Below are 109,716 nucleotides of genomic sequence, written 5' to 3' on the forward strand. Positions count from 1 at the left end.
CTTGGTGACGGTGATGCGGCGTGCCGTGCCCAGCACCTCGAGGCCCACCTGGTCCAGCTTCAAACCGAGGTCCGCGGACACGACCTGGGCGCCGGTGAGCACCGCGATGTCCTGCAGCATGGCCTTGCGGCGGTCGCCAAAGCCCGGCGCCTTCACGGCGGCAACGTTGAGGGTGCCGCGGATCTTGTTGACCACCAGGGTGGACAGGGCCTCGCCGTCGATGTCTTCGGCAATGATGAACAGCGGCTTGTTGGCCTGCAGCACCTTCTCCAGCAGCGGCAGGAACTCCTGCACCGTGGAGATCTTGCCCTGGGAGATCAGGATCAGCGCGTCCTCGAGGACGGCCTCCTGGCGCTCCTGGTCGGTGACGAAGTACTGCGACAGCAGGCCCTTGTCGAACTGCATGCCTTCGGTGAGCACCAGCTCGGTCTCCATGCTGGAGCCCTCTTCGATGGTGATGACGCCGTCCTTGCCCACCTTGTCGAACGCTTCGGCCAGCAGTTTGCCGACCTCGGGGCTCTGGGCGGAGATGGTGGCGACCTCGGCGACCCTGCCTTCGACCTCGCGGGCGTTCTCCAGCAGGCGGGCGGCAACGGCCTCGACCGCTACCTCGATGCCGTGCTTGAGGGCGCCGGGGGCGGCACCGGCGGCCACGTTGCGGAGGCCTTCCTTCACCAAGGCCTGGGCCAGCACGGTAGCGGTGGTGGTGCCGTCACCGGCAACATCGTTGGTCTTGGTGGCGACTTCCTTGGCCAACTGCGCGCCGAGGTTCTCGTACGGATCGTCGAGTTCCACCTCGCGGGCGATGGTCACGCCGTCGTTGGTGATGGTGGGGGCGCCCCACTTCTTGTCCAGAACCACGTTGCGGCCACGCGGGCCGAGGGTGACCCGGACGGTATTCGCGAGCTTGTCGACGCCGGCTTCCAGCGCCTTGCGGGCGGCGTCGTTGAACTCCAACTGCTTTGCCATGAATTTGTTCCTTTCACGCAAAATGCCCCGGCTGCGCTGCTATAGGAGGCAGCCGGGGCATTTCGGTTGTCCGTGATTCCGGCTGCGGGCGTCGACTGCGCGCGCCCGAGCCGCCGGACTCAGCTGATGGGCCTTACTTGGTGACGATGGCCAGCACGTCGCGGGCGGAGAGCACCAGGTACTCTTCCCCGCCGACCTTGACCTCGGTTCCGCCGTACTTCGAGTAGATGACAACGTCACCCTCGGCTACGTCAACGGGAACCCGGTTGCCATTGTCATCGACGCGGCCGGGGCCGATCGCGACAACTTTGCCTTCCTGCGGCTTTTCCTTGGCGGTGTCCGGAATGACCAGGCCGGAGGCCGTGGTCTGCTCTGCTTCGAGCGGCTGGACAACAATACGATCCTCAAGAGGCTTAATGGAGACCGACACTCGGCTCTCTCCTTTTCATGCGCTACGAATAGGTTGGCCAAGGAGATGTCTGCCGTCGTCGCGGTGCCGGCAGGCGGTTCCTTGATTAGCACCCACACGGGGTGAGTGCTAACTGCGACTCTATGAGAAGGATTAGCACTCGGTCAAGGCGAGTGCCAGCGGCGGGCCCTCAGGTTTCCCCCAGCCGCCGCCTGTGTGACGAAAATCGGCTCCGCCGCCCGACGCCGAAGTTGCGTAAGGCTAACCTAACCCGGTAGCTTTCAAGCTGCGCGCAAATAGCAAACGTTTATGTTGCCTAATGCTGGTCCCCGCCCGGGCCGGCGTTGACGAACAATGGAGAGTCAGTGAAAAAGCCCCTGAAGTCCGGCCTGGTGGCCATGACCGCAGCCGTTTCCATGCTCGCCCTGAGCGCCTGCGGCCAGCAGACCGACGCCGCGGCAGGCACCGGCGCCGAGACGATCAGCGTAGAGCACGCCTCCGGCACCACCGACGTGCCGGTTAACCCGGAGACGGTCTACACCTTCGACCTCGGGGTGCTGGACAGCCTCACCGCCCTGGGCGTCGAGGTCGACGGCGTCCCGGAGGCGGCCGTGTTCCCCGAATCGCTGGCACAGTACGCCGGGGACGACTACACCAAGATCGGCTCCATGAAGGAGCCCGACTTCGAGGCGATCAGCGAAGGCGCACCCGACCTGATCATCATCTCGGGCCGTACCGCCGAGGCCTACGGGGAACTGAGCAAAATCGCCCCGACCATCGACCTGAGCGTGGACACCGCCGCTCCGATCGAGAGCTTCAAGGAAGTCTCCGCGACCCTCGGCGAGATCTTCGGCAAGGAAGCCGAAGTCGACGAAAAGCTGGCGGCCATCGACACCCGGATCGAGGACACCAAGGCCGCAGCTGCCGACGCCGGCACCGGCCTGGTGCTGATGACGAGCGGCGGCGAGATGACGGCCTACGGGGCAGGGTCCCGGTTCGGCATCGTGCACGATGTCCTGGGCGTGCAGACCGCCGCTGACGTGAAGTCCGAGGGCCCGCACGGCGAGGCCATCTCGCACGAATTCGTCGCCGAGGCCAACCCGGACCACCTGTTCGTGATCGACCGCGACTCCGCCGTCGGCGAATCCGGGGAGGCCGCCGCGGCCGTCCTGGACAACGACCTGGTCAACGGCACCCGCGCCGCCAAGAGCGACAGCATCACCTATTTGGATTCGGCTTCCTGGTACCTGGTGGGCTACGGCCTGAATAATACGGACGCCATGATCGCCGCCGTCCAGGCAGCCATCACGAAGTAGCACCCGTACGGCCGCCGGCGTCCGCCGGCGGCCTGCGCGGTGGCCCGATCCATGGCTTCCTCCACGATTTCCAGTCCGGCCCCAGCGGCAGCAGCCGCGGCGGGACGCTCCCGCGCCCGCGGATCCGGTTCCCAGCTCGCCTGGGCAGCCACCGCCGTCGTCGTCCTGGCCATTGCCAGCATGTTCGTGGGCGTCAGCGACGTGTCGCTGCCCGCCTTGCTGGCCGGTGACCAGAAGGCCTGGGACATCTTCTGGATCAGCCGGCTGCCGCGCACCCTGTCGGTCATCCTGGCCGGCGCGGCGCTGGGGATTGCCGGGCTGATCATGCAGCTGATGGCGCGGAACAAATTCGTGGAGCCGTCCACCGTGGGCACCGTGGAGTCCGCCTCGCTGGGCATCCTGGTGGTCACGGTGGCGATCCCCGGTGCCACCCTGTTGGCCAAGATGTCCGTGGCGACCGTGTTCGCGGCCGCCGGGACCGGCCTGTTCCTGCTGGTGCTGCGCCGGATCCCGCTGCGCAACACGCTCATTGTGCCGCTGGTGGGCATCATGCTGGGCGGCGTCATCGCCGCGGTGACCACGTTCTTCGCGTACCGCTTTGACCTGCTGCAGACGCTGAACAGCTGGATGATCGGCGACTTCTCCGGCGTGCTCCGCGGCCGCTACGAACTCCTCTGGATTGTCGCGCTGCTCGCGGTGATCGGCTACCTGTGCGCGGACCGGTTCACGATGGCCGGCATGGGGCAGGAATTCTCCACCAATCTGGGCCTGCACTACGGCCGGATCCTGACGCTCGGGCTGGTCATCGTCTCGCTGATCAGCGCCGTGGTGGTGGTCAACATCGGCGCCATTCCGTTCCTGGGGCTGGTGGTGCCCAACCTGGTGTCGCTGGCATTCGGTGACAGCGCCCGCCGCGCGGTTCCCTGGGTTGCAGTCTTCGGCGCGGGCTTTGTGCTGCTGTGCGACATCATCGGCCGCACCATCCGCTACCCCTACGAGATCCCGGTGGGCGTGATCGTCTCCGCCGTGGGCAGCGCCGTCTTCCTGTACCTGCTGCTGAGGACCCGCAAGAATGGCTGATTCGGTACTTCCGGCCGCGCTGACGCCGCACAAGCGCCGCACCCTCACCACGGTCCGGCCGCGGACCTGGATCATCCTGCTGGGCCTGCTGACGGCCGCCCTCGTGGCGGTGTTCATGACCATCGACCTACGCGGCAACCTCGGCTACATCCTGCCCCGGCGTGCCATCAAGATCGGTTCGATGCTGCTGGTGGCGTACGCCGTGGGCGTGTCCACGGTGTTGTTCCAGACGGTGACCGCCAACCGGATCCTGACCCCGTCGATCATGGGCTTCGATGCCCTCTACATGCTGATCCAGACCGGGCTGACCTTCGCGATCGGCGGGCAGGCGCTGCTGAGCCTGGGCGCGCCGGTGCGCTTCGTGATCGAAGTGATGCTGATGGTGGGCTTCTCCTTCCTGATCTACCGCTGGCTGTTCACCGGCGGCGGCAAGAGCCTGCACCTGATGCTGCTGGTGGGCATCGTGTTCGGGACCATGTTCCGCGGCATCTCCTCGCTGCTGCAGCGGCTGATCGATCCAAGCGAATTCATCATCCTGCAGGACCTGTTTTTCGCCAGCTTCAACAACGTGGACGGCGTGCTGCTGGCCGTGTCCGCGGTGGCCGTGGCCGCGGCCACCGTCCCGGTCTGGCGCATGCGCCGGCAGCTGGACGTGCTGGCGTTGGGCCGGGACACGGCGCTGAACCTGGGCGTGGACCACCGCCGGGCCGTCACCACCGTCCTGATGCTCTGCGCCATCCTGGTGGCCGTTTCCACCGCGCTGGTGGGCCCGATCACGTTCTTTGGCCTGCTGGTGGCCAGCCTTGCCTACCTGCTGTGCTCGCACTTCCGGCACGTGTACGTCCTGCCCATCGCCGTGCTGCTGGGCGCCATCGCCCTGGTCGGCGGCCAGCTGGTCCTCGAGCAGGTGTTCGGTTTCGATACCGCGCTGAGCATCGTCATTGAATTCGCCGGCGGCGTCCTGTTCATCGCCCTGCTGCTGAAAGGCTCCATCAAATGATCCACGTCTCCGGAGTCTCCAAGACCTACGGCACGCAGACCGTGGTCGACGACGTCAGCTGCTACATCAAGGATGGCGGCATCACGTCGATCATCGGGCCGAACGGCGCCGGCAAGTCCACGCTGCTGTCCATGGTCTCCCGGCTGCTGCCCATGGACGCCGGGGCGGTGACCATCGACGGGCTCGACGTCGGCAAGACCGCCGGCAAGGAACTGGCCCGCAAGATGGCCATCCTGCGCCAGGACAACCAGCTGACCGTCCGCCTGACCGTGCGGGACCTCGTGGGCTTCGGCCGTTTCCCGCACAACAACGGCCGGCCGGGCCCGGCCGACCTCGTGCAGATCGAGCAGGCGCTGGCGTACCTGGACCTGACGTCCATGGCGGACAAGTTCGTGGACGAGCTCTCCGGCGGCCAGCGACAGCGGGCGTTCATCGCCATGGTGCTGGCCCAGGACACCGACTACCTGCTGCTGGACGAACCGCTGAACAACCTGGACATGAAGCACTCGGTGGAGATGATGCGGCTGCTGCGCCGGCTGACCGACGAACTGGGCAAGACCGTGGTGCTGGTCATCCACGACATCAACTTCGCGTCCTGCTACTCGGACTCGATCATCGCCATGCGCTCCGGCCGCCTGGTGCACCAGGGCCCGCCGGCGCAGATCATGCAGCCGGACGTGCTGCGGGACGTGTACGACATCGACATCCGCATCGAGGAGATTGAGGGCAACCGGATCGGCGTCTACTTCGCCTGACGCCGGACGGCGGGGTAGTTGCCGGCCCGGGCCGGCGGGGTAGTTGCGGGCGCAGTCCCACCCGACGCCCGCACGGCGTCAGACCACGGAGAAATCGCCGGGCAGCATGGTCCGCCCGGTCAGGGCCAGCAGCACCTGGGCTCCGTCGCCGCGTTCGGCGGCAATCTCCATCGCCAGCCGCCCGGCTTCCAGCTCCACGTTGCGCGGCAGTTCCGCCACCAGGCCGCAGGCCCGGGACAGGTCGAGGGTGTGCACCGCAAGTTCGAAGATCCTGGTGGGCAGGTAGTCGCTGAAGCGCATCCCGCCGGCGGCCGTCTCGATGACCCGGTCCTCGGTCAGCGGCAGCGTGTTTTCCAGCTGGGCCAGCAGCCGGTCGACCATGTCCACCGGGTCCGGGCCCAACTCCTTGCCGGCTGCCATGGCCCGTTCGGTGACGCCGGGATCATTGGCCAGTCCGGTGGCCAGGTAATAGTCAGCGGCCGATTCCACCTGGACTGTCTTGGCGGGGCGCCCCAGGTAGGTCAGCACCGTGGACAGCGCCCGGCTGGTATGTCCGGCGAGCGTCCGGACGCTCCAATCGTCCAGCCCGGGTGCGTTCCATGCGGTCGGCGGCACGTTTGCCAGCACCTCGCGGAAGTACCGGCCCGCGGATAGGAACGTTGCCGCCGATTCGATCATGCGTTCATGCTACGGCCGGCAGGCGGCCCCGACCAGCGCCGCCCTTCGTCCTGACCGATCCGGCGGGAAACGGCCGTCGCGGGTCGTTCAGGCGAGGCGCCGCAGCTCCGGCTTCCAGCCCGCAGCAGGCGCAGCGACGCCTGCGGCGACGTCATCCCAGAGGGCCTGCCAGCCCCGGTGTGCCCTGTTGCCGGCTTCGATCAGCTCGCCAAGTTCCGCTTCAATCTCGGCTTGGCAAGCGTCAGTATCAATGTCGTACCCGTCGATGGATGTGGACATCATGCACGCCTCCTCACAGTAAGCTTCCTTACCGACCCTACGGAGTCCCAGCATATCCCGCTATGGGGAGAACTACCCATCGCCGCTTTGAAGGCACGAATCGGCCGGTCCGCCGGCCTGAATCCGCTGCACTAGGCTTGAAACCATGGCACCCGAGACCCACGCCGAGAGCATTGCACCGATTCTCACTCCGGAAGGCTGGGAACTGCTGAATTCGCTCGGCCCCTATTCCGAAGCGGAAAGCCTGCACACCGGCACCGAGTTGCGCAAGGCCGGCCACTCCCCCGAACTGGTCTCCGCCGCCATGACACAGTCCCGCCTCCGTGCGAAGGCCACGGCGAAGTTCGGTCCCTTCGCGGAAAAAATGCTGTTCACCCCGGCGGGGCTGGAACAGGCCACGCGGCTGAACATCGCGGCCCTGCACGCCCGGCGGTTCCAGACCGCCGGGGTGGAGCACGTCGCGGACCTGGGCTGTGGAATCGGCGCAGACGCCATGGCGCTGGCCAGCCTGGACCGCAGGGTCACCGCCGTGGAACGGGACGAGACGACCGCCGCGGTAGCCACCATTAACCTGATGCCGTGGCCGACCGCGACCGTGGTCAACGCCGATGCGGAGGGACTGGACCTCACCGGGATCGACGGCGTGTGGCTGGATCCGGCGCGGCGGACGACGACGGCCTCGGGCACCACCCGCATCTTCGACCCGGAGGCGTTTTCTCCGCCGCTGTCCTTCGTGGAGAGGCTGGCCGACCGGGGAATGCCGGTGGGGGTCAAGCTGGGCCCGGGGATTCCCCATGAGGCGCTGCCGGACAACTGCGAAGCCCAATGGGTATCCGTCGACGGCGACGTGGTCGAGGCGGCGCTGTGGTTCAACCGGCTGGCGCGGCCGGGCATCCGGCGGGCGGCCTTGGTCACCGGAGCCGGCGGCACCGCCGAACTGACCAGCGCCGTCAGCTACGACCCGGCCAACCAGGACGTGGCCATCGGACCGGCGGCGGGTTACCTGTACGAGCCCGACGGCGCGGTGATCCGCGCCGGGCTGGTGGCAGACCTCGCCCGCGGGCTGGGCGGGCACCTGCTGGATGAGCACATCGCGTATATCTGCGCCCCGCACCTGCAGCCAACGCCGTTCGCCCGGGCATACCGGGTGCTGGAGGTCAGGCCGTACAACGTCAAGAAGCTCAAGGCCTGGGTGAAGGCGAGCCGGATCGGCACGCTGGAGATCAAGAAGCGCGGCACGTCGGTTGCCCCGGACGAGCTGCGCAAGACCCTCTTGACCGGTTCCGGCAAGGGGCCGAACAAGGCGACCCTGGTGCTGACGAGGGTCGGCGAGGACCGGATCGCCATCGTCGTCGAGCCCGTCCCCGCCGCCGGCGCCCGCAGCCGCGAGCGCAGCGCCAGGCCCTGACGCACTAGAATCAAGCTGTGTCTTGGCCCCGCGGCCCCAGCAGACCCATACCTCCGGCGGCAGCCGGTCCAGCCAAAGACGGAGCAACGTTTGTACATCGATTTCGCACGGTCCGCCCAATCCTCCCTCGGGGTTGAGTGGGAGCTGGCGCTGGTGGATGCCCAGACCGGCGAACTGGTCTCGGTGGCCGAGCAGGTGCTGGACGCCGTCCGCGCCGGGCATCCGGAGCTGCGGGACGATGACGAGCACCCGCACGTGAAGCAGGAGCTGCTGCTGAACACCGTGGAGCTGGTCACCGGTGTCTGCAACACCGTCCGCGAGGCCAAAGCGGACCTGAGCAGCGCCCTGGCGGCCGTCCGCGACGTCACCGACCCGATGGGGGTGGAGCTCTTCTGCGCGGGCAGCCATCCGTTTGCCGCGCCGCGGTTGCAGCCGGTCACCGACAAGGAACGCTACGCCAAGCTGATCGACCGCACCCAGTGGTGGGGGCACCAGATGGTGATTTACGGCGTGCACGTGCACGTGGGCCTGGACCACCGGGACAAGGCCCTGCCGGTGTTGGACGGGCTGGTCAACTATTTCCCGCACTTCCAGGCAATTTCCGCCTCCTCCCCCTTCTGGGCGGGAGAGGACACCGGCTACGCCTCGCAGCGCGCGCTGATGTTCCAGCAGCTGCCCACCGCGGGGCTGCCGTTCCAGTTCCCCAGCTGGGCGGTGTACGAGGATTACGTCGAGGACATGTTCACCACCGGAGTGATCGACACGATCAGCGAGATCCGCTGGGACATCCGGCCGGTTCCCGCGCTGGGCACCATCGAGATGCGGGTGTGCGACGGGCTGTCCACGCTGCAGGATGTGGGGGCCGTGGCCGCGCTGACGCAGTGCCTGGTGGACGAGTTCTCCACCGCCCTGGACAACGGCTGGGCCATCCCCACCATGCCGCCGTGGCACGTGCAGGAGAACAAGTGGCGTGCCGCCCGCTACGGCATGGACGCCATCATCATCCTCAACGCCGCCGGCAAGGAAATGCCGGTCACGGAACACCTGCGCGAACACGTGCTGAACCGGCTGGAACCGGTCGCCCGGAAGCTTGGCTGCAGCGACGAGCTGGCAGACGTGGAGAAGATCCTCGAGGCCGGCGCCGGCTACCAGCGCCAGCGCAGGGTTGCCGCCGAACACGACGGCGACCTGCGCGCCGTCGTCCTCGACGTGGTCAGCCAGCTTCGCGGGAGCAACTGAGAGCCCGAAACCGGTCCCGTTTGGTTTCGAACAGGCGTAGGCTCTGCCCCAAGGAAACACCAGAGGAAACAGAGCCGGATGCGGGAAAGGGCTGGGCATGGCCGGGGAAAAGCATGCTGACGACGAGGCGCTGTACCAGGCGGACGCCCCGGTCCCGGAGCAGGACTCCGACGCGCCGCCGCACGCCGGCTCGGCCAGCCTGGATGCCGCCATCGAACCGGACGTCGAGCGCGGGCCCGAGGACCGGCCGGAAGACGGTGCCAAGGACCCGGCGTCCCCCCAGGAACCGGAAGGCGGCTAGGACCGGCCACCTCCGTCTCCGGCCGCACGGTCTCCCGGGCGCTGGCCTCCCCGACGCCTGAGGGCCTTGACCGTTGCTTACCGGGCGTGTGAAGCTTGCGGGCACTCGACTATCCGCTTCCTCAAGGAGGCACCGATGAGAGCCATGGTGTACCGCGGGCCCTATAAGACCCGGGTGGAAGAAAAAGACATTCCCGCCATTGAACACCCCAACGATGCCATTGTCCGGGTGACGCTGGCCGCGATTTGCGGCTCGGACCTGCACCTCTACCACGGCATGATGCCCGATACCCGGGTCGGGATGACGTTCGGCCACGAGTTCATCGGTGTGGTCCACGAGGTGGGGCCGTCGGTCCGGAACCTCGCGCCGGGCGACCGGGTCATGGTGCCGTTCAACGTGTACTGCGGCTCCTGTTACTTCTGCGCGCGGGGCCTGTACTCCAACTGCCACAACGTGAATCCGAATGCCACGGCGGTGGGCGCCATCTACGGCTACTCCCACACCTGCGGAGGCTACGACGGCGGCCAAGCCGAATACGTCCGGGTGCCCTTCGCCGACGTCGGACCCGCCCTGATCCCGGACTGGATGGACGACGAGGACGCCGTGATGCTCACCGACGCCCTGCCCACCGGCTACTTCGGGGCGCAGCTGGGCGACATCGTCGAAGGCGACACCGTGGTGGTGTTCGGGGCCGGACCGGTGGGGCTGTTTGCCGCGAAGTCCGCCTGGCTGATGGGAGCGGGGCGCGTGATCGTCATCGACCACCTGGAGTACCGGCTGGAGATGGCCCGTTCCTTCGCGCACGCGGAGACCTACAACTTCGTCGAGTACGACGACATCGTGGTGCACCTGAAGAAGGTGACGGATGATCTGGGCGCGGACGTGGCGATTGACGCCGTGGGCGCCGAGGCGGACGGCAACCTTGCCCAGCACCTCACCTCCGCAAAGTTCAAGCTGCAGGGCGGCTCGCCCGTCGCCCTGAACTGGGCCATCGATTCGGTCCGCAAGGGCGGGACCATTTCCGTGATGGGCGCCTACGGTCCGATGTTCAGCGCCGTGAAATTCGGGGACGCCCTGAACAAGGGGTTGACGCTGCGGATGAACCAGTGTCCGGTCAAGCGCCAGTGGCCGCGCCTGTTCGAGCACATCCGCAACGGTTACCTGAAACCGAACGACATCGTCACCCACCGCATACCGCTGGAGCATATCTCCGACGGCTATCACATTTTCTCGTCGAAACTCGATGGCTGCATCAAGCCGCTCATCGTGCCGAATGCCGGCTAGGAGACTCCGCGATGCCGTACCGAGCCGAAAAACCCGAGCGCAGGCACACCAGCGAAGAACTCCGCGCCCGGATCCCAGGCTGGGGTGCCGACCTGGATCCGAAGGACCGACCGGCCGTGCCGAAGGAACGCTTCGATCCCGGCGCCACCGGCGCCCACTGGGATTTCCCCGACCGCCAGGAGGAGAAGTGGCCGCGCGAGCGATCCCTTGAGCACCGCATGCTGACGCCCGTCTTCGGCACGTCGACGCCGCCCAAGGGCCTCTCGGGCGCGATGCGGCGCTACTCCTACCGGAAGTACAGCGAGGCGCGGGCGGCCCACTGGATAATCCTGCTTGCCGCCGACCGGGTCGATGCCTGGGAAAGCCACCTCCGCTCCTTCGCGACGCTGCGTCCGGACAATCCCGTCACCGAATCCGGCGTGCGCAGCGAGTTCAGCCATCACGGGCTGGCCTCCCGGACCGGGACGAAGCGTGCGGACCTGAGCCACCAATGGCTCGACCCGGTCATCGTGGCCGGTCCCTGGCTGGCGGCAGGCGGCCTGGCCGCACTGGCGGTCAGGGGCCTGGCCCGGCGCCTGCGCGCCTGAACGCCGACAATCCCCGGCGTCTACTCGACGAGCTGCAGCAGTTCCCGGTTGTCGGCGAAGACCTCCGCGGCGTTCTCCTTGGTGACGGCCTCGGCTTCGGTCAGGTAGGCGGCCACGCTGGTTTCCGCATTGCCGTAAGACTCTTCCTCGTCGGCCTCGGGGGCATCGTCCTGCGCGAACCCTTTGACGACGGTCAGGGCCTCGCCCACCATGGCCGCCGGATCGGCGTAGGTGGTGGCGTACTGCTTGCCGGCCATGATTGATTCCACGGCTTCCGGGGCGGATCCGCTGCCGACGACGACGGCGGAGTCCTGCCCGCCGTCTTCGGTGGCCTGGATGAGGGCCTGAGCGGTGGTGTCGTCGGCGGCCAGAATGCCGTGCACATCGTCGGAGGCATACGCCTCCTGCAACATGCCGGCCAGCCGCTCTGCCGCCGCATCGGGGTTTTCGCCGGCGGTTGCCTCGAAATCCGTCTGCCCGGACAGCACGGCCACGGTGCCGTCGTCGATCTTGGGTTGCAGCACGCTCATCGCTCCGTCGAACGCCAGGCGCGCCCCGCCGTCGTCCGGGTGGCCGCTGAACAGTTCGACGTTGTAGGGTCCTCCGCCCTGCCGTTCGGCCAGCCCATCGAGCAGTGCCTGGGCCTGGAGCTCACCGGTTTGGAAGGCATCCGCGCCCACCAGGTAGCCGGCCGCGCCGGTGCCCGTGACCATGGTGCCGAACGCGATGACCGGGATTTGCGCCTCCTGCGCCGCGGCCAACTGCTCCCCCAGACCTGCCGGGTCTGCCGGGTCCACGATCAGCACTTCCGGTTCACCCTCGAGCATGGTACTGATTTGTTGCTGCTGTTCCGCGGCGGTTTCGGCAACCTGGACGTTGGGTTCGAAGTTCGAGCCCTCGATCTGTTCGGTGAACAGCGCTTCGGCGTACGCGGTGTCGGCGGAGAGGGACACGCCGATCAAGGAGCCGCTCTCGAAGCCTCCGGCGCCTCCGGCTTCCGGCCCCTCCCCCGTCTCTTCACCCGTGCGGGTACAGGACGTCAGCAGGAGCGCGGCCGTGACGGCCACCGCCGCCGGCAGTTTCATTCGTCCGGCAAATGATCCCATGTCGTGTACCTCCGTCGTTCCGCCGTCCGACCGGATGGGAGATTTGTGAGGAAGGGCCGGCGTGCCCCGCCGTGGTTTCAGCCTAGAACCCCGCCGCGGATTGGGATAGACGGTGTGCGTCCTGCGCGGCGGGCCCGGGCCGGATCGCCCTAGAGGTGCACGCTGGTGACCGGCATCGACGAATCCGGAGCGAATTCGAGGCCGGAGGGCCTGCCGCCGGCCATGACCACCTGGGCGCCGAGCGCGGCGACCATCGCTCCGTTGTCCGTGCACAGGGACACCGGGGGCACGCGCAGGGAGATGCCGTGCTCCGCGCAGCGTTCCTCGGTCAGCGCCCGCAGCCGCGAGTTCGCCGCAACGCCGCCGCCGAGCAGCAGGTTGGTGACGCCGTTTTCGGTGCAGGCCAGCATCGCCTTCGCGGTGATGACGTCCGCCACGGCTTCCTGGAAGGACGCGGCGATGTCGGCCACCGGCAGCGGTTCCCCCGCGGCCTCGAACTGCTCCACGCAGCGGGCGACGGCCGTCTTCAGGCCGGAGAAGGACCAGTCATAGCGGTGCGGGCCGGGGGCCTCGGCCGAGCCCATGTATTTGGGCTGGCTCAGTCCGCGGGGGAACCGGATGCGCCTCGGGTCGCCCTCCCGCGCCAGTTTGTCGATCGCCGGGCCGCCGGGATAGCCCAGGCCCAGGATGCGGGCCACCTTGTCGTAGGCTTCACCCGCCGCGTCGTCGATGGTGGAGCCGAGCAGTTCCACGTCGTCGGTCAGGGAACGCACGCGCAGGATCTCCGTGTGCCCGCCGGAGACCAGCAGCGCGCCCAGGTTCTCCGGCAGCGCTCCCCCGTCCAGCACGCCGACGCCCACATGGGCGACCAGGTGATTGATGGCGTACAGCGGCTTGCCGGTGGCCAAGGCAAGGGCCTTGGCCGCACACACGCCGACCATCAGGGCGCCGGCCAGCCCGGGGCCGGAGGTCACCGCGAGCGCGTCCACCTCGCCGAGGGTGACGCCGGCCGTGTCCAGCGCCTGTTCCAGCGTCGGGATGAAGGCGTCGAGGTGGGCGCGCGAGGCGATCTCCGGGATCACCCCGCCGAAGCGCACGTGTTCCTCCATCGAGGAGGACACCGTGTTGGCCAGGAGCGTATCCCCGCGGACGATGCCCACGCCCGTTTCGTCGCAGGAGGACTCGATGCCTACCACCAGCGGTTCGGTGCGATTCATCGCGTGTCCTCCGTCGTCTCGGGTTCGTGGTTTGTCCGGCCGGTCCCGGTGCCGCCGTCGGAGCCGGTGTGGGCATCGGTGCCGGGAGCACCTGCCCAGTCCTTGAGGCGCAGCCGCATGATCAGGGCATCAACGCCGCCCCGGTAGTAACGCGGGCGCACGTGGATCTGCTCGAAGCCGAACCAGCGGTAGAGCCGCTGCGCCCGGGGGTTGTCCGCGCGCACTTCCAGCAAGACGTCGTCGGCCCGCTGGCTGCGTGCCAGGTCGATCAGCAGGGTCAGCAACGTGGTGCCGATGCCTTGCCCCTCGCGCTCGGGGACCACCGCAATGGTCTGCACATCGGCGATCGGCCGCACGCACATCAGCCCGGCGTAGCCGATCACCGTGCCGAGCGCGTCCTCGGCCACGTAGTAGCTGCGGGTGTCCTGTGCCAGTTCCTCGTAGAACATCTCCGTCGGCCACGCGTCGTCCGGGAACAGCTTCCGTTCCAGCGCGTCCACGGCCGGTACGTCGGCCTCGGTCATCGGCCGGATGCCGCCCGCCGGCCGCGGCGTGCGGGCGGTCACAGGGCGCGCTTCCGCGGTCCGGGAACCTTGGCATCGGACTCGCGCAGGTACAGCGGCGTGGTGTCCGGCAGGGCAAGCCCCTTATCCAGGCGGGCGACGGCGGTGCGGCCCAGCGCTTCGGCGGTCGGCTGGGTGCCGCTGTACTCGGTGACGGCCAGCAGTTGCTCCGGGTACAGCCCGGCGCCCATGCCGTAGGCCGGCAGGCGCGGAACATCCGAGGGCGCGCCGACATGCGGGCCGTCGAGCAGTTCGTGCGTGCCGCCGGTACTGCGGTAGCGCGCCCAGTACACTTCCTTGCGCCGGGCGTCGGTGGCCACCACGAACTCGTCCACGCCGGCGCGCCACGCGTCCGTTGCGGCGTCCACGGCGATGGCGTCCAGGCTCATCGCCCCGTGCAGCGGCTTGCCCCAGGCGAAGGCCAGCGCCCGCGCGGTGGCGATGCCGGAGCGCAGGCCGGTGAAGGGTCCCGGGCCCACCCCCACCACCAACGCGTCGATGTCGGTGCCGGTGACGTCCGCCGTCGTCATGATTTTGCTGATTCCGAGGGCCAGCACCTCGGCGTGGGTGCGCGTGTCCTCGGTGGCAAACGCGGCCAGGGTCTCTCCTTGTCCGGCCAGCAACGCGGCGCTGGCGATGGCGGAGGTATCAATGGAGAGAATGAGCACGCGTCAATTTTACTTGAGGGACGCGGGGTGACTTTCGGGCGCCGATCAGGAGGTGCCGGGCCGCGGCCTGGACAGGGTGCCGGGCCGCGGCCGGGACAGGGTGAGGGCCCGACCGGCGGCCGCGGAGGCGGGCCATGTTTTCGGGTCGGCTCTCACGCCTGCGGTGTGCCGGCTTCCTGCGGCGTGCCGGCGATGTTGACCAGCCATTGGATGCCGAACCTGTCCGTGCACATGCCGAAGGTGTCGCCCCAGGGCGCTTTTTGCAGCGGCTCCGTGACGTCGGCGCCGTCGATCAGCTTTTCCCAGTAGCCTCGCAGTTCGGCCTCGTTGTCGCCGCTGAGCGAGAGCGAATGGCTGGACCCGGGGGTGTATTCCATGCTGGCGGGGGTGTCCGCTGCCATGAGCACCAGCCCGCGCTCGGTGGACAGTTGCGAGTGCATGATCTTGTCGGTCTCCGCCGGGTCGTCGCTGGCTTGGAAGTCGCCGAAAGTGTTCAGCGTCAATTCGCCGCCGAACACCGACTGGTAGAACGTCATGGCTTCCCTGGCCTGGTCGCGGAATCCCAGGTACGGGTTCAGCTTGGTCTCCATGGCGGGCCTCCTCGTGGTCTGATGACGCCATCGATTATGGACCTGCGCCCGGGGGCCGTGAAGACCGCGGGCTCCCCCGGGGTCCCCGCCCGGCTAAAATCGCCCGCGCCGATGAAACGGCGGTGTCTGGCCGCCCGGCGGCGCCTCCGCAAGAGGCGCGCGGGGAAAATGTCCTGCGGGTCAGGCAAACATGTACGCGGCCCAGCGCGGCCCGTAGGCGGCCATGCGGATCAGCCGCGGCTCGCCGTCGTCGGGCTCGTCAAAGTCGAGCACGACGCCGGTGCTGCGCTCCGCTGCGGCGGCGCCACCCGGCACGGCGGCGCCCGGTGCCGCACCCTGCGGCCCGGCCGGCGCTCCCTCGGCGGGCCGGTTCGCCAGGTCTGCCCCGGTGGCCCGGACCAGCGAAATGTCCAGCCAGCTCTCGGAGAGGTGCTCCACCCGGCCGCGGCCCCACTCGACCACGGTCACGGCCTGGTCCATGGTGTTTTCCAGGTCGATGTCGTCGATCTCCCCGTCTGACTGCAGCCGGTAGGCATCCACGTGGACCAGGTCCGGCCCGCCGTTCATGCTGGGGTGGCTGCGGACCAGCACGAAGGTGGGGGAAATGATGCCGGGACGGACGCCGAGTCCTTCTCCCAGCCCCTGGGTGAAGGTGGTCTTGCCCGCCCCCAACCCGCCGCTGAGCACCACTAGGTCGCCCGCGCGCAGGATCCTGCCCAGCCGGGCGGCGAGCGCCTGGGTTTCCTCGGCCGAGCCCACGTGGAACTCGCGCTCCCACACCGGCGAGGCCGGTTGCTGCTGCGTCATGGCAGGTGCTCCCCCTGTCCGGTCGGCGTCATCGTTCATGTCAGCGGCGCCTTCATGCCAGCACGGCGCCGGGATCCCCGGCGCTGTCGGTGTTCCGGTCGTCGATCGCCGCCAGCGCCGCCCGGACTTGGGCCGCCGCCGCTGCCTGCTCGGCCGCGGATGCCGCGACTCCGGGTGCCGCGGCCGCCGGAGTGCCGACCTCGCCGCCCTCCCGTTGGTCGGCGGTTCCCGTGTAGTAGCGCGGGACCCGCTGGCTGACGCGGGTGACGATCTCGTAGTTGATGGTTCCGGCGCCCGCCGCCCAGTCCTGGGCGTCCGGGACGTCCCGGCCCGGCCCGAAAACGATCACTTCCTCGCCCACGAGGTCTTTGGCGTCGGTGGTCCTCAGGTCCACCACGAACTGGTCCATGGCCACCCGGCCCACCACGTCATAGCGGCGGCCGCGGATGGACACTTGGACGTTGGCGGCGCTGCGCGGAATGCCGTCCGCATAGCCCAGCGGTACCAGCACCAGCGTGGTCGGCCCGGAGGTGAGGTAGCTGAGCCCATAGGAGACGCCCTGGCCGCTGGGCACCTGTTTGCAGTTGGCCACCCGTGCGCGCAACGTCATGGCCGGAACCAGCCCGAGTTCCTCGGGGGTCTGCCCCTCGAAGGGCGAGAGCCCGTAAATGCCCAGCCCCACGCGGACCATGTCGAAGTGCGCGTCCGGGCGGCTGAGCGTACCGGGCGTGTTGGCCAGATGTCGGACCTCCAGATCCAGCCCCGCGTTCTCGGCCACCGCTACAGCCTCGCGGAAGCGGTCCACCTGCCCGTCCGTCTCAGGCCGGTGCGGTTCATCGGCGACCGCTAGGTGGGAGAAGACGCCGACCACCCGCAGCAGCCCCTGTTCCTGGTACTCCACGGCCCGGTTGATCAGGTCTTCCCAGAGGGCCGGCGGGCAGCCGTTGCGACCCAGCCCGGTATCGATCTTCAGGTGCACGCGTGCCGGCCGTTCGAGCCGCCGGGCCGCCTTGACCACCGGCTCGAGTTCCCAACCGGACACGCCGACGTCGATCCCCGCCTCGATGCCCGCGGCGAAGTCAGTGTCCGGGGTGTGCAGCCAGGCCAGGATGGGGGCATCGATGCCCGCCGCGCGCAGGGCCAGCCCCTCGGTGAAGTGCGCAGTGCCCAACCAGGACGCACCGGCTTCCAGTGCCGCCCGGGCCACCGGGACCGCGCCGTGGCCATAGGCGTCCGCCTTGACCACCGCCATCACCCGGGCGGGGGCCGCGACCTCGCGCAGGTGCCGCACGTTGGCGCGGATGGCGGCAAGGTTGATGACGGCTTGGCGGTCATAGGGCAACGGTGACGTTGTAGAGCTCACGGATCTATTCTCCCATCCGAAGCATGCTTCCGGCTGAAGGCCTGCGCCGCGGAGCGCAATGCACCGCGGCGAGCGCGGTCAACGATCTTCGGCCCGAGCGCAGGTTCAGCCGCCAGGGCTTGTGGTTAGCCCTTGCTGGCACAATACAAGCAAGGGCCGCGTCCCGGGCTGCGGGCGGCCGATCGTTATGCAATGTCAATCGTTCGGGGGAAGCAGTGGCAACACTTGCCATACTGGGCGGCGGCGGGTTTCGGGTGCCGCTGGTCTACCGCGCGCTGGCCAACGGATCCGCGGCCGGCCTGGTGGACCGGCTGGTGAGCCACGACGCCGACGCAAGCCGCCAGCAGGCGATCGTCCGGGTGCTGGAGGACGCGCCCTTGCCCGGGGGCGGCCGACCGCCGAAGATAGAGTCCGCCCGGGACCTGGATAGCGCCCTGGCCGGCGCCGACGTCGTTTTCTCGGCCATCCGTCCCGGCGGCACCCTGGGCAGGACGCTGGACGAACGCGTGGCAACCCGGCTGAACCTGCTGGGCCAGGAGACCACCGGCGCTGCCGGGATAGCCGCGGGCCTGCGCGCTGTCCCCGCCGCCCTGCACATCGCCCGGCGGATGCGCGAGCTTTGCCCCGGCGCGTGGCTGATCAACTTCACCAATCCCGCCGGGCTGGTCACCGAAGCCGTCCTGCCGCTGCTCGGCCATCGGGTGGTCGGAATCTGCGACACGCCCCTCGGGCTGGTGCGCCGCGCGGCGAGGGCCGCCGGGGTCACGCTGAACCGCGGTTCGCTGGCGGGCGTGGACTATGCGGGCCTCAACCACCTGGGCTGGCTGCGCGGGCTGGAGCACGAGGGCCGGGACCGGCTTCCCGGTCTGCTCGGCGACCCGGGGCGGGTCCAGTCGTTCGAGGAAGGCCGGATCTTCGGCACGCGCGAACTGCAGGTGCTCGGTGCCATTCCGAATGCCTACCTGTTCTATTACTAATTTCGCCGGGAGGCCACCCTGGCCCTGGCCGGCGCCGCCCAGACCCGCGGCGAGTCCATACACGAATTGCAGCAGGAGTTGTACGCCAGGCTGCAGGCTTCCGGAACCCCCTACGCGGACTGGGAGGACGCCCTGCGCCGCCGCGAGGAGGGCTACCTGTCCGAGGCCCGCGACATCGGCGTCGCGCGCGACGAACAGGACCTGGCCGCCGGCGGCTACGAGCAGGTGGCCCTGGACGTGATGCGCGCCCTGCTGTCCGGCGAGCGCACGGAACTGATCCTCAACGTCCGCAACGCCGGCACCATCCCGCAGCTGCCGGACGACGCCGTCGTCGAGGTGCCGTCGGTGGTCGATGCGGACGGCGCCCGTCCCCTGCCGGTGAAGCCTTTGACCCTTCACCAGGTTGGGCTGATGACGCAGATCAAGGCCGTGGAGCAGGAGGTCATCCGCGGCGGGCAGGGAGACCGCGCGGCGGCCCTCCGCGCCTTCATGATCCATCCGCTGATTACCTCCGGCCATGTGGCCCACCGCCTGCTCGCGGCCTACGAACAGGCCCACGGATACCGCTGGAGCTGACAAGAGATCGCCGCCTCCGGCCGGCCGGTCAGGCTGGCCCGTCGGGGAGGCTGGCCCGCCGGGGCCGCACGTGGCAGGGTGAGGGCATGCCCACCGAGGACGATGTGCGCCGCCTCTGCCTGGCCCTGCCCGGCGTCACCGAGCGGCCCAGCTGGGGCCAGCCAGCCTGGTTCGCCAAGTCGCTGATGGCGCGGATGTGGGAGCCGGGCGTGCTGACCGTCAAGTCCGACGAGCGCGACGCCCTGGCCGCGACGGCCCCGGACGTCTTTTTCTGGACCCCGCACCACGAGCGTTCGCCGCTGCTGGTGCTGATGCTCCTGGACAAAGTCGAACCCGGCCATCTCGAAGAATTGCTCGACGAATCGTTCCGGCTCGCCGGAGGCCGGCACAGCCGCTGACCTGCGCGGCCGCCCTGCGGCGGGACCGTGCCCGTCCGGGGCCTTAGCGCGCCCCGGCGGGCTGCGCCTCGACCCGCTCGGGCCGCCGGCCGTGCTGCACCAGCTGGGCGCCTTCCACATCCACGTCCGGGAGCACCCTGTCCAGCCAGGCCGGCATCCACCAGGCCGCCTTGCCGAACAGGTGCATCGCCGCCGGGATCAGCGTCATCCGCACCACGAACGCGTCCAGCAGCACGCCCAGGGCCAGCGCGAAGCCGATCGGCCGGACCATGGTCAGGTGGGAGAAGATGAACCCGGCGAACACGGAGACCATAATGATCGCCGCGGCCGTGACTACCTTGGCGCCGTGGTTGAAGCCGCTGACCACGGCGGCCCTGGCGTCCTCGCCGTGCGCATAGGATTCGCGCATGCCCGAGACCAGGAACATCTGGTAGTCCATCGCCAGGCCGAACAGCACGCCAATCATGATCATCGGCAGGAAGCTCAGGATCGGCCCGGGGTCGTGGACGTCGAAGACGCCGCCCAGCCAGCCCCACTGGTAGATCGCCACCACGGCGCCGAAGCTGGCACCGAGTGACAGCAGGAAGCCCGCGGTGGCCAGCAGCGGCACCAGGACGGAGCGGAAGACCAGCAGCAGCAGGATCAGGGAGAGCCCGATCACGATGGCCAGGTAGACCGGCATGGCGTCCGCCAGCTTGTCGGAGACGTCGATCTGCATCGCCGGCTGCCCGGTCACGGAGATCGCGACGCCGGTCTCCCGCTCGAGTGCGCCGGCCTGCGCCCGCAGGTCGTGGACCAGCTCCTCGGTGCTTTCGGCGGCCGGGCCTTCTGCGGGAATGACCTGGAGCACGGCGGTGCGCCCGTCCCCGCTGGTGCCGGTCGGAACGGCCGCGGCGACGTGGTCCATCGCCCGCAGCTCCTGCGAGAGCCGCAGCAGCGCCTCGTCGGTCGCGGTGCCTTCCAGTACCGCCGGGAGGCCGGCCACCACGATCAGCGGGCCGTTGATTCCCTCCCCGAAGCTCTCGCCCAGCTGGCGGTAGGACTGGTAGGCCGTCGAATCCGCCGGCTCGGAGCCGCCGTCCGGCAGGCCCAGCCGCAGCTCGGCGGCCGGCACCGCCATCGCGCCCAGCACCGCCACGCCCGCGACCAGCGCGAGCCACGGGTGCTTCGTGACCGTCTCGCCCCAGCTGCGCCTGGGATCGTTGTGGAAGTCCGCCTCCCGCGCCGTGGTCTCCGCGTCGGCGGCCACCGGGCCGGGCAGGCCGGCCCTGGCCCACGCGCGTCGGGAGAGGATGCGCCTGCCCATGATGGCCAGCATCGCCGGGGTCAGGGTCAGGGCGACGACGACGGCGACCGCCACCGTTGCGGCTCCGGCCAGTCCCAGCACCGTCAGGAACGGGATGCCCGGCACCGCCAGCGCGGCGAGGGCGATGATCACGGTGAGCCCGGCAAAGAGCACTGCGTTGCCGGAGGTCCCGGTGGCCCGGCCGATCGATTCGACCAGCGGCACGCCGGAGAGCAGCTGAGTGCGGTGGCGGTTGACGATGAACAGGGAGTAGTCGATGCCCACGGCCAGGCCCAGCATCAGCGCCAGCACCGGCGAGACCGAGCTCATCTCGATGACACCGCTGAGCGCCATGGTGCCGCCCACGCCGACCCCGACGCCGACGATCGCCATCAGCAGCGGCAGTCCGGCCGCGATGAGCGTGCCGAGCATGAGCACCAGCACGGCGGCGGCCACGGCAATGCCGATGATCTCGGCTGCTCCGAACAGGCTGGAGATGTCTTCGACGATGTCCTTGCTGTACTCCGCCCGCAGGCCCGGCACCAGGCCGGCCTCGGTGACCTGCTGGACCTGTTCGCGGTCCTCCTTGGAAACCTCCATCATGCCCTGCTCGAACTGGACCTGGACGAAGGCGGCCGAGCCGTCCCCGGATACGAACCGCAGCCCCTCGGAGGACTGCTGCCGCAGCTTCCCCGCCTCCAGATCGGCGACGCCTGACTCGTACTCCGCCCGGCCGTCTGCCAGCTGCCGCTCGGCTTCCGCCAACCGAGCCTGTGCCGTTTCCAGCTGCGCGCGCTGCGGCTCCAGCCGGGCACGCGCCTGCTCGGCCATCGCTGTCTGGCCGGCTGCTTCCAGCTGCCCGATCTGCGCCTCGGCCGCCTTCAGCTGCTGCAGGCCCGGCTCCAGCTGCGCCTTGCCCTCATCCAGCTCCGCCTGGGCGTCCTCAAGCCGTTGCGCGGCGGCTTCGAGCTTCTCTTCGCCGTCGGCGATCGTCCGTGGCGCATTGTCCAGGGCGGTCTGCAGTTCCACCGGGTTCGTGGCATTCTTGACCGCGTCCAGCTTCGTCAGGTCCGCGGCAATGGCCGCGATGGCGTCCTGGTGCCCGACGGTGAACGCGCGGCCGTCCGCCGTCGTGAACACGATCGTGCCGAGGCCGCCCGAGGCGGCCGGCATTTTCTCCCGCAGGTCGTCCGCCACTGCTTGGGCGGGAGTGCCGGGAATGGTGAAGCTGTTGGAGAGGGTGCCCATGAAGGCAGCGACGGATCCGCCGACGGCGACCATGACCACCAGCCACGCGGAGACGAACCACCAGCGTTTCCGCGCGGCGAGCTTACCGAGTCTGTAGAGCAGTGAGGCCATGGGGTCAGTCCTTGGGATGGGGGTTGAAGCCGCTGCGCAGCATGTCAAGGCTCTCGAGCAACTGCTGGCGGAAGGCCGACGGTTCGGGTGCCCCGCCGGCGGGGGTTTGGGTGGCGGCCATGCGCATGGCCGCCTGCGCGCAGGCGATCAGCGAACCGGCAAGCGCCGTGACCATGAGTTCGCCGGCGCTGTCCGGCAGGCGGGGGCGCAGCCCGTCTTCGAGTGACTGCCTGGCCTGGCTCCAGGCTTGCAGTTGCACGCGCTCCAACTGGGCGTCGTCGACACCCATCTGGTAGATCTCGCACAACAGCGCAAGCCGGCCCTGGCTGATCTCCCCGCCGAAGGTGGCGAGGACCGCGTCCATGATCGGTTCGTCGTTCGGCCGCTCGTCGAGCCGCCTGAAGGACTCTTCCAGGAATTCTTCCACCGGCCGCGTGACCGCCGCTTCGACGGAGGGGAAATAGTTGAAAAAGGTCCGGCGCGAAACTCCCGCCTCTGCTGCCACCTGGTCCACCGTGAAACCGCCCGGACCCTGCTCCCTGGTCAGCCGCAACGCGGCTGCGGTGATGGCGCCGCGCGTTGCCGCCTTGTTTCGTTCACGGAGCCCTTCCAGGGGCACCGAAGTTTCTGCGCTCATCCGGCCAGTGTAGAGCCCAAGTTGCACAGCATGCAAAATTGCCTTGGGTGCATGATATTTCAGGTGTGGCCGGGTCCTCGGCTAAATTTAGTGGGGATGCCCCTCCCCGTAGGACACCCCCTGGCACCTTGCCGACGCCGACTAATCTCCTAGGACGTTCATGTCTCCCCGCACCCTGTTCCGCACCGTCGCCTTCGCCGAGGCCGTGACGTGGACGCTGCTGTTGCTGGCCCTGCTGCTGCGGGCGCTGGTGCCGGAAGCACGCCTGGCGGTCAGTATCGCGGGCGGCCTGCACGGCTTTGTTTTCCTCTGCTATGTCGTCAGCACCTGCTTCACGTGGGTGAACCAAAGGTGGTCTGCGGGCCGCGGCATCCTGGCCGTGGTCTCCGCCGCCATCCCGTTTGCGACGATTCCCGTGGAGAAGTCGATGGACCGCAACGGCCTGCTCGGCGACGTGTGGCGGCTCGGCGCCGGCGGTGACGCGCCGCGCGGTTTCCTCGAGAAGCTGCAGGCGGCAGTGCTCGCCCGCCCGTTGGCGGCCATCGCCGCCGTCGTCGTCGCCGTCGCCGCCGTCTTCGGCTTCCTGCTCTACATGGGTCCGCCGGATACCTGGTTCGCCTAGAACCGGATCACAACCCGACCACAGCGGCGAGGAGCCGCCGGCGCCGTTTTCGGGCCGGCGGCTCCTCACTGCCGTTTTTATCTCCTAGTGGTGGCCGTTGTCGTCGTCGTCGCACCGGAACTTGACGCGGTCGCTCGATACCCATCCGTCGGCGCGGCTGTAGCTGACCGCCTTGTACGTCTTGCCGCACTTCAGGTCATCACCCCGGACGGTGAAGTCGCCGTCATCGGTCCGGACGCGGAAATGATCCACGACCTTATGCTTGGAGACGTTGATGATCCAGACGTGGACGCGGTTCGCCTCGTAGCCCTCGCCCCTTACCCGGTAATCGCCGTCATCATAAATGCGCAGCGACAGCTCGGCGTCGCCGTTGCCGTTGCCGTGGTCACCTTTGTCTTCGTGGGAATGCGAAGCAGGCACCGCCACGCTGCTGGCACCGGCCGGTGCCGCCAGGCCGATTGATGCGAGAAGTCCCAGGAGTACGCCGGTCACCATCAACCACACGCGCAGTCTTGCTGAAGTTTTCATTACTGAGAGTGCTTCCGTGCTTTTACGGGAGGCCAGGAACGCGGAAGGCGCGTCCGCCTGTCATCGATGAGCGGCCTGGCGGGGCCCCCCGGCTTCCTATCGCCGCTGCCGCTCACTGGTGCCGGAAAAAAGACGGGACTGCCCCCGGCCCAACAGAAGTTACTTGAGGTTGCCATCCCTCGGGAGGATCCTGCCTCCGGTGCCCCGCACCCTGCCCCAAGGTGCGGTTGGCACGTCTACAGCGTAGTGGAAACAGGTATCGCCGGGTACCCCGTCACGCGGTTTTTCCGCGCTGGATCCTCTCGGCGGGAGCATCCCCCCGTCAGCCCTTCGGCTTCCAGATGTTGATGTCGGAGTCCACCGCGAACCGGTTGATCGCGTCGGCTTCCTCGGTCGTGAAGTCCAGTTTGGCCACGGCGGCGAGGCTGTCCTCCAGTTGCTGCACGCTCGAGGCCCCGATCAAGGCCGAGGTGACCGGGGCGCCCTTGGGTTGCCGGCGAAGCACCCAGGCGATGGCCAGCTGCGCCAGTGACTGGCCGCGGTCCGCTGCCAGCTGGTTCAGTTCGCGGACGCGGTCCAGATTCTCGTCGGAGAGCATCTGCGGGAACAGCGACTTGTCCTGCGCGGCGCGGGAGTCTCCGGGGATGCCGTTCAGGTAGCGGTCCGTGAGCATGCCTTGGGCAAGCGGCGAGAACGCGATGCAACCCATGCCTTCGTCCGCCAGGACTTCCAGCAGGTTCGGGCTGCCGCCTTCCACCCAGCGGTTGAGCATCGAGTACGAGGGCTGGTGGATCAGCAGCGGGGTCCCCAGCGCGCGCATGATCCGTGCCGCCTCCCGGGTCTGCTCGGCGGTGTAGGAAGAGATGCCCGCGTACATGGCCTTGCCGGAGCGGACGGCTTGGTCCAGCGCGCCCATCGTCTCCTCCAGCGGCGTATTCGGGTCCGGCCGGTGGCTGTAGAAGATGTCCACGTAGTCCAGGCCCATCCGCTTCAGCGAGGCGTCCAGGCTGGAGAGCAGGTATTTGCGCGAACCCCACTCGCCGTACGGGCCGGGCCACATCAGGTAGCCGGCCTTGGTGGAGATCACCAGTTCGTCCCGGTAGGGCAGGAAATCCTGGCGCATGTGCCGGCCGAAATTGGTTTCGGCGCTGCCCTCCGGCGGGCCGTAGTTGTTGGCCACATCGAAGTGCGTCACCCCGAGGTCGAAGGCCCGGCGCAGGATGGCGCCCTGCACTTCGAACGGCTTGTCGTCGCCGAAGTTGTGCCAGAGGCCCAGCGAGACGGCGGGCAGCTTCAGCCCGCTGCGGCCCACCCGGCGGTAGGGAATGTTCTGGTACCGGTTCTCTGCAGCCTCATACGCCATCCCCTCATCATGCCATCGTGCGGCTACCGGTTCCGACCGGCGATGATCCTGCCCACAACCGCGGGGAGGACGGCGCTGATATCGGAGGCGGCCAGGGGTGCACCCGGTGACGACGACGGCGCTGCCCGCCTTCCGGCGCGTCCGCGGCGGTTCTCCGACTCCAAAGGCTGCGGCTGCGCCCCGCCGTCCCGCCCTACGCCGTCCCGCCCCGATGCCTCCGACGCGGCGAGCCCGTGCAGGCAGGCAGCCATGGCAGCGACCACCGCCCCGTGCTCGGCCGCGGCGAAACCGGCAGCGTCCAGGTCCTCGGTCCGGATGGTCGCCGCGAGCGCTCCGAGGATCCCGGCCAGCGTGTCGCCCGAACCGGCCGTGGCCAGCCATACGGGCCCGTCGTCCTGGCTGAACAGGGCGCCGTCCGGTGCGGCGATCACCGTCACGGAGCCCTTGAGCAGCACGGTGGCCCCGGTGAGCCCGGCGGCCAGCGCGGCAAACTCCGCCGGGGCCGCTTCGATGTGCTCCCGGTCGGTCTCCACCCCCTGGGCTGAGAGGATGCGCACCAGTTCGCCGGCATGCGGCGTCAGGACCACCCGGGGTCCGGGCTCTGCGGGCAGCACGTCAAAGGCACCGGCGTCGGCAATCACCGGCAGCCCGGATGCCAGGGCGTCCCTGGCGCGCTGGCGCTGCTCCGCGTCACCGTCGGTTCCCGGTCCCACCAGCCACGCCTGGACGCGCGAAGCGGCGACGGACTCCTGCGAGCAGACTGCTTCGGGGGTCAGCACGTTGATCTGGCGGCACACCTCGGCCGCGCCGAGATAGCGGATCATGCCCACACCGGTGGCGGCGGCGGCCTGGGTCGCGAGCAAGGCGGCCCCGGGATAGGACGCAGATCCGGCGGCGACGCCGAGCACTCCGCGGGTGTACTTGTGGTCGGTTCGGCGCGGCACGGGCCACAACCGGGCCAGATCCTGTACCTGGAGCCGCCGCAGCCGCGGCGGCGGAAGGAGGTCCCCGATGCCGATGTCCACCGTTTCCACCCGGCCCGCGAGCGCCGCCGCGGGATCCAGCAACAGGCCGGTCTTGGCTCCGCCGAAGGTGACCGTGAGGTCAGCCGGCAGCACGGGGTGGTTCACCTCGCCGGTCTCGGCGTCGACGCCGCTGGGCAGGTCGCACGCCACGACCCGGGGGCGGCGGCGGCCCGGACCGGGCTCCGGCTCCGGCCCCGGCTTCGGTTCGAGGACCGCCTGGACCAGCTCCAGGGCCGGTCCCCGCAGCGCCCCGGACGCGCCGGTGCCCAAGATCCCGTCGACCAGCACGTCGGCGGCACAACAGGTCGCGGCCGCCTCGCGGATGGCCCGCGCGGCCTCGCCTAGCTGCGGAGCCGTGGGTACCTCCGGGGCCCGGCGGGCCGGGTCCTCGCCGGCTCCCTCCGCCGCCAGCCGCAGCACGGATCCTCCTGCCCTCTCGAACGCGGCCAGCGCCGCCGCATGCACCCGCTCCGAGGTGAGCACCGCCGTCGCCGTGGCGCCGCGGCGGGCCACCGAAGCAGCGGCGAAGAGGGCGTCGCCGCCGTTGTTGCCGCTGCCGGCCAGCACCACCAGCCGGGCACCATAGACCCGGCCCCGGACGCGCTTCAGTTCCCGGACGACGGCGGCCGCCAGTCCGGCCGCGGCGCGGGCCATCAGCAGCGGCCCCTGCCCGGCGTCCAGCAGCGGCCGTTCGGCGGCGCGGATGTCCTCCGGAAACCAGGCGCGGATCATGCAACCCCCTCAGTTCAGCGGGCGGGCGCGCTGCGGACTATGGCGGCCGAGTGTGCGGGCAGCATCAGCCGGCCGGCTGCTGGGGCCTCCGCTGACCCGGTCCCGCCGGGAGCGGCCTCCTCGGACCCAATCCCGCCGGCGCCGTCCCCCGCGATCGTGGCGCCGTCTTCGGCTGCGATCGCGGCGCCGTCGTCGGCGGCCAGCGCAGCGCCGTCTTCGGCTGCGATCGCGGCGCCGTCGTCGGCGGCCAGCGCAGCGCCGTCGTCGGCGGCGAGCGCGGCGCCGTCGTCGGTGGCCAGGACCAGCGTGCCCGGCCGGGCGGGGAGCCGCCGCGGCTCGGCGGAGAAGTTGCAGCAGATCGCGAAGGAGCCGCGCTGCAGGATCAGCCAGCCCTCCTCCGCGTGGGACTCCACCGACAAGGACGCGAAGTTCGGTTCCGTCAGCTCCGGATGCTGCTTCCGGAGGGCGATCAGCCGGGTGTAGAGCTGGAGGAGTCGGGCATGGTCGCTCGTGCCGGGCTCGGCCCAGTCCAGTTTGGAGTTGTGGAACGTCGCCGGGTCCTGCGGATCGGGCACTACCGCAGGATCCCAGCCCATCCGCTCGAACTCCTTGAGCCTGCCGGCAGAGGTCGCCTCGCCGAGCTCCGGTTCGGGATGGGAGGTGAAGAATTGCCACGGCGTGGACGCCGCAAACTCCTCGCCCATGAACACCATCGGCGTAAACGGAGACATCAGGTTCAGCACGGCGGCCAGCGCCAACTGCCCGTAGCCGAGGGTGCCGGTGAGCCGGTCTCCGGCCGCACGGTTGCCGATCTGGTCGTGGTTTTGCGTGCAGACCACCAGTTGCCGGGCGGTCACCCGGTCCTTGTTGATCGGCCGGCCGTGGTGCCGTTCCCGGAACGAGGAGTAGCCGCCGTCGTGGAAGAAGCCGTCCCGCAGCACCTTTTCCAGCGCCCCCAGCCCGGCAAAGTCGGCGTAGTAGCCGCTGGTCTCGCCGGTGAGGTTCACGTGCACGGCGTGGTGGAAGTCGTCGCTCCACTGGCCGGCCAGGCCATAGCCGTTCACCTGCCGGGGCTCGATCAGCCGCGGATTGTTGAGGTCGGACTCAGCGACTAGGAACAACGGCTTATCCAGATCGGCGGCACACTCGTCCGTCGCGGCGGCGATCTCCTCGAGGATGTGCACGGCGCGCTCGTCCCGCAGCGCGTGCACCGCATCCAGGCGCAGGCCGTCCACGTGGTAGTCGCGGAACCACATCAGCACGTTGTCGAGGATGAAGCGGCGGACCTCGTCCGATCCGGGCCCGTCCAGGTTCACGGACTCGCCCCAGGTGTTGGCGCTGCTGCTGCTCAGGTACGGCCCGAACCGCGGCAGGTAGTTTCCGCTGGGACCCAGGTGGTTGTAGACCACGTCCTGGATGACGCCGATGCCCTTGGCGTGGGCGGCGTCCACGAACCGCTGGTAGGCGGCCGGGCCGCCGTAGCTCTCCTGCACCGCGTACCAGAGCACGCCGTCGTAGCCCCAGTTGTGCGTGCCGTTGAACGCGTTGACCGGCAGCAGTTCCACATAATCCACCCCGAGTCCGCCCAGGTAGTCGAGCTTGGCCGCGGCGGAATTTAGCGTGCCCTCGGAGGTGAACGTACCGATGTGCAGTTCGTAGATCACCCCGCCCAGCCCCGGCGAAACCCAGTCCCGGTCCTGCCAGCGGTGGGCCCCGGCGTCGAAGGTCCGGGACATCCCGTGCACCCCGTCCGGCTGGCGGCGCGAGCGCGGATCCGGCAGCACCGCGTCCCCGCCGTCCAGCAGATAGCCGTAGTCGCACTCCCCCTCGGGCGCGGCGGCGGGGTCCGCCAGACGCCACCAGCCGGCGTCGTCCGGGCCCTGCATTGGCAGCCGTGCGGCGCCGGCCTGCAGCTCCACCCTTCCGGCACGCGGGGCCCACACGGCGAAGTTCCGGCTCATGACTTCTCCTCCTGTTCGCGCACCAGCAGCGCCACCGGCAATTCCGTCAGCACGCCGGCCAACGGCAGGACGCCGTTGCTTGCATGGCTCCGCCCGCTCAGCACATCGCGGTATCGTCCGGCGGGCAGGACGACGGCGGTGTCCCGCCACCCGCCGTCGCGCTGCAGCCGCACCGGGAGCCTGGTGGCCAGCGTGATGGCGCCGCCGCGGTCGAAGCCGAACGCGTGGTCGGCCGCGGGGCCCCGAACCGGGACGACTTCGTAGCCGGTGAACAGTTCCGGCCGGTCGCGGCGCAGCCGAAGTGCCCGGGCGACCACCAGCAGCTTGGCTGCCGCGCCGTCGTCCACCGGCGGCGTCCCGTCCCGGTCCAGGTTGTCCAGCGCCTGGCGCCGGGCGGTGAAATCCACCGGCCGGCGGTTGTCCGGGTCCACCAGCGAATGGTCCCAGAACTCGGTGCCCTGGTAGACGTCGGGCACTCCGGGCATGGTCAGCTGGATGAGCTTGGCCGAGAGGGAGTTGCTCCAGCCGAAGGGCTTGATCTTCTCGGCCAGGCTGACCAGCAGCCGGTTAACCTCCGGGTTGTCGAAGGCCGCGTCCACGGCGGCGTGGAGTTGTTTTTCGAAGTCATGGTCCGGGTCGATCCACGAGGTGCTGTTGCCCGCTTCCCGGGCGGCCTTCTCCGCGTAGGCGTGGGCCCGGGCCCGGCTGAACGGCCACGCACCCAGCGCCGCCTGCCAGAGCAGGTCCGCGAACGGCAGATCCCCGAAGGGTGCCAGCCAGTCGAGCTCCGCCAACCAATCCGGCCACTGGTCCGCCAGTTCCGCGAGCACCGAGATGCGGGCCCGGGTGTCCTCGCTGCGCTTCGTGTCATGGGTGGACAGCGCGGTCATGGCGAGCGGCAGTTCCTGCTGCCGGCGGATCAACCGGGTGTGGAGCTCGAACGGCTCCACAGCGAAGATCGACGGGTCCGCCCCCACCTCGTTCAGGGAGGTCAGGCGCGTGTAGCGGTAGAACGCGGTGTCTTCCACACCCTTGGCCATCACCATGCCGGAGGTCTGCTGGAACCGCACCGCGAGCTCGGTGAGCACACCCTGCGGATTCAACAGCGGCAGCAGGGCGGTGACGGCTTCGGCCAGGTCGGGACGGCGCACCTGGGCGGCGATCCCGGCTTCCTCGAGGTAATGCGTGCCGACCGGGAGGTAGCTCCGGTACACCGGGAAGCAGCTGAGCAGCTCGGCGATCGCATCGGCCGCGGTCTCGAACTCCAGACCGGCGCCGGCCGGAACCAGCCGGGCCAGGCGCAGCACCTCGGAGCGCAGGATACCGTCGGCGATCCCCCGCTTGGTGCCGTGGATCATGTGCTGGTACGGCTCGACGGGGGCCGCGTCGGTGAGGCGTTCCCTCCCGTCGGGATCGACCAGCAGCCGGTCCACATCGGCCAGCGCGTCATACCCGGTGGTGCCCGCGCAGGCCCAGTCTGCCGGCAGCTCCTCCCCCGGCTCCAGAATCTTCTCGACCAGGACGTAGGCGCCGCCGGTCAGTTCGTGCAGCCGCTGCAGATAGCCCTTCGGGTCTGCCAGCCCGTCGGGATGGTCCACGCGCAGCCCGTCGACCAAGCCCTCGTCGAACCAGCGCTTGATCTCCGCATGGGATTCATCGAAGACCCAGGGCACCTCCACCCGGACCCCGGCCAGGGAGTTGACGCCGAAGAACCGGCGGTAATTGAGTTCGGCATCGGCCCGCCGCCAGTTCACTAGCTGGTAGTGCTGGCGCTCATGGACTTCGCGGGCGGTAGCGCCGTCGTCGCCGGTCCCCTCGGCCAGGGGGAAGCGGTGGTCGTAGTAACGCAGCTCGCCGTCGGCCAGCTCCAACGCCTCGAGTTCCTCGTCGCCGTCGCCCAGCACGGGCAGCCGGAGCTTGCCGCCGCCGGCGTCCCAATCGATGTCGAACGCCTCGGCGTAGCGGGAGCCGCGGCCCTCCGACAGCAGCGACCACCACCAGCGGTTGTTGGCCGGCGTGGCCACGCCCATGTGGTTCGGCACGATGTCCACCAGGACGCCCATCCCGTTCTTCCGGGCGGCCGCGGAGAGCGTCCGCAGCCCGTCGATCCCGCCCCGGGCCGGGTCCACCGTGCTGAAGTCGACCACGTCGTAGCCGTGATCGGACCCCGGCTCCGCGGTCAGCAGGGGCGACAGGTACACCCAGTCGACGCCGAGCCTGTGCAGGTAGGGCAGCAGTTCGGCGGCGTCATACAGCGTGAACGATTCCCTGATCTGCAGCCGGTAGGTCGACGCCGGGGCCCTCATCCCTTCGCCTGCCCCGTCTCGCTCCCGGCGCCCTGCTGCCCGGGGTCCCCGTCCGGCTCGGCCCCGTCCGGCTCGGCCCCGGCCGTCCGCTCCGCCTCGGCCATCGCCGCAACGGAGGCGGCGACCGAGTGGTCCGGCTCTTCTTCCGGCGCCGAGTGGGCCTTGAGGACCACCGTGGACTTGGCGTCGACCGGCACCTTCGTCCCCGCCTGCAGCGGGCCGGGCAGCTGGTCGCCGCCGGCCGTGTCGATGATGATGTCCCAGGCCGCCGAATACTCCCGCGGCGGCAGCACGAACGGCACCTCGTCGTCGGCGGCGTTGAAGTACACCAGGAAGTGCTCGTCGGTGATCCGCTGCCCGCGGTCGTCGCGCCCGCGGATGCCCTGGCCGTTGAGGAAGACGCCGATGCAGCGGCCGAGGGCCTCGTCCCAGTCCTCGGGCTCCATCGGTGTTCCCTCCGTGGTGAGCCAGACGACGTCGCTCAACGGCTCGCCCTGGCCCCGGCGGACCGGCTTTCCGTCAAAGAACAACCGCCGCCGGAAGGTCGGGTGTTCGGCCCTTAACCGGTTGACGGTGGCGACGAACTCGAGCAGCGGCTGGTCCACGTTGTTCCAGTCCACCCAGGACAGTTCCGAGTCATGGCAGTACACGTTGTTGTTGCCCTGCTGGGTGCGTCCCAGCTCATCCCCGTGCGCGATCATCGGCACGCCCTGGCTCAGCAGCAGGGTGGCCAGGAAGTTCCGCTGCTGGCGGGCGCGCAGGGTGAGGACCGCCGGGTCGTCGGAGGGACCCTCCACGCCGCAGTTCCACGAGCGGTTGTGCGATTCGCCGTCGTTATTGTCTTCGCCGTTGGCCTCATTGTGCTTCTCGTTGTAGGACACCAGGTCCCGCAGCGTGAAGCCGTCATGGGCGGTGACGAAGTTGATGGAGGCAACCGGGCGCCGCCCCGTGGCCTCGTACAGGTCCGAAGAGCCGGTGATGCGGGAGGCGAATTCGCCCAGCGTGGAGGGCTCGCCCCGCCAAAAGTCGCGGACCGTGTCCCGGTACAGGCCGTTCCACTCGGTCCACAGCGGCGGGAAGTTGCCCACCTGGTAGCCGCCCGGGCCGATGTCCCACGGTTCGGCAATGAGCTTGGTTTGGGACACGATCGGATCCTGCTGCACCATTTCGAAGAAAGTCGACAGCCGGTCCACGTCGTAGAACTCGCGGGCCAGGGTGGAGGCCAGGTCGAAGCGGAAACCGTCCACGTGCATTTCCGACGCCCAATAGCGCAGCGAATCCATCAGCAACTGCAGCGAATGGGGGTGGCGCACGTTCAGCGAATTTCCCGTGCCGGTGTAGTCCATGTAGTACTGCTGCTGGTCCTCGACCAGCCGATAGTAGGCGGCGTTGTCGAGTCCGCGGAAGGACAGCGTGGGGCCCAGGTGGTTGCCCTCGGCCGTGTGGTTGTACACGACGTCGAGGATCACCTCGATGCCGGCCAGATGCAGTTCCCGGACCATCGCCTTGAACTCCTGCACCTGCTGCCCGGTATCGCCGGAGGAACAATACGTGTTCTGCGGCGCGAAGAAGCCGATGGTGTTGTAGCCCCAGTAGTTGGACAGCCCCTTTTCCTGGAGCGTGCTGTCGTTCACGAACTGGTGGACCGGCATCAGCTCGATGGCGGTGACGCCCAGCTTCTGCAGGTGCCCGATGACTGCCGGATGCGCGATGCCGGCGTAGGTACCGCGCTGCTCTTCCGGGATCTCCGGGTGCAGCTGGGTCAGGCCCTTCACGTGCGCCTCGTAGATCACCGAGCGGTGATAGGGCGTGCGCGGCTTGCGATCGCCGTCCCAATCAAAGAACGGATTCACGACGACGCCGAGCATCATGTGCCCGGCCGAGTCCTCGTCGTTGCGGGAATCCTCGTCCCCGAAGTTGTAGCCGAACAGCGGCTGGGCCCAGTCGATCTGGCCGCTGACGGCCTTCGCGTAGGGGTCCAGCAGCAGCTTGTTCACATTGCAGCGCTGCCCCTGGCCCGGGTCGTACGCCCCGTCCACCCGGAAGCCGTACTTCTGTCCCGGCTGGACTTGCGGAAGGTAGCAGTGCCAGACGTAGCCGTCGACGTCCTTGAGCTCGATCCGCGTCTCGGCCCCGTCGTCGTCGAACAGGCACAGGAAAACGGCCTCCGCTGCCTCGCTGAACACGGCGAAATTGGTGCCGTTGCCGTCATACGTGGCCCCCAGCGGATAGGCGTCTCCCGGCCAAACTTCCATGTGCAAACTCCTGATGATCGGTTGTGGTCCCTGTTCCCTTCATACCCCATGGTCCTGACAATGGATATCCCCGGTTGTCCGCCCGGCGGGCAATCCGAGGCGGCGCGGCAGGCGTTTGCGGCCCTCGGCCCGGCGCTCGTTGCGTTGGACACACGGGCGGCGGCAGACCCGGGAGGGCCGGCCAGGGCCACGGGCACCCCATCGGCCCGCATCGCGGTCTCCGCCGCTGTCGGCGTCACGGTTTCCACTACTGTCGGCGGGATGGATGCGGGCGTATCGTTGAGCTACCATCAGGTTCTCGTGAGGCAGGGCTGGCCATGACTGGCAGCGGTTCCGGTTCCACAGGCGCTGTCTCCCGGCGCCAATTCACGACGGCGACCGCCCTCACCGTGCTCGGTGCGGCAGGCCTGTTGGGCGGCAGCCTCTCCCGCGCGGCAACCGCCCCTGGCGGTCCGCTGGAAGTCAGCCTCGCGGCGGCGGTCATCAACCGGGTCTACCGCATTACCGCCCGTGAAAGGGCGCGGGTCACGGACGCGCCCAAGCACGAGTTCCGGGGCTTCTGGCTCTCCACCGTGCTGAACATCGATTGGCCGTCGCGCCCCGGCCTGGCGGCGGCCGTTCAGCAGGCCGAACTGCGCAGCTGGCTGGACCTCGCCCGCAGTCGGAACCTGAACGCCGTGCTGCTGCAGGTCCGTCCCGCGGCAGACGTCTTTTGGCCGTCGACGGCGGGAGAGCCGTGGTCCCGCTATCTGACCGGCACCCAGGGACGGAATCCCGGTTACGATCCGCTCGCGTACGCGATCGGCCAGGCGCATGCCCGCAACCTGCACCTGCACCTGCACGCGTGGTTCAACCCGTTCCGCGTGTCCATGACAACGAGCCTTTCGGACCTGATCTCCTGGCATCCGGCGCGGAAAAACCCGAGCTGGAGCTTCGCCTACGGCGGCCGGCGCTATTACAACCCCGGCATCCCCGCCGTCCGCAGCTACATCATCAAGGTGATCACCGAGGTTGTGGCCAAGTACGACGTCGACGGCATCCACCTCGACGACTATTTCTACCCCTATCCGGTCGCGGGGCAAAGCATCCCGGACTCCGCTGCCTACAATGCCTACCGGCTGGCCGGCGAGAGCGTGGCGAACTTCCGGCGGCGCAGCGTCAATGCTTTCGTCCGCGACCTCAGCGCCGCGATCTTCGCGGCCAAGCCGCGGATGCTGTTCGGCATCAGCCCCTTCGGCATCTGGCGCAACCGATCGACCGACAGCCTGGGCTCCGCTACCTCTGGCCTGCAGAGCTACGACGCCACGTACGCCGACTCCCGGCTCTGGGTCAAGCAAGGCTGGCTGGACTACGTGGTCCCGCAGCTGTACTGGCACCAGGGGAACCCGGCGGCCGATTACAACACGCTGGTCAACTGGTGGGCGGCCCAGGTGGGCGGCACCGTCTGCAAGCTCTACATCGGCGAGGCGGCCTACAAGGTGGGCGACCCCGCCCAGGGGGCCGACTGGCAGGACCCCCGCGAGCTCTACAACCACACGGCGAAATGCCGGGCGACGCCGGCGGTGCGCGGCCAGGTGTACTTCTCCGCCAAGTCCGTCCGGGCCAATCGGCTGGGCAGCATCGGCCTTGTCCAGGACAAGTTTTACCGGCGCGTGGCGATGACCCCGGTGATGTCCCATCTGGGCGCCCAGCGGCCCTACGCGCCGCTGATCGCCAGCGCCCGGTGGAACGGATCCGGCGTCGAGCTCATCTGGCGGGGGGCGACGAGCGGGACGCTGCCGAGGCACTATGCCATCTACCGCTGGGAGTCCACCGGCGCCGCGGCCGCGTTCATTCCCTCGCAGGCGGGAGCCCTCCGGCGCGTGCACCGCCGCCGCGGCAATCCCGAAAGGTTCGTGGACACGGGCGCCGTCCGGGGACGCACGTACTGGTACGTGGTGGTCGGCATGAGCGACCTCATGGTCGAATCCGCGGCGGCATCCGCCATCTTCATACGAGCCTGATGCGGGACGAAACCATGACGCCTGCCTCCCCCTCCGACGACGACCAGGGCCTCGTCCTGCTGGAAACTCTCGCCGGCCGGTTTGCGGATGACCCGCTGGTCGAACGCGGCACCATGTTCCGCAGTCGCGGGCTGAGGGTGGCTGGAAAGGTCTTCGCGTTCCTCGGCCACGGCGACCGGCTGATCGTGAAGGTTCCGCGGCGGCGCGCGGAAGAGTATGTTGCTTCCGGAGCGGCGGAACCGGTCACCATGGGACAGCGGACGATGAGGGAATGGGTGGCTTTCCCGGCGGTGGCCGACGACGGGTCGGCGGCCGGGCAACAGTGGCTGAGCGTCGTCGACGAGGCGTACGCGTACGTCAAAGGCCTGGGCGGCAGCTGAAGACGGGCGCCGTTACCCTGCCGACTGCCGTGCGGGCTGGAACAGTTCCACCAGATTTCCTGCCGGGTCGGCGAGCAGTATCTGGCGTCCGCCGGGACCGGCAACCACGTCGCTGCGAAAGGACAGTCCCGCCCGGCGCAGCCGGTCGATCTCCGCGTCCAGGTCCCGGACGACCAGGTGGATGCGGTTCCGCCCGGCGGACGCATAATCCGCCGGGGTCGCGCGCGCCCCCGAGCTTGCCGGCCCGGAGAGCAACAGCCGCAGCGGTCCCCGCGTCACGTCGGCGAAGGCGGGCGAGCGCATGTTGACGGTGAAGCCGAAATGGCCCGTGTAGAAGTCCACGGCCGCCCCGACGTCGTCCACGAGGTAGCGGACGCTGGCGAACTGCTCCGATGCTGGCACGGCTCTTCCCCTCAATGTGCGGCTAGCGGCGGGCGCCGGCTGTCAGGATACATCGCACGCTTTGCCCAGGACAGGGCCCGGCACCGGTCCCCCAGCGACGACGAGCGCGACGGCGCAGCGATGCGGGACGGCGCAGCGACGCGGAACGACCGCCCGGCCTTCCGCCGATGCGCAAGGTCGGGAACAATGGGCGGACGCTCCCCCGCCCTGCCCAACAGCCCAGGAGTCATCGTGGCACAGCTGCTGTATTCCGCAATCATGTCGCTGGACGGCTACATTGCCGACCGGGACGGCAACTTCGATTGGAGCGTTCCCGACGAGGAGGTGCACTCCTTCGTCAACGACCTGGAAGGACGGGTGGGCACCTATCTCTTCGGCCGGCGCATGTATGAGGTGATGGCCGTCTGGGAAACCGTGCCCGCCGGCCCGGAGGTTCCCCCGGTTGAGCGGGACTTCGCCGAGTCGTGGCTGCGGAAGGACAAGGTGGTCTACTCCCGGACCCTGCAGACGGTTTCAAGCGCCCGCACCCGGATCGAGCGGGAATTCGAGCCGGAGGCCGTCCGGCGCATGAAGGCCTCGGCATCGGCGGACCTGAGCATCAGCGGGCCTGAGCTCGCCAGCCACGCCTTCGCGGCGGGACTGGTCGATGAATGCCTGTTCTTCGTCTCGCCGGTCGTGGTGGGCGGCGGGAAGCGCTTTCTGGCCGAGGACCTGAGGCTCGGGCTCGAACTGCTGGACGAGCGCCGCTTCGGCAACGGCGTCGTGTACCTGCGTTACCGCGTGGAACCTTAGCCCGGCCTCGACGCGCGCCCGGCTGCCGGCCGCTACTTCTCGGCGACCGCCATGGCCGTTGCCAGATCGCCGTCGTGGCTCATGGACAGGTGCCAGAACTTCACACCCCGGGCCGCCGATGCCGCGGCGACGGTGCCGGTGAATTCCGGGTAGGGGTCTCCCCCGGCGTCCACGCAGATGGTGCAGTCCTGCCAGTTCATGCCGGCCGGAGCCCCCAGTGCCTTGGCGATCGCTTCCTTGGCGGCGAAACGGGCGGCCAGGGACCGGGTGTTGAGCTCCCGTTCCGCCGGCGTGAACAGTCGCTCGAGCAGGGCCGGGGTGCGCTGCAACTGCCGGCGGAACCTGGAAACTTCCACCACGTCCACGCCGATGCCCACGATCATTCTTCGGCTCCCGCTCGAACCGACCACGGCGAGCGGGCACACCGCGGAGCCAGGACCGGCTCCCCGGTGGATATCAGGGTGCACCGCACGGGCGGCACGGACAGCAGCCGGACGCGCCGCCGGACCGCCGCGTGGCGGGCGCGGACGGGGCGCCTCGGGACGGAGCAGGCCCCGATCCTGTTGTACGGAGATCGGGGCGCCGCGAAGAGTAAGCGGGTGGACATGCCTGCCATCTGCCTGCTACTCGACGGTGACGCTCTTGGCCAGGTTGCGCGGCTGGTCCACGTCGTAGCCCTTGGCCGTCGCCAGTGCCAAGGCGAAGATCTGCAGCGGGACCGTGGTGAGCAGCGGAGCCAGCAGCGTCGGCGTCTCGGGAACGTAGAAGACGAACTCGGCGAAGTCCTTGACGGAGACGTCGCCTTCCTCGGCGATGACAATGGTCTTGGCGCCGCGGGCGCGGATTTCCTGGATGTTCGAGACGACCTTGGCGTGCAGCGAGTTGCGGCCGCGCGGGGAAGGTACCACCACGAAGACCGGCTGCCCTTCCTCGATCAGGGCGATCGGCCCGTGCTTGAGCTCGCCGGCGGCGAAGCCTTCGGCGTGGATGTAGGCCAGCTCCTTAAGCTTCAGCGCGCCCTCCATGGCAACCGGGAAGCCGACATGGCGGCCCAGGAACAGGACCGACTTGCTTTCGGCCATGAGCACGGCCAGGTCCTTGATGTCCTTGGCGTTGTCCAGCACGCTCTGGATCTTCGCCGGGATCTTGCCCAGGTCGGCCAGGATGTCCTTGATCTCGCCCTGGAACTTGTTCCCGCGCAGCTGCGCCAGGTAGAGGCCCAGCAGGTAGGCGGCGGTGATCTGCGCCAAAAAGGCCTTGGTCGAGGCGACGGCGATCTCGGGCCCGGCGTGGGTGTAGAGCACGGCGTCGGCCTCACGCGGGATGGTCGAACCGTTGGTGTTGCAGATGGCGAGGACCTTGGCTCCCTGCTCCTTGGCGTACCGGACGGCCATCAGGGTGTCCATGGTTTCGCCGGACTGGGAGATGGCCACGATCAGGGTGTTGGCGTCCACGATCGGGTCGCGGTACCGGAACTCGTGCGAGAGTTCGACCTCGACCGGGATGCGGCACCAGTGCTCTATCGCGTACTTCGCCACCTGCCCGGCGTAGGCCGATGTGCCGCAGGCCAGCACGATGATCTTGTTGGCGGTCTTGAGCAGCTCCGGGTCGATCCGCAGCTCGTCCAGGGTCAGCCTGCCGTGCAGGTCCGAGCGGCCGAGCAGGGTCTGGCCGACCGCCTCGGGCTGGTCGTTGATTTCCTTCTCCATGAAGGAGGGGTAGCCGCCCTTCTCCGCGGCGGCGGCATCCCAGTTCACCTCGAACTCGGTGCCCTGGGCGGCGTTGCCGAAGAAGTCGGTGATCTCGAAGGAGTCGGGGGTGATGGTGACGATCTGGTCCTGCTCCAGCTCCACGGCGCGGCGGGTGAAGTCGATGAAGCCGGAGACGTCGGAGCCCAGGAAGTTCTCGCCCTCGCCCAGCCCGACGACGAGCGGCGAGTTACGGCGCGCGGCGACGACGACGTCGGGCTGGTCCTGGTGGATGGCGAGCAGGGTGAAGGCGCCCTCCAGCCGCTGGCAGGCGAGCTGCATGGCCTTGGCCAGGGTCGCGGTGGCGGGATCCTCCGCGACCAGGGACCGGTAGAGGTCCCCGAGCAGCACCGCGGCCACCTCGGTGTCCGTTTCCGAGCGGAACGTGTGGCCCTTGGCCAGCATGGAGGCACGGATCTCGGCGAAGTTCTCGATGATGCCGTTGTGGATCACGGCGAGCTTGTCGCCGTCGGCCAGGTGCGGGTGCGCGTTTTCGTCGGTGGGGCCGCCGTGCGTGGCCCAGCGGGTGTGGCCGATGCCGGTCAGCGACTCGGGCAGCGGGGCGGCCTTGAGCTCGTCCAGCAGATTGCTCAGCTTGCCCGACTTCTTCCGCGCCTCGATCCCGGAACTGGAGATGACTGCCACTCCCGCGGAATCGTAACCGCGGTATTCCAGGCGGCGAAGACCCTCGAGAACGACGTCCAGGGCGCTGTGATCAGCAGCGCTGACTCCGGCCCCGCCGTCGCGGCGGCCAACATAACCTACGATTCCACACATGGAATTAAGGGTACCTGCCCGCGGGACCGTCACCGACAGCGGGTTCCGCACGCCCTCCCGGCGGCAGCTGCGGCGGTAGGACGGGACGATCCGGCGCGCCGCAGCGGGGCGCCTTTTGGGATTTGAATCCCGCAGCAGGCACAATTCATAGGTGACTGATGCGACACCGAAGACGACGGCGTCCAACGGTGAGAGTAACTTCACACCATTCGTGGAGCTGGACCGGCAGACCTGGTCCCGGCTATCCAACGAGATTGAACAGCCCCTGGACCAGGACGATATCGAGCGGCTCCGGGGCCTGGGCGATGCCCTGAACCTGGACGAAGTCCGCGAGGTCTACCTGCCGCTCTCCCGGCTGCTCAACCTTTATGTGGGCGCGGCCGGCGAGCTGCACAAGGCCACCACCACCTTCCTGGGCGAAACCAGCCGCCGCACACCGTTCGTCATCGGCGTGGCCGGTTCGGTCGCCGTCGGGAAATCCACCACCGCCCGCGTGCTGCGCGAGATGCTGCGCCGCTGGCCGGACACCCCGAACGTGGAGCTGATCACCACCGACGGTTTCCTCTACCCCAACGCCGAACTGGCGCGGCGCGGGCTGATGGAGCGCAAGGGCTTCCCCGAGTCCTACGACCAGCGGGCGCTGCTGCGGTTCGTGTCCGAGGTGAAGTCCGGGGCCGAGGAAGTGCATGCGCCGTGGTATTCGCACCTGACCTACGACATCGTGCCGGACAAGGAAGTGGTGGTCCACCGTCCGGATGTGTTGATCGTGGAGGGCCTGAACGTCCTGGCTCCGGCGCGCCCGCGGGCGGACGGACGCACCGGGCTAGCGCTCAGCGATTTCTTCGACTTCTCCATTTATGTGGATGCCAAGACGTCCTATATTGAGCAGTGGTATGTCAACCGTTTCCACAAACTGCGGCGGACGTCCTTTGCGGATCCGGAATCCTATTTCCACCGTTACGCCTCGCTCACGGACGAGGAGGCCACCGAGACGGCCCTGGGTATCTGGCGCCGGATTAATGAACCCAACCTGAGGGAGAACGTGCTGCCGACACGCGGGCGGGCACAGCTGGTGCTCACCAAGGATGCGGACCACTCGATCCGCAGAATGCTGCTGCGGAAAACCTGACATGGCCGTTCTGAGGGCTCCGGTGCTCGCAGCCGGCCTGGCCGCCGCGCTGGCCCTGCTCACCGGTTGCGCCCCGGCGGGGGAAACCGCTCCGCCTCCCGCCGCGTCCGCAGGGACGACGACGGCCGCACCGACTGCGCCGGCGACCCCGGCCAAGGGAACCACGTCCCTTCCGGTCCCCGAACAGAGCCCGAAGGCTCCGAGGAACGACGGTGACGCCACCGGCGGCGGGAAGAAGGACGGCGGGGGCAAGGGCGGGGCCTCGGCCGGCGGGAAGAAGGACGGCGCGGGCGGCGGCGGGAAAAAGGACGGCACCGCGGCCGCCGGGGAGGACCACACAGATCCGGCGAGCATCGCCGTCGTCGTCAACAAGGCCCGGCCGCTCGATCCCCTGAACTACCATCCCGGAGACCTGCGCCAGCCGGCGGTGGCCCTGGGGACCGGCGGGGAATCGGCGCTGCTGCGCGACGCCGTGGCGACCGCCACCGAGGACATGTTCAACGCGGCCGCCGCCGACGGCGCGTTTATGATCATGGTCAGCGGTTTCCGGTCCTACGCCACGCAGGCGAGCACCTACAACCACTGGGTCCGGCAACACGGCAGCGAGGTGGCAGCGGACATGGTCTCGGCGCGGCCGGGTTATTCGGAGCACCAGACCGGGCTGTCCCTGGACATCGGCGACGCCACCGGGGTCTGCAACCTGCAGCAGTGTTTCGCCGACACGGCAGCGGGCAGCTGGGCGGCCCACAACGCCGCCCGCTTCGGATTCATCATCCGCTACCGGCCCGGCTCCGAGGCCATGACCGGTTATTCGCCGGAACCCTGGCACCTGCGCTACGTGGGCAAGAAAGTGGCCGCGGACATGGCCAAACGGGGCATCGAAACGCTCGAAGAGTACTTCGGGCTGCCCGGAGCCGCCCGCTATTCGTGAGCGGGCGCAGCGGTCCCAACCTGCGGCGGCCCCATCCCGCGGGGGGCCTCCTGTCCCTGCCCCGGCGGCCGCAGGTCCCCTCCCCGAGGCGCTACATTGGCCACATGATAAACGGATTCAAAGAGTTCATTATGAAGGGCAACGTCATTGACCTTGCCGTGGCCGTGATCATCGGCGGAGCCTTCGGGACCGTGGTCAACGCCTTGGTCAACAGGGTGCTGATGCCGTTCATCGCCGGGTTGGTCGGCTCGCCAAATTTCGACAGTTTCCTGCTGTGGAACTTCAACGGGAACGACGTCGCGTTCGGCGTCCTGCTGACCGCCATCGTGAACTTCCTGCTCATCGCCTCGGCGATCTACTTCGTCATCGTGGCACCGATGAACCACATGATCGAGCGGCGCAACCGCCGCCTGGGAATCAACAAGGAACAAGAGGCCGTCGACCCTCAGGTCGCGCTGCTCACCGAGATCCGAGACGCCCTGCAGGCACGCAACCAGGCGTAAGGGCGACGTCCGGAAGCCGGCCGCTACCGCCGCTGCGGGCCGTTTTGGCAGCGCCTCCCGGAGGGCCTGACGTTTCCTCGCGTCCGGCGTACGCTATGAGCATCACCATCGGGGGCCTGCTGGAGGGAGCTCCCGACACCTCCCCTCAAGAATCAGGTGATCCTCCATGCGACCCATTCTCCCCCTCTCCTTGGCGGCACGATGTGCCGCCGCCCTGCTGACCGCCGTCGCCCTAATGCTGACGGGGTTGCCGGCTTCCGCCGGCCACGTTGGCTCCGACACCCACGGTGCGTCACCGGGGTGCGCGGACCGAATCATCGACCTGCCGGACGCGACGTCCGCGGAGGGCATCGCCGCCGGCCGGGGCAGCACCTTCTACGCCGGCGACCTGCTGGCGGGCGACATCTTCCGTGGCGACGTACGGCGGGGCACCGCCGAGAAGTTCATCGACGCACCGGACAGCCGGTTCGCCGTCGGCATGGCTGCCGACACGCGGCGGAACCTGCTCTTCGTGGCCGGCGGACCTACCGGCAAGGCCTATGTTTACAACACCCGGACCGCGGAACCTGTGGCCGAGTTCCAGTTGAACGACCCCGCCAACTCCTTCATCAACGACGTAACCCTTGGCCGGGGCGGCGCCTGGTTTACGAACTCGCGCGAAGGGGAGCTGTACTTCGTACCGATCGGCCACCGCGGGCAGCTGGGCAGCCCGCGGACACTGCAACTGAGCGGCCCTGCCGCGGAAACCCCCGCGGCGTTCAACCTGAACGGCATAGTGGCGGCCGACCACGGGCGACAGCTGATTGTGGCCCACTCGGCCAACGCTGCGCTGTACACCGTGAACCCGGAAACCGGTGCCAGCGCCGAAATCTCCGGCGTCAGCGTCCCCAACGTCGACGGGTTGGTGCTGAAGGGCCGCTGGCTTTGGGCGGTCCAAAACATGGACAACCAGATCAGCGTGATCAGGCTGGACCGCCGGATTGACTTCGGTGAGGTCCGGTCCGTGATCACCAGTGACGCTTTCCAGACCCCGACCACCGCCGCGCTGTTCGGCCGCCGCCTCGCCGTCGTGAACGCGAAGTTCGACACCGGGAACCCGCCGACGGCGGACAGCTACGAGGTGGTGCTGGTGAAGGCCTGGCACTGAGGGCTGCCCCCGCACGCGGTCCTTGGGTCCCGGCAGGTCCGCCGACCGCCGGACCGACCTCCCGGCCGCCTTAGTCTGCGGGGGCGCCCCTACTCGGCGGCGGCCGCCTCCAGCGACAGGTGCGCCTTCACGGTCCGGGCCAGCTCCTCGGCGGTAGCCTGGGCGGTTTCCATGTCAGCGGCTTCGACCATCACGCGCACGACGGGCTCGGTGCCGGAGGGGCGCAGCAGCACGCGTCCGGTCCCACCCAGCGCGGCGGACGCGGCCGCCACGGCCCGCTGGAGGGGCTGGTTGGTTTCGACCCCGGACTTGTCCACGTCCTTGACGTTGATCAGGACCTGGGGAAGCCGGACCATCCGCTGCGACAGCTCCGAGAGGGGCTTGCCGGACTTGGCCACCTGTGCGGCCAGCTGCAGCCCGGTCAGGACGCCGTCGCCGGTGGTCGCGTACTCCGAGAAGATCACGTGCCCGGATTGTTCGCCGCCCAGCGAGTATCCGTGGGCGCGCATGCATTCCAGCACGTACCGGTCGCCCACCGCGGTTTCCTGGATGCGGATGCCGGCATCCTGCAGGGCCAGCTTCATGCCGAGGTTGCTCATGACCGTGGCGACCAGGACGTCGTCCTTGAGCCGGCCGGCGTCGCGCAGGGCCAGCGCCAGGATGGTCATGATCTGGTCGCCGTCCACGACGTCGCCGCGCTCGTCCACGGCCAGGCAGCGGTCGGCGTCGCCGTCGTGGGCAATGCCCAAGTCGGCGCCGTGCTCGACCACGGCTGCCTGCAGCTTCTCCAGGTGGGTGGACCCCACGCCGTCGTTGATGTTCAGCCCGTCCGGCTCGGCTCCCATCACCACGATGTCCGCACCGGCGGCGCGGAACACCTCCGGGGAGCAGCCGCTGGCCGCGCCGTGCGCGCAGTCGAGAACCACCTTCAGGCCCTCCAGACGGGAAGGCAGGGTCTGCAGCAGGTGCAGGATGTAGCGGTCTTCCGCGTCTGCGAAACGCTGGATACGTCCGATCTCCGCCCCCGTGGGCCGGACGCGCGGCTGCGCCATCTCCTGCTCGATCGCGTCCTCGACCTCGTCCGGCAGCTTGTGCCCGCCGCGGGCGAAAAACTTGATGCCGTTATCCGGGGCCGGATTGTGCGAGGCGGAAATCATCACGCCAAAGTCCGCCGCCAGGTCCCCCACCAGGTAAGCGGCCGCAGGCGTGGGCAGTACCCCGGCGTCGTAGACATCGACGCCCGCACTCGCGAGGCCGGCCTCCACGGCGGCGCTGATGAACTCGCCGCTGGCGCGCGGGTCGCGGGCGATCACCGCCGTCGGGCGCTTGCCGTCTTCAACTTGCCGGTGGCCAAGGACCACTGCGGCAGCCTGCGCGACCTCGAGCGCCAGCTCTGCAGTGATCAATCCGTTGGCCAGTCCGCGGACTCCGTCGGTACCAAATAATCTAGACATCGCGACCCATTTTACGGCAGCGCACCAAGGAGCCGGTTCACCGACCGCCGGCGGTCCCGTGCCAGGCCGTGATTTGGCGGCTGGCCCTGCCGCGGGCGGCCTTCCACAGGTGGAATCGGGCGGCGGAAGAGACGGGAGCACACCCGGAACCAAGGCATCGGCTTCCACGCCCCCCACACCCGCTGCAGCCGCTTAAACACACGCGAGGCCCCGCAGCCATGCTGCGGGGCCTCGCGTGGAAGCAGGAGCTTCGGAAGCGGTTTAGCGCTTCGAGTACTGCGGCGCCTTGCGGGCCTTCTTGAGGCCTGCCTTCTTGCGCTCGATGATGCGTGCGTCGCGGGTGAGGAAACCGGCCTTCTTCAGGGTCGGGCGGTTGTTCTCGCGGTCGATCTCGTTCAGTGCACGGGCAACGCCCAGGCGCAGCGCACCGGCCTGGCCGGAGGGGCCGCCGCCGTGGATGCGGGCGATGACGTCGTAAGCGCCTTCCAGATCCAGGATCTTGAACGGATCGTTCACTTCCTGCTGGTGCAGCTTGTTCGGGAAGTAGTTCGCCAGCTCACGGCCGTTGATGGTCCAGTTGCCGGCACCCGGAACCAGACGTACGCGGGCGATCGCCTGCTTGCGGCGACCCACGGCGCCTCCGCCTACGGTGAGGGCGGGGCGTTCCTTCTTGGCGGTCTCGGTGACCTCGGATGATTCCGAGGTGTAGCTGGTGAGGGTTTCGCCCTCAGCAGCGGTGTTCAGCTCTTCAGCCACGATTCTCCTTGAATTAAGTTTCTAGTGGTGGCCGGCGCTACTGGGCGACCTGGGTGATTTCGAAGGTCTTCGGCTGCTGGGCAGCGTGCGGGTGCTCGGCACCCGTGTAGACCTTCAGCTTGGACAGCTGCTGGGCAGCCAGGGAGTTCTTCGGCAGCATGCCCCTGATGGCCTTCTCAACTGCACGAACCGGGTTCTTCTCCAGCAGTTCGGCGTAGTTGACGGAGGACAGGCCACCCGGGAAACCGGAGTGGCGGTAGGCACGCTTCTGTTCGAGCTTGGCGCCGGTCAGGGCGACCTTCTCAGCGTTGATGATGATGACGAAATCGCCCATGTCCATGTGAGGAGCAAAGGTCGGCTTGTGCTTTCCGCGCAGCAGTGTTGCGGTCTGGCTGGCAAGACGACCCAGGACGACGTCGGTGGCGTCAATGACGTGCCACTGGCGGTTGATATCGCCGGGCTTCGGAGTGTACGTACGCACGGTTTTTGCCTTCGTTTGGTGTTCTAAGGTAGCGGCGCATTCTTCACAGAACACACGCGCAAAGTTGGTGATGCGCTACCGGAACTTCAGGTGAGGACTGAAATGTAACCAGTGGCCCAGAAAGTCTCGGCTATTTCCGTGGACCAGGTTGGCCCTGCAACTGGGCCGCCACACGGACATAGCGTATCGAGGTTGGACACGCACAACGACTACCAAGGTTATCCTGCCGTGCCGGGTTAGGTCAAAAAGACCCACAACAGCACGACGACGCCGGTGCCTGGCCGGTGCCCTGGCCCGCCCGTGACCTGATTTAGCTGCCGGCACCGGTGGGGTCCCCCAGCAACTGGACTAGCTCCCGGGGCTGCTGGGGCCGCTGCTGCCGGGGAGGTTCAGTCCCAGCAGGGCCTTGATGCGTTCCTCGGCCTCCGGGCCGCTCTGTGCGGCAGCCACATTGGCTTCGCTGACCGCCTGGACCACTTCATCGCGCTGGATCTTCACGCCGCGCGGGGCCTCGATGCCGAGGCGGACGCCGTCGCGGCGGGCGTCCAGCACGGTGATGACAATGTCGTCACCGATCAGGATCCGCTCTCCGGGTTTTCGCGTCAGCACCAGCACGCGTCAACTCTATCGCAGCTGAACTTGGCGCCCGGGCAGCCCCGCGCGCGCCGCCGCGCCTGTCAGAGCCAGGCGGTCTCGGACGGCACGCCGTCCACCCAACCCACCGGCACGCCCAGGGTGTTCACGGTCTTGGGCGAGCCGGTGTGCCTCGTTCCGGTAACCGCCAAACCGTCGGGAACCACCACCCGCTGCACGGCCTGCACCCAGCGGTCGGTGTCCTCGGCCTTTCGCCCGGCGTCCACCGCCAGCCAGACCTGGTCGGCTCCCAGTGCCGGCAGCAGCGCGAGCAGCTCCACAGGCGGCGTGAGCGCCTGGCCCAGGCCAAAGGCCACGAAGACGCTCTGTCCCCGCTCCACGCCCCGGGCGCGGGCGCCAATCGCGCTGTTGCGGTCCTGCACCGGTCGCCGGACATCGCCGGCGTGCGCGCCGGCCATCTTCACCATGTTCCCGCCGCCCGAAATCCAGTCGGCAGCCTCCGAGGGCGCACCGCTGACCGCCGGCGCCGCGGCGGCCATGGAGTTGGCGGCCTCCAAAGCTATATCGCCCTGGCCGATCACCAGCACCAGGTCCCCGGGCCCGTAGAGCGGCACCGGAACGGCCGGCTGGCGCGCCCTTTCCGCGGCGGCGGGTTGTGCCTCCACTGCCGGCGGCTGCCCATCCTCCAGGACGGCGCCAACGACGACGCCGGAGCCCGTGCCGGAGCCCGTGTGGCCGCCGGTGAGGGCCGAGCGCTGGGCAGCCGGGTCGACGGCCGCCCTGCCTGCCTGCCCGGCATGCCCGGCCTCATCGCCCCGCCCCGCCTGCCCGGCGTCATCGTCCTGCGCGGTCTGATCGTCCTGCGCGGTCTGCCCGCCCTGCTCCGCCTCGAACGCCCCGGCCGCCGCGCGCCGACCCGTCCCGGCCGTCCGGTTGACGGGTCCGGCGGCCTTCGGGGCGTCGTCGGCCCGGGCGGCGGCGGGCATGGCCAGAGCCGCCGGAGTTGCTGCTGCGACTGTCCCCGCTGCCGCTGCCCCGGCGGCCGCTGCCCCGGCCGAGTCTTCCGCAACGGGGACTGCAGCGGCGGGGGCCGCCGTGACCGGGGCTTCCAGGGCCCCTGCACCCGCCTCCGGTCCCGGCGCGGTTGCGCCGCCGGAATCTGCTGCAGCGTCCTTCGGGGGCTTTGGGTCGTTCCGCCGCCGTCCCCAGCCGGGCCTTGCCGCCGCGGCTCCGGGACGCTCCGCCTGCCGGGCAGCCTCCGGTAGCGGTTCCTCCAGTCGGGCGCCCCTGGGCAGACGGGTGGGCCGGGCCGTGTTGAGGGTCAGGTTGTCCATGATGACCGCGAACTGGTCGGTGTGGGTGGAGACGTGCAGTTCCGGCGCGTTGCCGTGCAGCCTGGATTCGGTGCGCTCGGCGTCGGCCAGCAGCGCCGCGATTCCGGCGCGGGCCTTTTGGTCCAGGGCATGCTGTCCGCGCACGGTCGAGGCCGGCAGTTCCACCGTGACCTCGTAGTGCTCGCGGGCGAAGAAGCCGCGGATGCCGCCGACCGTGACCTTCTCGGCCGCGACAATCTTCGCGTCGGGTCCGTGGTCGGCCAGGACCTTGGCCTTGAGTTCCTGGAGGGAAGCGCCCTTAAGCTGCAGCCGTCTGGCCGACACGTACTACCCCCACGGTCTCGATCTTCACGTTGGCGGAGGTGACCTCCTGGTAGGACAGTACCGGAAGTCCCCCGGCCTGCGCCGAGACGAGCCGCCGGATGGCCGGGCGCAGCGCCGGCGCGCACACGAGCACCGCGGTGAGGCCGTTGGCTTCCACTTTCTCCAGCGCATCCCGCAGCGAGGCCAGCACCGCTTCGGTCCGCTCCACCGAGAGCAGGATCTGTGTGCCGTGCTCGGACGGGCGCATGCCCTCCAGCATGGACTGCTCCAGCGTGGGATCGATCATGATAACCCGCAGCAACTGCCCGTCCAGGTACTGCGCGGTCAGGGCCGGGCCCAGCGCCTGCCGGGCGGCCTCGACCAGCCCCTCCGGGTCGGTGGACGACTTGGCCTTCAGCGCCAGCGCCTCGTAGATCCGCGGCAGGTCGTTGATCGGGATCTGCTCCGCCAGCAGCCCCTGCAGCACGCGCTGCACCTCGGCCAGCGACAGCAGCGACGGGGTGAGTTCGTCCACCGCGGACGGGTTCACCGACTTCACGCCCTCGGTCAGCACGCGCACGTCCTCACGGGTCAGCAGCCGGGCGGCGTTGGCGGAGATCAGCGAGGACAGGTGGGTGACCAGCACGGAGACCCGGTCGATCACCGTGGCTCCCGCCATCTCCGCGCTGTGCCGCATCTCCGCCGGGACCCATTTGCCGGCCAGCCCGAACACCGGCTCCACCGTGGCGATGCCCGGCAGCGATTCGAGGTTGTCCCCCAGCGCCAACACCTTGCCCGCGGGTGCCTCGCCGCGGCCGGCCTCCACGCCGGCAATCCGGATCACATAGGTGGACATCGGCAGGTCGATGCTGTCGCGGGTGCGCACCGGCGGCACCACGACGCCCAGTTCCATGGCAATCTTGCGGCGCAGCGCACGCACCCGGGCCAGCAGGTCGTCGGAGGCGCCGGAGACCAGATCCACCAGGTCCGGGGCCAGCTGGATCTCCAGCGCGTGCACCCGCATCTGTTCAATCAGGTCCTCGGTAGTCTCCGAAGCGGGAGCCGCCTGACCCGCCGCGGCGGCAGCGGCGTCGTCGTCCTTGGCTTTGGCCGCCTCCGTGGCCTTGAGCCGCTGCGCCATAAAGATCAGGAACGCGCCCACCAGGATGAACGGGACCTTGGGCATGCCCGGGATCAGGGCCAGCAGAACGGCCGCGCCGCCGGCGATCATCAGCGCCTGGCGGGACTGGGTCAGCTGGTCGGAGGCGTCGGAGCCCATTTCGGAGTCGGCATTCGATCGGGTCACGACCATGCCGGTGGACACGGCCATCAGCAGCGCCGGGATCTGCGTGACCAGGCCGTCGCCGATGGTCAGCAGGGTGTAGGTGCTGACCGCGTCGCCGATTTCCATGCCGCGCTGCAGCATGCCGATGGCGATGCCGCCGACGATGTTGATGATGATAATGATGATGCCGGCGATCGCGTCGCCCTTGACGAACTTGGACGCGCCGTCCATCGCGCCGTAGAAGTCCGCCTCGGCGGATACCGCGGCACGGCGTTCCCGGGCCTGCACGTCGGTGATCAGGCCGGCGTTCAGGTCGGCGTCGATCGCCATCTGCTTGCCCGGCATCGCGTCCAGCGTGAAGCGTGCTCCCACCTCGGCCACGCGCTCGGCGCCCTTGGTGACCACCACGAACTGGATGACCACCAGGATCAGGAATACCACCGCGCCGATGATGATCGAGCCGCCCACGGCCACGTGGCCGAAGGCCTCGATCACCTGCCCGGCGTAGCCGTCACCGAGCACCAGCCGGGTGGACGCCACGTTCAGGCCCAGCCGGAACAGCGTGGCCACCAGCAGCAGCGACGGGAACACGGAGAAGTCCAGCGGCTTCTTCACGAACATCGTGGTCAGCAGGATCACCAGCGCCAGCAGGATGTTCACGATGATCAGCACGTCCAGCAGTCCCGCCGGGATCGGCACCACCAACAGCAGGATGATGCCCACCACGCCGATCGGGACGGCGAGCTTGGAGAGGTTGCGGTTCATCAGTCACCTCCGGGTGACGGTAGGGACAAGGCTCGGCGGCCCTGCCGGGTTGAAGCGTGGGCGGCAGCGTCGGCGTCGGTCATCGCCGGCTCCGCCATGGTGTGGACGCCTGCGGCTGTACCGGCCGAGGCGCCGCGGGTTTTCAGGCTCATGACGAAGGCCAGCACGCGGGCCACGGCGTTGTAGAGTTCCAGGGGGATTTCCTGGCCGATTTCGCAGGCGCCGTGCAGCGCCCGCGCCAGCGGGACGTCGCGCACCACCGGCACGCGGGTGGTTTCGGCTTCCTCGCGGATGCGGGCGGCAATGTTGCCCGCCCCCTTGGCCACCACGCGCGGCGCGGACTTCCCCGGCTCGTACTTCAGCGCCACCGCGTAGTGGGTCGGGTTGACCAGCACGACGTCGGAGCCTCCCACCGCGGCGATCATGCGGTTGCGGCTCATCGCCAGCTGCCGCGAGCGCCGCTGCGACTTGATCAGCGGGTCGCCCTCGGAGTTCTTGTTCTCGTCGCGGACTTCCTTCTTGGTCATCCGGGTCTTCTTGCGGTTGCGCCGGATTACCACCATCACGTCCAGCGCGGCCAGCATCAGGCCGGCGATGATCGCGGTCTGCAGCAGTCCGGCGGTGCCGCCGCCCGCAGCCTGGAGCAGCGAGGTGACCGAGAGCCCGCCGGCGGTCATCAGCACCGGGACCAGCCCCTGGATCACGAAGTACAGGGCGAGCCCCACCACCACGGTCTTTAGCAGCGCCTTGGCACCCTGCCAGAGCGCTTGCATGCCGAACACCTTCTTCAGCCCGTTAACCAGGTTGAACTGCTGGGTTTCGGGTTTGAACTTCTTCCAGTGGATGCCGCCCTGCAGCGCCGCGCCCGCGATGATCACGGCGACCACGGCCAGGAACATCGGCGTGAGCGTGTACATGATGGTGCCCAGGCCGTCCTCGAGCGCCTTCACCACCAGCCCCGGGTCCGGCGACTGGATCATCCGGGTGACGGTGAACATCTGGTCGGTGCCGGCTTGGGAGGCGCGGTCGATGGTCATCGGCAGCATCACCGCGGCCGCGCCCACGCCCAGCCAGGCGGTGAGGTCCTGGGATTTGGAGAGCTGGCCCTTTTGCCGGACGTCCTTCATCCGCTTGGGGGTGGCTTGCTCTGTGCGTTCTTCGGACGTTTCCTGCGACATCTAGCCCACCCCCGTCAGGGCAGTCACGGCCTGCCCGGCCAGCGAGGAGACAATCCGGGGCAGCGCCACGAACACCACGCCGGCCAGGGTCAGGGTCAGGAAGATCTTCAGCGGGAAGCCCAGCGCAAACGCGTTCAGCGCCGGGGCCACCCGGGTGAGCAGGCCCAGGCCGGCGTCGGCCAGGAACAGCACCACCAGCAGGGGTCCGGCGATCTGCACCGCCGCCAGGAACATCTGCGTCACGCCGGTGATGATCAGTTGCACCGGCTCGGCGAGGTCCACTCCCCCGCCCAGCGGCAGCGCGGTGAAACTGCGCGCGAGCCCGCCGATGATCAGCTGGTAGCCGTCGGAGGCGAACAGCAGCGCCAGCGCGGCCATCTGGAACAGCCGGGTGAACTGGGCGCCGTTGACCATCGACTGCGGGTCGAACGCCTGCGCCATGGAGAAGCCGCCGAACAGGTCGATCAGCGTGCCCGCCGACTGCACCGCGGAGAACACCACCAGCACGAGGAATCCCAGCAGCGCGCCCACCAGGATCTCCAGCACCAGCGCGCCGAAGAACCCCGCCGTGTTCATCGGCTCGTACCCGTTGGCCACCCGCGGGGACACCGCCAGGGCCAGTCCGACGCCGAGCATCGCCTTGATGCGGGCCGGGATGGCTCCGTAGGAGAACGGCGGGGCGATCAGCAGGAAAGCCACCATGCGGACACCTGCCAGCATGGTGGCCTCGATCCATGCCTGGTCGAGCGGGATGTTCATTATCCGCCGCCGAGCAGGCCGGGGATTCTCTCGAACATTTCCCGGGTGAAGGAGACCATCTCGGAAATCATCCAGTGTCCGCAGATCAGCAGGGCCATGGCCACCGCCACGGCCTTGGGCACGAAGGAGAGCGTGATTTCCTGGATCTGCGTCATGGACTGCACCAGAGAGACGGCGAAGCCCACCACCAGCGCGGTGACCAGCACCGGGGCGGAGAGTTTGGCGGCGACCAGCAGCCCCTGCAGGCCGATGTCGAGGACGGCGTTTGTATCCACGGCTAGGTACCGTAACTTCCGACCAGGGCGGTGATGATCAGGCCCCAGCCATCCACCAGCACGAACAGGAGGATCTTGAACGGCAGCGAAATCATCACCGGCGGGAGCATCATCATGCCCATAGACATCAGCGCCGAGGCCACCACCAGGTCGATCACCAGGAACGGCACGAAGATGACAAACCCGATGATGAACGCGGCGCGCAACTCGGAAATCATGAACGCCGGGATCAGGGTCTGCAGCGGCACGGCCTCAGGGTTCTCCGGGTTGGGCAGGTCGGCGGCGCGCATCATCAGCGCCAGGTCTTCTTCGCGGGTGTGCGCCAGCATGAAGTTCTGCAGCGGAGCGGCGGCGGCACCCACCGCGTCCGTGAAGTCCGTGGTCCCCTCCATGTAGGGCTGGACGCCCAGCTCGTTCACCTGGGTCAGCACCGGCCACATGATGAACAGCGACAGGAACAGTGCCAGCCCGGCCAGCACCTGGTTGGGCGGGATGGAGGGCAGGGACAGCGCGTTGCGGGTCATCGCCAGCACCACGAAGATCTTGGTGAAGGACGTCATCATCAGCAGCAGCGCGGGGGCCACCGACAGCAGGGTGATGCCCAGCAGCGTGATGACGGCGGATGACGGCGTGCCGTTGGGTCCGTTGATTTCCACCGAGAACCCGCCGTCGCCGTCCGGCGAGCCCGGTTCGACGGGGGCCAGCGGGTCGACGGGGGGAACCGGCGCGACCGGCGACGCGAATGCCGAAGGCGCGCTCAGGATGGCGGCCGCCACGGCGAAAAGCACTGCCAGCAGTAACGCCAGTAATGCTGCGGTGGCCAGACGCGGCCAGCGGCCCGCCGTCAAGGCCATGATGCCGGTGCTTCTCAACGCGAACGGACCTGCTTCAGGGCTTCGGCGGTCTGCTTCCAGGTGGACGGCGACAGGATGGAGCCGGCCAGCGGGGAATCCGCCACCTGCTCCTGCCGGCCGGCCGGACGCGATGCCCGGCGGCCCGTGCGGACGGAACGCCGACCGCCGTCGATCGGATACAGTCCGGCCTGCCGGAGGGGGATGACGCCGCCGTCGTGGTGCGGCTCGTCGAACTCCTGCGCAACGTCAGGGTGCTCTTGAAAAGTTTGTTCGACGGGCTGCTCGGGCATAGCGGCGGCACGACGGGCCGCGCGGCGAGGGACACCGGCGTCGCCGGCGGAGAGTGTTGCCGGGCGGGCGGCGACGGCGGCATCGACGGACCCGGCTGGCGCCGCGACCGCCGCAGCGGCCTGGTCCTGGCCCGAGGCGCGGCCGGTGGCCAGCTCCAGCAGCCGGGAGAAGCTGTCGGCCGCGGTCTGCGGGGCGCGGTGGGCGGGCTCGGCCGCCTCTTCGACCGGCGCTTCGCGGCTGTCCAGCACATGCACCGCCTGGTCCGTCACGCCCAGCACGAAGCGCTGGCCGTCGGCGTCCACCACCACGACGGCGGCCTTGGGCCCGATGGTCTGGCGTTCCACCACGCGCACCAGCTTGCGGGCGCCGGTGCGCGCGCCGCGGCTGAAGCGGCGCTGCAGCACCCAGAGCAGCCCCAGCACCACGGCCAACGAGAGCGCTACCCGCACGGCAAGGACGACTGTCTCCATTTAGAGGAGTCCTTCGGGCACGTCGAGGATCTTGGTGATGCGCACGGCGTAGTCCTGGTCGACGACGACGACCTCGCCGTGGGCGATCAGGCGGCCGTTGAGCAGGACGTCGGCGGGGGCGCCGGCCGAGCGGTCCAGTTCGATTACGCCGCCGGGTTCCAGGTTCAGCACATCGCGCACGGACATCCGCGTGCGGCCGATCTCCACCGTCAGCGCCATTTCGACGTTGTTGATGCGGCCCAGCTTGGCCAAGACCGAGTCGTCGGCGCCGTGCCCGGCCGGGTTCTCGCGCAGCCGGATGGCGAACCAGCCGCCGGCCTCGCCGTCGCCGCCGGTGAGCTTGAAGACGGCGGCTTCCGGATCGGAGAACAGCGCCGCGGCGTTGCCGACGCGTGCCTCCCCCAGCACACCGGCGCCGAGCACGGAGGTGGCCGCTTCAAGCGCCGGGCGCAGCAGGTCGGCGGCAGAAACCAGCGGGGAATCCGTGCCCGCGGCGGCGGACAGCGCGGCCTGGTCGGCCACCACCAAGGCCACGTCGGCCGAGGTTCCGCCCACGAAGGACCCGACGACGGCGGAGGCCACCTGCCCGGGCAGGGGCCCGCCTTCGTCCTGCCGCACCGCGTAGAGCGGCGTGTTGGTGGGCAGCAGCCCCAGGAGCGCGTCGGCGGCAGCAGCCTGAAGGGTCTGGGTCTGTGTCATCGGGCGTTCTCCTCGGTTGTAACAATGACTCCGGCCAGGCGGTTGCCGTTGGCGCCGACGGCGGCGTGTGCCAGCCGTTCACCGTTGACGGCAACATCCAGCGGGCGGTGTTGCGGGTGCGGCAGCGGCAGCAGGTCGCCGATGGCCAGGTCGAGGACCTGGCCGGGCCGGACGCGCATGGGGGCGAACTGCAGGGCGACGTCCACCGGAATTTGCACCAACTGGGTTTCCAGCAGTTTCCGGGCGTTGGCCGGGCTGCTCATGGCGAACGAATCGCGCAGCTGGGTCAGCAGCACCTCGGCAGGGATGGCTACCGTGGCGGGCGCGGACAAGTCGCCGACCCGGATTTCAAAGGTGGCGACGATCATCAGGTCGTTGGTGGCCGCGGCCTGCGCGAACTGCGAGTTGTAATGGATCTGGTCCAGGCTGATGGGCGTGGTGAGCAGGGAACCCAGCGAATAGCGCAGGTCCTCCAGCGCGTCCTCCATCAACCGGCTGACCAGTGCCTGTTCAATTTGCGTGAACTTGCGGTCCGGATAGTCGTGGCTGCCGTTGCCGCCCAGCATGTGGTCTACCCACGTCATCGCGGCCGTGGTCGAAAACTGGATCACGGCCTTGCCGGTGATGTCATCGAGGGCGCAGAGCACCATTGCGGTACTGGCCGGCAACGAAGCCGCGTACTCGTCGTAGGTTTGCATCTGGACCTGCTCCGACGTGACCGTGCAGATCACGCGGACCTTGGCGGTCAGCTGGGTGCCCCACTGTCGGGCGAATGTTTCGAAGGCCAACTCCAGCACGCGGGAATGCTCGCGCGCCAGGGTGGTCGGCCGCCGGAAGTCATAGACTTCGACGGCTCTGGCCGGCTTTTCGGGCGCGCTAGAGTGCGCATGTTCCTGGACCGTCACAGCAGGCACTATCGGCAGCCTGGTTCGGGATGTTAGGAGTTTGGATGATGCGGGTGGGGTGCCCCGCCGCACGTCCAACTCGGCCGCGCGGTGTGAGAGGCGGGCCCTCCGTGGCGGAGGACGACCAACGCCGGCAGGCCGGTGCCGGCGGCAGGCGCTCAGTGGTCGGAGGATGCCCCGCCGGGCGCCGGCGCGTAGGTGGCGTCCGGCCCCGGGCCGCCGCTGCTGCCACCGCCGGTGACCACGTCGCGCCCGGAGCTTCCACCCGGTTCACCGGCCACGCGCTCGGCAGGTTTGTCCTCGGCGGTCTCGCCCTCGGCCGACTCGGCCTCCGCTTTTTCCGCAGCTTCGGCTTCGGCGGCCTGCTTGGCCAACTTCGCCCGTTCCGCAGCCGCCTCTTTGGCGGCGCCGGCAGGATCCTTCAATACTTCGGGGATCAGGTTGCGGATGGCCTCCGGCTGGCCGGAGAGCACAACGATGTCCACGCGGCGGTTCATGGCGAGATCTGCATCGCTCCCGCTGCTGGTCAGCGGCCTGGATTCGCCGAATCCGACGGCGGAGATGCGCTTCGAAACCACGCCGCTGTCTTCCACCAGATGGCGCAGCACGTTCACGGCACGCTCCGAGGAAAGCTCCCAGTCCAATGCGTTCGGGTCCAGGTGGCGCACCTGTGCCGTGTGGCCTTCCACCTTCAGCTCGTAGCCGACCGGCCTTAGCACCGGACCGACCACGTTCAGAATCTTGGTGGTCTGCCGGGTGAGCACCGGCGAGTCCGGCTCGAAAAACGTCTCGCTGCCAATCAGGCGAACGGTCAGGCCCCGTTCGTCAAGCTGGAAGCGGACCGCTTTCTCAAGGCCTTCTTCCTGCAACCCCTTGGTGATCTTCTCCTGGATGTTGCGCAGGTCGTTGACTTCCTTGATTGCCACGTCGAGATCGGTTTTCAGCTCACCCTCGGTGTCCTCTTCGGCGTCACCACTGGTAAACCCCTGGCCCTCCTCGTCGATGAGTTCAGACGGGACCACCACCCCTTCGGCCGTATCAACCGCCTGGGTGCGTTCCACGCCGAAACCGGTGGCCAACGAGTTGGCCAGCTTTTCAAACTTCGCCGCATCCACCGTGGACATGGCGAAGAGCACGATGAACATACACATCAGCACGGTGACCATGTCCATGTAGGAGGCCATCCACCGCTCGTCCGGGTGCTCGTCCTCTTCCGCGCCGAGCGGCCGGCGCGGGCGCCGCGACTTCATGCTGCCTTGACCGCAGGCTTGTCGTCGGACTTCCCGGGTTTGCCTTCCTTGCCCGGCTTCCCCGCACCCATTTCATGCTCCGGAACCATGGCACGCAGGCGTTCGCCCAACAAGCGCGGCTGGCTGCCAGCCTGGACGGCCAGCATGCCTTCCATCAGCAGGGTCATGCGCTCGGTTTCCAGGTCGGCCAAGCGCCTCAGCTTGCCGCCGATCGGCAGCCAGATGAAGTTGGCGGAGAGCAATCCCCACAGCGTGGCGACGAACGCCGTCGCAATCATCGGTCCGAGGGTGTCCGGGGTGGAGAGGTTTTCCAGCACGTGCGTCAGCGATACGACGGTGCCGATGATGCCGATGGTCGGGGCGTAGCCGCCCATGCCCATGAAAAACTTGGAGGATTGGCGGTCGGCGCGCGCCTTCGTGCTGATCTCGTCTTCGAGAAGGATCCGCAGTTCCTCGCCGTCGGTGCCGTCGGCGATGTTCTGCAGCGCGCGCTGCATGAACGGGTCCTTTTCCTCGGTCGCCTCTGCGTCCAGTGCCAGCAGGCCCTCGCTGCGCGCCTTTTCGGCCAGCTCGACGACTCGGTCAATGACCGTCTGGGGCTTCGCAACCTTGCCGGTGAAAGCCCGGGGCAACGCTTTAAAGGCGTGCAGGCCGTCCCTGAGGGTGGTGCTGGCCAGGCCCACGGCGATTGTTGCACCGAAGACCAGGATCATGGGAGCCGGGATGAGGAGCGCCGAGACGTGGGCGCCCTCGAGGGTGATCATGGCGTAGAGCGAGCCGAAGGCCAGCAGGAGGCCAATAAGTGTTGCGGGATCCATTTACGTATTCCTAGGGCGCAGCGGCACAGTGTTGCCGGAATCCGCGGAGTCATCTCCGGGGGCCGGGGCGGCTGGCGGCACGAGGCCGAGCTGGGGGTGACCGTGCTGGTGGACTGAAGGCGGCAGCTCACGGGCCAGGTGCAGCACGTAGGCGCGGTAGCTGGCGATCATCTCGATGACCTGGCTCATCGTCTCGGTGACGATGTACTTGGCGCCGTCAACCATCACCAAAGTGGTGTCCGGGTTGGAATGGACGCGCTCAATCAGGTCAGGGTTGACCGCAAACTGGCTGTCATTCAGCCGCGTTACTACGATCATTGGCCCCGTCCCAGGTCTCTCGAGGGCTCCGGTGAGCCGCTACCTACTACCTTCGGCCGCCAGCGCCCCGCGGTTAGCTGCCCAGGCCACTTGTCGCGCGTGTCACGCGCGGAGTGGCTGGAGTTTGGGCCTAGTACGGGGTTTTGCCGCAGCAAGACGTTCGTTCAGTGACCGTGAAGGCGGCTATCCCTGCTGTTTGGGTGGTAATTCATCCCGCACCAAGGCTGGACGGCTGGCATTGCGGGAGGGCGGCCTCATCATCACGTGGCTTGGAGTGGTTGGGGTGGGATGTGGGTTTGCCAGTAGGAGTTGCGCAGGGGTTTGCGGCGGGGGTCGATGTAGTCCGGCGGGGTGAACCAGGGGATGCCGTCGGCGACGTTAATCTCCCAGTTGCCTTGCTCGATCAGGTCGTGGTGGAGCAGGCACAGGCACACCCCGTTGTTCACGTCGGTGCGGCCGCCGGCCCACCACGGGATGATGTGGTGCGCCTCGGTCCAGAACGCGGGCATGCTGCAGCCGGGGAAGGCGCAGCCCTTGTCCCGGGCGACCAGGGCGCGGCGGATGGCGCGGTTGAAGAACCGTTGTGACCGGCCCAGATCCAGGATCTCGCCCTCGGACCCGAGGACGGCCGGGATGATTTCGGCGTCGCAGGCCATCCGGCGGACCGTGGTGGCCGAGACCGGGCCGTTGAAGACCGCGCTGCCGCCGCCGGAGAGCAGTCCGGCCAGCTGGTCGTATCCGGTGGTGACGATCACCTGGGTGCGGTGCCCGCCCGAGTCCGGAAGCCTGCCGGTGTTCAGCGCGATCCGGCAGGCCCCGACCAGGCCCGCGAGCAGCTTCTGCGCCCTGGTGCAGTCATCCATGGCCTCCACCACGGCCGGATCCACACCGGCGGAACCATCCCTGCCGGGGCGACCGGATCCGGCAGCCGCGCTGCCGGCCGCAGCGGCCCCGTCCGTCCCGCCCGCATCAGCGGCACCGGCCCCGCCCCTGCCTGCCTCAGTGGTACCGGTGCCGGTTCCGGTTCCGGTTCCGGTTCCAGGAACATCATGGTTACCGCCGCCCCTGGCCGTGCCGGCGACCGTGGTTCCGCCACCTGCGGTGCGGGACTCCCCAGCACCGGCAGGGCCCGCCTTTGCGGTGTTCGCGTTGCCGGTTGCGTCTGCTTCCCCTGTGCCTGTAGGGGTGCTGCCGCCGGCGGCGGTTTCGATGGCGTCGGGGCGGATCCGCGGGTTCGCGGCGCTGTTCATCACGGTGGCCAGGGCTTCGTACTCGGCGTCGGTGGTGTTGATGACGAACTGGTGCAGCCCGCGGCGCCGGCCGCGGTAGAACATGCCCTGCCGGGCCCGCAGTTCCTCCTCGGACGGTTCGGCACCGTCCTGGTCGACCGCGGTTTCCCACGTCCTGGCCACCATCACCAGGGTGTCCGCATCGGCGTCCACGGCCTGCCGGACCAGCGACGCTTCCATCGCCTGCAATGCCTCCGGGGTACCGGCGTGGCGGGCCCGGTCCAGGGAATCAACCACCAGGGCCGCGGCCTGGCCGCTGACCTCCCCGCCGGCCATGGCCTCGGCCAAGACCGGCAACGCCGGCGAACCCGGTTCCCCGTCCAGCCGCACCGGCGCGGTGACCGCCTTGCCGACCCGCAGCCGGCGCCGCGCCTCGACAATCCCGATCCCCAACCGGGAGCGCAGATACTCCGCAGTGTTCGCGAACTCCGTCTTGCGGCGGCGCCGCACCTGCTGCGACCCGGACCCCTCCGGGTCAGCGGCGTCCACGCCGCCGGCGCTGATCGCCGCCGCCGGGTCCGCCCACTCCCCCGCCCCCTCCGTCCCCGACCCGGCGGCACCAAGCTCTGCGCCGGGCCCCGCGGTGTCCGACGCGTCGTCACCGGCCTCTGCGCCGGCCCCGGCGCTGGCTCCGAGTCCTGCCGTCGCGTGTTCCCCGGTGGCGGCGATGTCCGCCCGCTCCACCGCGTGGGCGCCGACCGCCTGCAGGAACTCCACCAGCTTCGAAACGCCCTCGACCGCCGCCACCGTGTTGGCCAGGTCCCGGTTGCACAGGGACACCGCCTCGGCAGGAAAGCGGTCGGCGACATCCTGCAGCAGGACACACGCCTGGTCCAGAGATGCTTCGATCTCCCCGGTGCGGTCCAACGGTGCAAGAGCCATACCACAATTTTATTCGTACACACATTCGATAGCCATCAAAAGGGCCCATTGTGTAGGGATAGTGCTCCGCCACTCAAGCAACAGGTGCACCAAGGTTTGATTTCGCGGCAAAGAAAAAGCGGCCGCCTGCGAACGGTGCAGACGGCCGCTGCAGCTGCCCGGGAACGGTCGGGCAGCTGCACTTCGGTGGTGGTTAATGAGCCTTCGGTTTAGCGCTTCAGGTTGGTGAGTTCCTGCAGCACCTCGTCGGAGGTGGTGATGATGCGGGCGTTGGCCTGGAAGCCGCGCTGCGCGACGATCAGGTTAGTGAATTCCTGAGACAGGTCCACGTTCGACATTTCCAGCGAGCCGCCGGCCAGCGTTCCGAGGCCACCTGCACCGGCCGTTCCCAGCTCCACCTGGCCGGAGTTGGCCGTAACGCGGTACGAGGACGAGCCGGCCTTTTCGAGTCCTGCCGGGTTGGTAAAGTTCGCCAAGGCGACCTGGGCAACGACAGCCTGAGTTCCGTTGCTGAACGAACCCATCAGTGTCCCATCGGGCGACATGGTGAAGGACTCCAAGGAACCCGCCGCATGGCCATTCTGGCTGTCGAAGGACACCGTGCTGAGTCCGGCGTAACCGGTGATGGCAGCCAGATTGACCGGGATGCCGCCTGCCAACGAGACAGCTGAAGCCGCCGTGGGCTTGCCATCCGTTCCGAAGGTAAGGGTGGCCGTGGCAGTCCCGTCAGTCACAGTCCAGGAAGAACCGGGTTCTTTCGTGAACTTCAGCTGCAAGGTGCCCTTCGTCCCGTCTTCGGTAAAGACCTCCACGTCGCGGAACAGCTCTGTACCGTCGGCAGCATCGGAGGGCAAGTTGCCAGCCATCACCGCTGATGTCGTCTCCCTAGCGGGCGAGATGGCATCCGGGGACAGGTCGATCGCGGTCACCGGGCCACCTGTGGTCACCGCTCCGCCGTTGGCCATCCAGCCCTGCAGGATTGCCCCGTCCGGGGAGACGAGGCGCCCCATGGAGTCGAGTTCGAAGGCGCCGGCGCGGGTGTAAAGCTGTTCACCGCCCTTAGTGGTGACGAAGAAGCCGTCGCCGGAGATCATCATGTCGGTGGCCTTGCCCGTGGCCTGCGAGGAGCCCTGGGTGAAGTTGGTGGAGATGCCGGCCACCTGCACGCCGAGGCCCACCTGTGCCGGGTTGGTGCCGCCGGCCTGAGCCTGCGGGCCGCCAGCGCCCTGCGTCATCTGGGACAGGGTGTCCTGGAACTGGACGGAGGAGGCCTTGAAACCGGTGGTGTTGACGTTGGCGATGTTGTTGCCGGTGACATCAAGCATGGTCTGGTGGGAGCGGAGGCCGGAGATTCCGGAGTAGAGCGAGCGGAGCATGATCAGCGCCTTTCGGATCGTGGAACGGACGAGCAATTCAGTGATTGGGAAAATTTGGTGGCGGCGAAAGCCGGCTGAGGGGGCGGCATATCAGGCGGCGGCACCCCCAGTAGTACCGGTAGCGCTGGCCGCGGCGTTGGCGCCCGGCGCATCGGTGCCGCTGGTACCCGAGGCAGCACCGGCGTCGTTGGCACCCGAGGCGGCACCGGCGTCGTTGGTGGCTTCACCAGAACCCGACTCCTCCGGCGCGCCGGCGGCGGTAATGCCGGCGACCAGATCGAGCGGGATCTCCCGGCCGTCCACGATTACCTGCGGGACCGGCCCGGCATAGGAGACCGAGGTGGCGGTTCCCGTGACGAGGGAGCCGTCCGCGCCGTAGTAGCTGACCTCGCGGCCCACCAGCGCCGCGGCTACGCCGCGCATCTGCAGGGAGAAGTTCTCCTCGCTGGTGGTGGTCATGGTCGCGATGCTTTCCATCATGGCCAGCTGCGTGGACTGGGAGATCATCTGGTTGGTGTCCATCGGCGAGCTGGGGTCCTGGTTCTGCAGCTGGGTGACCAGCAGGTGCATGAACATCTCGCCGTCCATAGTCTGCTTCGGTGCGCGCACGGGCGGGGCGGTGTACGTCGGGGCGACTGTGCCGACGGGCGCGACTGAGTCGGTGGGCATGGTTCTCCTTGTCTCAGGCCAGCACGTCGAGGCTGGTCGATATCCCGTAGGGACGTCTCAGGGCGGATGGGTCGGTCGTGTCCGGGGCCGCGTCGGCGGAGGTTCCGGTGGTTGCGCCGGGGCGGCCGTCCTGCCCCTGCGTGCCGCCGGAGGGCCGGCCGTCGGGGCCGAACTGCATGCCGGGGCGCGCATCGTTCGGGCGGTTCTGGTTGGACAGGTCCAGGTTGGCGTTCAGGCCTGTGGCCGCAAGATCGCGCTTCAGGTCGGCCATGACTGCCCGCAAGGCGTCGCGGCCGGCGTCGTTCGGCGCGAAGAGCTCCACGCGGACGCCCTCCCCCGTCACGTGGGCGCGGACGGTGACCGGGCCCAGGTTGTCCGGGGTGACGCTGATGGTCATCACGTGCTCGCCGGGCTTGGCCTGCGCGAGGGTGAAGAGCGGGCGGGCCACCTGCGCGGTGAACGGCAGTTGCTGGTTCGGGGGGACGGGAGCAGCGGCGGGGGCGGCGGCCGGCTGGGACACCGCGACCGGCTGTCCGGCGACCGGCGCCTGAAGGCCCGGCTGCAGCGGTTCGCCCTCGCCGCGCACTGCTTTGGCCGCGGTTGTGGCGGCCGCTGCTGTGGCGGCCACACCAGTCGCTGCCCCGCCGGCAGGAGTGCCCGGCACGGATTGTCCGGGAAGCACGACGCCGGTGGTTGGCTGCGTGGGAATCGTCGCCTGGGCTGCGGGCTGGGTGGGAACCGCCGGCGCGATCTGGCCGGCCGGCTGGTCCTCCGCAGCGTCGCCTGTCCCGGATGCCGGCACCACGCCGGCGCCGGCCGCAGCGGCCGTGGCGGCTGTCCCTGCTCCGGCGGCCGGTCCGAGTGCACCCGCGGCGGTTGCGGCAGAGTTCGCCAGCGCAGATACCGGACTTCCTGCGCCCTGTTCGGCCACGTTCTCGCCGTTGACAGCGTTCGCGGCGGACGGGGCATCAGCCACGGTTGCGGCTGCCGCGGCGTGGGAAGCAGCCGGGCCAACCGGGCTGGCGACAACGGATGCTCCGGCGCCGCCTGCGGCGCCGTCGACCGAGGCGAGCCAGCCACCGGTACCGCTAAGTGCGCCGGTACCATCGGGCGCACCGGTTGCACCGACGCCAGCCGAAGTGCCCGCACCGGCGGACCGCTCGATTCCGGCGGCAGCATCGGCTGGCCCAGCGGACTGAGCCGCGTCGCCGCCCTCTTCGCTGACCGGCGTGACCGCGCTGGTCGGACCGCCGGCGGTGAGGCCTTGCCCGGCCTGGAGCGGCCAGGGCACCGGAGAACCTTCGAGACCAGCGACTGCGGCCGCCGGATCAGTGGCTTCGGTGGCGCGGGACGAACCTGTGACAGAGCCGGTGACGCCGGCGCCTGGTTGCGATGCTGCACCGCGACCGGTTTCGGCCCGGGCAGTTCCGGCTGCCGTTCCGGCCGCCCCGGCCGCCCCCGCGGCACCCCCGGCGGAGGCACCGCCGTCGTGCTTGGGGCGGTTAGCCGAAGCAGCGGAACCATGTTGCAGCGCATCCTGCATGGCGGCATCAAAGCCGGGAGAAGAGGAGCGCGCGGCAGCCGGCCCGCCGGAACGGGCGGAGGATGCAGTGGTGACGGGCAGGGAGTTCACGGGCAGGCTCATGCGGTTCGTCCCCTCGCCATGGCCGCCTGCGCGGCGGACAGCAGGTCGGTCAGCTGTCCCGCACCGCCGGAGCCCTGGCTGCCGTTCAGCATCGACGCCAGTCCGGTGTTGCCGGCCTGGCCGTTGAGCATGGCGGTGATCGCGCCGGACGTGCCGTTCTGTCCGGTGAGCATGGAGGTCAGTCCGGTGGACGTGGACAGCTGCGCGGCTGCGATCAGGTCGGTCAGCGCGGTCTGCTGGTCCGCGGTCAGCGCCGCACCGGCAGCGACGCCGGAACCGGCGCCGGCAGGCTGGACCGCGGACTCCTCGGGCAGGATGCGGCGGATGGTGGTGAGGTTGGAGTCGTTCTCCCAGGCGTCCCGGACCTTAATCGTGTCGCCGGGCTGGGGGGCGTCGATGGCCTTGCCGTTGCCCAGGTAGATGGAGACGTGCCCGCCGTCGAAACTGAAGAGCAGGTCGCCTGGCTTTGCGTCGGCCATGGAAGCCACGGGCGTGCCTTCCTTCATCTGGTCCCAGGTGACGCGCGGCAGGTCGATGCCGACGTCGCGGAAGGCGTGCTGCACGAAGGACGAGCAGTCGAGGCCGACGGATGCGTCGTTGCCGCCCCAGACGTAGGGCAGGCCCACGTACTTCTCGGTGGCCTTGATCAGCTCGGCCGCGGTCCCGGTCGCGGCGCCGGTCCCGCTCAGGGCGCCGGTTCCGACAGCGGCGCCGGCGGCGGGGGCCTGGGCTGCCGCCGTCAGCGCGTCGGCGAACGCGCTTGCCGTGGCGCCGCCGGTGCTGCTGCCCGCGGTTGCCCTGGCCGCGGCTTCCGCGGCGGGGGTGGGCTGCGCGAGCTGGGTCAGCGTGGACTGGATCTGTTGGATCCGTCCGAGGGTATCGGTCATGCTCATCGTCCGTCGCCGCCCCGGGCGCCGGTGGACAGCTCGTCCAGCACCAGCTGCTCGCGCCGCAGCTCTTCGAACGCCTCGGCCGCGAGGTGCCGGGTCTCGAGCTTCTCCAGGCCCACGGACTGCTTGCGCACGGCGAGGAACTCCTGCTGGGCCTGCTGCGCCTCGTTCTGCCGGGCCCGGTCCAGGTTTTCCAGGTCGGCCAGCATGCTGCGCGAGGCGGAGCGGGCCGCGGCCACCGCGTGCAGCGTGGCCGCATCGGAGACTTCGCTGATGATCTCGCCCAACTCGTCGCGGGCAGCCACCACCCGGGCGCCGGACTCGCGGGCGCGGTGATTCGCGGCGGCGAGGTTGCCGGCGGCCTGGTCCTGCTGAAGCTGGCGCAGCCGCAGCAGCCCGGCCAGGGGGAAGGATCGTGCCATCTCTACATACCTCCAAGGGTGCGGGCCAGGCGGTGCAGTTGCTCCCACGACTGCGCGGCAGGCGTCTGGTCATCCATCCGCTGCTGCAGGAACAGGTTGATGTCGTCTTCGTGCTGGACGGCCGCGTCCACCAGCGGGTTGGAACCGGGCTGGTAGGCACCCACGTCCAGCAGGTCCTGCGCGGCCTTGCGGGCCGCCAGCACCTTGCGCAGGGCGCCCGCGGCGCGGGAGTTCTCCGCGCTGTTGACCTTGGATGCCACGCGGGAGATCGAGCCGAGCGGGTCCACGGACGGGTAGTGCCCGGAGACAGCCAGCTTGCGGTCCAGCACCACGTGCCCGTCCAGGATGGAGCGGGCGGAGTCGGCGATCGGTTCGTTGTGGTCGTCGCCGTCCACCAGCACCGTGTACATCCCGGTCACCGAACCGGTTTCGGCGGTGCCGGCGCGTTCCAGCAGCCGGGCCAGCAGGGAGAAGGTCGACGGCGGATACCCGCGGGTGGCCGGCGGCTCGCCGACGGAGAGGCCGATCTCGCGCTGGGCCATGGCCACGCGGGTCAGCGAGTCCATCATCAGCATGACGTCCGCCCCGCGGTCGCGGAACGATTCGGCAATCCGGGTGGCGGTGAAGGCGGCGCGCAGCCGCATCAGCGCCGGCTCATCGGAGGTGGAGACCACCACGATGGACCGGGCCAGGCCGGCCTCGCCGAGGTCGTCTTCGAGGAACTCGCGGACTTCACGCCCGCGCTCCCCGACCAGCGCGATCACGGACACCTCGGCGTCGGTGCCGCGGGCGATCATGGACAGCAGCGAGGACTTGCCGACGCCGGAGCCGGCGAACAGGCCCATGCGCTGGCCCTTGCCCACGGTGGTGAGCGTGTCCAGCACGCGCACGCCCAGCTGCAGCGGCGTCTCGATCCGCGCGCGGTGCATGGCGGAGGGAGTGTCGTTGTCCAGCGGGACCAGCGAGTCGAAGACCAGCGGACCCTTGCCGTCGATCGGCCGTCCCATCCCGTCGAGCACCCGGCCGAACAGACCGTTGCCGGTAGGCACCAGCACCGGGGCGCCCTTGGCCTCGGCCGGGGTGCCGGTATTGATCCCGGTGAGCCGGCCCAGCGGCATGCAGCGGATGCTGTCCCGGCCGGTGGCCACGACCTCGGCCTCCACGCCCTGGCCGTCGCCGATGAGCACGAGGTCGCCGATGGCGCAGTCCAGCCCAATGATTTCGACGCCGAGGCCCACCACCGAGGACACCATCCCGTAGCGCGGGGGCCGGGCTGCCGCCAGCGCGTCGGCGAACCGGTCCGCGCGGGGGCGCCAGGCGACCGCGGTCACTGCCGGGCCTCCAGCAACGCGGCCTTGGCGCGGGCGAGCGCGGTGCCGATCCGTGCGTCCAGGAAGCCGTCGGCGAATTCGGTGACGGCGTCCCCCGGCGCGAGCGACGAATCGGGGCTGAAGCTCACACCGGCCTGCTGCCGCGTCTCCGGCGCCAGCATGGTCAGGTCCGCCGGATTCATCCGCACGGTGTGCACGCGCGAGGCATCCACCCCGGCCAGTGCCCGGGTGAGGGCCGAACGGGCGGAGGCAGCGCCGTCGGACAATTCGTGGCCCAGGATGGCTTCGGCCAGTTCCATGGCCGCGGCGGCCAGGGTGTCCTGCGCGGCGGCAAGTACCGGCGCGGTCCGTTCCTCCAGCGCACGGGTGGCCGCGCCGAGCGCGGCCACTGCGTGCTGCAGGCGGGCGCGGGCGTCCGCCATCGCGGCGGCGTGGTCCTGCTCCATCGCGAGCTGGCGTTCGCGCATCAGCTCGGTGCCTTCGCGCATGCCGGCGGTGTAGCCGGCGGCGTGGCCGCGGACCCTGGCCTGTTCCTGCGCCTTGTCCTGCGAGTCGTCGCTGCGCAGTTCGGTGTAGCGCAGCTTGGCGAAGGCCCCGGTACCGGTGTTCAGCTCGGGGAAACTCATCCGGGAGAACGCGGCGTCAGTAGACATACTCGTCCTCCTCCGCCCCGCGCTGGACGGTAATGATGCCGCTGGCCTCGAGCTCGCGGATCGAGCGGACGATGTCCGCGCGGGCCTCTTCGATCTGCGACATGCGAAGCGGTCCGGTGGCCTTGATCTCGTCGTCGAGGATGTCGCGGTTGCGCTCGGAGACGTTCTTGCGGATCAGCTCGGTGACCGGTTCGCTGGCGCCCTTCATGGCCACCGCGAGCACCGCGATCTCGATGCCGCGCAGCACCTGCTGCACGTCGCGCGGTTCGAGCTTGGTGATGTCTTCGAACGTGAGCATCCGGGAGCGGACTTCCTCCGCCAGCTCCGGATCGCGTTCCTCCAGGGCTTCCAGGAGCGCGCGTTCGGTGGCGACGTCGGCGCGGTTGATGATGTCCACCAGCGGCCCGACGCCGCCCACCACCTCCACCTGTTGGCGGGGCACGACGGCGCCGGCCCGCACCTTGAGCGTGTCCGCCACGATCGACACGGCTTCGGGGGTGGCGGTGCCCATTGTGGCGATGCACTGGGCTACCTCCGGCCGCACCGAATCCTCCAGCCCGGCGATCACCGTGGACGCGAGCTCCGGGCGCACGTGCGCGAGCACCAGCGCGATGGTCTGCGGGATCTCGCCGTTCAGCAGCGTGATCAGCTGGGTGGGGTCGGCGTCATCCAGGAACTCGAACGGTTTCCCGGCCATGGAGGTGGCCAGCCGGTCGAGCACGCCGGCGGCCTTCTCCGCGCCGAAGGAGGCGGCCAGCAGCCCGGCGGCGAACTCCCTGCCGCCGCGGGGCCGGCGCCGGCCCTTGACCGTCATGTCGTGGAATTCCTTGAACGCCTCCTCGGCGGTCTCGGGATCCACCCGGCCCATGCTCACGAGCTCGGCCGTGATCAGCTCGGCCTCGGCCTCGCTGAAGCGCTTCATGACCTCGGCGGCCCGGGCCTGTTCCATCTGCATCAGCACCACCGCCACCTTCTGGGTGCCGGTCAACGTGGTCAGTAACTCGCTCATGCGTTCTGCTTGTCATCCATCAGGGAGCGCAGGAAGTCGGCGGTCTTGTCCGGTTCCAGGGCTGCCAGGGCGTCGATTTCCGCCCGCTTGCGGTTCATGTCCTTCTGTTCGTCGGACAGCTCCGGCGGGCCGGCGAGCTCCAGCGCGGTGGTGTTCGGGCCGGTGACCACGGGGATCGGTTCCGGAACGATGATGGGCTTCGCGGGAAGCTGCAGGTCCTGCGGCGCCTCGATCTCGGGCTGGAAGTCCTGCAGCTCGCCCAGGTCCACCGGCTCGCGGTTCTGCCGGCGGGACCAGCGGGCGTAGACCAGCAGGGCGATGATCACCAGCAGGATGATGCCGGCGGTGATGATGGCGGTGCGGATCAGCTCGGCCTGGCGCGCGGCTTCCTCGGCGGCCTGCGCGGCGGCCAGCGCCTCGGCGGCCTCCTGCGCGCCGGCGGTATTGAACGGCACGAGTTCGACCGTGACCTCGTCCCCGCGGTCGGCGTTGATGCCGGCGGCGGTGGTCACCAGGTCCTCGATGTTGGCCACGTTGAGGGCCCCGGCGGCGTCGGCGTCCAAGGCCACGGACACGGTCTGGCGGTTGATCGCCCCGGCCGGGATGGCACGGGTCTCGGTCACCTTGTTCAGCGCGTTGTTCTTGGTCTCCGACTCGGAGGTGAAGGTCCCGTCGCCGCCGGCGTTACCCGGTACGGCGATGTTGTCCGGGCCCAGCACGCCGGCCGCTCCCCCGCCGGTTCCCTCGTACTCTTCGGTCTGCGCGGACTCGTTCAGGGCCGGCGCGCCGTCCGGCGTCGTGAAGGTCTCTTCCACACGCTCGGCGGACTCGTAGTTCATGTCCGCGGCAACCACCACGGAGGAATTGCCCGGCCCGACCACGCGGTCCAGCATGCTCTGCACCGAGGCGCGCACGCGCTCCTCGTAGTCGGAGGCCTGCTTGTCCGCCGAGCCGGTGGCGCCCACGCCCACGGCGGAGAGCACGGTGCCGGCGGCGTCGATGACGGCGACGTTTTCCGGCTTCATGCCGTCGATCGAGGCGGAGGTCAGGTGAACGATGGCCTGGACCTTGTCGGCGGACAGGGTGGTCTTTTGGGTGTCCACGAACACGGACGCGGTGGCCTCGCCCTTCTCGGAGACGAAGACCGTCTCCTCCGGGATGGCCAGCCGCACGGAAGCGGTCTTGACGCCGTCGAGCGCCTCGATGGTGGAGGCCAGCTCGCCTTCCAAGGCCCGCTTGTAGGTGACCGACTGCTGGAACTCGGAGGACGTCACGCCCATGTCGTCCAGCAGCGAGTAGCCGCCGGTGGACGAGCTCGGCAGGCCGGCCGCGGCGGCCTTGAGCCGCTGGTCGTAGACCTTGTCTTCCGGCACCAGGATGGTCCCGCCGCCGTTGGTCAACTCGTACGGCACGCCGTCGGTGCGCAGCTGCTCCACGATGGTGTTGGCGTCGGCCGCGGCCAACCCGGAGAACAGCGGGGTGTAGGAGGGCTTGGATGCCCACGTCGTCAGGGCGGCAATGCCCAGAACGACGACGGCGATGCCGATGATCGCGATGGTGCGCTGGGCCACGGTGAACTCGCTGATGGTTTTGCCCAGCCGCGAGAACCAGGAGGAGACCTTTCCGGGCATCAGGCCTGCATCCTCATGATCTCGTTGAAGGCGTCAACACCCTTGTTCCGGACGGCTGCCACGAGTTCCAGCGTCACCGCGGCGCGGGTGGAAGCCAGGGTCGCGTTGTGGATGTCGTTCAGGTCGCCGGTAACGGCCTGGATGGCCAGTTCATTTGAAGTGGACTGCAGCTGCTGCAGGTTGTCGATGGCACCGGTCAGGGAGGTGGCAAAGCCGACGCCGTTGGTGGCCTGCGGAGCTTCTGCGGCCGGCAGGTAACCGGTGCCTGCGACGCCCTGAATCGGGGGGATGGAAGAGAGCGGCATCAGTTGCGTCCAATCTGGAGGGCGGCCTCGTAGGTCGTCTTCGCGCGGTCCACCACGGCCGCGTTGGCCTGGTAGCCGCGCTGGGCCAGGATCAGGTTGCCCATCTGCTGGGACAGGTCGATATCCGGGTAGCGGACGTAGCCGTCCTCGTCCGCCAGCGGGTGGTCGGGCTCGTGGACCATGCGGCCCTCGGCCTCGCCGAATTCGGCCCCGGCCACGTACACGCCGGAGACGCCCTGGCCTTCCTGGGCGATCACGTAGCGGGCCTGGAAGGCGGCGCCGTCGGTGCTGGTGGCGTTGTTCGCGTTGGCCAGGTTGTCGGAGACGGCGTCCAGCCACTTGCGGTGGACGGTCAGGCCGGTACCGGCGATTCCAATGGCGTCGAAAGTCATCAGTTGGTCCTCATCGCCGTGCGGACGCCGCTGAAAGGACTCTCGGCGGCCCGGGCTGCGAACTGGTAGCGCAGCACTGTTTCAATGTTGGAGAGCGTCTCGGTGTCCAGGTTGACGTTGCTGCCGTCCAGCCGGGTAGGCTCCAGCGAACGTTCCATCGTGGCACTGGTGCTGCCGTCCCCGCGGGCCACCGATGTGGCCAGTGCATCCTCGAATTGGACGCGCTGCGCGTGGTAGCCGGGGGTATTGACGTTCGCGATGTTGTTGGCGATGGCACGCTGACGCATGGCGAGGCCGTCCAGGGCGCTCTGCATGGCAGCCCCCGTCACAGATTCGAACACAGCAAAGACCCGTCTTACTACTGGCATGTGGGCGGCCGATCCATGGCCTGTTCTGTGAGCGATCCGTGCTCACTATCCAGTTATCGGCAGCAAACGGGGGCGCGTTAGGTGAATCTTGAGAATGGTTAACCGTTTACGTCGAGGTAAACGGAACGGCCTGAAGTTCCGGGCGTGGGGACGGCATCCAAGAGCGCGGATTGCTGGCGGTTTTGCCGCATCTCGGCGCGCAATTCACGAATCACTTCCTGCTGCGCGGCCGCGAGCTCTGTCGCCCGCTCAACCAGCGCGTCCGGGATCGGCCCCAGCCCCTGCGGGGCCTTCCACCGCGCGACGGCGGTGCGAGGGCTGCTCACCGCCGCCCCATCGGCCTTGTCCACGGGTTCGGCAACGTCGGCGGGCGCGCTGCTGCCCTGGCCTTCGGTCTCGGCCGTTTCGGTGAGTCCGCTGGCGTGGCTCCCGGTGTCGGCCGTCTCGGTGAGTCTGCTCCCATGGCCACCGGTCTCGGCTGTTTCGTTGGGTCCGGTGCCTTGGCCACGGGTCTCGGCCGCCTCGGCGAGAGCCAGCTCGAGTTCATCCAGCACGGCTGTCCAGCGCTCCAGCGCGGAAACGTCGCCCTCCGGCATGTCAGGCAATGCCAAGTTCGCCGCCGAGGCCGACGCCACGGGAAGGCTGTGCCGGTAGCTGCCCGGCGGCCTCGTGCCAGGCCTCGCGCAGCGGCTCCAGCAGTTCAATGCATTCGCGGGTCCGGTCAGCATCGCGGTGGATGTTCGCGTTCATCATCGCGGTCAGCGTGTAGGTGTAGAGCGCTTTCAGGCCCTCTCCCCCGTCCCACACGTCCGTCTTCAGCGACGACATCAGCTCGGACACGATGGCCTGCGCATGGATCAGATTCTCGGACGCCACCGACCAGTGCTGGTTCTGCTGCGCGGCCTCCGCCCGGTTCAGGTCCAAGAGCAGCCGGTCATACAACATGGTCAGCAGCCGGGCCGGTGTGGCGGACATGATCGCGTCGCGCTGGAACTGGTTCCTCTTGGCCTGGGCGCCGAAGCCCGGCCCGTATGTCAGTGTCATTTCTTCGTACTCCCCCATGAGGGCAGGGTGGCCAGCTGCGAGTTGAGCCAGTCCCCCTGCGACTGCAGGCCGTTCAGCGTTACTTCAAGTTGAGCCCAGGTACGTTCCAGCGTGGAGCGGCGCATCGCCAACCGGGTATCCCACTCGGCGACTTGATCATTCATACTGCGGACCAGTGATTCCTGGCCTTGGATTCGCTTGGTGATGGCACCGTCGTACTTGTCCGAGGCATCCGTTGCAGCCGTAGCCACGCGACCGGCGATCGTTTGGACCACCTTCTCGACCCACGCAGAGTCTTCCATCATCGCCTTGCCGAACTTGTCGGCATCAAACTCAATCGAGCCGTCCTTGGTGATGCTGATGCCGATCTCCGACGGCGATCGTCCCTCGATGGGGCTGATCGCGGCGGTCATCATTCGCTGCTGAATGTCACGGACGCTGCTGTCCCCGGTGAAGATGCCGCCCTTGGTCGTCGTTGACCCGGTGGACGTGGAGACGTTCACGGAGGAGTTCTTAGAGATGAAGGCGAACAGATCCTTCAAACCGTCAACCAGCGCTTTGGATTTGGCAGTGACGGCCTCGTCGTCGCGAGTGACGGCGATGGATGATTTGTCGCCCTTGACCGCGTTCGCCCCCAAGGTAACGCTTACACCTGGAAGAAGGTTGGTGAATGTGTTGGTCGAAGAAGAGACGGTCTCTAGGCCGCCCCAAAGGGACACCGTGGCATCTCTTGCTTCCGCTATCCTCGTGACATCGAAGGCCCCGCCTACGGCAGAAACGGTGAAGAGATTATCCGCACCGGTCTCTTTTGCAACCAGCTGCAGCCGGAATTCCGGGATCGCCGCATCCGAGCCCACAGAAACTTTCGTCGCGGTGATGCCTTTACCAGACTCGTTGATCTCCCTGACGATCTGGTCCCAGGTCTTGCCCTCTGTGGGCACAGTAATGATGCCGTCCTTGAGCGCAATGGTGAGGGCTGTCGCGGATTCTGGCCAGTCACTCAGAAGCGCAGATACCGAAACCTGTGACTTCGCCAGTTCGACGACTTCCAGATCGATAGCACCTGCGGAGGCTCCTTCGGCCGTTACCACTGAGACTTTCTCAGAGCTGCTTGTGCCTGAGTAGATGTTGAGCGCGTTCGCTTTGCTCGTCTCGGTGGCGGTTTTTCCGAGATCGGAGATGCGCGTATTCAGCGCTTGAAGTGCGCTGACCAGCGTCTGGGTGCTGGAGACCTTATTTTTTAACAGGGACTGCGGACGCGCTTCCAGCTGCATCAGCTGGTTAATCATGGTGGCGGTGTCCAAACCGCTGACCATGCCGCCAATCGAAAACGCCACGCCAGTTCCTCCTGGAAGAAGTCTGTTTATGAGAAGAGATGCTGACGCCCGGCAGCGAAGAGTGTGAGGTCCAATTCGTTCGCCTCGCTGCCGGGCCGCATTCAGCCGTTAGCTACCCCGATTTAGCCGAGGAGCTGCAGCACACCCTGGTTGATCTGGTTGGCCTGAGCCAGCATCGCGGTGCCGGCCTGGGACATGATCTGGTTCTTGGTGAACTTGGCCATTTCCGATGCCATGTCGGTGTCGCGGATACGGGATTCCGAAGCAGACAGGTTCTCCGCAGAGATGTTGATGGACTTGATGGCCGACTCAAAACGGTTTTGTGCGGCGCCGAGTCCAGCGCGCTGGTCCGAAATATTGGCAATCGCCGAGTCGAGTGCCTCGATAGTCGCCTGCGCGCGAATGTGCGCATCGCCCGCACCGTCAGCAGAGTCGGTAACATTGAATCCAGCGGCGGGGTTAGTCCCATCCGAGATCAAAACGACATCAGCGTCGGCGGCATCCTTAACCGTCAGAGCCTTAGTCACGTCAGCCAGTGCCACAGAGATTCTGTTGTTCACGTCTCCATCTGCACCAACCTGGAACGACAAAGACTTATCCCCGCCGTTCCCGTCACCGTCCAGAAGCGCAATCCCGTTAAACGTGGTCGACTTCGTGATTCGGTGAAGTTCCATGCTCAGCTCATCGGCTTCATCCTGAATGGCCTGCCGTGATGCGCCGTTATTGGAGTCGTTGGCACCCTGAACGGCAAGGTCGCGCATGCGCTGCAGGATGGAGTGGACCTCGGTGAGCGCACCTTCAGCGGTCTGGATGACAGAGATGCCGTCCTGGGCGTTGCGGGCGGCAACGTTCAGGCCGTTGACCTGCGAGCGCAGGCCCTCGGAGATCGACAGGCCGGCTGCGTCATCGGCAGCGCGGTTGATGCGCAGGCCGGTGGACAGCTTCTCCAGGGACTTGGAAATGTCGTTCTGGGTGTTCGACAGGTTGCGGTACGAGTTCAGGGCCGCAACGTTGGTGTTAATGGCGAAAGCCATGATGAAACTCCTCCATGAGATGGTACAAATTCACCGGCCCGTCCATGGGCTGGCACTTGTAGCTATCGGAGGATTGCGAGGATCCGTTAGGAGAAGTGCAAAGAATTTTTCGCGGTGCGGGCGGCCGGGGCCGGCTGCTGCGAACAGGTCAAGAAACCGCGGCCCTTGGCTGCGTGGCGGCGAAGCGTGTAATCCCGCCGATGGTCTGATCGGCCAGCGCAGTCAGATATGCCTTCCGACGCGAGGGAGCGATCCGCGACTCGGGCACGTGGCTGGCGCCGCCGTCGTCGGAATAGTGCGTGTGCAGGCCGTCCCGGAGGAGGCGGATGGCCTCGGAGCGCTGCTGGGAGACGGCCGAGTGGGTAGCGCCGAGCTCTTCGGCGATTTCCTTGACGGTGCGGTCCTCGAAGTAGATTTGCTCCACGATGTAGCGCATCTTCGCCGGAAGGTGGTGCACGGCGGCCTTCAGGAAGGCGAGCCGCTCCTCGGTGAGGAGTGAACCTTCGGGCGACGCCGTCTCGGAGACCAGGAATTCGGCCGTGGTGTCGTCCAGGGCGGAGACGGTGCGGGAAGCATCGTCCATGGCGGCTTCCGCGGTCTCGCGGTCAACCCCCAGGGCGGCGGCAAGCTCGTCAACGCTCGGGTAGCGGCCGAGTTCGGCGGTCAGGGTTTCGCGCACGGACAGCGTTTCCTTGATCCGCTTGCGAACGGAGCGGGGGGCCCAGTCGATGGCCCGCATCTCGTCGGCAAAGGCGCCGATGATGCGACGGCGGGCGAAGGCGCCGAAGGGAACGCCGAGATCCGGATTAAAGGCGTCGGCGGCGGTGATGAGCGCTACCGAGCCGGCAGAGGCGAGGTCGTCGCGGGAAAGGTGGGTGGCTTTGGCGCACACTTCGGAGACCAGGTATCCGACGAGCGGGAGGTTTTCAACCACCAGTGCGTTACGGTCAGCACGATTCACTGACATGTCCCCCTCCGAGCCCAGAAATACGTGGACAAACCATCCCTGCTACCAAGAGGTGCGGCCTTGGAAGAACGATTCATCTCTTGGTGAAACCTACCATCAAATGCTCCTAACGCAAGGGCTCGCGCTGCCGATAGATAGGAATGTAGCCATGCCGTTACTCACTGTTCATCCAGTGCGGCTTTTTGACGCGGACCCGCGGGGGTTGAGTCCGCAGAATCAACCAGGGGAGGTGCCTGACATGGGAGCCCATGAACTGTCCGCCATGCTGTGGCACGAACGCGAACTTCTTGAACTGCTGGTCTTCAAACTCGAGGAGGAGCAGCTGCTCCTGACCGCCGGCAAGTCCCGGTGGCTGCAGCACGCCACCCGGGAGGTGGAACAGGTGTTGGAGCGGCTGCGCGACGCCGGCCTGGCCCGCACGGTCGAGGTGGCCGCACTGGCCCGGGAGTGGGATACGCCGGAAGGCGCCACGTTGCGCGAGCTGACCGAACAGGCACCGGTGGGGCCATGGGGAGAGATCTTCAAGGGACATTTGCAGGCACTGACCCAGCTGACCCTGCAGATCCGCGAACTGCGCGACGTGAACGAGAAGTTCCTGCGTGCGGCTGCCCGGTCCACCCAGGAAACGCTGGCCAATTTCAATCCCGATGCCGGGACCTACGACGCACAGGGGACGGCAGGGCTTTCGGGCAACCGCTCCCAGCTGTTCGACACAACGATCTGAGGTTTTCGCAGTGAGTACCTTCAGCGGCCTGAACACCGCGTACACCGGTCTGGTGGCTGCCCGTCAAGGGTTGAACGTGGTGGGCCAGAACATCGCCAACGCCAATACCGAGGGCTATACCCGCCAGCGGGTCAGTACGTCGTCCATCGGCGCCCTCGACCGCACCGGGCTGCTGACCGGCGGAGTGCAGATCGGCCAAGGCGTTTCGGTGGACGCGATTGCGCGACTGGGTGACATGCACCTGGATACGCGCGTCCGGTTCTCGGCCGGTGTCGCTGGGTATTCTGCAGTGCGCGCCGATACGATGTCCGGCCTGGAAGCGTCCTTGCGCGAGCCGGGCCAATACGGCATCTCGACGCAGCTTCAGGAGTTTTGGGCCTCCTGGCAGGCCCTGTCGAACCGGCCGGATGACGGCGCTGCCGGCGCGGTGGTGCTGGAAGAGGCGAACATCCTGGCCGACATGATCAAGCGCGGTTACCGAGAAGTTCGCGAGCAGTTCTCCCGCCTGCGCTCCGATGTGGACACCATGACCGCAGAGGTCAACGGCACTGCGTCCCAGGTAGCCAATCTCAACGAGAAGATTCGTTTTGCTGTTGCCAACGGAGGCTCCGCGAACGAGCTGATGGACCACCGCAACCTGCTGACTGAACGGCTGGCTGCCCTGACCGGAGCCACGGTTCGCCACGGCAGCGACGGGCAGGTGGATGTGCTGATCGGCGGCAATGCGATTGTCACTGGTTCCAGCGCCCAAAGAATCGCCGTTGCACCTGGATCGGACACAGACATTTCGGGCCCTAACGGGGTCAGCCTGGTGTGGGAAAGCCCGAGCCGGAACGACATGCCGGTTGTGCTCGGGGGTGGCGAGATCGCTGGGGCGTTGTCGATGTTGAGCGGTGGTACGGACGGCGGCCCACTCCGGGCGGCGGCCGAAAGCTACAACGGATTTGCGAAAACGTTGGCTGAAGGCGTCAACCAGATTCATGCGGACGGCTACACCAGCGGGGGCGTAACCGGTAAGCCGTTCTTCAGCATGTTGGATGGCAACGAGGCGTCCACTCTAGCGGTGGAGATCAAAAAGGCCGCTGACCTTGCAACCCGCGGCGAAGATGCGGGTGCGTTGGACGGATCTGTCGCTGACAAAATCTCTCAGCTTGGCGTTGGAGCAGGCTCCCCTGACCGCGTTTGGGAGAACATTGTCACCACCATCGGCGTAGCCGCGAAGACGGAGCTGCAGCAGTCCAACCTCGCGGGCATCGCGTCCCAGTCGGCCAAGACCTTGCAACTGTCCAACGCGTCGGTGGATATGGACGAAGAGAACGTCAACCTGCTGACATACCAGCACGCCTACCAGGGCGCGGCCCGGGTGATGACGGCGATTGATGAAATGCTCGATACGTTGATCAACCGCACCGGATTGGTCGGGAGGTAGCCATGATTTCAAGAGTCACCAACCAAACGATGAGCAGCTTCGCCCAGCGCAACCTGCAGGACAATATGGCGCGTATTGCCAAGCTGCAGGAGCTGGCCGCCGGCGAGTCGTTGATTGCCCGCCCCTCGGACAACCCGACGGGCACCGCCGATTCCATGCGCACTCGTGCGGATATGCGCGCCAACGCGCAATACAAGCACAACATCGACGACGCCAATGGCTGGCTCACCACCGCCGACTCCGCGCTGGGCACGGTCACCGACTTGCTCAACAAGGCCCGCGACCTGACGATCCAGGCTTCCAATGGTTCCATCTCGCAGACGGCACGCGAGGCCGTCGCCTTGGAGCTTGGCAGCATCAAGGAAAGCCTCTTGGCTGCGACTCGGACGCAGTACCTGGGACGCAACGTGTTTGCGGGGAACTCCGACAAGCCAAACGTATATAACGACCCCCCAACCGCGCCGTACACCGTGACGGAACCGAGTGCCACCGGGGTCGAGCGCCGCATCGGACCCGGGGAACACCAGACGGTGCGCGTCGATGCCAGCGCTGCTGCGGTCTTCGGCGACGATTCCACGGGCAAGGGCCCGTCGGTCTTCGCCCTGCTGGATACGATGATCGCCAAGCTCAACGGCACTGGCAGCGTCAGCGAAGACTTGAACGCCATCGACGACCGGCTGAACACCGTGATCAACGCACGCGCCGAGGTCGGTACCCGCCACGCCCAGATCCTGAAAGCGCAGGAGACGAACTTGGACGAAGCTGTTTCGCTTGAAGCCCGGCGCTCCGGGATCGAGGATCCGGATATCGGAAAGGTAATCCTGGACCTGAAGATGCAGGAAGTGGCCTATCAGGCCGCCCTGCAGGTCACGGCTCGGGTGCTGCAGCCGACGCTGATGGACTTCCTGCGATGAGCGCCGCGCTGACCTTCGTGGCCCCTCCCCCGGGACTGGCACCGCTGGTCGACTTCACGCTGGACGAGATCGCGGGAGCGGCCGGCCTGTACTCCCTGCAGCCCGTGGCCGAACCGGGCAAGCGCCTCTTCGTCCTGGACGCCGCGACCTACCTGAACCAGTACACCCCCGTGATTTCCGACGACGACCGTGCCGCCCTGGACCTCAATGCCTCCGAGGACGCCATGGTGCTGGTGGTGGCCAACCCCGGCGAATCGGGCACCACCGTGAACCTGATGGCCCCGATCGTGGTCAACGTGCACACCGGCGTCAGCGCCCAAGTCATTCTGGAAGGCCAGGACTGGCCGCTTCGTGCCGAACTGACGCCGCAGGCCGCCTAGCCTCACCCGCCGATCGCGTGACACCGCAGTAACGCCAGTAGAAGTCAGACGTCTGAAACTCTTGAGCTGACGGCGGCTACCGTGCAAGAGTTATGCCCACGGTCCAAGGGACCTGCTGGGGGATCCGGAATCACCGGTTAATGGCTTCCGGCGGCTTATGGGGGAACCGCCGGAAGCAACCACCCTCACCCCTCGTCCGGGTCCTCGCGTTTTGCCCGCGTCAGATCCGCCCGGCGCAGCAGCTCACCGCCGTCGGGATAGAGCACCTCTTCCAGCACCAACGGGTGCGGCGGAGCCAGCTTGCTCTTCGAGTCCCGTACCTTCGCCCGCATCCGGTCGCGCAGCCACTCCGGCGCCTGCTCGCCGCTGCCAACCATCAACGATGCGCCGATCAGGGCACGCACCATGTTGTGGCAGAACGCGTCCGCTTGCACGGTGGCCGTGACCACGCCGTCGGCGCCGCGGGCGAAGTCGAACTTCTGCAACTCCCGGATGGTGGTGGCGCCTTCCCTGGGTTTGCAGAAGGCCAGGAAGTCGCCGATGCCCAGGAGTTTTGCGGCTGCGCGGTTGAGGAGATCGACGTCGACGGCGTGCTTGTGCCACAGCGTGGTGTTGCGTGACAGCGGGTCCCACGTCTCGGCCCGGTCCGCGATCCGGTAGCTGTAGCGGCGCCAGAGGGCGGAAAACCGGGCGTCGAATCCGTCGGGGGCGACGACGGCGCGCTTGACCTCGATGGCCCCGGCAAGGTCCCGATAGGGCACCGGGGCGCCGACGCGGCCGCCGAGCACCTTGGCCAGCACGCCGCGCAAGCGCCGTACCAGGGCTTCGGCGGGATCGACCTCGCGGCCGCGGGCCAGCCCGTGCCACTCCCCCGGGTCCAGGTCGAAATGAACCACCTGCCCGCGGGCGTGGACCCCGGCGTCGGTGCGGCCGGCAACTGTCAGCCGGATCGGCCGGCGGAGCATGACCGCCAGCGCTTCCTCGAGCGCGCCCTGCACGGTCAGCCGGCCGGGCTGCACGGCCCACCCGCTGAAGGGGCCGCCGTCGTACGCAAGATCCAGGCGGACACGCAAGGGCCCGCCGTCCTGGTCGGGGACGGGTGAGACAGTCGGAGGCATGGATTCCATGCTACCGGGAGCCCCCGAGGGTCCCGGATGCCGCCGGCGCCCGTCCCGGTTGCGGGCGGGAACCGTCCAGACGTCGGCGGACTGTCGACGGGGGCAGGCATTCGGTCTATGTTGCTGGGACGATGCCCGCACCCCCGGGCGGGACCGCAAGGTTCGGAGGAACGATGGCAGGCAGCCCCGACGTGGCAACCACGGATCACAACCGCCGGATCGCCCTGCCCGGGATCGTCCTCGGGGTGGGGCTGGGCGGCTTCGTGGATGGGATCCTGCTGCACCAGATCCTGCAGTGGCACCATATGCTCACGAGCGCGGACACCGCGAACATCGACGTCGGTTCGTACCCGGCGAACACCGTCCACGGCCTGCAGATGAACACGCTGTGGGACGGCCTGTTCCATACGGCGACCTGGCTGGCCGTGCTGATCGGGCTGGGGCTGTTGTACTCGCGGGTGACGTCCTCGCGCGGGCGGGTCTGGGCATCCCGGACCCTCTGGGGCTGGATGCTCCTCGGCTGGGGACTCTTCAATCTCGTGGAGGGGATCATCGACCACCACCTCCTCGCCATTCATCACGTCATCGGCGGCGAGTACCAGATGCTGGCCGACATCCTCTTTCTGCTGTTCGGGGCACTGCTGGTGATCGGCGGCTGGCTGCTGCAACGGTCCGGGCGGGTGGTAGACCTGAGGGCCTCGGGAAAGGATCCGGCGTGATCGGCGCCCACTCTGCCCTCAACCACCAGCCAGCCGCGTTCGACGGCGTGCTGCCGCCGGCGCTCGTGGCGGCGGCGGCAGTCGCCTACCTGGCGTTGGCGTGGTTGCGGAGCCGCGAGGACCGCGGCTGGAGCCGCTGGCGGACCGCTTCGTTCCTGGCAGGCTCGCTGTTGCTGGCGCTGGGCCTCGCGCCGCAGCTGATACCGCTGCCGCCGGGCGGGGTGCCGGCCCACATGGTCCAGCACCTGCTGATTGGCATGTATGCGCCGATCGGGCTGGTCCTCGGTGCGCCCGTGACCCTGCTGCTGAGGTCGGTGCCGCGCCGTCGCGGCAAGCTGATCGGCAGGGTGCTGCGCTCACGGCCGGCCCACCTGGTGACCAACCCGGTGACTGCGCTGATCCTCACCCTCGGCGGGCTGGCGGGCCTGTACTTCACGCCGCTCTACTCACTGGCGGCGGACACCCCGCTGCTGCACCACGCCATCCACCTGCATTTCCTGGCCGCCGGCTGCCTCTTCGCCTGGGTGGTCGCCGGGCCGGACCCGGCGCCGCGCAGGCCCTCCGTGCCGGCGAGGCTGGTGGTGCTGGGCGTCGCGATCGCCGGCCATGCGGTCCTGTCCCAGCTGCTCTACGCGGGGCTGTTCGTCCAGGTCCCCGCGCCGGCGGCCGAGCTGAGGCTTGCCGGCGACCTGATGTACTACGGCGGGGACGTCGCCGAGCTGTTGCTGGCCTTCGCGCTGGTGTCGACGTGGCGGCCCCGGCGCGTGCCGCAGCCACGCCGGCCGGCTCCCCGCCACGACACTGAACCGCGTCCCAAAGAACCGGCCGCACCAAGCTCCCGCGGAAACGGAACCCGCTCTCCCGAGGCGGGCACCGGCGTCGTGATGTGAGTCTTTGAGATACGCAAAAGCCCGCCGCCCCGGAAGGGGACGGCGGGCCTCACGCGTGAAGGCGAAGAACTACTTCTTCTCTTCGGCAGCTTCCTCAGCGGACTCCGCCGACGGAGCGGACTCCGCTGACTCGGGAGAGTCAGCGGAATCGCCGGACTGCGCCGACTCGGGCGAGTCAGCGGACTCGGCCGAAGCGGTCTCTTCCTCGACCGGAGCCGGGGCAGCCTTGGCCGTGGCCTTCTCGGCCTCGTTCACGACGGCCTGCTTCGGGGACACCGGCTCCATCACCAGTTCGATGACGGCCATGGGGGCGTTGTCGCCCTTGCGGTTGCCGATCTTGGTGATGCGGGTGTAGCCGCCGTCGCGGTTGGTCATCACCGGCGCGATGTCGGTGAACAGCTCGTGCACGATGCCCTTGTTGCTGATCACTGCCAGCACGCGGCGGCGCGAGGCCAGGTCGCCGCGCTTGGCGAAGGTGATTAGGCGCTCGGCGAACGGGCGCAGGCGCTTGGCCTTGGTGACCGTGGTGGTGATCCGCTTGTGCTCGAAGAGCGCGGCGGACAGGTTGGCGAGCATCAGGCGCTCGTGGGCAGGACCGCCTCCGAGGCGCGGACCCTTAGCGGGGGTAGGCATTATGTTTTCTCCTCAATGGTGCCGCTGTGCGCTCCCGAGCGCCGTGGCGGCAGAATTCTTGCGTTTTAGAGTTCGTCCTCGAAGGTTTCGTCCTCGTCGATGGCTGCGGCGCGGGCAGCCAGATCGAACCCAGGAGGCGAATCCTTCAGCGACAGACCCAGTTCCACCAGCTTTGCCTTGACCTCGTCGATGGACTTGGCACCAAAGTTGCGGATGTCCATCAGGTCGGCCTCGGAGCGGGCAACGAGTTCACCCACGGTGTGGATGCCCTCACGCTTAAGGCAGTTGTAGGAACGGACGGTCAGTTCCAGGTCCTCGATCGGCAGGGCCATGTCGGCAGCCAGGGCGGCGTCCGTGGGGCTCGGGCCGATCTCGATGCCTTCGGCGGCGGTGTTCAACTCGCGGGCCAGGCCGAACAGTTCAACCAGGGTGGTTCCGGCAGAGGCGACGGCGTCGCGCGGTGCAATGGAGGCCTTGGTTTCGACGTCGACAATCAGGCGGTCGAAGTCGGTGCGCTGCTCAACACGGGTTGCCTCAACCTTGAAGGTCACCTTCAGCACCGGCGAGTAGATGGAGTCGACCGGGATGCGGCCGATCTCCTGGTCGCCGGACTTGTTCTGGGCTGCCGACACGTAGCCACGGCCGCGTTCGATGGTCAGTTCGAGTTCGAACTTGCCCTTCTCGTTCAGCGTGGCGATGTGCAGGTCCGGGTTGTGGAATTCCACGCCGGCCGGCGGCGCGATGTCCGCGGCGGTGACGACGCCGGGTCCCTGCTTGCGCAGGTAGGCAACCACGGGCTCGTCGTGCTCGGAGGAGACAGCCAGGTTCTTGATGTTCAGGATGATCTCGGTGACATCTTCCTTCACACCCGGCACGGTGGTGAACTCATGCAGCACGCCGTCGATGCGGATGCTGGTGACGGCAGCCCCCGGAATCGAGGACAGCAGCGTGCGGCGGAGGGAGTTTCCGAGGGTGTAGCCAAAGCCCGGCTCCAGCGGTTCGATGACGAACCGGGAGCGGTTATCGGCCACTACTTCTTCAGTAAGGGTGGGGCGCTGTGCAATGAGCACTTAGATTTCCTTTCAGCGAGCATCCGCTATATGACGCAGCACGAATTGGTGGAAAAGGGCGGCTGGTCAGCCTCCAGCGTGGAACTTTCGGCCGCCGACAGACTCTCCCGCAAAAGTGGGAGGAATCTGTGCGGCGGCCAAAAGTATCCTTGGGCTGTTTAGACGCGGCGGCGCTTCGGCGGACGGCAACCGTTGTGCGCGCTGGGGGTGACGTCCTGAATGGAGCCAACCTCGAGGCCAGCGGCCTGCAGCGAACGGATTGCGGTCTCGCGTCCCGACCCCGGGCCCTTCACGAAGACGTCGACCTTCTTCAGGCCGTGCTCCTGGGCACGCTTGGCGGCCGATTCGGCAGCCATCTGCGCGGCGAACGGGGTGGACTTGCGGGAGCCCTTGAAGCCAACCTCGCCGGCCGAGGCCCACGAGATGACGGCACCGGTCGGGTCCGTGATGGACACGATGGTGTTGTTGAAGGTGCTCTTGATGTGCGCCTGGCCCAGCGCGATGTTCTTCTTGTCCTTGCGACGCGGCTTGCGTACCGCTCCACGAGTCTTGGGGGGCATTGCTTCTCCTACAAAGTTGGTTGGTAGCTATCTGACCGGCTGGGAATCAGCGGGTCTTCTTCTTACCGGCGACGGTGCGCTTCGGGCCCTTGCGGGTGCGAGCGTTGGTCTTGGTGCGCTGTCCGCGGACGGGCAGGCCACGGCGGTGGCGGATGCCTTCGTAGCTGCCGATCTCAACCTTGCGGCGGATGTCGGCTGCAACTTCGCGGCGGAGGTCGCCTTCTACCTTGTAGTTGCCCTCGATGAAGTCACGCAGCTGCACGAGCTCAGCGTCGGTGAGGTCCTTGACACGGGTTTCCGGGCTGATGCCGGTCTCCGCGATAACCTGCTCTGCACGGGTCTTACCCACGCCGTAGATGTAAGTCAGGGCGATAATTACCCGCTTTTCGCGGGGAATATCTACGCCAGCGAGACGAGCCATAGTGGCGGTTCTCCTTGTTGTATCCGGAGGTCTGAAGCAGCGCGGCCCCGTTGTTCGGGTCCCCGGCCTCCGTGCCGGGGGTGTGCAGGTTGCCCTGCTGCGCTGCCTTTATCTTTGAGTTACTACGCGTGGGCGTGCTGCCCCTGCTTGAAGCAGGAGTCTTAGCCCTGGCGCTGCTTGTGGCGCGGGTTCTCGCAGATCACAATGACGTTGCCCTTGCGACGAATCACCTGGCACTTGTCACAAATCCGCTTGACGCTCGGCTGGACCTTCATGGTTTTCCTTTGCGTTGTTAGCTGATGCTGCCTTGTAACTACTTACGGTTCTCCGCAGTTGCCTGCGGCATAAGCCTTTACTTGTAGCGGTAGACGATACGGCCCCGTGAGAGGTCGTACGGGCTGAGTTCCACCACAACGCGGTCCTCGGGGAGGATCCTGATGTAGTGCTGACGCATCTTTCCCGAGATATGAGCCAGCACAACGTGCCCGTTGGTCAGCTCAACGCGGAACATCGCATTGGGCAGAGCCTCCTGCACAGTGCCTTCAATCTCAATGACACCGTCTTTCTTAGCCATATCCTCCGCTAACGTCAGTAACCATCGCCGGAGCGGTGGCTAGTTTTAGGGTTTCGCTTGCCGCTACACTCCCACTGAGCCGTACGTTCCGGCAGGCTTTCGCGGGCGCCATGCACCCGAAGATGGGCATGGAAGTAGAGACAACCAACAGACAACTGTACTCCGGAAGCCGAATAAAGTTAAATCCGGGTAACGCCTGGGACCTGCGCGCGGCAGACTTCAGCCGAGGTGCGGATACTTCTCCAGGACGACGCCGGCCGCCTCCACCCGTTCGGCACTCACCACGGCGTCCCAAATGGCCGCGGTGACCGCTTCTGCGGCCAACACGTGCAGTTCCGCCCGGGGGTCGACGGGCCCGTCCTGCACGAGCTGCTGCGCCCCGGTGGCCAGGGCGAAGATCACATCCCCATCCATCAGGGTGTGCGACGGGCTAACGGCCCGGGCCAGGCCGGCGTGCGCGGCGCAGGCCGTCCGCTTCGCCTGTGCCGGATCCAACACTGCGTTGGTGGCGACCACGCACAGGGTTGTGTTCAGCGGGGACGCCGGCCGCTGCCCGGGTCGTTTCGGTTCCCCGGCCCGCCGGCCCGGGCCCCCGGTTGCTGCCGACACCCCGCCAAGGCGGCCGGCACCGGTGTCAGTGCCCGCCGCACTGCCGCCGCGCCCTGGGAGCGCCCCCGTGAACGGCGCGCCGGCGGCATTGGCCACCGCGAGCGCGCCGACCACGATGCCCTCGTTAGCGCCGCCCATGCGCAGCGAGGCGGTCCCCACTCCCCCCTTGTACTGCTGGAAGCCCATCGCCGCCCCAGTACCGGCGCCCGCATTGCCCCGCTGCACCGCACCAAAGTCCTCCATGGCACCCGCGGAGGCAGCGGCGTCGTACCCCATCTGCTCATCCGGCCGCGCCTTGATGTCCCCGCCCCGGCCAAGATCATAGATGGCTGCCGCCGGAACGATCGGCACCACTGCATTCTGGGTGCGGAAACCGAGCCCCTGCTCCTCCAGCCAGCGCTGCGCCCCGTGCGCGGCCACCAGCCCGAAGGCGCTGCCCCCGGCGAGCACCACGGCATCTACCGTGGGCACCAGCGTGGTGGGATCGAGCGCATCGGTCTCGTGCGTGGCCGGCCCGCCCCCGCGAACGTCCACGGCGCCAACCGTCCCGGCCGGTGGCAGCACCACCGTGACGCCGGTGAGCCAGCCGTCGCCGATCTTCTGGACCTGACCCACGCGGATGCCGGGCACATCGGTAATGGAAGAAGCCATGGCCTCATCCTCGCCCGGAGGATGAGGATGAGCAAGGATGAGGTGCATCGGTTAAGCACGCTCCTCACGTCTCCCCTGCCCACCGGTCCACTGCGGGTTCCGAAACTGTCGTACCCGGCTAATAGCCTGTTCTTAGTAGTTCAGCAGCATCGTTGGCCATCGGGGCGGGGGGTCCCGGCGGCGTCTGCGGACCTTGTTCCACGACCTCTCGTAGTCGCTGCCGTGCCGCGGGCACGCCGAAGATTGAGACGCCGATATGTTTGATCCGGCAGGACCCGAGCCACCAGAAGCAGTCACGGCACCCGAAGCAGCCGAGGCAGCGCAGGGAACGCGGCCTGCGATCGCGGGGACCGGTGTGCCGGTCCGGACGCCCGGGATCGACGCCTTCGCCGGCGCCCTGGCCCGGGTCGACCTGCTCGGTTCCGAACAGGACCTGGTGGACCGGATCACCGCGCTGGAAAACGCCAAGGACGCGGCCGCCGCCGCCCAGGCCAAGTTGCAGGTAGCCCTGGATAAGGCCACGCGGGCCCGGCGCGCCGCCGCCGGGGCCCCGAAGAACCGGCAGGGCCAGGGCATCGCGAAGCAGATCGGGCTGGCGCGGCGGGAATCCCCGCACCGCGCCGCGCTCATGCTCGGCGTCGCGAAGATCCTGGTCGCCGAAATGCCGCACACCCTGAACGCCTTGGCCACCGGGCACCTGAACGAGTGGCGCGCAGCGACCCTGGTCCGCGAAACCGCGTGCCTGACCAAGGAAGACCGGGCCGCGGTGGACCAGGAGCTGGCCGGCAACCCGGCCCGCCTGCACGGGCTGGGCAACCGGCAACTCGAAGCCGAAGCCAAACGGATCGCCTACCGTCTGGACCCCCGCGCCGTGGTGAACCGCGCCGCGAAAGCCGAAGCCGACCGGCACGTCTCCGCCCGCCCCCAACCCGACACCATGGTGGCCGTCCGGACACTGCTGCCCGTCGTGCAGGGCGTGGCCCTGATGGCCGCGCTGCGCCGCGAAGCCGACCGATTGCGCAACAACGGCGACGCCAGGACTCGCGGCCAGGCCATGGCCGACACCATGTTCGAACGCGTCACCGGTGCCTCCACCGCCGACCCGGCCCGCACCGAAATCCAGCTCGTCATGACGGACCGCGCCCTGCTCCAAGGCGACAGCGAACCGGCCTGGCTCACCGGCTACGGCGTGGTCCCGGCTCAATACGCCCGGGACCTCATCCGCCTCCCGCAAAACCCGCCCATACCAACCGGCAACGCCAGGGCCGGCATCGGCCACGCAGCGGGCTTGGCCGGCAAGAGGACACCCGACCACAGAGCGCCGGCAGGAACGCTGACCGACCAGGAGCCGCCGGGCGAAGCGCCCCGTCAGAATGCGCCGCCGGCAGGCACCGAACCTGGTTGGAAGACCGCACGGCAGAACACCCGGCGCAGCAAAGAGCTGAAACCCGGCGGCGTGGCGGACGTCTGGATCCGCCGCATCTACACCGCACCGGGCACCGGACAATTGCTCGGCATGGACTCGAAAGCACGCAGGTTCCCGGCCGGACTACGCCGGATGGTCATCGCCCGCGACCAGGTCTGCTCCGGCCCCTGGTGCGACGCCCCGATCCGGCACATCGACCACATCGTCGCCTGGTCCGACGGCGGGAAAACCACCATCACCAACGGACAGGGCCTGTGCGAACGCTGTAACCAGGACAAAGAAGCCGAAAGCTGGTCCAACCGGACAGTCGGCGGGCGGCCCCTGCACCAAGTCGAAACCACGACCCCCACCGGGCACACCTACCCAACACCGCGCCGCCGCCGCCGGGCACCCCTCCGCCGGGAACGAAAGCGGCCTAGCGGCCGGCCCGTTGGCGCTCGTCGCCGCTCGGTGCAGCCCTCAGACTCATCCCAAGTCCGGCGTTTAGCAGCTAGCCGGCACCGATGGCCACCAGGCTCTGCTGCCCGACGTCGAGGCAGGCCCCGAGGAGCAGGACCACCACATAGGCGCTGACCGGGACCAGCAGTGCCCATTCGCGTGCCGAACCGGCATTGCCCAGGAGCGGCAGGGCGAAGTAGCCGTTCCGCCGCCAGATAGCGTTGAGGAGCGGGATCCTGCGCCACACCTTCGGGGGTTTGATCCGCAGCGGCCACAGCAGGTTCACTCCCCCGGTGGTCAGCATGTCGCCGAGCACATGCATGACGACGCCTATGCCCATGGCCAACGGGAACCAGTTGTGTTGTTCCGGGGCGTACAGGGCGATGAAGGCCGCCACCGACAAACCGACGACCCACGGAATTTTCTGCAGCCCGTCGGGCAGGAACTTCAGGGCCTTGGCGGCAAAGGCCACCAGCAACACGCACAGGAGACCGGCGCCCGGGTAGACCGTGCCGAACAGCTCGGTCTCGGCCGTCCAGAGCCCGGCGACCCACGCGATCGCCACGAACGCCGCCAAGCCGATCAGCGAGTGGGTGCCCCTGCGGTGCCCGCCGGCCACAGCGCCAATGCCCGCGCAGACCGCATTGGAGAGCGGCGGCAGCGAGCGGGCGATGGTGGCGTGGCGGTGGTCGGCATCCGGAACGAGTGCCGCGCCGGCGGTCACCATGGCACCGGTGATCAGGCCGAGCGGCCCCACGTCCAGCAGCCCCCAGCCGAGGGTGAGGCTCTGCCCGCCCCAGCCCATCGGCGTCGTCAGGGCATCCAGCGGCACATGGACCTGGCTGGTGACCGCGATCCAAGCGGCGGCGCCGGAGAGGGCGTGGTGGGCTCCCATCATGATGGGCAAGGTCCTTTCGGGAGGGCGGCGTCCGCGCGCAGCCAGTCGGCTGGCCGCGGCGAGCCGGGATCAGGGTGCGGAGCCAGTCGGCTGGCCGCGGCGGGGGCCGGGTCGGAGTGCGGGCGCCGGTGCGCAGCCAGTCGGCTGGCCGCGGCGAGCCGGGATCAGACCTGCGGGCTGCGGATTAACCTCGAAAGGCCGGGCCGGCTGGACGATGGATCCAGCGGGTCCGGCCTTTCGATGACGTCAGGCCTAGGAAGTGGCAGCGGGCGGTTAGTCCAGCGGCACCGGGGTAACCCCCAGCGGAGCCAGCCTCGCCGCTCCCCCGTCTTCGGCCGTCAAAACCCAGATGCCGCCGTCGTGCACTGCCACGGTGTGCTCCCACTGGCAGGACCGGGAGCCGTCCGTGGTCACCACGGTCCAGTCGTCGTCCAGCACCTTGGTCTCGATGTCCCCGCGCACCAGCATGGGTTCGATGGCCAGGCAGAGCCCGGGACGGATCTTCGGGCCGCGGTGATTCGTCCGGTAGTTCAGCACATCCGGGGCCTGGTGCATGGCGGTGCCGATGCCGTGGCCCACGTAGTCCTCAAGGATGCCCAACGGCTTGCCCGGCACGGAGGAAACGTAATCGTCGATGGCGTTGCCGATGTCGCCCACGCGGTGGCCGGTGGCAAGGGCGGCAATGCCGTGCCACATGGCCTCCTCCGTGACGTCGGACAGCCGCTGGTCTTCCGGATCGGCGGTGCCCACGATCACCCCGCGGGCGGAGTCACCGTGCCAGCCGTCGATGCTGCAGCCCCCGTCGATCGAGATGATGTCCCCGTCGCCGAGCACCTTGCCGCCCGGGATTCCGTGGACCACTTCCTCGTTCACGGACACGCAGACCGTTGCGGGGAAGCCGTGGTAGCCCTTGAAATTGCTCTTGGCCCCGGCCTCGTCCAGCACCGCTTCGAAGGCCGCGTCCACATCCGCCGTAGTCGCGCCGGGGACGGCGGCGGCAACCGCAGCGTCCAGGGCGCGGCTGACCACCAGGCCGGCGGTCCGCATTTTCCGGATCTGGTCCTTGGTCTTGTATTCGATGCTGGGCTGGCCGAAGGCCATGGGCTGCCTCTTCTAACTGTCTGGCGGGTGTCAGGCCGTGACGGACTTGAGCGCGGACATGATGCGCTCGGTGACCTCGTCGATGTCGCCGATGCCGTCAACGGTCGCAACGATCCCGCGGTCGGCGTAACGACTCACCACGGCCTCCGTCTGCTCGTGGTACAGGGCCAGCCGGCGCCGGATCACCGTCTCGTTGTCATCGCTGCGGCCTTCCTGCGCGGCGCGGCCGAGAAGGCGCTTGACCAGCTCCTCGTCGTCGGCGGTCAGCTGCAGCACGATGTCCAGCTGCGAGCCGGCCTCGGCCAGGATGCTGTCCAACTCGTCGACCTGGCCGCTGGTGCGGGGGTAGCCGTCCAGCAGGAAGCCGTCGGCGGCGTCGGGCTGCTTCAACCGGTCGCGCACCATGTTGTTGGTGACGCTGTCCGGCACGAACTCGCCCTTATCGATGTACTTCTTGGCCTCGACGCCGAGCGGCGTCTCTTCCTTCACGTTGGCGCGGAAGATGTCTCCGGTGGAGATCGCGACGATGCCCAGCCGATCGGAGATGCGGGAGGCCTGGGTGCCTTTGCCCGATCCGGGCGGGCCGATAATGAGCATTTGTGTCATCGCAGAAGTCCTTCGTAGTGACGTTGCTGTAGTTGAGCGTTGATTTGTTTGACGGTCTCCAAACCCACACCAACCATGATGAGGATGGAGACGCCGCCGAACGGGAAGTTCTGGTTGGCGTTGATCAGTACCAGGGCGATCAGCGGGATGAGCGAGACGATGCCCAGATAGAGCGCGCCGGGCAGCGTGATCCTGGCCAGCACGTACTGCAGGTACTCCGCCGTGGGGCGGCCGGCCCGGATGCCCGGGATGAAACCGCCGTACTTCTTCATGTTCTCCGCGACTTCCTCGGGGTTGAACGTGATGGCCACGTAGAAGTAGGTGAAGAAGACGATCAGCGCGAAGTAGACCGCCATGTAGAACGGCGAGTCCCCGCTGACCAGGTAGGTGTTGATCCAGTTGACCCACTCCGGCGGCGCGGTGGTGCCGTCGGCCGGCGTGTTGAACTGGGCGATCAGCGACGGCAGGTACAGCATCGACGACGCGAAGATTACCGGGATGACACCGGCCATGTTCACCTTGATCGGGATGTACGTGCTGGTGCCGCCGACGGTGCGGCGTCCCACCATGCGCTTGGCGTACTGCACGGGGATGCGTCGCTGCGACTGTTCCACGAAGACCACCGCGGCGACGGTCAGCAGGCCGACGATCAGCACGCCCAGGAAAACGTTCACGCCCTGGGTGTTCCAGATCTCGCCCAGCGAGCTCGGGAAACCGGCGGCAATCGAGATGAAGATCAGCAGGGACATGCCGTTGCCGACGCCCTTCTCGGTGATCAGTTCGCCCATCCACATGATCAGGCCGGTGCCTGCGGTCAGGGTCAGGATGATCAGCGAGATCGTGACCAGGTTGTCCTCGGGAATGATCGGGACCGGGCAGTCCCCCAGGAGTGCGCCGGTCCGCGCCAGCGACACCAGTGTCGTGGCGTTGAGCAGGCCCAGCGCGATGGTCAGGTACCGGGTGTATTGCGTGAGCTTGGACTGGCCCTGCGGGCCTTCCTGGTGCAGCTCCTGGAACCGGGGAATGACGACGCGCAGCAGCTGCACGATGATGCTGGCGGTGATGTACGGCATGATGCCGAGGGCGAAGATGGACACCTGCAGCAGCGCACCGCCGCTGAAGAGGTTGACGAACTGGTACAGCCCGCCGCTGGTGTTGCCCAGCGCCAGACACTGCTGCACGTTGCCGTAGTCCACGCCGGGGGCCGGAATGAAGACGCCCATGCGGTAGACCGTCATGATGCCGAGCGTGAACAGCAACTTGCGCCGCAGGTCCGGCGTCCGGAATGCCCGGCCAATTGCGCTAAGCAAGCGTCCTCCCAAGAAGTTTCTGATGCCGCTGCGCGGCAAGTCACAAGATCCGAGTCTATCGGCTCGGCCCGTTCGCATTAAACGGGTTAAGAATACGTGGTGTGCCTTAAAGCGGCTGAACTCGTGGCGGCCGGCGTAAACCGGCCACCACGAGTTCAGTCAGAGGCTGCTAAAAGACCCCACCAGTCACGGGCTGCTAGAGCGCCGTCACGGTGCCGCCGGCGGCGGCGATCTTTTCAGCGGCACTGGCGGAGAAGGCGTCAACCTTCACATCGACCTTGACGGTGATGTCGCCGGTGCCCAGGACCTTCACGGGCTGGTTCTTGCGAACCGCACCCTTGGCCACCAGGGCGTCCACGGTCACTTCGCCGCCCTCGGGGAACAGCTCATTGAGCTTGTCCAGGTTTACGACCTGGAATTCCACCTTGAACGGGTTCTTGAAGCCGCGCAGCTTCGGCAGGCGCATGTGCAGCGGCAGCTGGCCGCCGGCAAAGCCAGCCTTGACCTGGTAACGGGCCTTCGTACCCTTGGTACCGCGACCGGCGGTCTTGCCCTTGGAGCCTTCACCACGACCGACACGGGTCTTGGCGGTTTTGGCACCGGGGGCAGGACGCAGGTGGTGGACCTTCAGAGTTTTGTTCTCTTCTGCCATCTTTACTTCGCCTCCTCAACCTTCACCAGGTGAGAAACAGTGTTGACCATGCCGACGGTCACTGCATCGGCGCTGCGGACAACGGTGTGTCCGATGCGCTTCAGGCCCAGTGAACGCAGCGTGTCGCGCTGGTTCTGCTTGCCGCCAATGACGGACTTGATCTGCGTGATTTCCAACTGCGCATCCGACGGAGTCAGATTCTTGGGTGTGGTCATTACGCACCTGCCTTCTGCATGTTGCGCAGCAGGATAGCCGGAGCAACCTCGTCCAGGGGCAGGCCACGGCGGGCAGCCACGGAGCGGGGCTCCTCCAGGCGACGCAGCGCATCGACTGTAGCGTGCACAATGTTGATCGCGTTGGCCGAGCCGAGCGACTTGGAGAGCACGTCGTGGATACCGGCGCACTCGAGTACGGCGCGGACCGGACCACCGGCGATCACACCGGTACCGGCAGCAGCCGGACGCAGCATGACAACGCCTGCAGCGGCTTCGCCCTGCACCTGGTGCGGGACGGTGCCGGCGATGATCGGCACGCGGAAGAAGGACTTCTTGGCCTCTTCCACGCCCTTGGCGATCGCCGCCGGAACTTCCTTGGCCTTGCCGTAGCCCACGCCGACCATGCCGTTGCCGTCGCCGACAACTACCAGGGCCGTGAAGCTAAAGCGGCGGCCGCCCTTGACGACCTTGGACACGCGGTTGATGGTGACGACGCGCTCGAGGAACTTGTCCTTCTCGGCGTCGCGGGCGTTGTCGCGGCCACGGCCACGGCCGCCACGGTCGTTGCCACCACGGTCGCTGCCACCGCGTTCGCCACGACGGCCGCCGCGGCGGTCCTCCTGGCCGGAAGCAGCGGTGGTTTCAGCGGATCCCGCGGCAGCGGTCTCAGTTGCTTCAGTCACCTGAGTTTCCTTTTCGTTGTTCTCAGCGGTCACAGTGCCAGCCCACCTTCACGTGCGCCGTCGGCAACAGCTGCGATACGGCCGTGGTACCGGTTGCCGCCGCGGTCGAAGACCACGGCCTCAACACCGGCAGCCTTGGCACGCTCGGCAACGAGCTCACCGACGCGCTTTGCCTTGGCGGACTTGTCGCCGTCGAGCACCCGCAGGTCGGCTTCCATGGTGGAAGCCGAAGCCACGGTGATGCCCTTGCTGTCATCGACAACCTGGACAAAGATGTGGCGTGCGGAGCGGTTGACCACCAGGCGCGGACGGACCGCGGTACCGGTGATGCGCTTGCGGACGCGCAGGTGGCGGCGGCCGCGTGCTGCGGACTTGGACTTCGAGGTCCGCTTCTTATTAATGCTGATCGCCATGGTTTACTTACCAGCCTTTCCGACCTTGCGGCGGATTTGCTCGCCGGCGTAGCGAACGCCCTTGCCCTTGTAGGGGTCGGGCTTGCGCAGCTTGCGGATGTTGGCAGCAACTTCGCCGACCTGCTGCTTGTTGATACCGGAGACGGAGAGCTTGGTGGCGCCCTCCACGGCGAAGGTGATTCCCTCGGGTGCGTTGACGATCACCGGGTGGCTGAAGCCCAGGGCGAACTCGAGGTCCGAGCCCTTGGCCTGCACACGGTAACCGGTGCCGACGATCTCGAGGTCCTTCTTGTAGCCTTCGGTGACGCCGACGATCATGTTGTTGATCAGCGTGCGGGTCAGGCCGTGCAGGGACCGCGATTCGCGCTCGTCGTTCGGGCGGGAGACGGTGATGGTGTTCTCGTCCAGAGAAGCCGTGATCGGCGAAGCCAGAGTGTGGCTCAGCTCGCCCTTGGCGCCCTTGACGGAGACGACGTTGCCGTCGACCTTGACCTCAACGCCTGCGGGAACGGTGATGGGGAGACGTCCAATACGTGACATTTAATCTCTTCCTTTCCGTTACCAGACGTAAGCGAGGACTTCGCCGCCCACGCCCTTCTTGCCGGCCTGACGATCAGTCATCAGCCCGGAAGAGGTGGACAGGATTGCGATGCCCAGGCCACCGAGTACGTGCGGCAGGTTGGTGGACTTCGCGTAAACGCGCAGACCGGGCTTGGAGATGCGGCGGATGCCGGCGATGGAACGCTCGCGGTTCGGACCGAACTTGAGTTCCAGGGTCAGCTTCTTGCCAACCTCGGCCTCTTCTTCCTTCCAGCCGGCGATGTAGCCTTCGGCCTTCAGGATGTCGGCGACGCGAGCCTTGAGCTTGCTGTACGGCATCGACACTGAGTCGTGGTATGCCGAGTTGGCGTTGCGCAGACGCGTGAGCATGTCTGCGACAGGATCTGTCATAGTCATTGTGGGCTCTTGCCCTTCCTCGTAACGGTTTCCTCGCTCCGGTCAGCGCTGGGCGCCGGGGCGGGACCTTTCACGTAGCTAATTAATCTTCGGTCTTGAACGGGAAGCCCAGCGCCTTCAGCAGCGCGCGGCCCTCGTCATCGGTCTTTGCAGTGGTTACTACGGTGATATCCATACCGCGCACGCGGTCGATCTTGTCCTGATCGATCTCGTGGAACATGGACTGTTCGGTCAGACCGAAGGTGTAGTTGCCGTTGCCGTCGAACTGCTTGCCGTTGAGGCCGCGGAAGTCGCGGATACGGGGCAGTGCCAGGGTGACCAGGCGGTCCACGAATTCCCACATGCGGTCGCCGCGCAGCGTCGCGTGGGCGCCGATCGGCATGCCTTCGCGCAGCTTGAACTGGGCGATGGACTTGCGGGCCTTGGTGATCTGCGGCTTCTGACCGGTGATCTGGGTCAGGTCGCGCACGGCGCCGTCGATGAGCTTGGAGTCCTTGGCGGCATCTCCAACACCCATGTTGACTACGACCTTGACCAGGCGGGGAACCTGGTTCACGTTCTCGTACTTGAACTCGTCCCGCAGAGCCTGCTTGATCTCGCCGGCGTAGCGAGTCTTCAGGCGGGGGACGATCTTGGTGACAGTCTCAGTCATTAGAGGTCCTTCCCGGAGGCCTTGGACACGCGGATGCGCACAGTGCGCTCACGGCCATCACGCTCGACGGTTTCGGTGCGGTAGCCAACGCGGGTCGGCTTCTTGGTCTCGGGATCGACGATCGCCACGTTCGAGATGTGGATCGGGGCCTCAACGGTCTCGATGCCACCGGTCTTCGTGCCGCGTTCCGACTGCCCGGCCTTGGTGTGCTTGGTGACGCGGTTAACGCCTTCGACCAGCACCCGGTTGGACTCCGTGAACACCTTCAGGACCTTGCCCTGCTTGCCGCGGTCGCCGCCGCGCTCAGCCTTGGCACCGGTGATGACCTGAACCAGGTCACCCTTCTTGATCTTGTACTTAGCCATGGACTACAGCACCTCCGGAGCCAACGAGATGATCTTCATGAACTTCTTGTCGCGAAGCTCACGGCCGACCGGGCCGAAGATACGGGTACCGCGGGGGTCGCCGTCGTTCTTGAGGATCACGGCTGCGTTCTCATCGAACTTGATGTAGGAACCGTCCGCACGGCGGCGTTCCTTCTTGGTGCGAACGATGACAGCCTTGACGATGTCACCCTTCTTGACGTTGCCGCCGGGAATTGCATCCTTGACGGTGGCAACAATGGTGTCGCCAATGCCTGCGTAGCGACGGCCGGATCCACCGAGAACGCGGATGGTCAAGATTTCCTTGGCACCCGTGTTGTCGGCGACCTTCAGTCGCGACTCCTGCTGAATCACTTATTACTCCTGTCGTCGCGCCGGTTCTCATTGCTGAGCCTTGCGGAACGGATATGGGTAGCCCGCACCGTAACTCCCCCTGGCCGCACGCGTGTGCGGTCCGAAGGCGGTTGCGGGAATTTGCCTATTCTGTCCATGCGGAAGGATGGATGGTCTTTCCAAACGGCACAGGCAAGATTACTAGTTTATGACCAAGACACCCCGGACGTGAAATCACGGCCAGGGGCTTGTGCTTTTCAAAGGGTCCGCGGCCGAAACCACGGTCCCTTCCAAACCCTTCCGGCTGCTCCGGCGGACGGGGATCCATGGTGCCGGAAGGGAAACTTAAAGGGTGCGGGGCCCGCCCGCTCGGCAGGCGGGCCCCGCGCAGGACGTAAGTCCTACTTGGCCTTTTCGATGATCTCGACCAGGCGCCACCGCTTGGTGGCGGACAGCGGCCGGGTCTCGGCGATCAGAACCAGGTCGCCGATGCCGGCGGAGTTCTGCTCGTCGTGGGCCTTGCGCTTCTCGGTCCGGCGGATCACCTTGCCGTACAGCGCGTGCTTCACGCGGTCCTCAACCTCGACCACGATGGTCTTTTCCATCTTGTCCGAGACGACGTAGCCGCGGGCGGTCTTACGGTAACCGCGAGCCTGAGTGGCTTCTTCCACAGTTGCATCCTTGTTCGTGTTTTCGCTCACTTGGCCTCATCCTCCGAAGCGGGGGTTTCGGTCCCGGCGGTTTCGGCTTCGGCCTTGTCAGACTTCTTAGCCTTCTTGGCCTTCTTCTCCTCAACCGGAGCCTCCGCAGAAGCAACGACCTCGGGACGAATGCCCAGCTCGCGCTCACGCAGCACGGTGTAGATGCGCGCGATGTCCCGCTTGACGGCCTTCAGGCGGCCGTGGTTTTCCAGCTGACCGGTGGCGGACTGGAAACGGAGGTTGAACAGCTCCTCCTTGGCCTTGCGCAGCTCCTCTGCGAGACGGTCCTTATCGAAAGTCTCGAGCTGATCGGTTGCCAGTTCCTTTGAACCAACTGCCATTTCTATTCACCACCTTCGCGACGCACAATGCGTGCCTTCAACGGCAGCTTGTGGATCGCCAGGCGCAGGGCCTCGCGAGCTACCTCTTCATTGACACCGGACAGTTCGAACAGAACCCGTCCCGGCTTGACGTTTGCGACCCACCATTCCGGCGAACCCTTACCGGAACCCATGCGGGTTTCGGCCGGCTTCTTGGTCAGCGGGCGGTCCGGATAAATGTTGATCCAAACCTTGCCGCCACGCTTGATGTGGCGGGTCATCGCAATACGGGCCGCTTCGATCTGGCGGTTGGTGACGTATGCCGGCGTCAGAGCCTGGATACCCCACTCGCCGAAGCTGACCTCGGTGCCGCCGGAAGCAGCGCCGGAACGACCCGGGTGGTGCTGCTTACGGAACTTAACTCGACGTGGGATAAGCATTTAAGCTTCTCCTCCTTCTGCCGCCGGCGCTGCTGCCTCAGCGGCAGGTGCCTCGGCCTTGGCTGCGCCCTCGCCTGCGGCGGGAGCGGCAGCACGGTCATTACGACGACGGCGCTCGCCACCGGCAGCGGGGCGGCCCGGACGGTCGCCACGGCCGCGCGAGGACGGAGCGGCAGCCTGCTGGGCCGCCAGTTCCTTCGCGGTCACGTCGCCCTTGTAGATCCAGACCTTGACGCCGATGCGGCCGAACGTGGTCTTGGCCTCGAAGAAGCCGTAGTCGATGTTCGCCCGCAGCGTGTGCAGGGGCACACGACCTTCGCGGTAGAACTCCGAACGGCTCATTTCGGCGCCGCCGAGGCGACCGGAGCACTGGACACGGATGCCCTTGGCGCCGGCGCGGGTGGCGGACTGCATGGCCTTCTTCATGGCGCGGCGGAAGGCCACGCGGGAGGTCAGCTGCTCGGCGATGCCCTGGGCAACCAGCTGCGCTTCGATCTCCGGGTTCTTGACCTCGAGGATGTTCAGCTGCACCTGCTTCCCGGTGAGCTTCTCCAGCTCGCCGCGGATGCGGTCTGCTTCGGCGCCGCGGCGGCCGATCACGATGCCGGGGCGGGCGGTGTGGATATCCACACGCACGCGGTCACGGGTACGCTCGATCTCAACCTTCGCGATGCCCGCGCGGTCCATGCCCGTGGACATCAGCTGGCGGATCTTCACGTCCTCGCGGACAAAGTCCTTGTAGCGCTGGCCGGCCTTGTTGCTGTCAGCGAACCAGTGGGAGACATGGTCGGTGGTGATACCGAGTCGGAATCCGTGCGGGTTTACTTTCTGTCCCACTTACTGGTCCTCCTCTTTCTCCGGGGTAGCGACAACAAGCGTGATGTGGCTGGTCCGCTTCTTGATGCGGTAGGCACGCCCCTGGGCGCGCGGCTGGAACCGCTTCATGGTGGGGCCTTCATCTACGAATGCTTCGCTGATGTACAGGTCGCTCTCGTCAAAGGCGACGCCGTCGCGATCCGCGATAACGCGGGCGTTGGCGACTGCCGACGCGAGTACCTTGCTGACCGGCTCCGAAGCTGCCTGCGGGGCAAACTTCAGAATTGCCAGAGCCTCATTCGCCTGCTTGCCACGAACAAGGTTGACGACGCGCCGGGCCTTCATAGGCGTCACGCGAATATGGCGCGCAATAGCCTTGGCTTCCATTGCTTTCCTTCTCTCGTCTTCTGCCGTCAGAGCAGCGCCTAGCGGCGCTTGCCCTTGCGGTCGTCCTTCACATGGCCGCGGAAGGTCCGCGTCGGGGCGAATTCGCCGAGCTTGTGCCCGACCATCGACTCAGTGACAAACACCGGGATGTGCTTGCGTCCGTCGTGTACGGCGATCGTGTGTCCGAGCATGTCGGGCACGATCATCGAACGGCGGGACCACGTCTTGATGACGTTCTTGGTGCCCTTTTCGTTCTCTGCAGCTACCTTCACGAAGAGGTGCTGATCGACGAAGGGGCCTTTCTTCAGGCTGCGTGGCATGTTCCCAGGCTCCTATCGCTTGTTCTTGCCAGTACGACGGCGACGCACAATCAGGCGGTCGCTTTCCTTGTTCGGGCGGCGGGTGCGGCCCTCGGGCTTGCCGTTCGGGTTGACCGGGTGACGGCCACCGGAGGTCTTGCCCTCGCCACCACCGTGCGGGTGGTCGATCGGGTTCATGGCCACACCGCGGACGGTCGGGCGGACGCCCTTCCAGCGCATGCGGCCGGCCTTGCCCCAGCTGATGTTGGACTGCTCGGCATTGCCCACCTCGCCGATGGTTGCGCGGCAGCGCACATCAACGTTGCGGATTTCGCCGGACGGCAGGCGGAGCTGGCCGTACTTGCCTTCCTTGGCCACCAGCTGCACGGAGGCACCGGCGGAGCGGGCCATCTTGGCACCGCCGCCCGGACGCAACTCCACAGCGTGGATGACCGTACCAACGGGGATGTTGCGCAGCGGCAGGTTGTTGCCCGGCTTGATGTCGGCGCTGGCGCCGGCCTCGACCGTGTCTCCCTGCTTCAGCTTGGCCGGAGCCAGGATGTAGCGCTTGGTGCCATCAACGTAGTGCAGCAGGGCGATCCGCGCGGTGCGGTTCGGGTCGTACTCGATGTGAGCGACCTTGGCGGGCACGCCGTCCTTGTCGTGGCGACGGAAGTCGATCAGACGGTACTGGCGCTTGTGTCCGCCGCCCTTGTGGCGGGTAGTGATCTTGCCGGAGTTGTTACGTCCACCTGACTTGGTCAGCGGGCGCAGCAACGACTTTTCCGGCGTCGATCGCGTGATTTCAGCGAAGTCGGCTACGCTCGAGCCGCGACGGCCCGGTGTAGTCGGCTTGTATTTACGGATTCCCATAGTTCAATTCCTCGTTAAAGTGGTCTCCGCTTAAGAAAGCGGACCGCCGAAGATGTCGATTGTGCCTTCCTTCAGGGTGACAATTGCGCGCTTGGTGTCCTTGCGCTGTCCCCATCCGAACTTGGTCCGCTTGCGCTTACCGGCACGGTTGATGGTGTTGATCGAGTCGACCTTGACGGAGAAAATCTTCTCCACGGCCAGCTTGATCTCGGTCTTGTTCGAGCGAGGGTCGACCAGGAAGGTGTACTTACCTTCGTCGATCAGGCCGTAGCTCTTCTCCGAAACGACGGGAGCAAGGATCACGTCGCGGGGATCTTTTGTGGTGGTCGCGCTCACTTGGCGTCCTCCTTGGCAGTTGCCTTAGCTGCGATGAATGCCTCGTAGGCGGCCTGGGTGAAGACCACGTCGTCGGAAACGAGCACGTCGTAGGTGTTCAACTGATCCACGTAAATGGTGTGAACAGCCTCGATGTTGCGCAGGCTCAGGGCCGCCACATCGTTGGCGCGCTCGATGACTACGAGCAGGTTCTTGCGGTCGGTGATGGCGCGCAGGGCGTCGGTAGCGGCCTTGGTGGACGGCTTGTCGCCGGCAACCAGTGCCTCCACGACGTGGATGCGGCCGTTGCGTGCCCGGTCGGAGAGGGCGCCGCGCAGGGCAGCGGCCTTCATCTTCTTGGGGGTGCGCTGGCTGTAGTCGCGCGGGGTCGGGCCGTGCACGACGCCGCCGCCGGTCATGTGCGGGGCGCGGATCGAACCCTGGCGGGCGCGGCCGGTGCCCTTCTGCTTGAACGGCTTGCGGCCGGCACCGGAAACCTCGGCGCGGGTCTTGGTCTTGTGGGTTCCCTGCCGGGCAGCAGCGAGCTGTGCGACGACGACCTGGTGCAGCAGCGGCACGTTGGTCTGGACGTCGAAGATCTCTGCAGGCAGGTCAACCTTGAGCGTGTTGGCCATTGAACTAGGCTCCCTTCACAGCGGAACGGACGAGAACGACCGAGCCGCGGGCACCGGGAACGGCACCCTTGATCAAGAGCAGCGAGTTCTCGGTGTCCACAGCGTGAACGGTCAGGTTCAGCGTGGTCTGGCGGACGGCACCCATGCGGCCGGACATGCGCATGCCCTTGAAAACGCGGCCCGGAGTGGACGCGCCGCCGATGGAACCGGGCTTGCGGTGGTTCTTGTGCGCGCCGTGCGAGGCACCCACACCGGCAAAGCCGTGACGCTTCATGACACCGGCGAAGCCCTTACCCTTGGTGGTTCCGACGACGTCAACCTTCTGGCCGGTCTCGAACAGTTCCACGGAGAGTTCCTGGCCCAGCTCGTAGGAGCCGGCATCGGCGGTGCGCAGCTCGACCACGTGGCGGCGCGGGGTAACCCCGGCCTTCTCGAAGTGGCCGGCCAGCGGCTTGGTCACCTTGCGCGGGTCGATCTGGCCGTAGCCGATCTGGACGGCGGTGTAGCCGTCGACGTCCGCAGAGCGCAGCTGGGTGATGACGTTGGAGTCGGCCTTGACGACGGTGACCGGGATGAGCCGGTTGTTCTCGTCCCAGACCTGGGTCATGCCGAGCTTGGTGCCCAGCAGTCCCTTTACTTGGCGTGTAGTGGTAGACAAATTACTCACTCCCCTACAGCTTGATTTCGATGTTCACGTCCGCCGGCAGGTCGAGCCGCATCAGCGAATCGACGGCCTTGGGCGTGGGATCGATAATGTCGATCAGCCGCTTGTGGGTGCGCATCTCAAAGTGCTCCCGGCTGTCCTTGTACTTGTGCGGCGACCGGATAACGCAGTACACGTTCTTCTCGGTGGGCAGCGGCACGGGGCCCACTACCGTTGCGCCTGCACGCGTGACCGTCTCGACGATCTTCCGTGCTGAAACATCAATGACCTCATGGTCATATGACTTCAGACGGATGCGGATTTTCTGTCCCGCCATGGCGTCTCCGCTCTCTTTCTCAGTGCTGCTCTGTTGACTTTCTCCTGATGCGCCCCGACGGCTGGATCGCTCCTGGCCTGGCGCTCCTCCGGCAGACTGAATCCGGATGAATCCGGGTTCCTCACCCTGCTGAGGCTCCGACCCCCGCGGTCGGGCGTGTCGCGAACATTCTGCGCACTCCGCCCGCTCAAAATGGAGGGTGGGTTATATTTGGGCTTCTTTGAACTCTGTGGAGCCTGACCCTGCCCCGGGCATTATCCCGGGCGGGACCCAGCTTCGCACGAAGACATGCAAAAGCGCTTGAACAACTCATCTAGTGTGGCAGACTTTGGCCCTGATTGCGAATCGGCCCCCGGCCCAGGAAGCGGGTCACCCCCACCGCCCCGCTATGGCGCGGACCCGCCGGCAGTGCGATGCTGGTGCCAGCCCGCTCCGGCGGGCACCGCATACGGGAGACCAGGTTTCAGGAGGACGACAGCGAATGGCAATGGACAGCGGGCGCCTGGCGGCAATGATCCCGTCCAACTTTACCCTGGGCGTGGCCACGGCGGCATTCCAGATCGAGGGCGCCGTGGCCGAAGAGGGCCGCGGACCCTCCGGCTGGGATGCGTTTTCGCACGAGCCGGGGCGGATTGCCGGCGGGGCGACGGCGGACGCGGCCTGCGACCACTACCACCGGATGCCGGAGGACGTCGCGCTGATGGCCGAGCTCGGCGTGGACTCGTACCGGTTCTCGCTGTCCTGGCCGCGGATCCAGCCCGGCGGACAGGGGCCGGTAAACCAGCGCGGCATCGACTTCTACGACCGGCTGCTGGATGAACTGCTGGCCCGGGGCATCTCCCCGATGTGCACGCTCTACCACTGGGACACCCCGCTGCCGCTGGAGCACGCCGGCGGCTGGCTCAACCGGGATACCGCGTACCGGCTGGCCGACTTCGCGGCCATCGCCGCGGACAAGTTCGGCGACCGGGTGGATCGTTGGGTGACGATCAACGAGCCGACCACCGTCACCCTCAACGGCTACGGCCTCGGCGTCCATGCGCCCGGGCAGGCCGGGCTGTTCGACGCCCTGCCGGCCGCGCACCATCTCATCCTCGCGCACGGGCTCAGCCTCTCGGCACTGCGGGCCGGCGGGATCGCGGGCGAGGCGGGCATCACGAACGTCTACTCCCCCGTGGTGGGCGCCAAGGACGGGCTGGCCCACGACGTGCTGGTGGAACTGTTCGACGTGCTGCACAACGGCATGTTTTCGGACCCGGTGCTGCTGGGCCGCTACCCGGAGTTCAACCCGGTGCTCAAGCCCGCACTCCAGTACCTGCGCGAGATTCCGGACGAAGACCTGGCGGTGATGAGCCAGCCGCTGGATTTCTACGGGCTGAACTACTACTTCCCCACCAGGATCGGCATCGGCCCGGGGCCGCTGACCGGGCCGGAGGCGATCCCTGACGGCCTGCCCGAGCTGCTCTGGGAGCAGGGCGGCGAACTGCCGTTCCACCTGGCCGCGTGGCCAGGGTACGACCGGACAGAATTCGGCTGGCCCGTGGCACCCGACTACCTGCAGGTCGCCCTGGCCCGGATGGCCGAGCGTTACCCGAACCTGCCGCCGGTCTACATCACCGAGGGCGGCGCCAGCTTCAAGGATGTGGTGGTCCGCGATGCGCTGACCAAGGAGCCGTCGGTCGCCGACGTGCGGCGGATTGACTACCTGGCCTCGCACCTGGAGGCCGCGCTCACCGCGACGGCGCCGGACGGGCCCGCAGCCGGCATCGACCTGCGCGGCTACTACGTGTGGACGCTGATGGACAACTTCGAATGGGCGGCGGGGTACAGCCAGCGCTTCGGCCTGGTGTACGTGGACTTCGCCACCCAGCAGCGGATCCGCAAGGCGTCCTTCCACTGGCTGAAGGATGTGGCCGCGCGCCGCCGTCGTGCCGGTGCCGGCGAGGCGGCCGGGCAGACCGAGCCGGCGGTGGCAGCACCGGGTCAGGCCTGACGGCCCGCCGGCGCGTTCGATAGACCACGGGCGCTTCGGCTACGGCCCGCCGTTGGCGCGCCGGATGCGGCGGGCACGGTCCAGTTCATGGCGAAAGTACCGCCTGCCCCAGGACACCGCCCCGACCACCGCGGCGGCCAGGCCCAGGACGATCCACACGATCAGCCATTCCATGGTTCCGATCCTACTGGTTGGCGGTCGAAATTCGTGCCCGTCCTCCAGTTCCCGGGGCCACGGCCGCGACTATTCTGGGAGTGTCCACCGCAGATGCTCCCAGGAAGCCGGACAACCATGCTCAGCACCAAAACCATGACGACGGTCCTGCCCGTGAAGGACATGGACCGGGCGCGCGCGTTCTATCAGGATTCCCTCGGCCTGCAGCCGGCCGGCCCGCTCGGAGAGGATACGTTCCTTTTCTCCAGCGACGGTTCCACCGCGGTAGAACTCATCGTCCGACCGGACGCCGACACGTCGGACCACACCTCGATCAGCTTCGAGGTGGCCGATTTGGAAACCGAGATGTCCGAACTGGCCGGCCGCGGCGTCGACTTCGCGGACTACGACCTGCCGGGCCTCAAGACCGTGAACCACATCGCGGTGACCGGCCACCAGCGCTGCGCCTGGTTCCCGGACACGGAGGGCAACATTCTCTGCCTGCACCAGAACATCTGAAACGGGAGGAACACGACCGAGGGCGCGGCCGGAGCGTCCGCGCAGCATTCCACCGGGCGCACCATTAAACGAGAGAACCCCCGCCGTCCTGAGACGGCGGGGGTTCTCTCTGCCTCCGACCGGAAACCTCCGGTCAGCAGATCACAAAGTTACTTGGTGATCTTGGTGACGCGGCCCGAACCAACGGTGCGGCCGCCTTCACGGATAGCGAAGCCGAGGCCCTCTTCCATGGCGATCGGCTGGATGAGCTCAACGGTCATCTCAGTGTTATCGCCCGGCATGACCATTTCGGTGCCTTCCGGCAGGGTGATAACGCCGGTCACGTCGGTGGTGCGGAAGTAGAACTGCGGACGGTAGTTCGAGTAGAACGGGTTGTGGCGGCCGCCTTCATCCTTGGACAGGATGTAGACGTTGGCCTCGAAATCGGTGTGCGGGGTGATCGAACCCGGCTTCACGATAACCTGGCCGCGCTCCACGTCTTCGCGCTTGATACCGCGCAGCAGCAGGCCACAGTTCTCGCCTGCCCATGCTTCGTCGAGCTGCTTGTGGAACATCTCGATACCGGTAACGGTGGTCTTCTGGACCGGGCGGATGCCGACGATCTCGACCTCGGAGTTGATGGCGAGGGTACCGCGCTCGGCGCGGCCGGTCACCACGGTGCCGCGGCCGGTGATGGTGAAGACGTCTTCAACCGGCATCAGGAACGGCTTGTCCTTGTCGCGGACCGGGTCCGGGATGTACTCGTCAACGGCGTCCATCAGGTCCTCGACGGACTTGACCCACTGGGCGTCGCCTTCCAGGGCCTTCAGGCCGGAAGTGCGGATGACCGGTGCGTTGTCGCCATCGAACTCCTGCGAGCTGAGCAGCTCACGGACTTCCATTTCGACCAGGTCGAGCAGTTCCTCGTCCTCAACCATGTCCGACTTGTTCAGGGCCACCAGCAGCGTCGGAACGCCAACCTGGCGGGCCAGCAGAACGTGCTCGCGGGTCTGGGCCATCGGGCCGTCAGTCGCGGCAACCACCAGGATTGCGCCGTCCATCTGGGCGGCACCGGTGATCATGTTCTTGATGTAGTCGGCGTGGCCGGGGGCGTCCACGTGTGCGTAGTGGCGCTTCTCGGTCTGGTACTCGACGTGCGAGATGTTGATGGTGATGCCGCGCTGGCGCTCTTCCGGGGCAGAGTCGATAGCTGCGAAGTCACGCTGCTCGTTGAGATCGGGGTACTTGTCAGCAAGCACCTTGGAAATGGCAGCGGTCAACGTGGTCTTACCGTGGTCAACGTGACCGATGGTGCCAATGTTGACGTGCGGCTTAGTCCGCTCGAACTTTGCCTTCGCCACGGGTTCCTCCTAGAACGTGTTGAGAAGATTTGCTCTTCGGACGCGATTGTCACGGCCGAAACTTGAACAAGTCTACTTCGGGCTTTTGTATTTGGTGAAATTACTGGTTCCGTCAGGTACCGGCAAAAACTTGCGCGGTTCCGTCAGTGGGTTGTGCCGGCGGCCGGCTGCGTGAGCCGACCGGCCGCCTGCACGGCGTGCCGGATCCTTACGGATAAGGACCCGCCACCCTGGGGTTTTACTCGCCGCGCGTCTTCTGGATGATCTCGTCGGCAACAGCCTTCGGGACCTCAGCGTAGCTTTCGAACTGCATCGAGTACACCGCGCGGCCCTGCGTCTTGGAACGCAGATCGCCGATGTAGCCGAACATCTCGGAAAGCGGAACGTTAGCGCGCACAACCTTCACGCCACTAGCGTCCTCCATGGACTGGATCTGTCCACGGCGGGAGTTCAGGTCGCCGATCACGTCGCCCATGTATTCCTCAGGGGTACGTACCTCGACGGCCATCAGCGGCTCGAGCAGGACCGGGTTGGCGCGGCGTGCGCCTTCCTTGAAGACCTGGGAACCAGCGATCTTGAAGGCCATTTCCGAAGAGTCGACGTCGTGGTATGCGCCGTCGAGCAGGATGGCCTTGACACCGACCAGCGGGTAGCCGGCCAGGATGCCGAGCTGCATGGCATCCTGGATGCCAGCGTCGACCGAGGGGATGTATTCGCGCGGAATACGGCCACCGGTGACCTTGTTCTCGAACTCGTAGAAGGTGCCGTCGGTGGTGTCCAGCGGCTCGAACGAGACCTGGACCTTCGCGAACTGGCCGGATCCACCCGTCTGCTTCTTGTGGGTGAAGTCGACCTTCTCGACAGCCTTCTTGATGGTTTCACGGTAGGCAACCTGGGGCTTGCCCACGTTGGCCTCGACCTTGAACTCGCGGCGCATGCGGTCCACCAGGATGTCCAGGTGCAGCTCGCCCATGCCGCCGATTTCGGTCTGTCCGGTCTCTTCGTTCAGCGAAACGGTGAACGTCGGGTCCTCGGCGGAGAGCTTCTGGATAGCCGTGGAAAGCTTCTCCTGGTCGCCCTTCGTCTTCGGCTCGATCGCCACGAAGATCACCGGCTCCGGGAACGACATCGACTCGAGGACGATCGGGGCGTCGACGGCACACAGGGTGTCGCCGGTGGTGGTGTCCTTCAGGCCGATCACCGCGTAGATGTGGCCTGCGTGCACCTCCTCCACCGGGTTCTCCTTGTTGGCGTGCATCTGGAACAGCTTGCCGATGCGCTCCTTCTTGCCCTTGGTGGAGTTCAGCAGCTGGGTCCCGGAGGTGGCCTTGCCCGAGTAAACCCGGATGAAGGTCAGCTGGCCGAAGAACGGGTGCGCCGCAACCTTGAACGCCAGGGCCGAGAACGGCTCCTCCTCGTTCGGCTTGCGGGTCAGCTCGATTTCCTCGTTCTTCGGGTCGTGACCGACCATCGAGGGAACGTCGACCGGGGACGGCAGGTAATCGATGACTGCGTCGAGCATCGGCTGCACGCCGCGGTTCTTGAAGGCAGAACCACAGAAGACCGGGTAGATCTCCGAGTTGACGACCATCTTGCGGATGCCGGCCTTCAGCTCGTCGATGGAAATCTCTTCGCCTTCGAGGTACTTCTCCATGAGTTCCTCGGAAGCCTCGGCAACGGATTCAACCAGCTGCGCGCGGTATTCCTCGGCCTTGGCCTGCATGTCCGCGGGGATCTCCCGGGTCTCGTAGGCGGCACCCATGGACACATCGCCCTTGGCGTCACCCTCCCAGACCATGGCCTTCATGGTCAGCAGGTCGACGACACCGATGAAGTCGTTCTCGGAACCGATCGGCAGCTGCATGACCAGCGGCTTGGCGCCGAGGCGCTTGATGATGGTGTCCACCGTGAAGTAGAAGTCGGCGCCGAGCTTGTCCATCTTGTTGACGAAGCAGATGCGCGGAACTTCGTACTTGTCGGCCTGGCGCCACACAGTCTCGGACTGCGGCTCCACGCCTTCCTTACCGTCGAAGACAGCGACAGCACCGTCGAGGACGCGCAACGAACGCTCGACCTCCACCGTGAAGTCCACGTGGCCCGGGGTGTCGATGATGTTGATCTGGTTCTGGTTCCAGAAGCAGGTCACCGCGGCGGAGGTGATGGTGATGCCGCGTTCCTTTTCCTGTTCCATCCAGTCGGTCGTCGACGCACCGTCGTGAGTTTCGCCGAGCTTGTGGTTCACACCCGTGTAAAACAGGATGCGTTCCGTAGTGGTGGTCTTGCCGGCATCGATGTGGGCCATGATGCCGATATTGCGGACCTTCGTGAGGTCGGTTAGCACGTCCAGTGCCACAATGTCTCCCTTTGTAGGTGAGGGATACGACGACGGCGGTTAGCGCCGTCGTCGTACCGGCTCTTTTACCAGCGGTAGTGGGCGAAGGCCTTGTTGGACTCGGCCATCTTGTGGGTGTCTTCGCGACGCTTCACAGCGGCACCGAGACCGTTCGACGCATCCAGAATTTCGTTCATGAGACGCTCGGTCATCGTCTTCTCGCGGCGGGCCTTCGAGTAGCCGACCAGCCAGCGCAGGGCCAGGGCCGTGGCGCGGCCCGGCTTGACCTCAACCGGAACCTGGTAGGTGGCGCCGCCGACGCGGCGGGACCGGACCTCCAGGGTCGGGCGGACGTTGTCCATGGCCTTCTTGAGGGCGGCAACGGGATCGCCGCCGGACTTGGCCTTCACACCGTCGAGGGCACCGTACACGATGCGCTCTGCGGTGGACTTCTTGCCATCAACGAGAACCTTGTTGATCAGCTGGGTAACCAGCGGCGAGCCGTGTACCGGATCAACTACGAGCGGCCGCTTGGGGGCCGGACCCTTACGGGGCATTACTTCTTCTCCTTCTTCGCGCCGTAGCGGCTGCGGGCCTGCTGGCGGTTCTTGACACCTTGGGTGTCGAGGGCGCCGCGGACGATCTTGTAGCGGACACCGGGCAGGTCCTTCACACGGCCGCCGCGCACCAGCACGATGGAGTGTTCCTGCAGGTTGTGGCCCACACCGGGGATGTAGGCAGTCACTTCGATGCCGCCGGCGAGCTTGACGCGGGCTACCTTACGGAGCGCGGAGTTCGGCTTCTTCGGGGTGGTGGTGTAAACGCGGGTGCAAACGCCGCGCTTCATCGGGCTGCCCTTGAGGGCAGGCGCCTTGGTCTTGTTCACCTTAGGTGAGCGGCCCTTGCGGACCAGCTGGTTAATCGTAGGCACTTTCGTGTTCTCCGTTTTTCTTGGGCTTTGCCCCGTCTGTCATGCAGGGCCAGGCACTGTCGGTCGTCTTCGCACCCGCTGCGGAATCGAAGCGACCGTAGGCGTGCAAAAGTGTGGCATTCTCCGCGCAAGAACCCCGCGGACCGGAAACAGGCCCCGTTGCGGTTTTATCCGCAACGGCCTTCATCCACTGCCACACAAAAACAATCGAACATAAGTCTAGCAGAGTATGCGGGTCGCGCACGACGCGGTGTCCCGGCGGCTGCCCGGCGGTTGCTGCACGGCGGCCCGCCCGCGGCGTCACGGCCGTTCCATCGCCAGCAGCAGGGCCGTTTCCAGCGGCTGGGCCAGCGTCTTCATGTAGGTGCCGGAGACGTGGTTGAGGTCCCGGTAGACCAGGACGTTGCCGATCACCGCCGGGCAGGTCTCCCGGTC

121 protein-coding genes and 1 pseudogene (2 of these 122 running past the window's edge) are annotated in these 109,716 nt (G+C 67.5%); 28 read left to right on the forward strand and 94 right to left on the reverse strand.

Features of this window, described 5'->3' with window-relative positions:
* Positions 1-969: the 5' portion of a chaperonin GroEL gene (gene groL, locus AC5RUP_RS08210; protein ID WP_494153519.1), read on the reverse strand. Its footprint begins 636 nt before the window's first position; only the first 969 of its 1,605 coding nucleotides appear in the window; it begins with the start codon at positions 967-969; the stop codon falls past the left edge of the window.
* A 133-nt stretch (positions 970-1,102) separates the two neighbouring features.
* The gene (gene groES, locus AC5RUP_RS08215) at positions 1,103-1,399 is read right to left on the reverse strand and encodes a co-chaperone GroES (RefSeq protein WP_127511177.1); all 297 of its coding nucleotides are present in this window, start codon (positions 1,397-1,399) and stop codon (positions 1,103-1,105) included.
* A 344-nt stretch (positions 1,400-1,743) separates the two neighbouring features.
* On the opposite strand from groES, the gene AC5RUP_RS08220 reads away from it, so the two are divergent.
* From AC5RUP_RS08220 to AC5RUP_RS08235, 4 genes are read left to right on the forward strand one after another with little or no spacing between them, the layout of a single operon-like run.
* Entirely contained in the window at positions 1,744-2,694 is a 951-nt protein-coding gene (locus AC5RUP_RS08220) for a siderophore ABC transporter substrate-binding protein (RefSeq protein ID WP_494153520.1), read from the forward strand.
* 51 nt (positions 2,695-2,745) lie between these two features.
* Positions 2,746-3,774: an ABC transporter permease gene (locus AC5RUP_RS08225; protein ID WP_494000395.1), complete on the forward strand. Its 1,029-nt coding sequence runs from the start codon at positions 2,746-2,748 to the stop codon at positions 3,772-3,774.
* Complete coding sequence (locus AC5RUP_RS08230) at positions 3,767-4,774, forward strand: iron chelate uptake ABC transporter family permease subunit (protein ID WP_494153521.1); 1,008 nt, start codon at positions 3,767-3,769, stop codon at positions 4,772-4,774. The genes AC5RUP_RS08225 and AC5RUP_RS08230 overlap by 8 nt, the downstream gene beginning before the upstream one ends.
* A complete protein-coding gene (locus AC5RUP_RS08235) occupies positions 4,771-5,529 on the forward strand; it encodes an iron ABC transporter ATP-binding protein (RefSeq protein ID WP_493979500.1) in 759 nt (252 codons plus the stop codon). Before AC5RUP_RS08230 ends, AC5RUP_RS08235 begins: the two co-directional genes overlap by 4 nt.
* Before the next feature lie 78 nt (positions 5,530-5,607).
* Here the strand turns inward: AC5RUP_RS08235 and AC5RUP_RS08240 are convergent, their stop codons facing one another.
* Both AC5RUP_RS08240 and AC5RUP_RS08245 read right to left on the reverse strand, forming a co-directional pair.
* Complete coding sequence (locus AC5RUP_RS08240; protein ID WP_494153522.1) at positions 5,608-6,207, reverse strand: maleylpyruvate isomerase N-terminal domain-containing protein; 600 nt, start codon at positions 6,205-6,207, stop codon at positions 5,608-5,610.
* Between the two features lie 87 nt (positions 6,208-6,294).
* Positions 6,295-6,489, reverse strand: coding sequence for a hypothetical protein (locus AC5RUP_RS08245; RefSeq protein ID WP_494091637.1), 195 nt, complete (start codon positions 6,487-6,489; stop codon positions 6,295-6,297).
* A 142-nt stretch (positions 6,490-6,631) separates the two neighbouring features.
* On the opposite strand from AC5RUP_RS08245, the gene AC5RUP_RS08250 reads away from it, so the two are divergent.
* The 5 genes from AC5RUP_RS08250 to AC5RUP_RS08270 all read left to right on the forward strand — a co-directional run bounded on the left by AC5RUP_RS08250 (position 6,632) and on the right by AC5RUP_RS08270 (position 11,305).
* Positions 6,632-7,894, forward strand: a complete 1,263-nt coding sequence (locus tag AC5RUP_RS08250) for a THUMP-like domain-containing protein (protein ID WP_494153523.1) — start codon at positions 6,632-6,634, stop codon at positions 7,892-7,894.
* A 90-nt stretch (positions 7,895-7,984) separates the two neighbouring features.
* Positions 7,985-9,133, forward strand: a complete 1,149-nt coding sequence (locus AC5RUP_RS08255) for a glutamate--cysteine ligase (RefSeq protein WP_494025465.1) — start codon at positions 7,985-7,987, stop codon at positions 9,131-9,133.
* Between the two features lie 97 nt (positions 9,134-9,230).
* Positions 9,231-9,434 (forward strand): hypothetical protein, encoded by a 204-nt coding sequence (locus AC5RUP_RS08260; protein ID WP_494153524.1) that lies wholly within the window; start codon positions 9,231-9,233, stop codon positions 9,432-9,434.
* 135 nt (positions 9,435-9,569) lie between these two features.
* Positions 9,570-10,718, forward strand: coding sequence for a zinc-dependent alcohol dehydrogenase (locus AC5RUP_RS08265; protein ID WP_494153525.1), 1,149 nt, complete (start codon positions 9,570-9,572; stop codon positions 10,716-10,718).
* A gap of 11 nt (positions 10,719-10,729) precedes the next feature.
* Entirely contained in the window at positions 10,730-11,305 is a 576-nt protein-coding gene (locus tag AC5RUP_RS08270) for a hypothetical protein (RefSeq protein ID WP_494091632.1), read from the forward strand.
* A 20-nt stretch (positions 11,306-11,325) separates the two neighbouring features.
* Here AC5RUP_RS08270 and AC5RUP_RS08275 read toward each other — a convergent pair whose 3' ends face one another.
* The 7 genes from AC5RUP_RS08275 to alr all read right to left on the reverse strand — a co-directional run bounded on the left by AC5RUP_RS08275 (position 11,326) and on the right by alr (position 17,619).
* On the reverse strand, positions 11,326-12,411 hold the full coding sequence (locus AC5RUP_RS08275; RefSeq protein WP_494153526.1) for a substrate-binding domain-containing protein: 1,086 nt from the start codon (positions 12,409-12,411) through the stop codon (positions 11,326-11,328).
* A gap of 149 nt (positions 12,412-12,560) precedes the next feature.
* Positions 12,561-13,628 carry a tRNA (adenosine(37)-N6)-threonylcarbamoyltransferase complex transferase subunit TsaD gene (gene tsaD, locus AC5RUP_RS08280; protein WP_494025461.1) on the reverse strand — a complete coding sequence of 356 codons (1,068 nt, stop codon included), beginning with the start codon at positions 13,626-13,628 and terminating at the stop codon, positions 12,561-12,563.
* Positions 13,625-14,152 carry a ribosomal protein S18-alanine N-acetyltransferase gene (rimI, locus tag AC5RUP_RS08285; RefSeq protein ID WP_494153528.1) on the reverse strand — a complete coding sequence of 176 codons (528 nt, stop codon included), beginning with the start codon at positions 14,150-14,152 and terminating at the stop codon, positions 13,625-13,627. The genes tsaD and rimI overlap by 4 nt, the downstream gene beginning before the upstream one ends.
* A gap of 38 nt (positions 14,153-14,190) precedes the next feature.
* A complete protein-coding gene (gene tsaB, locus AC5RUP_RS08290; RefSeq protein WP_494153527.1) occupies positions 14,191-14,859 on the reverse strand; it encodes a tRNA (adenosine(37)-N6)-threonylcarbamoyltransferase complex dimerization subunit type 1 TsaB in 669 nt (222 codons plus the stop codon).
* Between the two features lie 152 nt (positions 14,860-15,011).
* The gene (locus AC5RUP_RS08295) at positions 15,012-15,449 is read right to left on the reverse strand and encodes a VOC family protein (RefSeq protein ID WP_494012659.1); all 438 of its coding nucleotides are present in this window, start codon (positions 15,447-15,449) and stop codon (positions 15,012-15,014) included.
* Positions 15,450-15,629: 180 nt separating this feature from the next.
* A complete protein-coding gene (gene tsaE, locus AC5RUP_RS08300) occupies positions 15,630-16,295 on the reverse strand; it encodes a tRNA (adenosine(37)-N6)-threonylcarbamoyltransferase complex ATPase subunit type 1 TsaE (RefSeq protein WP_494158444.1) in 666 nt (221 codons plus the stop codon).
* 13 nt (positions 16,296-16,308) lie between these two features.
* Positions 16,309-17,619: an alanine racemase gene (gene alr, locus AC5RUP_RS08305; protein ID WP_494158445.1), complete on the reverse strand. Its 1,311-nt coding sequence runs from the start codon at positions 17,617-17,619 to the stop codon at positions 16,309-16,311.
* Between the two features lie 215 nt (positions 17,620-17,834).
* Between alr and AC5RUP_RS08310 the strand changes: the two are divergent.
* Positions 17,835-19,172, forward strand: a pseudogene (locus AC5RUP_RS08310) (family 4 glycosyl hydrolase).
* Positions 19,173-19,258: 86 nt separating this feature from the next.
* Positions 19,259-19,570 (forward strand): MmcQ/YjbR family DNA-binding protein, encoded by a 312-nt coding sequence (locus AC5RUP_RS08315; protein ID WP_494132042.1) that lies wholly within the window; start codon positions 19,259-19,261, stop codon positions 19,568-19,570.
* Between the two features lie 43 nt (positions 19,571-19,613).
* Here AC5RUP_RS08315 and AC5RUP_RS08320 read toward each other — a convergent pair whose 3' ends face one another.
* Together AC5RUP_RS08320 and AC5RUP_RS08325 are read right to left on the reverse strand one after the other, a co-directional pair.
* Positions 19,614-22,214: an MMPL family transporter gene (locus AC5RUP_RS08320; protein ID WP_494158446.1), complete on the reverse strand. Its 2,601-nt coding sequence runs from the start codon at positions 22,212-22,214 to the stop codon at positions 19,614-19,616.
* A gap of 4 nt (positions 22,215-22,218) precedes the next feature.
* Positions 22,219-22,851, reverse strand: coding sequence for a TetR/AcrR family transcriptional regulator (locus AC5RUP_RS08325; RefSeq protein WP_494154652.1), 633 nt, complete (start codon positions 22,849-22,851; stop codon positions 22,219-22,221).
* 160 nt (positions 22,852-23,011) lie between these two features.
* Here AC5RUP_RS08325 and AC5RUP_RS08330 point away from each other — a divergent pair, with 160 nt between their 5' ends.
* Positions 23,012-23,473, forward strand: coding sequence for a DUF3817 domain-containing protein (locus AC5RUP_RS08330; RefSeq protein ID WP_494154651.1), 462 nt, complete (start codon positions 23,012-23,014; stop codon positions 23,471-23,473).
* Positions 23,474-23,557: 84 nt separating this feature from the next.
* On the opposite strand, the gene AC5RUP_RS08335 is transcribed toward AC5RUP_RS08330, so the two are convergent.
* From AC5RUP_RS08335 to glgX, 6 genes are all read right to left on the reverse strand, one after another.
* Positions 23,558-24,001, reverse strand: a complete 444-nt coding sequence (locus AC5RUP_RS08335) for a hypothetical protein (RefSeq protein WP_494154650.1) — start codon at positions 23,999-24,001, stop codon at positions 23,558-23,560.
* A 322-nt stretch (positions 24,002-24,323) separates the two neighbouring features.
* On the reverse strand, positions 24,324-25,364 hold the full coding sequence (mgrA, locus tag AC5RUP_RS08340; protein ID WP_494154649.1) for an L-glyceraldehyde 3-phosphate reductase: 1,041 nt from the start codon (positions 25,362-25,364) through the stop codon (positions 24,324-24,326).
* A 23-nt stretch (positions 25,365-25,387) separates the two neighbouring features.
* Positions 25,388-27,121 (reverse strand): bifunctional ADP-dependent NAD(P)H-hydrate dehydratase/NAD(P)H-hydrate epimerase, encoded by a 1,734-nt coding sequence (locus AC5RUP_RS08345; RefSeq protein ID WP_494158447.1) that lies wholly within the window; start codon positions 27,119-27,121, stop codon positions 25,388-25,390.
* 14 nt (positions 27,122-27,135) lie between these two features.
* Entirely contained in the window at positions 27,136-29,082 is a 1,947-nt protein-coding gene (treZ, locus tag AC5RUP_RS08350; RefSeq protein WP_494158448.1) for a malto-oligosyltrehalose trehalohydrolase, read from the reverse strand.
* A complete protein-coding gene (treY, locus tag AC5RUP_RS08355) occupies positions 29,079-31,388 on the reverse strand; it encodes a malto-oligosyltrehalose synthase (RefSeq protein WP_494158449.1) in 2,310 nt (769 codons plus the stop codon). Before treY ends, treZ begins: the two co-directional genes overlap by 4 nt.
* Positions 31,385-33,643 (reverse strand): glycogen debranching protein GlgX, encoded by a 2,259-nt coding sequence (glgX, locus tag AC5RUP_RS08360; RefSeq protein ID WP_494158450.1) that lies wholly within the window; start codon positions 33,641-33,643, stop codon positions 31,385-31,387. The genes treY and glgX overlap by 4 nt, the downstream gene beginning before the upstream one ends.
* Before the next feature lie 317 nt (positions 33,644-33,960).
* Between glgX and AC5RUP_RS08365 the strand changes: the two genes are divergently transcribed.
* The gene (locus AC5RUP_RS08365) at positions 33,961-35,646 is read left to right on the forward strand and encodes a glycoside hydrolase family 10-like protein (RefSeq protein ID WP_494153707.1); all 1,686 of its coding nucleotides are present in this window, start codon (positions 33,961-33,963) and stop codon (positions 35,644-35,646) included.
* A gap of 14 nt (positions 35,647-35,660) precedes the next feature.
* A complete protein-coding gene (locus AC5RUP_RS08370; RefSeq protein ID WP_494158451.1) occupies positions 35,661-36,026 on the forward strand; it encodes a TfoX/Sxy family protein in 366 nt (121 codons plus the stop codon).
* A gap of 12 nt (positions 36,027-36,038) precedes the next feature.
* Here the strand turns inward: AC5RUP_RS08370 and AC5RUP_RS08375 are convergent, their stop codons facing one another.
* Positions 36,039-36,428 (reverse strand): VOC family protein, encoded by a 390-nt coding sequence (locus AC5RUP_RS08375; protein WP_494153709.1) that lies wholly within the window; start codon positions 36,426-36,428, stop codon positions 36,039-36,041.
* Positions 36,429-36,659: 231 nt separating this feature from the next.
* Here AC5RUP_RS08375 and AC5RUP_RS08380 point away from each other — a divergent pair, with 231 nt between their 5' ends.
* Positions 36,660-37,220 carry a dihydrofolate reductase family protein gene (locus tag AC5RUP_RS08380; protein WP_494153710.1) on the forward strand — a complete coding sequence of 187 codons (561 nt, stop codon included), beginning with the start codon at positions 36,660-36,662 and terminating at the stop codon, positions 37,218-37,220.
* 32 nt (positions 37,221-37,252) lie between these two features.
* Here AC5RUP_RS08380 and AC5RUP_RS08385 read toward each other — a convergent pair whose 3' ends face one another.
* Together AC5RUP_RS08385 and glmS are read right to left on the reverse strand one after the other, a co-directional pair.
* Positions 37,253-37,603, reverse strand: a complete 351-nt coding sequence (locus AC5RUP_RS08385; protein WP_494000425.1) for a holo-ACP synthase — start codon at positions 37,601-37,603, stop codon at positions 37,253-37,255.
* Between the two features lie 240 nt (positions 37,604-37,843).
* Positions 37,844-39,745, reverse strand: coding sequence for a glutamine--fructose-6-phosphate transaminase (isomerizing) (glmS, locus tag AC5RUP_RS08390; RefSeq protein ID WP_494067475.1), 1,902 nt, complete (start codon positions 39,743-39,745; stop codon positions 37,844-37,846).
* Between the two features lie 151 nt (positions 39,746-39,896).
* Between glmS and coaA the strand changes: the two genes are divergently transcribed.
* The 4 genes from coaA (at position 39,897) to AC5RUP_RS08410 (ending at position 43,455) form a co-directional block, all read left to right on the forward strand.
* The gene (coaA, locus tag AC5RUP_RS08395) at positions 39,897-40,874 is read left to right on the forward strand and encodes a type I pantothenate kinase (RefSeq protein ID WP_494153711.1); all 978 of its coding nucleotides are present in this window, start codon (positions 39,897-39,899) and stop codon (positions 40,872-40,874) included.
* Between the two features lies 1 nt (position 40,875).
* A complete protein-coding gene (locus tag AC5RUP_RS08400) occupies positions 40,876-41,805 on the forward strand; it encodes a M15 family metallopeptidase (protein ID WP_494153712.1) in 930 nt (309 codons plus the stop codon).
* A 104-nt stretch (positions 41,806-41,909) separates the two neighbouring features.
* A complete protein-coding gene (gene mscL, locus AC5RUP_RS08405) occupies positions 41,910-42,308 on the forward strand; it encodes a large conductance mechanosensitive channel protein MscL (RefSeq protein WP_494153713.1) in 399 nt (132 codons plus the stop codon).
* Between the two features lie 166 nt (positions 42,309-42,474).
* Positions 42,475-43,455, forward strand: coding sequence for an SMP-30/gluconolactonase/LRE family protein (locus AC5RUP_RS08410; RefSeq protein WP_494153714.1), 981 nt, complete (start codon positions 42,475-42,477; stop codon positions 43,453-43,455).
* An 89-nt stretch (positions 43,456-43,544) separates the two neighbouring features.
* Here AC5RUP_RS08410 and glmM read toward each other — a convergent pair whose 3' ends face one another.
* From glmM to AC5RUP_RS08580, 34 genes are all read right to left on the reverse strand, one after another.
* A complete protein-coding gene (gene glmM / locus AC5RUP_RS08415; protein ID WP_494132058.1) occupies positions 43,545-44,909 on the reverse strand; it encodes a phosphoglucosamine mutase in 1,365 nt (454 codons plus the stop codon).
* A gap of 261 nt (positions 44,910-45,170) precedes the next feature.
* Complete coding sequence (gene rpsI / locus AC5RUP_RS08420) at positions 45,171-45,665, reverse strand: 30S ribosomal protein S9 (RefSeq protein ID WP_493979144.1); 495 nt, start codon at positions 45,663-45,665, stop codon at positions 45,171-45,173.
* 37 nt (positions 45,666-45,702) lie between these two features.
* Complete coding sequence (gene rplM, locus AC5RUP_RS08425; protein ID WP_493979145.1) at positions 45,703-46,146, reverse strand: 50S ribosomal protein L13; 444 nt, start codon at positions 46,144-46,146, stop codon at positions 45,703-45,705.
* Positions 46,147-46,494: 348 nt separating this feature from the next.
* The gene (locus AC5RUP_RS08430) at positions 46,495-46,761 is read right to left on the reverse strand and encodes a carbon storage regulator (RefSeq protein WP_494132059.1); all 267 of its coding nucleotides are present in this window, start codon (positions 46,759-46,761) and stop codon (positions 46,495-46,497) included.
* Positions 46,762-46,823: 62 nt separating this feature from the next.
* Positions 46,824-48,398 (reverse strand): hypothetical protein, encoded by a 1,575-nt coding sequence (locus tag AC5RUP_RS08435; RefSeq protein WP_494158452.1) that lies wholly within the window; start codon positions 48,396-48,398, stop codon positions 46,824-46,826.
* Complete coding sequence (flhA, locus tag AC5RUP_RS08440; RefSeq protein ID WP_494154495.1) at positions 48,373-50,427, reverse strand: flagellar biosynthesis protein FlhA; 2,055 nt, start codon at positions 50,425-50,427, stop codon at positions 48,373-48,375. Before flhA ends, AC5RUP_RS08435 begins: the two co-directional genes overlap by 26 nt.
* A complete protein-coding gene (locus AC5RUP_RS08445) occupies positions 50,427-51,605 on the reverse strand; it encodes an EscU/YscU/HrcU family type III secretion system export apparatus switch protein (protein WP_494154494.1) in 1,179 nt (392 codons plus the stop codon). Before AC5RUP_RS08445 ends, flhA begins: the two co-directional genes overlap by 1 nt.
* Positions 51,606-52,364 carry a flagellar biosynthetic protein FliR gene (locus tag AC5RUP_RS08450; RefSeq protein WP_494148613.1) on the reverse strand — a complete coding sequence of 253 codons (759 nt, stop codon included), beginning with the start codon at positions 52,362-52,364 and terminating at the stop codon, positions 51,606-51,608.
* The gene (gene fliQ / locus AC5RUP_RS08455) at positions 52,364-52,639 is read right to left on the reverse strand and encodes a flagellar biosynthesis protein FliQ (protein WP_493979151.1); all 276 of its coding nucleotides are present in this window, start codon (positions 52,637-52,639) and stop codon (positions 52,364-52,366) included. Before fliQ ends, AC5RUP_RS08450 begins: the two co-directional genes overlap by 1 nt.
* A 2-nt stretch (positions 52,640-52,641) precedes the next feature.
* Complete coding sequence (gene fliP / locus AC5RUP_RS08460) at positions 52,642-53,493, reverse strand: flagellar type III secretion system pore protein FliP (RefSeq protein ID WP_494154493.1); 852 nt, start codon at positions 53,491-53,493, stop codon at positions 52,642-52,644.
* A 14-nt stretch (positions 53,494-53,507) separates the two neighbouring features.
* Positions 53,508-54,254, reverse strand: a complete 747-nt coding sequence (locus AC5RUP_RS08465; RefSeq protein WP_494158453.1) for a FliO/MopB family protein — start codon at positions 54,252-54,254, stop codon at positions 53,508-53,510.
* Complete coding sequence (fliN, locus tag AC5RUP_RS08470; protein ID WP_493979153.1) at positions 54,255-54,953, reverse strand: flagellar motor switch protein FliN; 699 nt, start codon at positions 54,951-54,953, stop codon at positions 54,255-54,257.
* Positions 54,950-55,867 carry a flagellar motor switch protein FliM gene (locus tag AC5RUP_RS08475; protein ID WP_494067488.1) on the reverse strand — a complete coding sequence of 306 codons (918 nt, stop codon included), beginning with the start codon at positions 55,865-55,867 and terminating at the stop codon, positions 54,950-54,952. Before AC5RUP_RS08475 ends, fliN begins: the two co-directional genes overlap by 4 nt.
* 149 nt (positions 55,868-56,016) lie before the next feature.
* Positions 56,017-57,108: an OmpA/MotB family protein gene (locus AC5RUP_RS08480; RefSeq protein WP_494158454.1), complete on the reverse strand. Its 1,092-nt coding sequence runs from the start codon at positions 57,106-57,108 to the stop codon at positions 56,017-56,019.
* Positions 57,105-57,926, reverse strand: a complete 822-nt coding sequence (locus AC5RUP_RS08485; RefSeq protein ID WP_494132068.1) for a motility protein A — start codon at positions 57,924-57,926, stop codon at positions 57,105-57,107. Before AC5RUP_RS08485 ends, AC5RUP_RS08480 begins: the two co-directional genes overlap by 4 nt.
* Positions 57,927-58,244: a flagellar FlbD family protein gene (locus AC5RUP_RS08490; RefSeq protein WP_493979157.1), complete on the reverse strand. Its 318-nt coding sequence runs from the start codon at positions 58,242-58,244 to the stop codon at positions 57,927-57,929. It abuts the gene before it with no gap.
* Between the two features lie 260 nt (positions 58,245-58,504).
* Complete coding sequence (locus AC5RUP_RS08495) at positions 58,505-60,415, reverse strand: DUF222 domain-containing protein (RefSeq protein ID WP_494158455.1); 1,911 nt, start codon at positions 60,413-60,415, stop codon at positions 58,505-58,507.
* 209 nt (positions 60,416-60,624) lie between these two features.
* A complete protein-coding gene (locus AC5RUP_RS08500; RefSeq protein ID WP_494154935.1) occupies positions 60,625-61,791 on the reverse strand; it encodes a flagellar hook protein FlgE in 1,167 nt (388 codons plus the stop codon).
* Between the two features lie 90 nt (positions 61,792-61,881).
* Positions 61,882-62,460 carry a flagellar hook assembly protein FlgD gene (locus AC5RUP_RS08505; protein ID WP_494154934.1) on the reverse strand — a complete coding sequence of 193 codons (579 nt, stop codon included), beginning with the start codon at positions 62,458-62,460 and terminating at the stop codon, positions 61,882-61,884.
* Positions 62,461-62,473: 13 nt separating this feature from the next.
* The gene (locus tag AC5RUP_RS08510) at positions 62,474-64,105 is read right to left on the reverse strand and encodes a flagellar hook-length control protein FliK (protein WP_494158456.1); all 1,632 of its coding nucleotides are present in this window, start codon (positions 64,103-64,105) and stop codon (positions 62,474-62,476) included.
* Positions 64,102-64,992, reverse strand: a complete 891-nt coding sequence (locus tag AC5RUP_RS08515; protein ID WP_494158457.1) for a C40 family peptidase — start codon at positions 64,990-64,992, stop codon at positions 64,102-64,104. Before AC5RUP_RS08515 ends, AC5RUP_RS08510 begins: the two co-directional genes overlap by 4 nt.
* Before the next feature lie 2 nt (positions 64,993-64,994).
* Positions 64,995-65,417 (reverse strand): flagellar FliJ family protein, encoded by a 423-nt coding sequence (locus tag AC5RUP_RS08520; protein WP_494155122.1) that lies wholly within the window; start codon positions 65,415-65,417, stop codon positions 64,995-64,997.
* Between the two features lie 2 nt (positions 65,418-65,419).
* Positions 65,420-66,748 carry a FliI/YscN family ATPase gene (locus AC5RUP_RS08525; RefSeq protein ID WP_494158458.1) on the reverse strand — a complete coding sequence of 443 codons (1,329 nt, stop codon included), beginning with the start codon at positions 66,746-66,748 and terminating at the stop codon, positions 65,420-65,422.
* Positions 66,745-67,401, reverse strand: a complete 657-nt coding sequence (locus tag AC5RUP_RS08530) for a FliH/SctL family protein (protein ID WP_494158459.1) — start codon at positions 67,399-67,401, stop codon at positions 66,745-66,747. The genes AC5RUP_RS08525 and AC5RUP_RS08530 overlap by 4 nt, the downstream gene beginning before the upstream one ends.
* Positions 67,391-68,410 carry a flagellar motor switch protein FliG gene (gene fliG, locus AC5RUP_RS08535; protein ID WP_494012700.1) on the reverse strand — a complete coding sequence of 340 codons (1,020 nt, stop codon included), beginning with the start codon at positions 68,408-68,410 and terminating at the stop codon, positions 67,391-67,393. Before fliG ends, AC5RUP_RS08530 begins: the two co-directional genes overlap by 11 nt.
* Positions 68,407-70,041, reverse strand: a complete 1,635-nt coding sequence (gene fliF / locus AC5RUP_RS08540; protein ID WP_494158460.1) for a flagellar basal-body MS-ring/collar protein FliF — start codon at positions 70,039-70,041, stop codon at positions 68,407-68,409. Before fliF ends, fliG begins: the two co-directional genes overlap by 4 nt.
* Positions 70,041-70,346, reverse strand: coding sequence for a flagellar hook-basal body complex protein FliE (fliE, locus tag AC5RUP_RS08545; protein WP_493979187.1), 306 nt, complete (start codon positions 70,344-70,346; stop codon positions 70,041-70,043). Before fliE ends, fliF begins: the two co-directional genes overlap by 1 nt.
* On the reverse strand, positions 70,346-70,738 hold the full coding sequence (locus tag AC5RUP_RS08550; RefSeq protein WP_493979188.1) for a flagellar basal body rod protein FlgC: 393 nt from the start codon (positions 70,736-70,738) through the stop codon (positions 70,346-70,348). Before AC5RUP_RS08550 ends, fliE begins: the two co-directional genes overlap by 1 nt.
* Entirely contained in the window at positions 70,738-71,079 is a 342-nt protein-coding gene (gene flgB, locus AC5RUP_RS08555; protein WP_494153974.1) for a flagellar basal body rod protein FlgB, read from the reverse strand. Before flgB ends, AC5RUP_RS08550 begins: the two co-directional genes overlap by 1 nt.
* Positions 71,080-71,204: 125 nt before the next feature.
* Positions 71,205-71,741 carry a hypothetical protein gene (locus AC5RUP_RS08560; protein WP_494158461.1) on the reverse strand — a complete coding sequence of 179 codons (537 nt, stop codon included), beginning with the start codon at positions 71,739-71,741 and terminating at the stop codon, positions 71,205-71,207.
* Positions 71,704-72,150: a flagellar export chaperone FliS gene (gene fliS / locus AC5RUP_RS08565; protein ID WP_494153976.1), complete on the reverse strand. Its 447-nt coding sequence runs from the start codon at positions 72,148-72,150 to the stop codon at positions 71,704-71,706. The genes AC5RUP_RS08560 and fliS overlap by 38 nt, the downstream gene beginning before the upstream one ends.
* On the reverse strand, positions 72,147-73,487 hold the full coding sequence (gene fliD, locus AC5RUP_RS08570) for a flagellar filament capping protein FliD (protein WP_494153977.1): 1,341 nt from the start codon (positions 73,485-73,487) through the stop codon (positions 72,147-72,149). The genes fliS and fliD overlap by 4 nt, the downstream gene beginning before the upstream one ends.
* Positions 73,488-73,609: 122 nt before the next feature.
* Positions 73,610-74,521, reverse strand: coding sequence for a flagellin N-terminal helical domain-containing protein (locus AC5RUP_RS08575; RefSeq protein ID WP_494153978.1), 912 nt, complete (start codon positions 74,519-74,521; stop codon positions 73,610-73,612).
* A 148-nt stretch (positions 74,522-74,669) separates the two neighbouring features.
* Positions 74,670-75,482, reverse strand: coding sequence for a sigma-70 family RNA polymerase sigma factor (locus tag AC5RUP_RS08580; protein WP_494153982.1), 813 nt, complete (start codon positions 75,480-75,482; stop codon positions 74,670-74,672).
* 244 nt (positions 75,483-75,726) lie between these two features.
* Between AC5RUP_RS08580 and AC5RUP_RS08585 the strand changes: the two genes are divergently transcribed.
* The 4 genes from AC5RUP_RS08585 to AC5RUP_RS08600 are packed head-to-tail and all read left to right on the forward strand — an operon-like array spanning position 75,727 to position 78,935.
* Positions 75,727-76,212, forward strand: a complete 486-nt coding sequence (locus tag AC5RUP_RS08585; RefSeq protein WP_493979193.1) for a flagellar protein FlgN — start codon at positions 75,727-75,729, stop codon at positions 76,210-76,212.
* A 10-nt stretch (positions 76,213-76,222) separates the two neighbouring features.
* Positions 76,223-77,641 carry a flagellar hook-associated protein FlgK gene (flgK, locus tag AC5RUP_RS08590; RefSeq protein ID WP_494153979.1) on the forward strand — a complete coding sequence of 473 codons (1,419 nt, stop codon included), beginning with the start codon at positions 76,223-76,225 and terminating at the stop codon, positions 77,639-77,641.
* A 29-nt stretch (positions 77,642-77,670) separates the two neighbouring features.
* Positions 77,671-78,555, forward strand: coding sequence for a flagellin N-terminal helical domain-containing protein (locus AC5RUP_RS08595; protein WP_494132082.1), 885 nt, complete (start codon positions 77,671-77,673; stop codon positions 78,553-78,555).
* Positions 78,552-78,935 carry a flagellar assembly protein FliW gene (locus AC5RUP_RS08600; RefSeq protein ID WP_494000466.1) on the forward strand — a complete coding sequence of 128 codons (384 nt, stop codon included), beginning with the start codon at positions 78,552-78,554 and terminating at the stop codon, positions 78,933-78,935. Before AC5RUP_RS08595 ends, AC5RUP_RS08600 begins: the two co-directional genes overlap by 4 nt.
* 185 nt (positions 78,936-79,120) lie before the next feature.
* On the opposite strand, the gene AC5RUP_RS08605 is transcribed toward AC5RUP_RS08600, so the two are convergent.
* Positions 79,121-80,053, reverse strand: a complete 933-nt coding sequence (locus AC5RUP_RS08605) for a tRNA pseudouridine synthase A (protein ID WP_494158462.1) — start codon at positions 80,051-80,053, stop codon at positions 79,121-79,123.
* Between the two features lie 173 nt (positions 80,054-80,226).
* Here AC5RUP_RS08605 and AC5RUP_RS08610 point away from each other — a divergent pair, with 173 nt between their 5' ends.
* Positions 80,227-80,772, forward strand: a complete 546-nt coding sequence (locus tag AC5RUP_RS08610) for a DUF2243 domain-containing protein (protein ID WP_494155298.1) — start codon at positions 80,227-80,229, stop codon at positions 80,770-80,772.
* On the forward strand, positions 80,769-81,662 hold the full coding sequence (locus tag AC5RUP_RS08615; RefSeq protein WP_494158463.1) for a cytochrome c oxidase assembly protein: 894 nt from the start codon (positions 80,769-80,771) through the stop codon (positions 81,660-81,662). Before AC5RUP_RS08610 ends, AC5RUP_RS08615 begins: the two co-directional genes overlap by 4 nt.
* 69 nt (positions 81,663-81,731) lie before the next feature.
* Here the strand turns inward: AC5RUP_RS08615 and rplQ are convergent, their stop codons facing one another.
* The 7 genes from rplQ to AC5RUP_RS08650 form a co-directional block, all read right to left on the reverse strand.
* On the reverse strand, positions 81,732-82,295 hold the full coding sequence (gene rplQ / locus AC5RUP_RS08620) for a 50S ribosomal protein L17 (RefSeq protein ID WP_494022499.1): 564 nt from the start codon (positions 82,293-82,295) through the stop codon (positions 81,732-81,734).
* Positions 82,296-82,360: 65 nt separating this feature from the next.
* Positions 82,361-83,365 carry a DNA-directed RNA polymerase subunit alpha gene (locus tag AC5RUP_RS08625; protein WP_493979200.1) on the reverse strand — a complete coding sequence of 335 codons (1,005 nt, stop codon included), beginning with the start codon at positions 83,363-83,365 and terminating at the stop codon, positions 82,361-82,363.
* A gap of 158 nt (positions 83,366-83,523) precedes the next feature.
* On the reverse strand, positions 83,524-83,925 hold the full coding sequence (gene rpsK / locus AC5RUP_RS08630; RefSeq protein ID WP_005267760.1) for a 30S ribosomal protein S11: 402 nt from the start codon (positions 83,923-83,925) through the stop codon (positions 83,524-83,526).
* Positions 83,926-83,971: 46 nt separating this feature from the next.
* Entirely contained in the window at positions 83,972-84,346 is a 375-nt protein-coding gene (rpsM, locus tag AC5RUP_RS08635) for a 30S ribosomal protein S13 (protein ID WP_493979201.1), read from the reverse strand.
* A 161-nt stretch (positions 84,347-84,507) separates the two neighbouring features.
* Positions 84,508-84,621: a 50S ribosomal protein L36 gene (gene rpmJ, locus AC5RUP_RS08640; protein WP_005267758.1), complete on the reverse strand. Its 114-nt coding sequence runs from the start codon at positions 84,619-84,621 to the stop codon at positions 84,508-84,510.
* Between the two features lie 77 nt (positions 84,622-84,698).
* Positions 84,699-84,920, reverse strand: coding sequence for a translation initiation factor IF-1 (gene infA, locus AC5RUP_RS08645; RefSeq protein WP_005267757.1), 222 nt, complete (start codon positions 84,918-84,920; stop codon positions 84,699-84,701).
* A 219-nt stretch (positions 84,921-85,139) separates the two neighbouring features.
* On the reverse strand, positions 85,140-86,180 hold the full coding sequence (locus AC5RUP_RS08650) for a P1 family peptidase (RefSeq protein ID WP_494158464.1): 1,041 nt from the start codon (positions 86,178-86,180) through the stop codon (positions 85,140-85,142).
* Between the two features lie 256 nt (positions 86,181-86,436).
* Between AC5RUP_RS08650 and AC5RUP_RS08655 the strand changes: the two genes are divergently transcribed.
* Positions 86,437-88,179 (forward strand): HNH endonuclease, encoded by a 1,743-nt coding sequence (locus AC5RUP_RS08655; protein ID WP_494153939.1) that lies wholly within the window; start codon positions 86,437-86,439, stop codon positions 88,177-88,179.
* Here the strand turns inward: AC5RUP_RS08655 and AC5RUP_RS08660 are convergent.
* From AC5RUP_RS08660 to rpsJ, 24 genes are all read right to left on the reverse strand, one after another.
* The gene (locus tag AC5RUP_RS08660; RefSeq protein WP_494153940.1) at positions 88,097-88,942 is read right to left on the reverse strand and encodes a metal-dependent hydrolase; all 846 of its coding nucleotides are present in this window, start codon (positions 88,940-88,942) and stop codon (positions 88,097-88,099) included. The two genes, AC5RUP_RS08655 and AC5RUP_RS08660, sit on opposite strands and share 83 nt — an antisense overlap.
* Before the next feature lie 273 nt (positions 88,943-89,215).
* Positions 89,216-90,043: a type I methionyl aminopeptidase gene (gene map / locus AC5RUP_RS08665; RefSeq protein WP_494000473.1), complete on the reverse strand. Its 828-nt coding sequence runs from the start codon at positions 90,041-90,043 to the stop codon at positions 89,216-89,218.
* Positions 90,044-90,073: 30 nt separating this feature from the next.
* On the reverse strand, positions 90,074-90,649 hold the full coding sequence (locus AC5RUP_RS08670; RefSeq protein ID WP_494022495.1) for an adenylate kinase: 576 nt from the start codon (positions 90,647-90,649) through the stop codon (positions 90,074-90,076).
* On the reverse strand, positions 90,646-91,959 hold the full coding sequence (gene secY / locus AC5RUP_RS08675) for a preprotein translocase subunit SecY (RefSeq protein ID WP_493979207.1): 1,314 nt from the start codon (positions 91,957-91,959) through the stop codon (positions 90,646-90,648). Before secY ends, AC5RUP_RS08670 begins: the two co-directional genes overlap by 4 nt.
* A gap of 196 nt (positions 91,960-92,155) precedes the next feature.
* Positions 92,156-92,611: a 50S ribosomal protein L15 gene (gene rplO / locus AC5RUP_RS08680; RefSeq protein ID WP_493979208.1), complete on the reverse strand. Its 456-nt coding sequence runs from the start codon at positions 92,609-92,611 to the stop codon at positions 92,156-92,158.
* 2 nt (positions 92,612-92,613) lie between these two features.
* Positions 92,614-92,826 (reverse strand): 50S ribosomal protein L30, encoded by a 213-nt coding sequence (gene rpmD, locus AC5RUP_RS08685; RefSeq protein ID WP_127511076.1) that lies wholly within the window; start codon positions 92,824-92,826, stop codon positions 92,614-92,616.
* A complete protein-coding gene (gene rpsE / locus AC5RUP_RS08690; RefSeq protein WP_493989347.1) occupies positions 92,826-93,542 on the reverse strand; it encodes a 30S ribosomal protein S5 in 717 nt (238 codons plus the stop codon). Before rpsE ends, rpmD begins: the two co-directional genes overlap by 1 nt.
* Positions 93,539-93,922, reverse strand: a complete 384-nt coding sequence (gene rplR / locus AC5RUP_RS08695; RefSeq protein ID WP_494153941.1) for a 50S ribosomal protein L18 — start codon at positions 93,920-93,922, stop codon at positions 93,539-93,541. The genes rpsE and rplR overlap by 4 nt, the downstream gene beginning before the upstream one ends.
* A 3-nt stretch (positions 93,923-93,925) precedes the next feature.
* Positions 93,926-94,462 (reverse strand): 50S ribosomal protein L6, encoded by a 537-nt coding sequence (gene rplF / locus AC5RUP_RS08700; RefSeq protein WP_494067517.1) that lies wholly within the window; start codon positions 94,460-94,462, stop codon positions 93,926-93,928.
* An 18-nt stretch (positions 94,463-94,480) separates the two neighbouring features.
* Positions 94,481-94,879 (reverse strand): 30S ribosomal protein S8, encoded by a 399-nt coding sequence (gene rpsH / locus AC5RUP_RS08705; protein ID WP_136784914.1) that lies wholly within the window; start codon positions 94,877-94,879, stop codon positions 94,481-94,483.
* A gap of 82 nt (positions 94,880-94,961) precedes the next feature.
* Positions 94,962-95,531 (reverse strand): 50S ribosomal protein L5, encoded by a 570-nt coding sequence (gene rplE, locus AC5RUP_RS08710; protein WP_493989348.1) that lies wholly within the window; start codon positions 95,529-95,531, stop codon positions 94,962-94,964.
* Positions 95,531-95,896, reverse strand: coding sequence for a 50S ribosomal protein L24 (gene rplX / locus AC5RUP_RS08715; RefSeq protein ID WP_493979212.1), 366 nt, complete (start codon positions 95,894-95,896; stop codon positions 95,531-95,533). The genes rplE and rplX overlap by 1 nt, the downstream gene beginning before the upstream one ends.
* A gap of 3 nt (positions 95,897-95,899) precedes the next feature.
* A complete protein-coding gene (gene rplN, locus AC5RUP_RS08720; protein ID WP_127511069.1) occupies positions 95,900-96,268 on the reverse strand; it encodes a 50S ribosomal protein L14 in 369 nt (122 codons plus the stop codon).
* A 380-nt stretch (positions 96,269-96,648) separates the two neighbouring features.
* Positions 96,649-96,948 carry a 30S ribosomal protein S17 gene (gene rpsQ / locus AC5RUP_RS08725; RefSeq protein ID WP_493979213.1) on the reverse strand — a complete coding sequence of 100 codons (300 nt, stop codon included), beginning with the start codon at positions 96,946-96,948 and terminating at the stop codon, positions 96,649-96,651.
* Positions 96,945-97,289, reverse strand: coding sequence for a 50S ribosomal protein L29 (gene rpmC / locus AC5RUP_RS08730; RefSeq protein ID WP_493979214.1), 345 nt, complete (start codon positions 97,287-97,289; stop codon positions 96,945-96,947). Before rpmC ends, rpsQ begins: the two co-directional genes overlap by 4 nt.
* Before the next feature lie 2 nt (positions 97,290-97,291).
* A complete protein-coding gene (gene rplP, locus AC5RUP_RS08735) occupies positions 97,292-97,708 on the reverse strand; it encodes a 50S ribosomal protein L16 (RefSeq protein ID WP_493979215.1) in 417 nt (138 codons plus the stop codon).
* Complete coding sequence (gene rpsC, locus AC5RUP_RS08740) at positions 97,709-98,545, reverse strand: 30S ribosomal protein S3 (protein ID WP_493979216.1); 837 nt, start codon at positions 98,543-98,545, stop codon at positions 97,709-97,711.
* Positions 98,546-98,911 (reverse strand): 50S ribosomal protein L22, encoded by a 366-nt coding sequence (gene rplV / locus AC5RUP_RS08745; RefSeq protein WP_136784918.1) that lies wholly within the window; start codon positions 98,909-98,911, stop codon positions 98,546-98,548.
* A 38-nt stretch (positions 98,912-98,949) separates the two neighbouring features.
* The gene (rpsS, locus tag AC5RUP_RS08750) at positions 98,950-99,231 is read right to left on the reverse strand and encodes a 30S ribosomal protein S19 (RefSeq protein WP_074701289.1); all 282 of its coding nucleotides are present in this window, start codon (positions 99,229-99,231) and stop codon (positions 98,950-98,952) included.
* 12 nt (positions 99,232-99,243) lie between these two features.
* The gene (gene rplB / locus AC5RUP_RS08755) at positions 99,244-100,083 is read right to left on the reverse strand and encodes a 50S ribosomal protein L2 (protein ID WP_493979217.1); all 840 of its coding nucleotides are present in this window, start codon (positions 100,081-100,083) and stop codon (positions 99,244-99,246) included.
* 30 nt (positions 100,084-100,113) lie between these two features.
* Positions 100,114-100,419: a 50S ribosomal protein L23 gene (gene rplW, locus AC5RUP_RS08760; protein ID WP_493941555.1), complete on the reverse strand. Its 306-nt coding sequence runs from the start codon at positions 100,417-100,419 to the stop codon at positions 100,114-100,116.
* Positions 100,416-101,033 carry a 50S ribosomal protein L4 gene (gene rplD / locus AC5RUP_RS08765; RefSeq protein ID WP_494067518.1) on the reverse strand — a complete coding sequence of 206 codons (618 nt, stop codon included), beginning with the start codon at positions 101,031-101,033 and terminating at the stop codon, positions 100,416-100,418. Before rplD ends, rplW begins: the two co-directional genes overlap by 4 nt.
* A gap of 4 nt (positions 101,034-101,037) precedes the next feature.
* A complete protein-coding gene (rplC, locus tag AC5RUP_RS08770; protein WP_493979219.1) occupies positions 101,038-101,691 on the reverse strand; it encodes a 50S ribosomal protein L3 in 654 nt (217 codons plus the stop codon).
* A gap of 13 nt (positions 101,692-101,704) precedes the next feature.
* Positions 101,705-102,013, reverse strand: coding sequence for a 30S ribosomal protein S10 (rpsJ, locus tag AC5RUP_RS08775; protein ID WP_003803825.1), 309 nt, complete (start codon positions 102,011-102,013; stop codon positions 101,705-101,707).
* Between the two features lie 481 nt (positions 102,014-102,494).
* On the opposite strand from rpsJ, the gene AC5RUP_RS08780 reads away from it, so the two are divergent.
* On the forward strand, positions 102,495-104,006 hold the full coding sequence (locus tag AC5RUP_RS08780) for a glycoside hydrolase family 1 protein (protein WP_494153824.1): 1,512 nt from the start codon (positions 102,495-102,497) through the stop codon (positions 104,004-104,006).
* Positions 104,007-104,045: 39 nt separating this feature from the next.
* On the opposite strand, the gene AC5RUP_RS08785 is transcribed toward AC5RUP_RS08780, so the two are convergent.
* Positions 104,046-104,180 carry a hypothetical protein gene (locus AC5RUP_RS08785; RefSeq protein WP_494067520.1) on the reverse strand — a complete coding sequence of 45 codons (135 nt, stop codon included), beginning with the start codon at positions 104,178-104,180 and terminating at the stop codon, positions 104,046-104,048.
* A gap of 117 nt (positions 104,181-104,297) precedes the next feature.
* Here AC5RUP_RS08785 and AC5RUP_RS08790 point away from each other — a divergent pair, with 117 nt between their 5' ends.
* Positions 104,298-104,678: a VOC family protein gene (locus AC5RUP_RS08790; RefSeq protein ID WP_494067521.1), complete on the forward strand. Its 381-nt coding sequence runs from the start codon at positions 104,298-104,300 to the stop codon at positions 104,676-104,678.
* A gap of 149 nt (positions 104,679-104,827) precedes the next feature.
* On the opposite strand, the gene tuf is transcribed toward AC5RUP_RS08790, so the two are convergent.
* From tuf to AC5RUP_RS08815, 5 genes are all read right to left on the reverse strand, one after another.
* On the reverse strand, positions 104,828-106,018 hold the full coding sequence (gene tuf, locus AC5RUP_RS08795; RefSeq protein ID WP_493940539.1) for an elongation factor Tu: 1,191 nt from the start codon (positions 106,016-106,018) through the stop codon (positions 104,828-104,830).
* A 238-nt stretch (positions 106,019-106,256) separates the two neighbouring features.
* Positions 106,257-108,371, reverse strand: coding sequence for an elongation factor G (gene fusA, locus AC5RUP_RS08800; protein ID WP_494067522.1), 2,115 nt, complete (start codon positions 108,369-108,371; stop codon positions 106,257-106,259).
* Between the two features lie 65 nt (positions 108,372-108,436).
* Positions 108,437-108,907 (reverse strand): 30S ribosomal protein S7, encoded by a 471-nt coding sequence (gene rpsG / locus AC5RUP_RS08805; RefSeq protein ID WP_127511056.1) that lies wholly within the window; start codon positions 108,905-108,907, stop codon positions 108,437-108,439.
* Positions 108,907-109,281, reverse strand: coding sequence for a 30S ribosomal protein S12 (gene rpsL, locus AC5RUP_RS08810; RefSeq protein WP_493979224.1), 375 nt, complete (start codon positions 109,279-109,281; stop codon positions 108,907-108,909). Before rpsL ends, rpsG begins: the two co-directional genes overlap by 1 nt.
* A gap of 300 nt (positions 109,282-109,581) precedes the next feature.
* Positions 109,582-109,716, reverse strand: the 3' portion of a protein-coding gene (locus AC5RUP_RS08815) for an acyltransferase family protein (RefSeq protein WP_494158465.1). 1,956 nt of this gene lie beyond the right edge of the window; 135 of the gene's 2,091 nt are visible here — the last part of the coding sequence; its start codon lies beyond the right edge, outside the window; it ends in the stop codon at positions 109,582-109,584.

It is taken from the genome of Arthrobacter sp. Y3223151 (assembly GCF_059091125.1).

Excerpts from the sequence above, each read along its gene's own strand:
- infA (WP_005267757.1), bottom strand. The coding sequence starts at position 84,920 with ATGGCTAAGAAAGACGGTGTCATTGAGATTGAAGGCACTGTGCAGGAG.
- AC5RUP_RS08790 (WP_494067521.1), top strand. The coding sequence starts at position 104,298 with ATGCTCAGCACCAAAACCATGACGACGGTCCTGCCCGTGAAGGACATG.
- AC5RUP_RS08530 (WP_494158459.1), bottom strand. The coding sequence starts at position 67,401 with ATGTCTACTGACGCCGCGTTCTCCCGGATGAGTTTCCCCGAGCTGAAC.
- AC5RUP_RS08230 (WP_494153521.1), top strand. The coding sequence starts at position 3,767 with ATGGCTGATTCGGTACTTCCGGCCGCGCTGACGCCGCACAAGCGCCGC.
- rplB (WP_493979217.1), bottom strand. The coding sequence starts at position 100,083 with ATGGGAATCCGTAAATACAAGCCGACTACACCGGGCCGTCGCGGCTCG.
- rpmJ (WP_005267758.1), bottom strand. The coding sequence starts at position 84,621 with ATGAAGGTCCAGCCGAGCGTCAAGCGGATTTGTGACAAGTGCCAGGTG.
- AC5RUP_RS08510 (WP_494158456.1), bottom strand. The coding sequence starts at position 64,105 with ATGAGCCTGCCCGTGAACTCCCTGCCCGTCACCACTGCATCCTCCGCC.
- fliP (WP_494154493.1), bottom strand. The coding sequence starts at position 53,493 with ATGGCCTTGACGGCGGGCCGCTGGCCGCGTCTGGCCACCGCAGCATTA.
- rpsG (WP_127511056.1), bottom strand. The coding sequence starts at position 108,907 with ATGCCCCGTAAGGGTCCGGCCCCCAAGCGGCCGCTCGTAGTTGATCCG.
- AC5RUP_RS08345 (WP_494158447.1), bottom strand. The coding sequence starts at position 27,121 with ATGATCCGCGCCTGGTTTCCGGAGGACATCCGCGCCGCCGAACGGCCG.
- rplP (WP_493979215.1), bottom strand. The coding sequence starts at position 97,708 with ATGCTTATCCCACGTCGAGTTAAGTTCCGTAAGCAGCACCACCCGGGT.
- rplE (WP_493989348.1), bottom strand. The coding sequence starts at position 95,531 with ATGACTGAGACTGTCACCAAGATCGTCCCCCGCCTGAAGACTCGCTAC.
- rplX (WP_493979212.1), bottom strand. The coding sequence starts at position 95,896 with ATGGCTAAGTACAAGATCAAGAAGGGTGACCTGGTTCAGGTCATCACC.
- fliE (WP_493979187.1), bottom strand. The coding sequence starts at position 70,346 with ATGCCGCTCTCTTCCATCCCCCCGATTCAGGGCGTCGCAGGCACCGGT.
- AC5RUP_RS08325 (WP_494154652.1), bottom strand. The coding sequence starts at position 22,851 with ATGAGCGCAGAAACTTCGGTGCCCCTGGAAGGGCTCCGTGAACGAAAC.
- treY (WP_494158449.1), bottom strand. The coding sequence starts at position 31,388 with ATGAGGGCCCCGGCGTCGACCTACCGGCTGCAGATCAGGGAATCGTTC.
- mscL (WP_494153713.1), top strand. The coding sequence starts at position 41,910 with ATGATAAACGGATTCAAAGAGTTCATTATGAAGGGCAACGTCATTGAC.
- AC5RUP_RS08250 (WP_494153523.1), top strand. The coding sequence starts at position 6,632 with ATGGCACCCGAGACCCACGCCGAGAGCATTGCACCGATTCTCACTCCG.
- rpmC (WP_493979214.1), bottom strand. The coding sequence starts at position 97,289 with ATGGCAGTTGGTTCAAAGGAACTGGCAACCGATCAGCTCGAGACTTTC.
- tsaD (WP_494025461.1), bottom strand. The coding sequence starts at position 13,628 with ATGAATCGCACCGAACCGCTGGTGGTAGGCATCGAGTCCTCCTGCGAC.
- rimI (WP_494153528.1), bottom strand. The coding sequence starts at position 14,152 with ATGACCGAGGCCGACGTACCGGCCGTGGACGCGCTGGAACGGAAGCTG.
- AC5RUP_RS08575 (WP_494153978.1), bottom strand. The coding sequence starts at position 74,521 with ATGGCTTTCGCCATTAACACCAACGTTGCGGCCCTGAACTCGTACCGC.
- AC5RUP_RS08610 (WP_494155298.1), top strand. The coding sequence starts at position 80,227 with ATGGCAGGCAGCCCCGACGTGGCAACCACGGATCACAACCGCCGGATC.
- AC5RUP_RS08445 (WP_494154494.1), bottom strand. The coding sequence starts at position 51,605 with ATGTCGCAGGAAACGTCCGAAGAACGCACAGAGCAAGCCACCCCCAAG.
- AC5RUP_RS08400 (WP_494153712.1), top strand. The coding sequence starts at position 40,876 with ATGGCCGTTCTGAGGGCTCCGGTGCTCGCAGCCGGCCTGGCCGCCGCG.
- AC5RUP_RS08500 (WP_494154935.1), bottom strand. The coding sequence starts at position 61,791 with ATGCTCCGCTCGCTCTACTCCGGAATCTCCGGCCTCCGCTCCCACCAG.
- rplD (WP_494067518.1), bottom strand. The coding sequence starts at position 101,033 with ATGGCCAACACGCTCAAGGTTGACCTGCCTGCAGAGATCTTCGACGTC.
- fliS (WP_494153976.1), bottom strand. The coding sequence starts at position 72,150 with ATGACACTGACATACGGGCCGGGCTTCGGCGCCCAGGCCAAGAGGAAC.
- AC5RUP_RS08520 (WP_494155122.1), bottom strand. The coding sequence starts at position 65,417 with ATGGCACGATCCTTCCCCCTGGCCGGGCTGCTGCGGCTGCGCCAGCTT.
- AC5RUP_RS08335 (WP_494154650.1), bottom strand. The coding sequence starts at position 24,001 with ATGAAAACTTCAGCAAGACTGCGCGTGTGGTTGATGGTGACCGGCGTA.
- AC5RUP_RS08330 (WP_494154651.1), top strand. The coding sequence starts at position 23,012 with ATGTCTCCCCGCACCCTGTTCCGCACCGTCGCCTTCGCCGAGGCCGTG.
- AC5RUP_RS08385 (WP_494000425.1), bottom strand. The coding sequence starts at position 37,603 with ATGATCGTGGGCATCGGCGTGGACGTGGTGGAAGTTTCCAGGTTCCGC.
- AC5RUP_RS08245 (WP_494091637.1), bottom strand. The coding sequence starts at position 6,489 with ATGATGTCCACATCCATCGACGGGTACGACATTGATACTGACGCTTGC.
- AC5RUP_RS08450 (WP_494148613.1), bottom strand. The coding sequence starts at position 52,364 with ATGAACATCCCGCTCGACCAGGCATGGATCGAGGCCACCATGCTGGCA.
- treZ (WP_494158448.1), bottom strand. The coding sequence starts at position 29,082 with ATGAGCCGGAACTTCGCCGTGTGGGCCCCGCGTGCCGGAAGGGTGGAG.
- AC5RUP_RS08225 (WP_494000395.1), top strand. The coding sequence starts at position 2,746 with ATGGCTTCCTCCACGATTTCCAGTCCGGCCCCAGCGGCAGCAGCCGCG.
- rplF (WP_494067517.1), bottom strand. The coding sequence starts at position 94,462 with ATGTCACGTATTGGACGTCTCCCCATCACCGTTCCCGCAGGCGTTGAG.
- AC5RUP_RS08595 (WP_494132082.1), top strand. The coding sequence starts at position 77,671 with ATGAGCAGCTTCGCCCAGCGCAACCTGCAGGACAATATGGCGCGTATT.
- AC5RUP_RS08600 (WP_494000466.1), top strand. The coding sequence starts at position 78,552 with ATGAGCGCCGCGCTGACCTTCGTGGCCCCTCCCCCGGGACTGGCACCG.
- AC5RUP_RS08275 (WP_494153526.1), bottom strand. The coding sequence starts at position 12,411 with ATGGGATCATTTGCCGGACGAATGAAACTGCCGGCGGCGGTGGCCGTC.
- rpsK (WP_005267760.1), bottom strand. The coding sequence starts at position 83,925 with ATGCCCCCCAAGACTCGTGGAGCGGTACGCAAGCCGCGTCGCAAGGAC.
- AC5RUP_RS08585 (WP_493979193.1), top strand. The coding sequence starts at position 75,727 with ATGGGAGCCCATGAACTGTCCGCCATGCTGTGGCACGAACGCGAACTT.
- AC5RUP_RS08410 (WP_494153714.1), top strand. The coding sequence starts at position 42,475 with ATGCGACCCATTCTCCCCCTCTCCTTGGCGGCACGATGTGCCGCCGCC.
- rpsH (WP_136784914.1), bottom strand. The coding sequence starts at position 94,879 with ATGACTATGACAGATCCTGTCGCAGACATGCTCACGCGTCTGCGCAAC.
- rplR (WP_494153941.1), bottom strand. The coding sequence starts at position 93,922 with ATGGCGATCAGCATTAATAAGAAGCGGACCTCGAAGTCCAAGTCCGCA.
- AC5RUP_RS08370 (WP_494158451.1), top strand. The coding sequence starts at position 35,661 with ATGACGCCTGCCTCCCCCTCCGACGACGACCAGGGCCTCGTCCTGCTG.
- AC5RUP_RS08265 (WP_494153525.1), top strand. The coding sequence starts at position 9,570 with ATGAGAGCCATGGTGTACCGCGGGCCCTATAAGACCCGGGTGGAAGAA.
- AC5RUP_RS08605 (WP_494158462.1), bottom strand. The coding sequence starts at position 80,053 with ATGCCTCCGACTGTCTCACCCGTCCCCGACCAGGACGGCGGGCCCTTG.
- AC5RUP_RS08270 (WP_494091632.1), top strand. The coding sequence starts at position 10,730 with ATGCCGTACCGAGCCGAAAAACCCGAGCGCAGGCACACCAGCGAAGAA.
- rpsS (WP_074701289.1), bottom strand. The coding sequence starts at position 99,231 with ATGCCACGCAGCCTGAAGAAAGGCCCCTTCGTCGATCAGCACCTCTTC.
- glgX (WP_494158450.1), bottom strand. The coding sequence starts at position 33,643 with ATGGAAGTTTGGCCGGGAGACGCCTATCCGCTGGGGGCCACGTATGAC.
- AC5RUP_RS08515 (WP_494158457.1), bottom strand. The coding sequence starts at position 64,992 with ATGACCGATACCCTCGGACGGATCCAACAGATCCAGTCCACGCTGACC.
- fliF (WP_494158460.1), bottom strand. The coding sequence starts at position 70,041 with ATGCCCGGAAAGGTCTCCTCCTGGTTCTCGCGGCTGGGCAAAACCATC.
- AC5RUP_RS08650 (WP_494158464.1), bottom strand. The coding sequence starts at position 86,180 with ATGGCTTCTTCCATTACCGATGTGCCCGGCATCCGCGTGGGTCAGGTC.
- AC5RUP_RS08485 (WP_494132068.1), bottom strand. The coding sequence starts at position 57,926 with ATGGATCCCGCAACACTTATTGGCCTCCTGCTGGCCTTCGGCTCGCTC.
- rplQ (WP_494022499.1), bottom strand. The coding sequence starts at position 82,295 with ATGCCTACCCCCGCTAAGGGTCCGCGCCTCGGAGGCGGTCCTGCCCAC.
- AC5RUP_RS08235 (WP_493979500.1), top strand. The coding sequence starts at position 4,771 with ATGATCCACGTCTCCGGAGTCTCCAAGACCTACGGCACGCAGACCGTG.
- fliG (WP_494012700.1), bottom strand. The coding sequence starts at position 68,410 with ATGAGCGAGTTACTGACCACGTTGACCGGCACCCAGAAGGTGGCGGTG.
- AC5RUP_RS08780 (WP_494153824.1), top strand. The coding sequence starts at position 102,495 with ATGGCAATGGACAGCGGGCGCCTGGCGGCAATGATCCCGTCCAACTTT.
- map (WP_494000473.1), bottom strand. The coding sequence starts at position 90,043 with ATGGCCTTCGGCCAGCCCAGCATCGAATACAAGACCAAGGACCAGATC.
- rpsJ (WP_003803825.1), bottom strand. The coding sequence starts at position 102,013 with ATGGCGGGACAGAAAATCCGCATCCGTCTGAAGTCATATGACCATGAG.
- AC5RUP_RS08240 (WP_494153522.1), bottom strand. The coding sequence starts at position 6,207 with ATGATCGAATCGGCGGCAACGTTCCTATCCGCGGGCCGGTACTTCCGC.
- tsaE (WP_494158444.1), bottom strand. The coding sequence starts at position 16,295 with ATGAACGATGACGCCGACCGGACAGGGGGAGCACCTGCCATGACGCAG.
- AC5RUP_RS08315 (WP_494132042.1), top strand. The coding sequence starts at position 19,259 with ATGCCCACCGAGGACGATGTGCGCCGCCTCTGCCTGGCCCTGCCCGGC.
- AC5RUP_RS08320 (WP_494158446.1), bottom strand. The coding sequence starts at position 22,214 with ATGGCCTCACTGCTCTACAGACTCGGTAAGCTCGCCGCGCGGAAACGC.
- AC5RUP_RS08260 (WP_494153524.1), top strand. The coding sequence starts at position 9,231 with ATGGCCGGGGAAAAGCATGCTGACGACGAGGCGCTGTACCAGGCGGAC.
- AC5RUP_RS08655 (WP_494153939.1), top strand. The coding sequence starts at position 86,437 with ATGTTTGATCCGGCAGGACCCGAGCCACCAGAAGCAGTCACGGCACCC.
- rplO (WP_493979208.1), bottom strand. The coding sequence starts at position 92,611 with ATGGCAGAAGAGAACAAAACTCTGAAGGTCCACCACCTGCGTCCTGCC.
- AC5RUP_RS08505 (WP_494154934.1), bottom strand. The coding sequence starts at position 62,460 with ATGCCCACCGACTCAGTCGCGCCCGTCGGCACAGTCGCCCCGACGTAC.
- AC5RUP_RS08670 (WP_494022495.1), bottom strand. The coding sequence starts at position 90,649 with ATGACACAAATGCTCATTATCGGCCCGCCCGGATCGGGCAAAGGCACC.
- AC5RUP_RS08295 (WP_494012659.1), bottom strand. The coding sequence starts at position 15,449 with ATGGAGACCAAGCTGAACCCGTACCTGGGATTCCGCGACCAGGCCAGG.
- glmM (WP_494132058.1), bottom strand. The coding sequence starts at position 44,909 with ATGTCTAGATTATTTGGTACCGACGGAGTCCGCGGACTGGCCAACGGA.
- AC5RUP_RS08785 (WP_494067520.1), bottom strand. The coding sequence starts at position 104,180 with ATGGAATGGCTGATCGTGTGGATCGTCCTGGGCCTGGCCGCCGCGGTG.
- rpmD (WP_127511076.1), bottom strand. The coding sequence starts at position 92,826 with ATGACCACACCCAAGAATCTGACTCCGTCGGATGCGCAGTTGGAAATC.
- glmS (WP_494067475.1), bottom strand. The coding sequence starts at position 39,745 with ATGTGTGGAATCGTAGGTTATGTTGGCCGCCGCGACGGCGGGGCCGGA.
- AC5RUP_RS08550 (WP_493979188.1), bottom strand. The coding sequence starts at position 70,738 with ATGACTTTCGACGCCATTGGAATCGCCGGTACCGGCCTGACCGTCCAC.
- AC5RUP_RS08480 (WP_494158454.1), bottom strand. The coding sequence starts at position 57,108 with ATGAAGTCGCGGCGCCCGCGCCGGCCGCTCGGCGCGGAAGAGGACGAG.
- AC5RUP_RS08495 (WP_494158455.1), bottom strand. The coding sequence starts at position 60,415 with ATGGCTCTTGCACCGTTGGACCGCACCGGGGAGATCGAAGCATCTCTG.
- AC5RUP_RS08365 (WP_494153707.1), top strand. The coding sequence starts at position 33,961 with ATGACTGGCAGCGGTTCCGGTTCCACAGGCGCTGTCTCCCGGCGCCAA.
- rplV (WP_136784918.1), bottom strand. The coding sequence starts at position 98,911 with ATGGAAGCCAAGGCTATTGCGCGCCATATTCGCGTGACGCCTATGAAG.
- flhA (WP_494154495.1), bottom strand. The coding sequence starts at position 50,427 with ATGAACCGCAACCTCTCCAAGCTCGCCGTCCCGATCGGCGTGGTGGGC.
- AC5RUP_RS08465 (WP_494158453.1), bottom strand. The coding sequence starts at position 54,254 with ATGGAGACAGTCGTCCTTGCCGTGCGGGTAGCGCTCTCGTTGGCCGTG.
- AC5RUP_RS08660 (WP_494153940.1), bottom strand. The coding sequence starts at position 88,942 with ATGATGGGAGCCCACCACGCCCTCTCCGGCGCCGCCGCTTGGATCGCG.
- AC5RUP_RS08490 (WP_493979157.1), bottom strand. The coding sequence starts at position 58,244 with ATGATCGTAGTAACGCGGCTGAATGACAGCCAGTTTGCGGTCAACCCT.
- mgrA (WP_494154649.1), bottom strand. The coding sequence starts at position 25,364 with ATGGCGTATGAGGCTGCAGAGAACCGGTACCAGAACATTCCCTACCGC.
- rpsM (WP_493979201.1), bottom strand. The coding sequence starts at position 84,346 with ATGGCTCGTCTCGCTGGCGTAGATATTCCCCGCGAAAAGCGGGTAATT.
- fliN (WP_493979153.1), bottom strand. The coding sequence starts at position 54,953 with ATGACACAGACCCAGACCCTTCAGGCTGCTGCCGCCGACGCGCTCCTG.